The sequence below is a fragment of the Paenibacillus sp. CMAA1364 genome (assembly GCF_054373195.1).
In genome coordinates, this window is sequence record NZ_JBITNB010000003.1 from 115,344 (window position 1) to 230,686 (window position 115,343).

The window sequence follows — 115,343 nt, forward strand, 5'->3', positions numbered from 1 at the left end:
GGAAGATATGGTGCAATCTTTACGTTCGCTTCATAGTACTTTTGAGTTGAATAGATAAATTGTAATAATATATGTTTTACTTACGAAGCTAATTCCGAGGAAACTAGGTCTATGCTTACGAAGAAAGTTTTCTGCGGAAAATTATTAGGAGGATCTTTATGAGCTTTGGAAGATTAATGACAGCAATGGTAACCCCGTTTGATGACCGTGGTCAGATTAACTGGGATGAAACTTCCAGACTAATTGATTATTTAATTCATGAACAAAAGACGGATTCATTGATTATCGCTGGTACTACAGGAGAATCTCCAACATTGACTGATGATGAGAAGCTTGAATTATTCCGATTTGCTGTGAAGAAAGCAAATGGTCGTTGTAAGATCATTGCAGGTACAGGTTGCAATAATACAACTCATTCCATCCATATGTCACAAGAAGCAGAGAAGCTTGGCGTTGATGGACTGTTACTAGTGGTTCCTTATTATAATAGACCTAGTCAAGAAGGTTTATTCCGTCATTTTGAAGCAATTGCTAACAGTACAGAACTACCTGTTATTCTTTATAATGTTCCAAGCCGTACTGTAGTCAGTCTTACGCCTCATACAACGTTACGATTAGCACAGATTCCCAACATTGTAGCAACGAAGGAATGTGCATCACTGGACTATGTTACACAGATCTCATCGGCAGCACCAGAAGCATTTAAGGTGTATACAGGAGATGACTCATGTGCGTTACCCGCACTTGCTGTGGGAGCTTACGGTGTCATAAGTGTTGCATCACATATTGTTGGTTCGATTATGAAGGACATGATTCAGAGCTTTCTTGATGGTAATGTGCAACAGGCCACACGACTTCATCAACAACTTTACCCTATCTTTAAGGGGATGTTCGATTGCCCTGAACCTTTACCGAATCCTGCTGCTGTGAAGTACGCTCTTCAATTAGTTGGATACCATGTAGGCGAACCGCGCCTTCCTATTCTTCCACCTAATGAGGATGAGGTAGCCTATATTAAACAACTTGTAGCTTCATTATAATTTCAAATGTTTCAGTCTCACATGAATGGGCTTCTACCTTATGAAGCTCATTTTTTTTGGAGAAATAGGCATACTTTATAGGATAGCTTAATAGTTAACAGGATCATGACTTGTTTTTTCGCTTTTTAATCATGTATAATGAAAATAAGTGACTGGGTGCGGTATGTTTTAAAATATAAATTAAATAATGGTGCACGTCCAATGCCATACAAGGAGGGTAAGATTCAAGTGTCTAAGAAATTAAATAACGATAAACTGACGATATTTGCTTTGGGCGGTGTTGGTGAAATCGGAAAGAATATGTATGTTGTACAATATGCAAATGACATTATTGTAGTTGATTCTGGATTGAAGTTTCCAGAAGAGGATATGCTCGGGATTGATATCGTTATTCCCGATATTTCTTACTTAACAGAGAACCGTGATAAAGTAAGAGGCATTCTGCTGACGCATGGTCACGAAGATCATATAGGTGGATTGCCATACGTGTTGAAGCATTTAAATGTTCCCGTATACGGAACCAAGCTCACACTAGGACTTGTTGAGAATAAATTAAAAGAAGCGAATCTGCTAGGTGAAACGAAGCGTATTCTTATTGATGAAGATTCCGTAGTTCAGATCGGTACAACGATGAAAGCTACGTTCTTCAATACAAATCATAGTATCCCAGATTCCGTTGGTATTTGCATTGCAACACCAGAAGGTAATGTAGTTCATACCGGAGACTTTAAATTTGATCATACTCCTGTAAACGGACAATTTGCTAATCTTCAGCGTATGGCCGCTATTGGACAAGAGGGTGTACTTGCACTTCTATCAGATAGTACTAATGCTGAGAAGCCTGGGTTTACACCATCTGAACGCAATGTTGGTATAGTCCTTGAGGATATATTCCGTAAAGCTTCACAACGTGTTGTTATTGCTACATTTGCATCGAATGTACATCGTATTCAACAGGTCGTGAATGCAGCAGAAGCAACGGGTCGCAAAATAACTGTCATTGGTCGTAGCATGGTGAATGTGGTTTCGATCGCTTCAGACCTTGGTCATTTAATTATTCCAGAAGGAATGCTTATTGAACCAGAAGAAGTGAATAAGATGGCGGCAGATCGTGTTGTTATTTTATGTACAGGTAGTCAAGGTGAACCGATGTCAGCTCTTACAAGAATGGCTCGTTCTACTCATCGTAAAGTAGATATATTGCCAGGTGATACGGTTATTATTGCGGCAACGCCTGTTCCGGGTAATGAGAAATTTGTCGGACGCACGATTGATGAGTTGTTCAAACTTGGAGCAGATGTCATCTACAGTGGATCTAATCCAGGTGTTCACGTATCTGGACACGGTAGCCAAGAAGAATTGAAATTAATGCTCAATCTAATGAAGCCAAAGTTCTTCATTCCAATTCACGGTGAATTCCGTATGCAACGTCGTCACGCAATGTTAGCAGAGTCTGTCGGTGTTGAGCCTCAGAATATCTTTATTACTGAGCTTGGAGAAATCGTTGAAATCGTGAATGGTTCTGCTCGTAAAGCTGGAAAAGTAACAGCAGGTAATGTATTGATTGATGGTCTAGGTGTTGGAGACGTTGGTAATATCGTTCTTCGAGATCGTAAATTGCTATCACAAGACGGTATCTTAGTTGTTGTAGTCACACTTAGTAAACAGGACGGTAGCATCATGTCAGGACCTGACATTATCTCTAGAGGATTCGTATATGTTCGTGAATCTGAAGGCCTGTTGGATGAAGCGAATCGAATTGTATCGAGCACACTTCATAAGCTAATGAGTGAGAAAGTAAATGAATGGGCTTCACTCAAAACGGGTGTTAAAGATGCTTTGGGACGTTTCTTATATGAGCAAACACGTCGCAGACCTATGATTCTTCCCATTATCATGGAAGTATAATTCATAATTAAATAGACGACTAGATATAAAGGTAAGCACACAGTCGCCCCTACACTGCAGGTAATATTGGACGGTTCCCTGCGGAGTAGGGGCATTTTATGCTCTAAAATATGTTCGTGTTTCCGTTATAGCTTACAAATCTTATGTATGTACGTGAAGTATAATTAACGTGCTATATCTCCCATACTAGCTAGGCAAGGATATTATGAGTCTGGTGAGAGGAAGATAAACTTAAGATGACAATGGAACCTAACAACAATGTAAGTAATCCTAGACCTGTGATTCATATGGAGACTGACAACCCAGATCAACATGAGGATGCCAAAACAGATGCACAGGTCGTCAATAACATACAGCAATTAGGACAAACCTCGGTGCCTAGCGGTGAGACAAATATATTCTGTATGACCATTATAGGTCAGATTGAGGGGCATATGATGCTACCTCCGCAGAATAAAACAACGAAGTATGAACATATCATTCCACAACTTGTCGCTACAGAACAAAGTGAAGATATTAAAGGTGTTGTTATTGTTCTTAATACGGTCGGTGGAGATGTTGAGGCGGGACTTGCTATAGCTGAAATGATCTCTTCGCTTACGAAACCAACAGTCACTGTAGTGATTGGTGGCGGTCATAGTATTGGTGTTCCAATTGCAGTTGCATCTACCTATTCGATTATTGCTGAAAGTGCGACTATGACGATACATCCTATCCGATTAAATGGATTAGTTATTGGCATTCCGCAAACATTTGAATATATGGAGAAGATGCAAGAAAGAGTAGTACAATTTGTTACGTCACACTCCAATATTACCGTTGAGAAATTCAAAGAGTTGATGTTCAGAACAGGAGAACTTAATCGTGATGTAGGAACAGCAGTTGGAGGGAAAGACGCAGTAAAATATGGACTGATGGATGAAGTTGGGGGGATTGGACTCGCACTCGCGAAGCTTAATACTCTTATTAAGCAACAAGAAGAGATACTTCAACCCGGGAGGCTACAATAATGACTTTATATACGATTATGCCTATGGATGCAATATGGGAAGGTAGTCTTAAAGAACCTGAACCAACCGTTGATATTGCCATTGGAAGTGGACTCATGCAAGTGATACCAATCGATCATAATCGTGCTCAGATCGTACGATTATTGAATTGCCCATTAGATTATTATTTGAATCCAGTGTATTCTCCGGGACAAATGATTCAGTATATTCCAATTCTACACAATCAGTCTTAATTCGCAGAAACAGAACATAGGTGCCCACAGAGAAATATGGTATAATATTGTTCTGGGGGTGAATCTTTTGGCCAAAAGGAAAAAGAAGAAAAAGGCGATATTTAAAAATGTTCTGAAATATGAGATATATGGCATCATTATCATTACCTTATCCGTCATTGCTTTATCTGGTGAAGCAGCAGTAGGTTGGTCACTATCCAAAATATTTGGATTAATGTTAGGTAAGTTCTATTTTATAGTTCCTCTTGTAGGAATATATTTTGGATTGACGGCTATGATTCATCGGAAATGGCCAAATGGATGGAATTCACGCAAAAGTGGTGTGATCTTGCTTGTTCTAGCGTTCACATTAATGGCGAGCATTTCGAGCTTGGAGAAAAAGTTGGCGCCTACAACTCTATTGAGCAGTAGCACGATTCTTGATCAGGCAAAGATTGACTTGCATGGTGAGTTGTTGACCCCTACGCTTGGAAATCAAAACTCAATGATGGATAAAGATATTGGAGGCGGATATATTGGCGCGTTTCAATATGCATCCCTATTCTGGTTGTTTGGTAATATAGGTGCCAAATTATTAAGAGTTGTGATGTTTATTATCAGTTTCATATTGATTACGAATCTATCTTATGTTGATTTAGTTAGGATTGTACGAACGAGATTAATGAAGGTCGGCTCTTATGTACATAAGCAATTGAATATGCGACAAGCGCTTGCAACCAAGACAGCTGCTAAGCCTAAATCTGTTGCGAAACGTAATAAGCATGTTACCTCAGATCAGCTTGTTGAAGAGGAAGATGATGATTTCGATGAAGTCATTCTTCCTAAAGAAAAACGCAATACACCCGTATTCTTTCAGTTATTTGGTACTAAGACAGCTAAAGAACATCCCATCGTAATGGATGAGGTAGAGGCTACAACCAATAAGGTCCAAGAAGATGTGATTGAAGCTGGACTACCTATAAGTACACCGATTATTCGTGATTTCTTTGAACATGTTAAATCGGAAGGGGTTTATGAAGAAGACGATCTAGAGCAAGCTTTCACTGGCCAGGAAGTGGCTGATCTGAAGGATGCAATCATGAAGACGCAAGGGGAAATTTCAGGAGAGTATCCTTCAAATGATATGATTGTTTCGGATGTTGCACAAGCGGATAATTCGATACCCAATGAGTTGGCTATGGAGGAGCTACAGCTTCTGTCAGAGACAGTTGCACCACCACCACCCAAGCCGTATATTCTTCCTCCTTTCCGCTTGTTAGGCAAGTCTAACTCATCCAATGCATCTAGTGACCAGAAGGATTATATGGAAACAGCTCGTAAACTTGAAGCGACTTTAGAAAGCTTCGGTGTCCGTGCTAAAGTGTTGGAAGTTGTACGTGGTCCTGCAGTTACACGTTATGAAATTCAACCCGATATTGGAGTGAAAGTAAGTCGAATTGTCGGCTTAACAGATGACATCGCACTTGCACTTGCTGCTAAGGACATTCGAATGGAAGCGCCCATTCCAGGTAAGTCGGCTATTGGTATTGAAGTTCCTAATCATGAAGTATCTATTGTTACGATGCGTGAAGTGATGGAGACCGCTGTCTTTCAGGAAGCTGAATCTAAGTTATCTATTGCATTCGGTAGGGATATTTCAGGACAGACCATTGTTGGTAACTTAGCCAAGATGCCACATCTACTTGTTGCAGGTGCTACAGGATCTGGGAAATCAGTCTGTATTAACGGAATTATTACAAGTATTCTTTATAAAGCTAAACCCGATGAAGTAAAATTCCTAATGGTAGATCCAAAGATGGTTGAATTGAATATGTATAACGGTATTCCACATCTGCTTGCACCCGTAGTCACTGATCCCAAACGTGCATCGTTAGCATTGAAGAAAATCGTAGTTGAAATGGAAAAGCGTTATGAACTGTTCTCGAAGTCAGGAACGAGAAATATAGAGGGTTACAATAAATTAATGAAAGATAACTTGCCTGCTGTATTACCATACATTGTAGTTATTGTAGATGAGCTTGCTGACTTAATGATGGTTGCAGCTAATGATGTGGAAGAAGCGATTACTCGCCTTGCACAGATGGCTCGTGCAGCGGGAATCCATCTGATTATTGCAACTCAACGACCTTCTGTAGATGTCATAACCGGGGTAATTAAAGCAAATATTCCTTCTAGAATTGCCTTTGGAGTCTCCTCGAACGTCGATTCTAGAACAATACTTGATATGGCAGGAGCCGAGAAGTTACTTGGTCGTGGAGATATGTTATTCATGCCAATGGGCTCATCCAAGCCAGTACGTGTTCAAGGGGCATATTTAACAGACCAAGAAGTTGAGAATATTGTTGACTTCGTACGTGGCCAAGGACAAGCTGAATATGATGAATCTCTTGTGCCGGAGATTGAAGAAACAACATCCAATGCAGATGAAATGCTCGATGATTTATATGATCAAGCTGTACAGATCATCCTCGAAGCGAAACAAGCTTCGGTATCACTGTTACAGCGTAGAATGCGAGTAGGTTATACGAGAGCAGCTCGACTTATCGATTCTATGGAAGCACGTGGCATTATTGGGCCTTACGAAGGCAGTAAGCCTAGAGAAGTCCTACTGTCTATGGAACAGTATCAACAGAATAGAATTAGTTCTTAAATTGAAAGAGTCTATCCTAAATCTATAGGGTAGACTTTTTTGTGTGACGTGTATAGGAAGCTATAAGTCTTGTCATAATAACTGCATGGAACCTAGACAACCACACAATAGAAAGGTAGAGCTAATCATATGAAAAAACCGAATGGTCTAATCTTAATGGGATTGGTACTGATACTGTCGATTTCCGTATTCGCCTTTTCGCAAGATAAAACCCTAGCAACGATGAACATGTTAGATGACCCAGAGACAGCTTCTCAACCGGTATTTAGTAGTAACGTATTTCAGTATGGCGCATCCGGAGACGATGTTTATGAATTGCAAGGCAGACTCAAGCATCTTGGTTACTATACTGGCAAGATCGACAGTAATTATGGAAACAATACACTGAAATCGGTGAAGTGGTTTCAATACGAGTTCGGGTTAAAGGTAGATGGTGTGGTAGGCCCCAAAATGAAACTAAAGCTGTATAATGCAACAAAGAATTGGAAACCAACTGCACCTAAGAATGGAACTAGCGCAACGACAGTTAAAAAACCTAGCTCAACAGAAAACAATTCATCACTGGCAACTTCGAACACGTTAGGTCTTTCCGAAAATGATCTGAAAATCATGGCCAATGCTGTGTATGGTGAGGCTCGTGGAGAACCTTTTGAAGGCCAAGTTGCGGTAGCTGCTGTAATTCTAAATCGTGTACGTTCAACCAGCTTTCCTAACACACCTTCGGGTGTGATATTTCAACCTGGCGCGTTTACAGCCGTAGCTGATGGACAAATCTACCTAGAACCAAATGATGGAGCGAGACAAGCTGTACAACAGGCGCTCAACGGTTGGGACCCTTCAGGGGGTTGTATCTATTACTTCAATCCCAAGACAGCTACTTCAAAATGGATTTGGACACGAACTCAAGTGAAAACGATTGGTGAGCATATCTTCTGTATGTAGGAATAAGTAAGCGATCGAAGGCTTGTCTTCGGTTGCTTCTTCACTTTGAGGTAGGTTAGAATGGATAATATTGCTATGTGTCAATATAATCATATAAATTATGAATTAAAGGAGACTGGGACCTTGAATAAAACGAATTTTGAACATGGTAGTGCGGGTGGTATAAGAATTCATGTTATGCCTACCAAGCGATTCAAGACGTTTGCGATATCTTTGTATGTGGGCACCCCACTTTCTGAAGAGACTGTGACATCTACAGCACTGGCACCCTTTGTATTGCGTCGCGGTACGAAATCCTACCCAGAGACTACGCAGTTTCGTGAGAGGTTAGAACAATTATACGGAGCTGGATTTGGTTTCGATGTATATAAAAGAGGCGATTATCAGATTGTAGCTTTTCGTATGGATACCATTAATGATTCCTTTGTATCGAGTGATGAGAGTTTGCTCGAATCTTCATTTGCCTTTTTAGGCGAAGTGGTTACACATCCAGTACTGGAAAATGGTCATTTTAAAGATGCTTATGTGCAAGCTGAGAAAGAGAATGTTCGTAAGAAGATGGAATCCATTATCAATGATAAGATCCGCTATGCAGCGGAACGTTGTCTTGAAGAAATGTGTCGGGATGAACCGTATCGCCTGCACCCTCTAGGACGTAGCGAGGATTTAGATGCTATTACTTCAGAGTCGTTATATAACGACTACAAGACTTGGCTTGCGCAATCAAGTATAGATCTATATGTTGTTGGTGATACAACCTTAGAGGAAATTGAGAAACTGGTTGAACAATGCTTTAACGTGGGTTCTACAACTCCTATAGCATATGCTCCTCATCAACCAATTCGTAAAGAAAACGAGGTACGAACGATTGTTGAGAAATTAGATGTTAATCAAGGAAAGTTAAATCTGGGGCTTCGTACCACCATTACTTATGCGGATGATGCTTATGCTTCTGCATTATTGTATAACGGTATTTTGGGTGGTTACCCGCATTCCAAGTTGTTCTTAAATGTTCGTGAGAAAGAGAGCTTAGCATATTACGCATCTTCAAGGTACGATGGACATAAAGGATTAGCTACCATTCAATCGGGTATCGAAGTTCAGAATTATGAAAAAGCCGTTATGATTATTAAGAATCAGTTAGAGGATATGAGGACAGGTCAGATTAGTGAGCTGGAGATGTCTCAGACGAAAGCAATGATTCGTAATCTGTTACTTGAAATGGATGATTCTGCATTTGAGATGATTTCCTTTGATTTCAATCGCCAATTGTCTGGAAAAGATCGCACGGTCCTAGAGCTTGTAGAACAGGTGGAGAATACGACAGTGGATGATGTTCATGCGGCTGCGGCGACATTTGATCTAGATACGATCTATTTCTTAAAGGGGCAGAAGGAGGAATAGCACATGGAAAGAATACATTATGAACTTTTGCAAGAAACGCTTTATCATGAAACGATGGATAATGGACTCCGTGTTTACGTTCTTCCTAAACCAGGGTTTAATAAGACGTATGCCTCATTTGCGACTCATTATGGATCTGTAGATAATCACTTCCGTGTCGAAGGGCAAGAGGAAATCGTTGTACCCGATGGGATAGCACATTTTTTGGAGCATAAAATGTTTGAAGAGCCGCAAGGCGATATCTTTGCTACATTTGCTTCGCAAGGGGCATCAGCTAACGCCTACACAAGCTTTGACCAAACAGTGTACCTATTCTCTGCAACAGACCATATTGAAGATAATATAGAGACCTTGATTAACTTTGTTCAACATCCATATTTCACAGATCAGAATGTGGATAAGGAAAAGGGTATTATTGGTCAAGAAATAGGAATGTATCAAGATAATGCGGATTGGCGTGTTTATTTTGGCTTGATTGAAGCGATGTTCAAAGTTCATCCTGTCCATATCGATATCGCAGGTACTGTTGAATCGATAAGTACGATCACCAAAGAAACATTATATTCATGTTATAAGGCTTTTTATCACCCAAGCAATATGCTTCTGTTCGTTGTTGGTGGAGTGAAGCCCGAAGAAGTGTTTCAACTCGTAAGAGATAATCAGGCGAAGAAGTCTTATGAACCTCAAGGGGCTATTGAACGTATATTCGAGCAAGAACCGGTAGAAGTGGCAGAGAAGAAAAGAGTCAAGAATCTGAGTGTTTCGATGCCTAAATGCTTATTTGGCTATAAAGATAAACATGTAGGATTAGAAGGAGAAGAACTGTTGAAGCGGGATCTTACGTCGAAGTTAATGCTTGATTTATTATTTGGTTCAAGTACGACTTTATATCAAAAACTTTATGACGAAGAACTGATCTCAGACAGCTTCGGTTATGAATATAACAGTTCATCCCATTATGGATTTTCTGTCATTGGTGGAGATACGAGAGATCCCGATTTATTGTTGAGCAGAGTCCAAGAAGAAGTAACACGAATTATAGGTGAAGGATTTCAAGAGAAAGATTTCGAACGATCACTAAAAAAGAAAGTGGGCGGATATTTACGAATGCTCAATTCACCAGAGAATATCGCTAGTGAGTTCACGAAATATCAATTCCGCGGAAGTGATTTTTTCAATGTCTTAAAGGTATATGAATCCATTACCTTAAATGAAGTGAATGATCGATTAAAGGAACATATTGATTGGAGTCAAATTGCAGTCTCGGTTGTGATTAATCCTTAATGAATCACATGGGAGGTTCATGGAGTAAATCAATTGGGGAGACTACGGTTCTCGTTACGGGTGCAAGCAAAGGCATTGGAGCAGCGATAGCAGAACGTTTCGCATCTGTAGGCATGAATGTCGTTATACATTATGGAAAGTCACATGAACAGGCGAATGAGGTCGCACGTCGTTGTATGACTCATGGTGCGAATGTACTTACGGTAGCAGCGGATCTGAGAGAAAAAGAAGAAATATACCGGATGCGTGATAAACTTATTAGCCATGGAATGATGCCCGATATTCTTGTTAATAATGCGGGAATATCACATTATGGATTACTCTCAGATGTAACTGAAGAGATCTGGGATGATGTCATGTCAACGAACTTAAAAAGTGTATTTTTGTGTACGCAAGCTTTTATGAGTAACATGATAGCGCAACGATGGGGTCGTATCATCAATGTATCTTCGGTATGGGGAATATCTGGCGCATCTTGTGAAGTCGTATACTCAACTAGCAAGGGTGGATTAAATGCTTTTACAAAAGCTCTGGCAAAGGAACTTGCACCGTCAGGGATTTCTGTCAATGCAGTAGCTCCTGGTGCTGTGGATACCTCTATGCTTGATTCGTTTCAAGAAAGTGACATTGCACTAATTGAAGAGGATATACCAGCAGGGAGACTAGGTCATCCTGATGAAATATCTTCACTTGTGTATTTCCTAGCACTCCCTGAGTCGGGATATATTAATGGGCAAGTCATTAGTCCTAATGGAGGTTGGGTTACGTGAGTTTAAATGTTTCCAACAACTTCCCGTATAATGAGGTCTGATTAAGCTCATATTATAACTGTTGATTTTAAATCTCATGCATCAGGCAAAGGAGGATTTAATATGTCATCAACCGTTATAAAAAACTTTGATAGCTGGAAGAAGTTCTTGGGTGAGCGTGTAGTTCAAGCTCAAAAATTAGGGATGAGTGAAGATACGATCTCTAAATTAGCCTACGAAATCGGTGACTTTCTAGACCAGAGAGTTGACCCGCAGAATGCCTCCAACCGAACACTGAAAGAATTGTGGGAAGTTGGAAATAAAGATGAGCGGCATACCATTGCACGTCTCATGGTGAAGCTTGCCAAGAGAAACGCATAGTTCCGTGAGAAAAGCTCCCTTCATGGGAGCTTTTCTACAATCATTATGGAGTTGACCTTGCCTTTCGGAATAATTTTATATATCATTAACATGACCCATGACTGAAATTGGTATTCACAACTTCTTTCAAGATGCGATTTGGCGTCTCATGTCAAATATGTGGGTAATGTGTCGTGTAGATTTCGTGATACATAGGAATAGATAACTTATTAAACCAAACATGAATATATTAGCCTTTATGGCGTGATAGATGAATGGAACTTTATTATTAAATGATTATAGCAGGAGTTGATGAAATGTCTGAACTGGGTCAACAATTAAGGGAAGCCAGACTTGAAAAGGGAATGAGTCTAGATGATGTGCAGGAAATGACGAAGATTCGCAAAAGATATTTAGAAGCCATAGAGGCTGGTGATTATAAAGTTCTGCCAGGAAATTTCTATGTGCGAGCATTTATTAAGACGTATGCGGAGACGGTTGGTATTCATCCTGATGAACTATTGGAAGGCAATAAGGAATTATCTCCCCCACCTATGGAAGGATCTATGGAACCGATTATACAGAAACGCTCAACCAATCGTGCACCGAAAGAACGAAATGTGAAATGGCTATCTACCGCATTGATGTGGACGTTCCTCATACTCATCTTAGCGGTTATGTATATATATCTATCATCGAGAGAGAGTAAACCTAAAAATAATGTAGTCGATTCGGATCAGAAAATAACGGGCACGATCAACGATCCTGCCAATGAGAACGATAACGCTGCAACACCTCCGGCAAATGAAGAAAGTCCTACACCTGATAACAGCATAGAGGAAGTCCCTGGTGCAAATGAAGAACCACCAACAGAAGAAGTTCCACCCGTTGAGCCTCAAGAGATAACCGTTGCAGAAGATGGGAAGAAAGGCAAGAATACAATCATCAAAGTAACTGGACCTGAAGCTGTTAAAGTGCCCGTGGAGATTAAAGCTAGTGGTAAGAGTTGGGTTGAAGTCTACCGAGGCAAAGATTCTACAGGAGAAAAGCTATACTTTGGTAACACGGAAGCTGGCGATATACTGACTTTTGAATTAGACAGCAGTAACATGTTAATTAAATCAGGTTATTCTCCAGCAACTGTAATTACAGTTGCAGGTCAGCCGATTACCGATGGTAAAACAACATCAAGATTCTTAATCCAGCTTGAATCTGCCAATACTGAAGCAACAACTGGCGAATAATTTTTGCTTATGACGGAAATAATAAGATTATCTCCACAAGGATATAGTCAACATATTACCGTTAGAGAGAGGTGTTCGTTATGACAGTAAGTTGGATTGTAACTGGGGTAGGTATTATCGTGAGTATCCTAGGTTATTATTTAGCCCCTAGTGCATGGGGATATGGTATTTTAGGATTTGGACTTGCTCATGTTGTGCTCGGCGTTCTTGATATGTTTCGACAACCTTCGAGAAGCAGATAGTTCGTTTGTAAAGATGATTTTTATTTTATAAGATGTGCTTACAAAGAAACGGATACCGTCCATATTCTGGGACGGTTAAGCCGTTTCTTCGTATGACAATAGCATTCATTGATAGAATCATATAGGATGACAAAACAAGCATAGAGAGGATGTTGAATGATGAGTTCAGAAAGTTCTTTTGACATTGTATCGAAATTTGATTTGAACGAAATGAATAATGCCATCACGCAAGCAGAGAAAGAAATTGAATCGAGATTCGATTTCAAAGGAAGTAAGAGTAGTCTGAAATTAGATAAAGATGCTCTTGTTATTTCTTCAGAGGATGAATATAAGTTGAATGCCGTAATTGATATTTTGCAATCTAAGATGGTTAAAAGAGGGTTGACTCTAAAAAATGTAGACTACGGTAAAATTGAGCCAGCATCTTTAGGAACTGTCAGACAGAAGCTGACATTGAAACAAGGAATTGATCAAGATAATGCCAAAAAGATAAATATCCTTATCCGAGATTCGAAATTGAAAGTAAAAAGCCAGATTCAAGGTGATCAGGTTCGTGTGACAGGTAAAAGTAAAAATGATTTACAAGAAATTATGCAATTGTTACGTAAAGCGGATCTCTCTTTAGATCTTCAATTTATGAACATGAAGTAATAGTCAATCGCCTTTTGACACTGAATAATCCATATATTATACTTGAAAAGATTCATCTAGAAATGAATGGATTATATCACTGGGGGAGCATGAATAATGACAGATAGAGTCCAAAGTATACGAATGAACTGTGGTTTGCTTGTCGTAACATTACATCCGATACACAGGGAGGTTATCCTGTGAATTTACCTAATCGAATCACTGTAGCGCGAATTTGTCTAATTCCAATCATGATGATATTTTTATTGGTTGATTTTAGTTTCTATCCCGCACCGATCGTGTGGGGAGCATACGAATTGCCATTTAACCAATTAATTGCTGCTATTATCTTTATAATTGCTGCAAGCACCGATGGCATTGATGGTTATTTAGCACGTAAGAATAATTTGGTTACTGATCTAGGTAAGTTATTAGATCCCTTGGCGGATAAATTGTTAGTGGCAGCTGTCTTAATTTCACTTGTACAAATGGGGAAATGTGATGGTTGGATTGTTATTATCATTATCAGTAGAGAGTTCGCCGTAACAGGACTTCGTCAGATTGCTCTTCTGCAAGGCAAAGTAGTGGCAGCAAGCAATTGGGGGAAGATTAAGACTGTTGTTCAGATTGTTGCAATCATAGCTATGCTTATTAATAATTTCCCGTTCGTATTTCTATCCATTCCTTTTGATGTGATAGCCACTTGGGCCGCTGGTCTGATTACACTATACTCTGGGATTGATTATTTCGTTAAGAATAAAGACATACTTAATTTGTCAAATAGCTAATCGTATATATGAATTGTACCATTGGACAGTAGGATGTTATCCTATTGTCTTTTCTTTCAAATTCTAAAGTAAGTTATGGGTGATTCGATAAGAAGTGGAGGATTTAAGGATGAAGGCAGAGATTATTGCAGTAGGAACAGAGTTATTACTAGGACAGATTGTAAACACAAATGCTCAATTCCTGTCTCAGGAACTGGCTACACTAGGTATTGACGTATATTTCCAAACGGTTGTTGGAGATAATCTGATGAGGCTACAAGACTCGATCGCTGCGGCAAGTCAGCGAGCAGACATTATAGTCTTAACAGGTGGTATTGGACCGACGCAAGATGATCTTACGAAAGAAGCACTTGCAGCATTATTAGGGAGAAAGTTACATATTGACCGTCTAGCTATGGACCAGATTGAGAATTTCTTTCATAGTCGCAATGCCCATATGAGCGAGAATAATCGTAGGCAGGCAACGGTTATTGAAGGTAGCACACCACTATCCAACTCAACAGGATTAGCGGTGGGGAATGCTTTATCGCATGAGGGTAAATACTATATTATTCTTCCTGGACCCCCCAAAGAAATGGCCCCAATGTTCCATGAACAGGCTAAACCATGGTTATTGCAACATGCACTGACGAATGAAATGCCGATTTATTCAACTATGTTAAAGTTCGCTGGTATTGGGGAGTCTGCACTTGAAGAACGACTTATAGAGCTGATTCAGAATCAAAGTGACCCAACCATTGCTCCTTACGCTAAGGAGGGGGAAGTTACCGTTCGTATATCCACCAAAGCAGACAGTAAACAAGAAGCTATGGTGAAGTTGCATAAGATAGAAGAACAGATTGCAACTTTACTTCCTTATCATTTGTATGCAACTGAAGATATCCCTATCGAGAAAAGAATTGTCGACATGATGACAGATCGTAAGTTGACATTAGGTGTAGCAGAGAGCTGTACGGGTGGGTTGTTTATGGAGAGAATTACATCAGTGCCTGGAAGCGCGACAATATTATTAGGTGGGATCGTCTGCTATTCTAATCAATTGAAGGAAAAGCTTTTGAACGTTCCTCATGACCTACTTGAAGGAGAAGATGCACCTGGCGCTGTAAGTGCGGAAGTCGCCCAAGTACTTGCAGAACAGGTTAGAATGATTGCAGACACCGACTTTGGTCTGTCCATTACAGGCGTTGCTGGTCCAGGATTCTCTGAACGTAAACCTGTAGGACTTGTCTTTGTCGCGATCGCACAACGTGGAAGACAGACGGAAGTGCATGAATTGAACCTGAAAGGCAATCGTGAGTCTATTCGGATTCGTTCGGTGAAAAGTTTGATGTATCGATTGTGGTTAAATATGACAGAAGAAGATAAACTTCAACAAGACAGTTGAAGGATGGATATAGCTAGATGTATAATGAAGTTATAACGGAAGAACCGTGGCAGAATAAATACTTTTGCTACGGTTCTTTGTCTATTGTGTGGGACTCGTATCAAAAGATAAGGGAGGGTCCAATAAACACAAAGACGAATGTATGTTCGAAAAAATGCTTGGCAAACGATCTAAAACAAGGTATCATAATATTATAAATATTGAAGGATGTGAGTCAATTGTCAGATCGTCGTGCAGCGCTAGATGTAGCGCTTCGTCAAATAGAGAAGCAATTCGGTAAAGGTTCCATTATGAAGTTGGGTGAATCAACAAATATGAATGTGGAGGTAACCTCCAGTGGATCGATAGCACTAGATATTGCACTTGGTGTGGGTGGGTTCCCGAAAGGTCGTATTATTGAAGTCTATGGTCCAGAGTCTTCGGGTAAGACGACAGTGGCTTTACATGCAATTGCTGAGGTGCAGAAGGCTGGCGGAACGGCTGCATTCATTGATGCTGAACATGCTTTGGATCCTAAATATGCTAGTAATCTTGGGGTTAATATTGATGAGTTGTTATTATCACAGCCGGATACGGGTGAACAAGCTTTAGAAATCGCAGAAGCACTTGTACGTAGTGGCGCAGTGGATATCATTGTTGTTGACTCTGTGGCTGCACTAGTACCGAAGGCTGAGATTGAAGGCGATATGGGAGATTCACACGTGGGTCTACAGGCTCGCCTGATGTCACAAGCATTGCGTAAGTTATCTGGTGTTATCAGTAAATCTAAGACAACTGCTATCTTTATTAATCAGCTTCGTGAGAAGATTGGTGTGATGTTCGGTAATCCAGAGACGACACCTGGTGGACGAGCTCTCAAATTCTATGCGACCATTCGATTGGATGTTCGTAGAGTCGAGAGCATCAAGAACGGGAATGATATTGTAGGTAATCGCACCAAGATCAAAGTTGTGAAGAACAAAGTTGCGCCACCTTTCAAACAAGCGGACGTTGACATGATGTACGGCCTAGGTATTTCTAAAGAAGGTAGTATCGTAGATATCGGAACAGAATTAGATATCGTAAATAAGAGTGGTGCTTGGTACTCTTACGAAGGCGAGCGCTTAGGTCAAGGTCGAGAGAATGCGAAACAATTCTTGAAAGATCATCCGGATATCTCGGATACGATTGAGAAGAAGATTCGTGTAGCAAGCAATTTAACGAATGAGGTCATTCCTCCAACGGCTAAGGAACTAGAGAAGGATGAGTTAGAAGAGAAGGAACTTTTGGAAATGGAATAGTTCGTTTATAGTACTAATCGGATATGTTATTACATCAAGGTGCCCGTAATCATATTACGTGGGCACCTTTTATGGTGTCTAAGAACCTATTCTTTATTGGAAAGGGGGTAATTGAATTCATGGATGAAGAGGTTACAACTATAATTAGTCATTTTCCTACGGATATGGAGTTAGTAATTACGGAAGTGAAGCGTGAGCCTAGGCAGAAATATAGGTATTTGATATCCTTTGAATCCTACGATCTTTCGGTTCATGAAGATGTGATGATTAAATATAGAATGGTGAAAGGAAACACCTTCTGGAGACATGAATTAGAAGAGATTATATTATCTGATGAGAAGCAACGAGGGTATGTTCATGCATTAAAGTATTTAGAAAGGAAAGCACGTACCTGTAAAGAAATAGCAACTAGACTACGTGAGAAGGAAACGTCACCTGCGGTCATTGAGGAGGTGTTAGAGCGATTAAGTCGTGATGGTCTAGTAAATGATGCACTATATGCTCAACAGTGGACAGAGCAGCGGATTAAGCGTCAACGCAAGGGCAAACTATGGATAAGTCAGGAGTTAAGACAAAAAGGTGTCGAGAAAACACTCATTGTAGAAGCACTAGATAGTGTGAGTTCCGAAGATGAATTTGAAAGTGCATTTATTATAGGTAGAAAGAAGTGGAGTCAGACCAAGGGGGAGACGTTGGATAAGAAGCGCAAGACAGGGTCTTATCTGATGCGTCGTGGGTTTACCGGTGATTTAGTGAGACGTGTGCTAAATTGCATAATACAAGATGAAGATGAACAAGTCGAAGAAGATGATGATTATACGTTCGAATAAATAAGAATATATGGGATTCCTGCTGATTCCCTTGACAATATCTTTTGACAAATACTAAAATGAAAAAGAATCTATATTCACATAGGGAATCTTTTTCCTTCCAAAAGAGATTCTAACTATGAGATATATGGATTAATACATTCATATGATTGAAATCAACGCCAGTGGTTGGCGGACAATGAACAAGTTGCTAGTAGTAAATAGTAGGTTTGTAGTTTGATGGTATCAGTTATAACAAGAACAACAGTAGAAAATTCCAAGGATTCCTTGGACCAACTAACGAGGAGGTAAACAGAATGATGGAGACCTGGATTTGGGTTTTGATCGTTCTCTTCGTAGCCTTAATCTTTGGGTTCGTAGGTTTTTTTATTCGAAAGTCTATTGCAGAAGCTAAAATTTCCAGTGCTGAAGAAGCTGCCGTTCAAATCGTGGAGAACGCGAAGAAGGAAGCAGAAGCAGTCAAGAAAGAAACGGTACTAGAAGCTAAGGATGAAGTCCATAGAATTCGGTCCGAAGCTGACAAGGAAACTCGTGAGCGCCGTAATGAAATTCAACGGCAGGAACGCAGAATGTTGCAAAAAGAAGAATCATTGGATAAAAAAATGGAAACTTTAGAACGTAAAGAAGAGCAAGTGGCTAACAAAGAGAAACGTATTGAAGAAACACAACAACAAATTGATACAATTTACACGAGTCAAGTTACAGAATTAGAACGGATCTCTAATCTAACTACGGAAGAAGCAAAAGGAATTATTCTTACGAATGTTGAGCATGAGGTACGTCATGAATCTGCACAGATGATTAAAGATATCGAGAGCCAAGCGAAGGAAGAAGCAGAGAAGAAGTCACGTGAGATTATTACTCTAGCTATTCAACGCTGCGCTGCCGATCATGTAGCTGAAACAACAGTGTCTGTGGTAACACTTCCGAACGAGGAAATGAAAGGACGAATTATTGGACGAGAAGGTCGTAATATTCGTGCTCTTGAGACCCTGACGGGAATTGATCTTATTATTGATGATACGCCAGAAGCGGTTATTCTGTCAGGATTTGATCCAATACGTCGAGAAATTGCTCGTACAGCACTTGAGAAATTGGTTGCTGATGGTCGAATTCATCCTGCACGTATTGAGGAAATGGTCGAAAAATCTCGTAAAGAAGTGGATGAGCGGATCCGTGAGTATGGTGAACAAGCTACCTTTGAGGTGGGTGTTCATGGCCTACATCCTGATCTAATCAAGATTATGGGTCGATTGAAATTCCGTACAAGCTACGGTCAGAATGTTCTGAAGCACTCCATGGAGGTAGCTTATCTAACTGGACTAATGGCTGGAGAACTTGGAGTAGACATCGTGTTGGCGAAACGTGCTGGATTATTGCATGATATCGGTAAAGCGCTGGATCATGAAGTGGAAGGATCACACGTTGAAATTGGCGTGGAACTAGCGAAGAAATACAAAGAACATCCAGTAGTAATCAACAGTATCGCTTCACACCATGGCGATTGCGAAGCAACATCCGTTATCGCAATGTTGGTAGGTGCAGCTGATGCATTGTCAGCAGCTAGACCTGGAGCGCGTAGAGAGACACTGGAGACTTATATCAAGCGTCTGGAGAAATTGGAAGAGATCGCGGAGTCATTTGAAGGCGTGGAGAAATCCTTTGCTATTCAAGCAGGTCGTGAAGTGCGTGTCATGGTTCACCCTGAGAAAATTGATGATGCGGAATCATTCCGATTGGCACGTGACATTACGAAGATGATTGAGAATGAACTGGATTATCCAGGACATATTAAAGTAACAGTCATTCGAGAAACACGTGCGGTTGAATACGCTAAATAATAGTAAATATGAAAAGTGGCCACATTGGGGCCACTTTTCATATTGTTTATATTGAAGGAGGAGAAAAGTTATTAACGTTTTATTTATTGGAGATATCGTAGGGGAAGTTGGTAGAAAGGCACTTAAAGCGATGTTGCCTGTATTGAAATCGAAATATAATCCTCATATTATTATAGCTAATGGAGAGAACTCTGCGGCAGGTCGAGGAATTACAGAGGCAATAGCGAATGATTTCTATAATTGGGGCGTTCATGGGATTACTATGGGTAATCATACATGGGACAACAAAGATATATTTGAATTTATTGATGATGAGCCAAGAATGATACGTCCTGCTAATTTCCCGCCAGGGACACCAGGTCGTGGATATACAGTGATCAAAGCAAATGGGAAAGAGTTAGCAATCGTTAATCTACAAGGACGTACGTTTCTTCCTGCGATAGATTGTCCTTTTAGAAAAAGCGATGAAATCATTGAAGAACTTCGCAAGAATCATAAATGTATTTTAGTAGATTTTCATGCGGAAGCTACTTCTGAGAAGATTGCTATGGGTTGGAATCTGGATGGTCGAGTGTCTCTCGTTGTTGGGACGCATACGCATGTCCAGAGTAATGATGACACGATTCTGCCTGGCGGAACAGCCTATCTAACCGATGCGGGAATGGTTGGTCCAAGAGAAGGTATTCTTGGTATGGAGCGAGAGGCCGTACTTCGTAAATTTGAGACACAACTTCCTGTTCGTTTTGTTGTAGATACGGGGAAATGGCATTTTCATGGGGTATTTGTTCAAATTGATGAAGCTACGGGCCATGCACAGAAAATAGAAAAGATTCGTCTGCAAGAAGATGAATGGATTATGGATTAAAGCGTTTCTTTTAAAAAAGTCATGATTTCTACTTTCCTGAATAATATGGAGTATGTGGATATGAGTCAACATCATTCCCAGGGGAGGATTATCTTATGGATGTATTAAAAGTTTCAGCTAAATCCAATCCTAACTCGGTTGCAGGAGCGCTTGCGGGGGTTCTTCGTGAACGAGGCGTTGCTGAACTACAAGCGGTTGGAGCCGGTGCATTGAATCAAGCAGTCAAAGCAGTTGCAATTGCCCGGGGATTTGTTGCACCAAGTGGAGTTGATTTAATCTGTATTCCTGCATTTACCGACATTGTGATTGATGGTGAGGACCGCACGGCGATGAAGTTAATTGTCGAGCCAAGATGATGGATTGATCTCATATGTATTGAAACTGTTTATCTACATAGAAGGTTGAACGAATCCCAAGGGTTAGGGGTGAAGTTCGTCTTTGAACTAGGTAAGCAGTTTTTTGTATTTAACAATATCTGATCAAGGAGAGATGATAGATATCAGACCCGTTGTGGATTTCCATTGTGATGTGCTGAGTAAAATGACAGATAATGATGAGATTTCATTTATGAACGATCATCGATTAGATGTGACCTATGAACGATTAAAATCTGGTGGTGTGGAACTTCAATGTTTCGCTCTTTACTTGCAGGAGAAGTGGGGACAGCCTCGATTTGAAAACATACTGAAGGGGATCGATATATTTCGCAATCAAGTTCTGCCCACGGGAAAGGGAATGCAATGGCTACGCTATAAGGAACAAGTGCATCAATTAGGCGACGCCAATGTATGGGGTATGCTCTCGATCGAGGGCGCAGATGGGCTTGAGGGTGAACTGTACAATGTAAGAACAGCCTTCGAGCTTGGTGTAAGATTCCTAGGGTTGACATGGAACTATGCGAACTGGGCAGTGGATGGTATTCTTGAATCGAGAAATGGCGGTTTTACAAATAAGGGACGAGAGCTCGTCGAATGTTGTAATGAGATTGGGTTGTTGCTGGATGTATCGCATTTGTCGCATGCTGGATTCTGGGAGTTGGCTGAATTAACGAAGAGACCATTCATTGCCTCACATTCCAATGCGTTCTCTGTGTGTCCACATGTTCGAAATCTAGAAGATGAACAGATTAAAGCGATTATTGCTATGGATGGTAGGATTGGATTAACCTTTGTGCCATGGTTCGTTAAGCTTGGAGATGGGGAAGTATTAATAAGTGACATCATTCCTCATATCGAGCATATGTGTGAACTAGGGGCTGAGAAGCATGTGATGTTTGGTTCGGATTTCGATGGCATACATACATGGATCTCCGAGTTAGAACACCCAGGTCAATATCCTAAACTCATTGAATGCTTGTTAAAGCATTATACGGATGAACAAGTTCATAATTGGCTCTATGGGAATGCTGTAACTTATTTAGAGTCCTATCTCCCATCGCAGATTTGTCTGAATATATAGTCTCTATGGTTAAAAACGTACTGTACAGAGAACAATATGACAGTCTTGTTGCGAAACACGACAGAATATCGATGAATAGATATATTCTGTCGGCTTTCCTTTTTATTTTGAAGGTAAAGCATGTATAATGGATATTGATGTTGGTTACTAGAGATGATAGAGAAAAAATAAGGAGTGAATTTTTATGAGTAAATCAGTACCAGTAGGTGTATCTGCAAGACATATTCATCTAACACAAGAAGATATTGAAGTATTATTTGGACAAGGATATCAATTAACAGAGTTCAAACCGTTGTCTCAACCAGGGCAATTTGCTGCAAATGAAACGGTAGCTGTCATTGGTTCTAAGGGTCAATTTGATAAAGTAAGAATATTGGGACCTGCACGTCCAGCTTCTCAATTGGAGATATCCCGTACAGATTCTTTCGCTATTGGCGTAAAGGCACCTGTTCGTGAGTCCGGTAAAATTGAGGGTACACCAGGAATCACGATTAAAGGTCCTGCTGGCGAAGTAACGATTGATGAGGGTGTTATTGTTGCAGCGCGTCATATTCATTTCCACACTTCCGATGCACAGGCTTGGGGTATTGAAGATAAGTCATTATTAAAAGTTCGTCTAGGTGGAGAACGTGGATTAGTTCTTGAGAATGTAGTAGCTCGTGTATCAGATTCCTTCGCGTTGGACATGCATATTGATACGGATGAAGCAAATGCTTCTGGTGCCAAAACTGGAGATACTGCAGAGATTATTGATTGATATAGACATCCATCATGGATAACCTTATAGTACAAAATAGACGGATACTAACCTTGTCATAAGGACGGTATCCGTCTTCTTATGAGTAGATTTTGATACAGATGTGCTAAGTATGGTAATATATCTATATATTCAAATCGTTGAACATATAGGAGAGTAGGATATGTATCAAGATATACAACACTTTAAATCAGATTTTTTCAAAGCATTAGCCCACCCTTTACGAATAAAAATTCTTGAAGCTTTAGCTGATGGTGAGAAGAATGTGAATGAGCTGCAGCTCATCTTAGGTACGGAAGGTTCGACGGTGTCACAACAACTATCTGTTCTTCGAAGTAAAAATGTGGTGGTCGGAAGAAAAGAAGGTACGTCGGTGATTTACGCTTTAACGGATCCGAAGATTAAAGAATTGCTTGTTGTTGCGAAACAAATCTTTGACAATCATCTTGTCAATACGATCTCCATTTTAGAAAATATAAAAAATCAGTAAATAACTTCATAATAAGAGCAAATCGACGATAATGACTCGATTTGCTCTTATTTGTGTTTCATTTGTATGTTTTTCTAGTAAATGAGAAATTGACAGTCCTCATAAATGGATATATGATTTTATATATATTCAAATAATCAAATATATTGATTGTGAGGCTAGTTATGAAAATTTCATTTCGAGGTAGATATGCAGAATATGGTATCAACAGCTTCAAGAAGGATTTGATTTCGGGTTTAATTGTAGGGGTTGTAGCGATTCCTTTAGGGATGGCTTTTGCCATTGCAGCAGGCGTTAAACCGGAATATGGTCTATATACGACAATTATTGCTGGTATACTTATATCTCTATTTGGTGGTTCGAAGTTCCAAATTGGTGGGCCAACAGGAGCGTTTATACCGATTATCTTTGCAATTGTCATGCAATATGGGTACGAGAACTTACTCGTCGCTGGATTCATGGCGGGTGTATTACTGTTCCTGATGGGATTATTTAAGCTTGGAGCTGTCATTAGATTTATTCCACGCCCAGTGACGATTGGTTTCACGGCAGGGATTGCTGTGACTATATTTGGAGGTCAGATCGCAAACTTCCTTGGATTAGAGAACTTAGAGAAGCATGAATTCTTCTACTCCAATATGATAGAGATCTTAAAGAATATTGGATTGACGAATGTGTACAGTGTCTTGGTAGCGGTCATATGTTTCGGTGCGATCTACATGACCACGAAATGGACTCCTAAAATTCCAAGTTCATTAGTAGGTCTGTTACTATCAACAATCATTGCAACCCTATGGTTTCCGGATAAGGTAGCAACCATTGGTTCGGCATTTGGGAATATACCTAGTCATTTACCTAGCCTACATATTCCGAACTTCAACTTAGATAGAATACAGAGTTTAATAAAACCAGCGTTCATTATAGCCATGTTGGGCGGTATTGAGTCACTATTATCTGCAGTAGTAGCGGATGGCATGACAGGAGATAAGCATCATAGTAACCGTGAGCTAATGGGGCAAGGAATTGCAAACATGATAACACCATTATTCGGGGGGATTCCAGCAACAGGCGCGATTGCTAGAACAGCAACTAATATTAAGAATGGAGCTGTATCTCCAATATCTGGCATTATCCATGGGGTCGTAGTCCTATCGGTTCTTGTTCTGTTTGCACCTTATGCTTCCCAAATCCCATTAGCCAGTATGGCTCCCATTCTCATGGTTGTAGCATGGAATATGAGTGAACGAAGAGAATTTATGCATATTCTCCGTATGAAATCGGCTGAAGGATTCGTACTACTCACTACATTTGGTTTAACTATATTTACAGATCTAACGCTAGCTGTAGAAATCGGATTATTGCTGTCAGCTATTGTGTTTATCAAACATATGAGTGAGACATTGCATGTCTCCAAAGTATTGCCTGAGCAGTCGGATTGCCCTCATATTGATGTATACACGGTGGAGGGTGCCTTGTTCTTTGGGGTAGCTAGTCAATTCGAGAAATCGATCATGGATATTATAGAACACCAACGTAAAGTCCTGATATTAAAAATGGGTAATGTACCTTATTTGGATTCCACGGGTGTTGCCAACTTTAGGAGTGTGGTTAAACAGTATATCGGACTGGGAGGCACGATTCTAATCTCTGAAATTCAAAGTCAACCACTTCAAACGTTGCAACATTCACGATTAGATCAAACGATCGGAATAGAGCATTTTTTTGAGACGACTGGAGAGGCTGTTGATTATTCTTTGACTCGATTAGACGCTACTTGTTGCCAAGGTTGTGAACATGATGCATTTCAGGAATGTAAGTCTATGTCTGAATAACGGAATAATACGAATGTATGAGCCCTTCCAAGATCACTTATCGGAAGGGTTTTGTATTTGTCTAAGATGGATATGGTAGTGACCATATGGTATAATTTCTTATTGATGTTTGTTGAGAAATGAAAGAGTTCACACTTAGAATAGATAAATTAAAGGACGTGAAACCATTGTCAAAGGATAACCAGAACTCACCGGACTTAAAATCCGGCAAGGGTCCCAAGGATTACTCCCAATATTTCGATTTCTCGGATGCTAAAGTGCTATCAGAAGATGAATTTGGTAAGAGAATTCGAATAAGAGGTCGCGAAATCAATATATTATCAGAACCTAATCATAGACAAGAGAAACAACGTGGTAAAGAAGATGTACAAGTCTTATACGGTAATGCCGTTCCAGACGAGCTGTTAGGCATCGGTAAGGACAAACACTACATTATCTATACATTTGGTTGCCAAATGAATGAACACGATACAGAGACGATGAAAGGCCTTTTAGAGCAAATGGGTTATACCAGCACAGAGGATCGCCAAATCGCCGATATTATTCTAATGAATACATGCGCAATCCGTGAGAATGCAGAAGATAAGGTGTTCGGCGAGTTAGGACATCTCATGCATCTCAAAACACAGAAGCCGGAACTGCTACTTGGTGTCTGTGGTTGTATGGCGCAAGAGGAGAATGTAGTCAATCGTATTTTACAAAAACATGCTTTCGTTGATTTGATCTTCGGAACACATAACATTCACAGATTGCCCCATTTGATCAAAGAAGCATTATTCAGTAAAGAATTAGTGGTTGATGTATGGTCTAAAGAAGGGGACATTATAGAGAACCTTCCGAAGAAACGTGAAGGGATGAAAGCATGGGTTAATATTATGTATGGTTGCGATAAATTCTGTACGTATTGCATCGTGCCATTCACCCGCGGGAAAGAGCGCAGTCGCCGACCAGAAGATGTCATCGCAGAAGTAAGAGAACTCGCACGTCAAGGGTTCAAAGAAGTGACGTTACTTGGGCAGAATGTGAATGCTTACGGTAAGGATTTCACAGATATGACTTATAGCTTCGCGAACCTAATGGACGATATGCATAAAATTGATATTCCTCGTGTTCGGTTCACTACATCACATCCAAGAGATTTCGACGATGCGTTGGTGCATGTACTAGCTAAAGGTGGTAATCTAGTAGAGCATATTCATCTACCTGTTCAATCGGGAAGTACAGAGATATTGAAGAAGATGAGCCGAAAATATACACGTGATCGATATATGGATTTGGCACACAAGATCAAAGAAGCAATCCCTAGCGTAGGATTAACGACAGATATTATTGTTGGTTTCCCAGGGGAGACAGATGAGCAATTCGAAGAAACCATGACCTTGGTAAACGAGATTGGATTCGATTCCGCTTTTACGTTCATCTATTCTCCTCGCGAAGGCACGCCTGCTGCGATTATGGAAGATAATATTCCAATGGAAGTGAAGAAGGAACGTTTACAACGTCTTAATCAGGCCATTATTGATAACAGCCTCTTGAGTAACGAGAAGTTGCAAGGAAAGATTGTTGAAGTGCTCGTTGAAGGTGAGAGTAAGAATAATGATGAGATTCTTGCAGGTAGAACACGTACGAATCGACTTGTACATTTTGAAGGTGGCAAAGATCTGATAGGAACTCTAGTAAATGTTGAGATAAGTGAAGTGAAGACATGGTATATTAAAGGTAAGATAATACAAGAGTCTGTAGCTATTAATTTATAAATCAGGAGTGATACTAGTGAGCGAAGATAAAGCAACACTGAACTGTAGTGGTATGTTGTCCCATGACACCAGAGATTTGGTTATCCAAGAAGATGTGATGATAAAAGCGAAAGAACTAGCCAACTTGATTTCCAGTAGTGAAGAAGTGAAGCACTTCCAACAAGCGGAAGAGAAAATTAATAAACACGACCGTGTACAAGAGTTAATTACTGTGATCAAGAAGAAACAGAAGGAAATTGTTGCTTTTGAATCTTTTAGAAACGTAGAGATGGTGGCAAAGATCGAAGCAGAAATTGAATCCTTACAGGATGAGATTGACGGTATTCCTGTTGTCGTAGAATTTCAGCAAAGCCAAAGTGATATCAATTATTTACTGCAGTTAGTTATTTCGGTCATCCGCGATACCGTATCCGATAAGGTTAATGTTGAAGTGGGCACAGATGTACCACCAACAAATTGTGGGTAAGTAAGGACAAGAAGGTTGCGGATCATGATCCGCGCCTTTTTTATACATTGCTAGTTAGTATGGATAAGACGACAATTGCATAATATGACGCGAAACGGATGCCATCAGGATAAAGGATGGGAATTTCCGTTTCTTCTTATGTCCCATCATTAGAATTTGGACAAAGGGATAATAATTAGGTCATTTATTACAATATATAGAGGTAATATATAGGAGGATTCATGTGGAAGGACTAGACAGTATGATTGCAAAAGGGAAAGATACGTTCTGGGGATACCTTGGTTGTGAATTTATTTCTGGGAATACCAAAGAAGTAAAGATTTCATTAGAAGTGAAGGAACATCATTTGAATTCGCTTGGTATTGTTCATGGTGGCGTGCTTAGCTCATTGATGGATCAAGCTATGGGCATGGTGGCAACAGCAGCGAAGAATGTCGATGCTTGTGTTACGACAAATATGAATATTCATTTCGTATCTCCAATGAGAAGCGGGGTACTGACAGTCAGTGCAATTGTCATTCATGAAGCGGGACGGAGCCTAACGACAGAAGCTCGTGTTCATGATAGCGATGGTACTTTAGGTTGTATCTCTACTGCTGGATTTAGAGTGGTAGGTATCAAGAAATAAAGCAGATTCCAAGGATAAACTTGACAAAAAATATATATAGATCATAATGATAATATCAAATAGAATATTATGTGGTGATGACGATGAATGGAATGAATAGTAAAGAAGAAAATTATAATGTGAAGAAATATCGTACCCCAGATGGTGTTCCTGCTGATATTGTCATGTTTACACTGACGAAGCGGGAGCGTAAGACCGTTACGAAGACCTTACCTATTCGTGAACTGAAGGTCATGCTCATTCGCCGAAAGTCTTGGCCATATGCGGGGAAATGGGCGCTACCTGGTGGATTCTGTAAAGAAAGTGAATCTATTTATGATGCAGCTAAGAGAGAGTTGAAGGAAGAGACGGGCGTGGATGGAGGTCATCTAGAGTATTTAGGTGTCTATAGTAAGCCTGGTAGAGATCCCCGCGGTTGGATTATTAGCAATGCTTTTTTTGCATTAGTCGAAGAGTGGATGTTGGAACAGAAGCAAGCGGCGGATGATGCGGAAGAAGTGGGGATGTTCGGAATTCAAGAAGCGCTAGAGGAGTTAGAGCTAGCATTCGATCATCGAGATATTATAAGGGACGCTTATGTTAGAATCCAGCAGAAGATGTTGCAGACGACAATAGCAAAGCAGTTCCTTCCGAAACAATTCACATTGAGTGAACTGTACCAAGTTATTCAAACGGTTGTACCAGAATTTAAAGAACCCAACTTCATTCGGAAGATCACTTCAACACGCAGTAGACAGGGAATTATAGAAGAAGTGAGAGATGAGGCGGGGAGGAAGCTTAGCTCCAATCAATATTCACAGCGTTCAGCACAATTATACATGTTTATGGATGATGTTCCTTTATTATCGATATATACGTAATTCCACTAAACCAATAGATATGGAGTGAGATATATGAAGGCATTGCTCGTTATTGATTATACGTATGATTTCGTAGAAGGTAATCTTCCGGTAGGCCAACCTGCCATTGAATTACAAGATACCATTGTAGCACTCACTCAGAAGTATGTGGATCAGAATGATTTTATCGTCATGGCTGTTGATCTTCATGAGAAGAATGACGCTTATCATCCAGAGACGGGTCTGTTCCCACCACATAATATCCGTGGCACGCAAGGACGGGAACTATATGGTGAATTAGCGGAAGTCTACAATCGGAATAAAGATGCTATCTATTGGATGGATAAGACAAGATATAGTGCCTTTTGTGGGACTAATCTAGATATATTGCTTCATGAACGAGGGATTACGGAAATTCATTTGGTAGGTGTATGTACCGATATTTGTATCCTTCACACAGCTATTGATGCTTATAATAAAGGATATGAAATCACGGTGTTTGAGGATGCAGTTGCCAGCTTCAATCCAACAGGACATACTTGGGCGCTAGAGCATTTCAAGAGTACACTGGGTGCTCAAGTGATGAAGAGTTCAGACGAATTGAAATAGTATATCCATGCATATGAATCGCAAGACAACGAGGGGGAAACACCATGCACACGGAAGATCTTGCGTTACATACCGACAAATATCAGATCAATATGATGTATGCCCATTGGAAATTAGGCACGCACGAGAATAGAGCTGTATTTGAGGCCTATTTCAGAAAACTTCCATTTGGCAATGGTTATGCGGTATTCGCAGGATTAGAGCGAATCATTCAATATATTAATCATCTTCGATTTACGGAAGAGGATATTCAGTATCTAGCGGAGCAAGAGGAGAATTATGATCCTGCTTTCTTGGAAGAAATGCGTCAATTCCGATTCCAAGGGACGATTCATTCGATGAAAGAAGGGTCATTGGTATTCCCAGATGAACCGTTGATTCGTGTTGAGGGTAGAATGATGGAAGCGCAATTAGTAGAGACTGCTCTTCTCAACTTCATGAATTTCCAGACACTAATTGCCACCAAAGCATCACGAATCAAACAAGTAGTAGGGCAAGATATATTACTTGAATTTGGGACTCGCCGTGCACAGGAAGCAGATGCCTCGATATGGGGTGCTCGTGCTGCGTATATTGGTGGATTTCATGCCACATCCAATATGTTGGCAGGTAAAAAGTTCGGCATCCCCACCAAAGGGACTCATGCGCATTCATGGGTACAAAGCTTCAAGACGGAACAAGAGTCATTTGATGCTTACGCCAAAGTGATGCCCGATTTAGTGACATTACTCGTAGATACTTACGATACGCTAAAAAGTGGCGTTCCCCATGCCATTGAGACGGGAAAATATCTAGCTTCTATTGGTAAGAAACTGATTGGCATACGATTGGATAGTGGAGACTTAGCCTATCTATCCATTAAAGCTCGTGCCATGTTAGATGAAGCAGGCTTCTCCGATGTTAAGATTGTAGCATCGAATGATCTGGATGAGAACACGATATTCAATCTAAAGGCACAGGGCGCACGAATTGATACCTGGGGTGTTGGAACACAACTAATTACGGCTTCAGATCAACCCGCATTAGGCGGTGTGTATAAACTTGTTGAGTGTAATTTGGATGGTGTTATGACGCCAACACTTAAGATCTCTGCTAATCCGGAGAAGGTATCTACACCTGGTAAGAAAGATGTATATCGTATTATTGATCGGACAACGGGTAAAGCGGTCGCGGATTATATTTGTTTCCCAGAAGAGTTGCAACCACGGGATGGTGGGCCGATCAAATTGTTTAATCCACAGCATTCCTATCTTCAAAAGAAAGTACGAAATTATGAAGCTATTCCTATGCTAGAGCCTATTTTTGTAGATGGCGTTCAGGTCTATGAATTGCCAACACTAGATATGATTCGTAGCCACCATAACGAACAGCTAAGTATCTTTTGGCCGGAATATTTAAGGAAACTGAATCCAGAAATATACCGTACCAATATTAGTGAGACCGTGTGGGAGTTAAAGAAATCAATCATGGCGAAACATTTGCAAGAAGAGGATATATAAGGTAGATGAGAAAGCATGGTAGGGATTCCACGGAATCTCTACCATGCTTTTTTAATATGTGGCATGGATAAAGGGGAATGTCTATGTAGTAAAAAGCTTGCGCTCCGCCTTCAAGAGCGGATGTAGCCCATAGACATGACCTCCTGCTCTCAATTATTTCTCGGGAAAGCGCAGGAGTTGGCAAATGATATGAGTGTTCGACACCATATTTGTAAGCGTATACATATGGAGATGCATATGATCTTTTTCATATCTAAAATTTGTGATGTTTCGTTAAATTAGAAGATCACAATACAGAAAATATCCGTAAAAGGGGTTTTGTCGGTGGTACAACTACCTAAAGTAAATGAACTAGGTTTCTTTGAAATCAGGATGGAATCGATTGGGGGACTAGGCGCAAATCTGGCTGGTAAAATGCTAGCAGAAGCCGGTGTTGAAGGTGCGGGTCTGAATGGTGTGAGTTTCTCATCCTATGGCTCTGAGAAAAAGGGTTCACACGTGAAAGCACATATTCGCTTTTGTGATCTAGATACACCGATTCGTGACACATCACCTGTTGAACGGCCACATCTGTTAAGCATCTTTCATGAAGCGCTGGCAACAACGACGAATGTCATCAGCGGAATCTATGCAGATAGTATCGTTCTAGTGAACGCTACCAAGACACCTGAACAATTAAAAGAGACCATGAACATGCTGGGTGGTACCGTTGCTGTTATCGACGCGACAGGTATTGCGCTTGCCGAGAAGAATCGTGTCAATATGGCGATGCTAGGTGCCATGTTCCGGTTATGTCCTTTTCTTGATGCCGCTATGATGAAAGAAGTCATACGTAAATCGTTGGGTACGAAGTATCCGCAAAGTGTAGAGGCAGCCTTAAATACGTTCGATCGTGGGTATCATGAAGTCATCATTCAGGAATTCGCTATGGAAGAGGGCGTATCCTTGCCAGTGTTTACAAGAACGGATAACCCTGTACTTGGTTATGAGACGCAGCCAATTGGGGGACTCATTACGAATCCAGGAAATAGCTTATTGAAGAATCTGAGTATCTCACGTGCGGGCATGATGCCTCATTTTGCATTAGATGAATGTATTCATTGTGCCCAGTGTGACACCGTATGTCCAGATTTATGTTTCGTATGGGAAGAGTTACCTGATAAAAAAGGCAGACCGCAAATGTTCCTAAAGGGAATCGATTATCAATATTGTAAAGGTTGCTTGAAATGTATAGAGGCTTGTCCAACAGATGCCCTATCTAGTGTAAGGGAAGAAGATGGTATGGCGGACACGGAAAGTGTTAAACATCGTTTTGACTTCGTATAAATGATTGGGAATAGGAGTGAATCTGACATGTCTGTTCATGGTGAACAAGAAGTGGTAACTGCCAAGGTCGAGCAAATAACGGTCTATGAATCTGGGAATGAAATGGCGGCTTATGCGGCGCATCAAATCAATTATCATGTGATGGGATATTTCCCAATATCACCTTCAACAGAGGTTGCACAATATTTAGATTTGATGAAAGCGGAAGGCCAGCATGATATCAAGTTGATTCCATCTGATGGTGAACATAGCTCTGCAGGTATTTGTTTCGGAGCATCGACGGCTGGTGGACGCGTATTTAATGCAACAAGTGCGAATGGTTACATGTTTATGCTAGAGCAGATGCCTGTACAATCAGGCACAAGATTTCCAATGGTCATGAATTTGGTCTGCAGATCGGTCTCGGGACCGCTGAATATACATGGTGATCACTCGGATCTATATTACGCATTGAATACAGGTTGGCCAATCTTGATGTGCCGTGATCCACAATCTGTGTATGATATGAACATCATTGCCCTTCGTATCGCAGAACACCAAGACGTACGTCTACCCGTGTTGATTGCATCAGATGGGTACTTCACATCACACCAGAAGCGTCGCGTTCAAGTGTTGGCACATCGCGAGGATGTTCATGAGTTCGTAGGGGAGAAGCCGCCTGAAGGCTTTGCCAACACATTAGATCGAGATAACCCCATTACGGTTGGACCTTATATGAATGAGCCAGACTATATCAATAACAAATACCAGCAGTCTCAAGCGATGTATCATGCGGGTGATGTCTTTGAAAAGGTTGCTAGTGAATACAAGGAGTTAACAGGTCGACATTACGAAATGCTCGACTTATATCGTATGGAAGATGCGGAAGTCGCTGTATTTGTTATGAATTCAGCTTCCGAGGTGATGAAAGACGTGGTAGATCAACTCCGTAGTCAAGGTATTAAAGCGGGCTCTTTTGCGCCTAATATGATTAGACCTTTTCCACAGAAACAAATTGCTGAAGCATTACAACATGTGAAGGCGATTACGGTGGGTGATCGTGCAGATTCCTATGGCGCTCATGGTGGTAATATGGTGCTGGAGATCAAAGCAGCGCTATTCACACATGGGAATACAACCACTCAAGTGATCAGCCGGATCTATGGCTTAGGTGGGAAAGAGTTCTATGCAGAGGATGGCCATCATTTATTCCAAATAGCCATAGAGGCGGCTCAGAAGGGTACAGTGGAAGTTCCCTTTGATTATTATGGGCATACGGTAGGGGAAGCGTCTAAGGCGCCTAAGCGCCTTTTGAAGCCTATGAGGTTCGAAGATTTAAAGACGGGATTAATTACGGTGAAAAAGGATGATATGACTGGCAAGTTAAGTGTGCGAATTCCGCCTTTACGTGCGCTAACGAAGAAACCGAAACGATTAGCTCCTGGTCATGGGGCATGTCCGGGTTGTGGTATATTCTCAGGGCTCGAGACCTTCTTCAAAGGGATTGAAGGAGATATTGTGACATTGTATCATACGGGCTGTGCCATGGTTACGACGACGGGATTTCCTTATTCCGCACATAAAGCAACGTATATCCACAATCTTTTCCAGAATGGTGCTGCGACGTTATCAGGTATTGTAGAAATGTTCTGGGAACGCAAGCGTCGGGGAGAGTTAGATCACTTGGGTTTACAAGAAGACTTCACTTTTGTTATGGTAACAGGAGACGGTGGTATGGATATCGGGATGGGTCCAGCAATCGGTGCTGCGATGCGTAACCATAAAATGATTATTATTGAGTATGATAATGAAGGGTATATGAATACGGGGGCGCAGCAATCGTATTCCACACCGATCGGGAACCGTACATCGACATCTAATCTAGGACCGCAACAACAAGGGAAAACAACGCAACATAAAGATACGGCTCAGATTATGGCGGCAACCAATATTCCGTACGTATTTACAGGTTCAGAGGCGTTCCCACAAGACTTGGTGAAGAAAGCAGCCAAAGCTCAATACTATGCGCAGAACGAAGGTCTTGTATATGGTAAGATATTGATTGCATGTCCATTGAATTGGTTATCTAACGATAACGAGGGTGAGATCATCGTGAATGAAGCTGTAGATACCTGTTTCTTCCCACTCTATGAGGTTGAACATGGTATAACGAACATTACCTATAACCCAGAAGACAAGAATAAGAAGGTTGAACTCCGAGAGTGGTTGAAATGGATGGGTAAAACACGACATTTACTTAAACCAGATAATAAGTCCACGTATGATGCGTTTCAAAATGAGGTGGATCGGCGCTGGAATGTATTGAAAGCGAAGCATGAGAATCCGTATTTGTAACATATTAAGACAAGAGGTAGGTTGTCGTCTATAAAGACAGGGGAGTAATGACATATGAATAATTTCCAAGCATTTATGATTCGAAAAGATGAACAGGGGTTCCGAAGTGGAATAGAGATGTTAACTATAGATGACCTATCTGAGGGTGATGTTACCGTTCAGGTGGAGTATTCCGGCGTGAATTACAAGGATGGATTAGCTGGTTTAGAGAATGGGAAGATCGTTAGATCCTACCCTTTTGTTCCAGGAATCGATCTAGCAGGGACGGTTGTTACATCAAATCATGCTCGTTTCCAGCCTGGGGATGCTGTGCTATGTACAGGAAATGGTGTGGGTGAAGTTCATTTTGGTGGGTTTAGTCGCATGGCTAGATTAAGTGGTGATTGGCTCATTCCACTACCGAAAGGGCTAGATTTCAAAGAAGCGATGGGCATCGGTACAGCTGGGTTTACGGCTGCATTGTCGGTCGAACTCCTAATCCATAATGGTCTCACACCGGCAAAAGGACCCGTATTAGTAATGGGGGCAACAGGTGGAGTCGGTAGTGTTGCTGTGAGTATTCTAGCCAAGCTTGGTTTCGAAGTTGTTGCAAGTACAGGTAAGGTGGAGACGCAGAGTGAATGGTTATTTGAATTAGGTGCGAGTGCCGTGATTTCCCGTGAAGAAATTGCTTCTCCTTCTAAAGGGGTTCTTGCCAAAGAACGATGGGCAGGTGTTGTTGATCCTGTCGGGGGAGCCCATTTAGATGGCGTTCTGAAGACAATTCAATATGGTAGTGCGATAGCATTGTCCGGTCTTACGGGTGGAACTTCATTTGAGACCACCGTGTATCCATTTATTCTAAGAGGTATACAATTGATCGGTATTGATTCTGTATATTGTCCGTTAGAACTCAGACAGAAAGTCTGGGCGAAGCTAGCGTCAGATTGGAAGCCTGTTACCATGTTGGAACAAGGAATTGCAGAAATTTCACTACATGAATTACCTGATGTATTAGAGACGATATTACAAGCAGGGGCAGTAGGGCGAACTGTAGTGAAGTTGGCATAGCTCGATATGTAAATGGTAGAATATATAGATGTGAAAAGTGAGCAGAATAATCGAGTTTAGAGTGTGGGGACTAGCAATAGTTCTTACACTTTTTTAGATTTTATATTTAAAATAAAAATTCCTGAGAAAAATGTAACATTTTGTGTCGAATGAACGTTTATGTGGTAATGGAAGGAGAGGTGTTATGATGAAAAAAATAATAGTTGGACTGGCTGTAACGAGTATGTTAAGCATGGGTACAATCGTAAGTGCTGCAGATTCAACGCCAATATACATAAATAATGATCGAATCCAAACGAGTATTGAACCGATCATAGAGCAAGGAAGGGTGCTTGTACCGATCCGAGTCATTTCCGAAGCGCTTGGTGCTAAAGTGACTTGGGAGAAGAAAGATCATCAAGTGACTATACGTAAATGGTCTGAAAGTGTTATTCTCACGATGGGTAAGAATTCCGCCGTAAGGGATGGGAAAAATTCTAATTCTGACGTTATTTCATTGGATGTTTCTGTTAAATTAGTGGATAATCGTGTGTTTGTTCCACTACGTTTTATATCCGAGTTGTACGGTTATCGAATAGACTGGAACGGGAAGGCTGTATCCATTAGTTCACCTCTTACAGATAAAGAACGAAAAACGCTGTATGAAGGTTCCTTACAACAGGCGCGTAAGTTAGCTATGGAAAAGGCGAATTCCACTATTGTCCATTATGAGCACAGACCCTTAGAGGTGAAGCATATAGATGAAGATTATAGTAGTACGTATCTTTTTCCGGAAGGTGAAGCCCTTCGATTCTATGTTCTGAAAGGTGATACGGCTGTATTGTATGAATTCAAAGAGGATTTTCCAATTGCGATATGGCAAGCTCATGTTCAAAAGAGTGATCTGCTTGAGAACTTTTTAGCGCGTAAATGGATGGATCAAAGAGGATCCAATATAACCATCAATAAAAAGCTTTTATATTATAAAAGAGGGATCTTTGGAGAAAGCACAACAGAAACAAGTGGAAGCATTGATATGAAGAACAATATGACTCAATTGGGGTATGAATATTCCATAGGCGGTACTGTAAACAAGAAAGAAGGTAAACTCTCCTTACAATTATCTAACGAGACTCGAAAGGAAGAAGTGAATAGCGTACAATAGGTTGTAAGCGCAAATGCAATGAACACCTATTGAAGGAGATATACGACAATGAATCAGGATCAAGTAAAGGAATATGTGACACCTATCTATATTTTGTCTGGATTTCTGGGAAGCGGGAAGACGACCTTGTTGCAACGCATGGTAACCTATTGGCAGGAGCAGGGTCTTCGACCAGCTGTCATTATGAATGAGATCGGCGACGTGAACTTAGAAGGTGCGCTGATTGAAGAGAGTGTTCCGATGACGGAAATGCTCAGCGGGTGCATTTGTTGTACCATTCGTGGTGATTTAAGTCTCGAAATATCTAATCTTATACAAAAGGAATCCCCTGATGTTATCGTCATAGAGGCAACCGGAATCGCTAACCCGATGGAAATTTTAGATGGTGTAACAGAAGCAGCACTCTATAAGAAGATTGATCTTAGAAGTGTCATTACGGTCGTCGACGCTGTTCATCTGTTAGAACTATATGAAAGCCAGAAAGGCAAGACGTATCGACTGATGCAAGAACAGATTCGATGTGCCTCTTATCTGATCCTTAATAAGGTTGATCGTGTAACTGAAGAGGATCAAGGGAAACTATCAGCCATTATATCGAATTGGAACGCGTATGCGCCTATCATTCCTGCGGTACGTTGTGACATTGATTGGGTGCCATTGTTCGGACAGGATGTTGAACATCCACAGTGGGAGAGAGCGCCATTAGAGCAGCAAGAGGAAGCCCATGAACATGAAGATGAGCACAATCACGGTTGCGATCATGATTCCGAACACGATCATGCGCATCACACCCATGATCATGTGATGGTATATACACATTATTTAACCGGTCCTATTGATAGTCATGGTTTCGAACAACTCGTGAATGATTTACCACGTGAAGTATATCGAGCCAAAGGAATTATGACATTCAGTGATACGAACAGTCGCTTTCTATTTCAATATGCATTTAGAGAACCGGATTACTTGAAGATTACTCCTCAAGGCACTGTTCCTGATGTCGTTGTGTTTATTGGAGAGCATTTCTCTCAATCAGAATTAAAGATGGCGTTGGAAGACCTAGAGAAGAAAGGTTGATTCTTGGTTGCAACGCAAGTATACTGTTTATAATTGAACGTCTTTGAACGGGAGAGTAGTGAGAGTGATCGATATTGTAGCGAGCCGGAATGGGTGAGAGCCGGTATATCGAACTTTGATGAAGCGCACCCGGGAGATGGCTATTCCAACATCATAAATTGGTTTTGTTCATACACCTTTTATGATCAGTAGAGTAGTCCGGTTGATCTTCGTTATCGATCATCAAGCGGAACACTTGGCAGCGAATATATCCCTGCATACGTGTTCAACTAGAGTGGTACCACGGGAACTTAAGCTCTCGTCTCTTTTATTTAAGAGATGAGGGCTTTTTTTGATGATATTTTGTTAGGAGGATATGTAATGATGTTAAAAAATTGGGCAGTGCAAGCGATACAGCCTCACGTATCCCTATCCTTAGAAGAAGTAGAAGCGATGTTAGAAATACCACCTCACGGGGTTCGTGCGGATATCGCCTTTCCTTGCTATGTATTAGCGAAGCAATATAGACAAGCACCACCACAGATTGCACTTCATCTAGCGAGTCTTATTCAGGTGGAAGGCATTGCAGCAGAAGCGGTTGGTCCTTATGTGAATTTATCTTTTGCTCGTAATGAATATGGCTTTCAACTGATAACGGAATTACAACAGGATAATGATACTCTTACGAATATAGGTCATGGCAAAAGGGTTATTATAGATATGTCATCCCCTAATATTGCAAAGCCTTTTGGGATTGGTCATCTTAGATCAACCATGATCGGAGCTGCTTTATATAACATGTATCAAGCTGCGGGATTCGAACCCGTTAGTGTGAATCACCTTGGAGATTGGGGCACTCAATTTGGCAAACAAATTACTGCTTATAAGCGTTGGGGTAATGATGAAGCGTTGAAGGAGAATCCGATCCAAGAATCTTTACGGTTATATGTTCGTTTTCATGAAGAAGCAGAGCATGATGCCACCTTGGAACCCGAAGCAAGAAATTGGTTCCGGTTATTAGAGTCTGGGGATGAAGAAGCGAAGAGATTGTGGACGTATTTCGTAGATGTCAGTATGCAAGAATTCAATCGAATGTATGATCGGCTCCACGTTACATTTGATGCTGTGCTAGGGGAAAGTTTCTACAATGATAAGATGGGTGCTGTTGTCCAAGAGCTGAAAGATAAGGAATTATTAGAAGAAAGCGAAGGCGCGCTTATCGTGAAGTTGGAAGAAGAAAATATGACACCATGTTTAATTATGAAGTCAGATGGTACTACAATTTATCCTACACGTGATTTGGCAACGGCATTCTATCGTCATGATGTGATGAAAGCGGATCAGATCCTATATGTAGTTGGGGGCGAACAGAAGCTTCATTTCCAACAAGTATTTGCTGTTCTGAATAAAATGGGAGCTGACTGGGTAAGAGATTGCCAGCATGTTCATTTTGGGTTAATGAAATTCGAGGGCAAGAAAATGTCGACGCGTCGTGGTAAAATTGTATACCTTGAAGATGTGTTAGATGAAGCTGTAGCGAGAGCACTTGCAGTTATTGAAGAGAAGAATCCAACGCTACCGGATAAGGACAACGTGGCGAAGGATATTGGGATTGGAGCTGTTGTTTTTGGGGATCTCAAGAATAATCGTTGCAATGAAGTAGACTTTTCATTGGAAGAGGCGTTGAATTTCGAAGGGGAGACGGGTCCGTATCTGCAGTATACCTATACTAGAACACAGAGTATTCTCACGAAAAATGGAATCAACGAAGATAGGGAACTAGAAGATACACAAATGATGACGTCAAATAAGTTCGCTGAAGCTATTGGCGATTCGGGCTGGGCCCTTCTTAAACTGTTGATTCGATTCCCGGAACAGTTGAGACGTGGAGTGCAGAACAATGAACCTTCTGTGCTGGCTAGATATGTACTCGATGTAGCACAAGCATTCAATCATTTCTACAATCAAGAAAGAATATTGTGCGAAGATGAAGAACTAAGAAGAATTCGGATCTGTGTAACGAGATTAACGGGAATACGATTACAAAAGACGTTGAATATGCTGGGTTTAAGAACACCAACTCGTATGTAAAAATTGGATTTAGCAACAATTTAAGATTCTTATATTGATAGATTCTCCATATTACATTAACATGAAGAGAAGCAAGGTAGACTAACTAGCACATATGATGGATGTGTTGTTCGTGAATGGAGCGAAAAGTATGGAGAAAGATAGATTGCTTGATAGTGATCATTCCAAAGATGTCTTTACCTATTTTGGACTTGCCGTATACTCATCCCAATCTTTAGAGCAACAACTTGTAAATTTGTTAATGCTCATGAAGTTATCAGAGGGCAAGATTCCATCAGAAGAAGACTTCAATGAACTTTATCAGCGTAAATTAAGTAACTCATTAGGCCAATTAGTTCAGGAAATACAGCATCATTTCCCTTTCTCCGAGGAAGAGACGGTTCAATTGAAGAAGATATGGAAACAACGTAATTATATTGTCCATGATTATTTCAAGGAACGGATTCAAGAGACATTTAGTCCGGGAGGTCGATCCCGTATGATACGAGAGTTGACGAGTTTTTATCAACAAGCACAACAACTAGAGAAGAAGCTCCAAGGATATTCTCGGGAGTTATATCGTACCCTTGGTTTGGATGGGGATTCGGGTCGTTCTGATTCTGATGAATAATATGTCATGTAGGAGAAAGATAGATGCTTCTAGAGGACGCTCCGCGAACGGAACATTTCTCCAATCGCTGTCGCTTTTACGAAATCGTTCCGTCCTCTGCGCTACTTTAAGCTGCAATTGATCAAGAAAGAAGCGATCCTCCACTAACTGGAGAATCGCTTCTTTTTTGGTTTTTACTGCTTTGAGAATGGCGAAGAGAACGGAATTGTCCTGAAGAAGCGTTAGCGTTCGTCTTTGCCATCAGATTTCAACCACTATTGAGGTTATATAATCAAGAAATCTGAGGGCAACAACGATCGTAAGGACAATCCGTTATCGTAGCGCAACTATTTCCTCAAATTATACACCCTGTACTGATTCAGTAGGTTGTGGCAATACGCTTCCTAGTTGTAATTGATACAATTGGAAGTAGCGACCGCCTAGTGCCAATAGCTCGTCATGTGATCCTCGTTCCACAATTTCTCCACGATGTAATACCAGAATTTGATCGGCACTGCGAATCGTAGATAGTCGATGAGCGATAATGAATGTCGTACGACCTTTCTTCAGAATTTCAAGCGCGGATTGAATAAGACTTTCCGTCTCTGTATCGATATTTGCGGTAGCTTCATCGAGTATAAGAATAGCTGGGTCGAATGCCAGTGCTCGTGCAAAAGAAATCAGTTGACGTTGTCCAGCAGATAACGTACTTCCTTTTTCTACGACAGGTTCATCAAATCCCTTCGGTAGGTGGGCGAGAATACGCTCGGCACCGACATCGCATAATGCCTTTACAATCTGTTCTTTGGATATGCGCTTATCATCTAGATTGACATTCGATGCTACCGTACCTGTAAAGAGATACGGATCTTGTAACACAATACCCATATGTTGTCGTAACCATTGCTTAGGAATTTGAGTCACTTCCTGACCGTCAATCGTAATGCTCCCTGTCTGCGGATCATAGAAACGGAACAATAGATTGATAATAGAACTCTTGCCTGAACCCGTGTGACCTACTAATGCAATAGTCTGACCCTGTTTAGCTTCAAAAGATATATTCTTGAGCACATTATCCTTTTTATAAGCGAAAGTAACATCCTTGAAGATGACATTCCCTTTGTATCGAGGCATTTGGCCATCCGTAATATCCTCACCTGGTTCGTCCATAAGTTCAAATACTCTACCAGCAGATACCATAGAAGAATCAAGTGCGGCAAGTTGGTTAACCATTCCCGTAATAGGTTGAAATAATCGACCAAGGACATCAACGAAGGCGTAGAGAACCCCTAATGACACAATATTATTACCACTGATTGAACCAAATCCGAAATAAGCTAACAATACGGCAAATGAAAGGTTACGTAGTACGCTAACTAAGTTATGTGTAGTCAATGCATTAAGGCTCAACATTTTGTTCTGATATTTCATGTAATCTTGATTTAATGTCTCAAATTCTTCTCTAGTTCGTTGTTGACGGCGAAAGATTCGAATGATGGACATACCTTGAATCGACTCATTAATGATGGCGTTAATCTCACTTAATCGTGATCGAATAATCGTATTGAATTTCGTTGCGTATTTACGGTAGAGAATGATCCACGCAATCACAACAGGGATAACGAACAGACTAACAAGTCCAAGTCGGACATCAAGAATGAACATGGCAACATATACCCCAGAAATGTAGACGATACCTGAACTGAAGTTAGCAAGAACGGCTACGAATAAATCCTTGACAGCTTCTGTATCATTCGTAATTCTTGAGACGACTTTACCAGCTGGTAAGTTATCGAAGAATTGAACGGGAAGTCGCTGAATATGCCCATAGACATCTGTCCGTAATTTCTGAATAACGGTATTTGCTGCGGATTGGAGCCAGTAGGTCTTACCGAATTCTGTGAATATGGTGATCAGAAGTAGGAAGAGATATAATCCTACAAGCTCCATTATGCCAGGTATTTCTGGCTTATAGAAGGCGAACAATTGATCAGCTGTTAATGGTTTAACAGGGTAAGTAGATACCGGACCTCCATTTGTGATGGTCATATGTCCATTGGTAACTTCTCTTGTACCATTAGCTTGAACGACGGATTGATTGATGAAATAGAACGTTTTACCAATCGGAAGAATACGTACTTCTTGGCCTTTAGCTTCGTTCTCCTCAAATCGATCTCCGCGTTTATAATAGTGACCATCATACTGAATAGAGCCCTTCGATGTAGGTGATGAGGTCTGGTAGAATGGTTGTTCAATACCAAGCATATGGTCATCAATCATCGATTTAGCTATAAATGGGCCTGCAAGTTCTGCTGCCACCCCTATACATAGGGTGATAATGGCAGCTATGAACATAACCTTAGCCGTTAGTGCGTACTGAAATAACCGTTTTCCTATGTTCAATTAGGTCACCTCCTCAGTGCTGAGTTTGTTCTCCACTTGTTGACGTTCAAATTGTTCGAAATACCAACCACCTAGAGCTAATAGCTCCATATGTGTACCTTGTTCAATAACACTTCCTTCTTCAAGAACAACTACCCAATCAGCATGTTCCACCGCCGAGAGGCGATGCGTAGATATAAGTGTTGTTTTGCCAGCTCGTTTAAGTCTTATATTCTCAATAATTCGTGCTTCTGTCCTTGCATCAACAGCAGACAGAGCATCATCGAGAATAAGTATTTCTGGATTTGCGATAAAGGCTCTGGCTAAAGCGACACGTTGCTTCTGACCACCAGAGAGCGCGACACCTTTCTCACCAACAAGTGTGTCAAGACCATCAGATAGTGTTGCAAGATCATTCTGAAAAGCCGCAGTTGCGATCGCGTCCATAATCTGTACATCACTAGCGTCCTTTAAACCATATTGAATGTTCTCTCGTACAGATTTGGAGAACAAGATTTGTTCTTGGGGTACATAGCCAATCCAACTATGTAATTCGTCCATGGCGATATGTTGAATTGGGATATCTGAGATAAGTAGCTCACCATTTCCCATCGGGTATTCGTGAAGTAGTTGTTTAAGTAAGGTGGATTTACCACTTCCTGTACGACCTACAACACCTAACGTCTGCCCTTTTTGTAGCGTGAATTGAATATGCTTCAAGTTATCTACCGCAGAAGAGGGATATCGGAATGTAAGATCTCTTAATTCGATACGTTGTGGATCACCTACGATTGTTGGGCTATCTATATTCTGGACATCGGGTATTACGGATAGAATTTCGTCCACACGATCTAACGAAGCGCTCCCGCGTTGCATAATGTTAATTAATTCGCCTATTGCGAACATCGGCCAGATCATCATTCCTAGGTACATATTAAAGGATACAAGATCACCGAGAGTAATCTGATTTCTGAACACCATATATATGCCATAAGTAAGACCAATAGCATAGCTTAACCCCACACATAATCGAATGGTTGGCTCGAAAAAGGCATCCACTTTAGCAACTCTCATATTTTTGCGATATACATCATCAGTGATGTCCTGAAAACGCTGTTGATCTGATCTCTCTTGTACATAAGCACGGATGACTCGAACACCAGCAACAGATTCAAGGACTTGATCGTTCATATCACCGAAGGCATCTTGTGCTACAGAATAGCGCTCATGAATGATCTTCCCATATATTTTCATGGCTAGAGCAATAAAAGGAAGGGGGATAATCGCTGCTAATGTTAATTGCCAACTAATCAGAAAACCCATGGCGAATAGAATAGCAAGTAAATATACAGTGGAATCTGCCATCACTAATATTCCAAAACCTGCCGTTGCTGAAACGGAGCGAAGGTCGTTGGTAGCTCTTGCCATCAGATCACCAGTACGATTGCGCTCGAAGAAAGCAGGTGTCATGCCAAGCAAATGATTCATATACCTTGAACGAAGCATTCGTTCCACAAGGTTAGCACCACCAAATAATTTATGCATCCATATGTATGTGATGAGGTAGACAGCAATTAGAATTCCAATAATCATACCGATATAACGAATTAGGGATACCCCAGTAATGGAACCTCTAACAATTTCATCAATGGCATTTCCAAGAATTCGTGGAGGGAATAATTCGCCGATCCCACATAGGATTAAGGTAATAAGGCCGATAATATAACGTTTCTTCTCTTGGGCAAAGAACCAACCTAATTTTTTAAAAACAGAGAACAAAATAACACTTCCTTTCAAGTTGAGACTGCTGATGAATTCAGTACCCGCGTCATACAAAAAAAGGCATATCATCCGAGAACGGACGATATGCCTTTTGAAATGCTAAACTTATCATGCGTCAGTTGATTGAGCAACCACCGCATTGTAGGATATTTAATTCAGAAATTCTAATTAGGTATCAACGTTCGTTAGAATGAATCCATCAGCAGGGTTACTCCAATATTCAATTGTAGATTACAAGTTGTTGTGTGTTGTAGAACACTCATCTGTTGATTGAACATGTTACTCACCCTTCCTTTGTAAATTTTTGTGAATCTTGTTTCGTGAGAATCTTATCATCATGCTGTTGAAATTGTCAATTCTTATTTTCAATATGCGTTAGTTCCAGTTGTGTGTATTTTTGATGTGACTTCAGGTATGATAGTAAGACACTTATATGAATACAGATTGAAAAGGAGTTGAATGTCGTGAATATTGTACTGAGTGCTGAGGCTGCACGTTGGTATGTTAGAGAACTTAATTTACATGCTGGTGATTCTGTACGATTCTTCCCACGATATAGTTCAGGCGGAGGGTTACACCCTGGATTCTCATTAGGTATTTCCGTGGAGAAGCCAATCAATGGTACATTATATCAAGACATCGAAGGAATACGCTTTTATCTAGAGGATCAGGATCTCTGGTATCTTAAAGGGTATAATTTGCATATTCATTATGATGATAAGCACGATGATATTGATTATGTATATGAAGAAATATGATATATAACACTCCTTTGTACCAGGAAAGGACTTTTAAGTTGTAGTGAAATAACAAGCTAGGTGTAGTTAGATCGAAAGGGGTAGTATAGTCTTTGAATCAATGGAAATCTTATTTTAAATTTATTAAACCCTATATGAAATTGATTGTCATTACGCTCATTATTGGGATGATAAAGTTCAGTATACCTTTAACGTTACCCATGATTATGAAATACGTTGTGGATAATTTATTAGCGGTTGATTCGCCACTGAGTCTAGAAGAAAAGTTCTCACAATTAATGATCATTCTTGGGGGAGCGTTGGTCTTGTTTGTTGTGATCAGAGGACCTATTGAATATCTCCGTCAGTATTTCGCTCAACTGATCACGAATCGAATTCTATTCGATATACGAAATCGTATGTATGCGCATTTGCAAAAGTTATCACTTCGGTATTATCAGAATACCAAGGTTGGCGAAGTGATCTCAAGATTTATAAATGATGTGGAGCAGACCAAGAACATTGTTGAAGTGGGTATGATGAATATCTGGTTGGACATGTTCACGCTGGTGTTTGTGTTGATCGTTATATTCTATTTGGACCCAATGTTAGCATTGGTGGCCATTTCGATGCTTCCTCTGTATGCGATTGCGGTAAAGATACTGTATAAGAGATTGAAAAAACTTACGAAAGATCGTTCACAAGCTTTGGCAGGTATTCAATCTTATTTACATGAAAGAATTCAAGGTATCTCTGTTATACGTAGTTTCAACCTACAAAAGTATGATCAGAATAAATTTGAAGGCATCAATGGTAACTTTTTAGATAAGGCACTTGCCCAAACCCGTTGGAATGCCATTACATTTGCAATTATTAATACCATTACAGACATTTCTCCCATTCTTGTTATTGGATATGGCGGTTATCAAGTCATGCAAGGTAATCTGACGCTCGGAACCTTTGTTGCTTTCTTCGGTTACTTAGATCGATTGTATGCTCCTTTAAGACGCTTAATAAGTTCTTCAACCGTACTAACACAGGCATCTGCTTCCTTGGAAAGAGTTATGGAATTGATGGATGAGAAGTACGATATTGTGGATGCTCCCAATGCTAAGAAATTGGAAGGACAAGCGAAAAGAATTAAGTTCGATCACGTCTCCTTCAAATATAACGAGCAGGATAATTGGATTCTTCAAGATATTAATCTGGATATTAAAGAAGGAGAGACCGTGGCATTCGTCGGTGCGAGTGGGGGAGGGAAATCCTCTTTAATTAGCCTGATCACTAGATTCTACGATGTTCAAAAGGGCGGAATCTATGTTAATGATAAGGAAATTCGTGGTCTGACCCTTGAAAGTTTACGAAGCAAGATTGGAATGGTCCTTCAAGATAATTTCTTATTTAGTGGGTCTGTGAAAGAGAATATTCTACTAGGTAATCCTATGGCAGAGCAAGATGATATTATCGCCGCAGCTATAGCAGCTAATGCACATGACTTTATTATGAATTTGCCAAAAGGGTATGATACAGAGGTCGGAGAACGCGGAGTTAAATTATCGGGTGGGCAGAAGCAACGTTTAGCCATCGCACGTGTTTTTCTTAAGAATCCTGATATTCTCATATTGGATGAAGCCACTTCAGCACTGGATTTGGAATCGGAGCATCTTATTCAACAATCCTTGCAGTCGCTATCGTCCAATCGCACGACGTTAATTGTAGCACATCGATTGTCAACCATTACGCATGCAGACACGATTGTTGTTGTAGAGAACGGTCGCATTACCGAGAGTGGTAATCATTATGAATTAATGGAGTTAGACGGTAGTTATGCTCGATTGTACAACGTTCAGAATTTGGATGTTAAGGTGACGACATGAAGTAACATGTATTAGAAATAGGGGTGCTGTTCAATGTCAGGTTAATGACTTTGAACAGCACCCCTTATTGTCTTAATAGCTTAACCTTTGCCAATTAACAAAGATAGAATGCCTGCCGCGATAAGCGGACCCACAGGTACACCCCGAAATAGAGCAACTCCTAACACAGTACCCACAAGTAATCCTGCCACGATGGTTGGATTAACCATCATCAGGTTTACACCTCGACCACCAAGATAAGAGACGAACATACCTATCGCAATAGCCAACAATGATTGCCAATGGAGAAAGGATGAAGAAATTGTAGAAAGGCTCATGGTACCACTTGCCAAAGGGGCCATGACACCAATCGTTAGAATGATAATTCCAATCGTTAGACCGTACTTCTCCAACCAAGGAAACACCTGGGTGAAACGAGTTACGCGAAGTAGAAGTAGAATGACCATAGCAATGGAGATTGTGGCATTGTTACTAACAATGCCTAATCCTGCCATCGCTAATAAGATAAGTGATGTGATATCCATGGAATGTTCCCTTCTTGTATACTATTCGTTTATAGGTCTTATATGTTCTGCAATTAATCGACCGTGCACGCGACCGGTCTCAATAAATACTTCATTAGCATTGCTTCCAGATGCAATGACACCCGCAACATACAGTCCAGGAACAGAGCTTTCCATCGTATCTGGATGAAAGACTGGCTTCTCCATATCACCACCGAGTTCAACACCTGATGAAGCAAGCAACTGGCGGTCGGGATGAAAACCTGTTAATGCAAGGACAAAGTCGTTGTCAACGATCGTTTCCTGACCATCTGTCGTAGTGACAATGACCGTATCTTCTCTAATTTCTGTCACCCTGGCGTTCAAATGTAGATGGATATTACCCTTTTGAACTAATCCTTCAAAGACAGGACGAACCCAAGGCTTGATGTTATTTGAAATGGTTTCTCCTCGATAGACCATAGTGATCTCGGCTCCAACGCGACATAGCTCCATTGCAGCATCCACGGCAGAGTTACTTCCACCAATAATAGCAACCTTCGTACCTGTATAAGGATGGGCCTCACGGAAGTAATGGGTCACCTTAGGAAGATCTTCTCCCTTAATGCCAATATAGTTAGGATGGTCAAAGTATCCTGTTGCAATGACAACATACTTCGCAGCATGTTGTTTATCCTCGCCTCGTTTACCTTTCGAATGAACGATGAAAGAGCCATCCTCTTGTCGTGCGATAGATAGTGCTTCCTCATACGATGTAATATTTAGATCGAAATGTGAAGCGACTTGGCGATAATATGAAAGTGCTTCATGACGAAAAGGTTTATCATTTGGTGTAGTGAATGGAATATCCCCAATTTCTAGCATTTTAGCTGTACTAAAGAACTGCATATATGTAGGATATAAATAAATAGAACGAACAATATGATGCTTTTCAATAATATGAGTACTTAATCCTCTGCGGTTACATTCAATGGCTGCAGATAGACCACATGGACCAGCGCCAATAATGATAACGTCTTGCATAATGAACCTCCTTAAAATGTACGATGTGTATAGTTCAAACATTATTATCCTAACCTAAATGACAGTGAAATACCAGAAACTCCCCTATCTACGGTATGATCCGTGTAATAAGGGAGTTTCCATTTCATAAAGTATGATTCAATATAATTAAGCTTTAACCGTTAGATGGACTACACGTTGTGCGGAGGCTTTAACAGCATCCATCCCTGTAACAATGATCTCTTGGGCTTTATCTGGAGCAGCATTGTGACCTTCGATAATGACTTCATCAATGATTTGCATACCAAACACGCCACCAAATACGTTGCGCATATAGCTTACAGCCATTTCCAAAGGTGCTGCTTCTGGTGCAGAATAGAATCCACCACGTGCGCTTAAGAAGATGGCTTTTTTATCCGTCATTAATTGAACCATATTACCTGCTGCGTCATATTTGAATGCGAATCCCGCAGCATATACATAATCGATAAAGGTCTGTAATTTAGCTGGGATGGTTAAGTTCCACAATGGGAATGCGAATACAATGATATCTGCAGCAGATACGAGATCCATTGCTTTTTGTTTGGCAGCTAAAATGCGTGACTCAACATCCGTTAATTCTCCACCGTTCTGAACTTTACTGAAAGCGTTGAAAAGATCTTGACCAAAGTAAGGCGTATCTTCTTCAAAAACATCATATGTTGTTACATTTACATCCTTACCTTCTAATTCTGCAAGGAAAGTTTCATACATTCTACTGGATATTGCCTCTGAGGCTGGACGGTTATTAGCTTTAACAATTAAGATATTCGACATGATGATTGATCTCCTATTCACTCTATATTTATTATTTACTTACTTTAATATAGTAACATGATATTTATATGTTGTCAAAGCTAGTATGTAATTTATAGTACTAATTAATGCAACATACCGAGAACGAGAAAAGGCACCTCCCAATAACCAGGAGGTGCTGTATCCATTGTATTCAGAGTATATGATTAATAAAGAGATAACGCTAATGTGTCATCTTCACTCTTGCTGTGTAGAATGGCTTCAGAACCTTCAATCTCAATACTAATGAGAGATCTCAGACATTTTTGTAGTGCTGTTTTGCCGCTTTGAAATTTGTGCTCCAGAATCTTACTTAGTAATCTCATTGTTTTTTGTACAGGTTGTTTGTTATCCGTGTTAAAATAAACGGGTACTTGCTTATTTTGAAAAATGATTAGCATCGTCATCGAAATCACTCCATCCTAGATATATGATGTTTTCATTCTAGTAAACTTTTATTAAATCTACCTTAAAAACAGATTATAAATAGTTAAATAATCCATTGAATGAGAGATTTATAAATAGATTGTGGCTAAGCGGTGTCTATGAGTCTCTCCGTATTGCATAGGGTAATATACCCAGGACTAACCAACTTTGTGATTGATAGATATGCGTAGTATAGTTGATAGTAAATAAATAGATTCAATTATGACGGTGTATCGCCGACAGGGGGTAGGAGATTACATGATTATGAATCCTAGAGGAATTGAGAGTTTTAGTTACATGAGTTCTCAAGCGAAAGAACAAAGGATATCATCTTATCAAGGACTGATGACTTGTCGCTATGGTTACGGAAGGGCTATTAGTAAGACAAGTGAAGGGGAATTGGGTCAAGATTTTCTTCAAGTACATATTATGGATGACATTTGTAATTTTACGTTGTGTAAAGGAATAGGTAACAACGATGACAAGAGCTTGGCTTCGCGTCTGTTAGGACAGACATTAATGGAATGGTTAGAAACAACGCAAGATTGGTCTTCAGAATGTTTCCAAGCCTTATTAAAGAATGCTTCACAATCTTCGCAAGATGCAGGACAATTAAGTGGACTTGACGCGATGTACATATGTGGTCAAATAGAACTACCTACCGTGGAAAGACCTATAGGTAGAATATGGTTAGCATGGCAAGGGGATTCGAGATTGAAATTATGGAAAGAGGATTTCGAAGTCAGTCAGTACTTTAATGAAACGTTATCGCAGACGCAATGGTGGTCAAGTGAACATGGCCCAATAGGTGGAGCACCTTATGTATATCAAAGTCGATTAGAATCCGGTATACCGATGAGACTTCAGGTATATACTGAAGGCATTAGTGATCTTGATCCAATTCAAGATTGGCTTCCAGATGAACAGATTCAATTACTATTTGACGCACCACATACGTACGGATTAAGAGAAGATGCGAGTTTTTTAGAGTTTAAATGGTCCTGATGATTTAGCTCCTTACGATTTGGTTAATCTAAATTTATATAAAAATCAAAAAGGAGTTTTACATATGGGAGATAATCAAATGAACACACAACGTTTCACGAACAAGACAGCAATTATAACAGGCGCAGGTTCTGGAATTGGGAAAGCAACAGCACTAAAGTTAGCTCAACAAGGTGCCAATATAGCTCTGTTTGATCTATTAGATGAACGTACTAATGAGGTAGAAGCAGAGATCAATAAGATGCGCAAGGGTGCTGCACGAGCGTTTGACGTAGACATTGCCGACGCAACGCGGGTAGAAAAGGCTGTTCTTGCGACGGTTGAATGTTTCGGTGGGGTTGATATTGTGTTTGCAAACGCCGGCATCAACGGTGTTCTCGCCCCTATTGAAGAATTAAAACTGGAAGATTGGCAGAAGACGCTAAATGTCAATTTGAACGGAACCTTTTTGACAGTGAAGTATACGATACCTTATCTCAAAAAGAATGGCGGCAGTGTCATTATTACAAGTTCGGTAAATGGTACGCGTACGTTTTCTAACTTTGGTATGACAGCCTATAGTACGTCAAAGGCGGGGCAGGTTACATTTGCCAAAATGGCGGCACTCGAGCTCGCTCAGTTCAAGATTCGTGTCAATGTGATCTGTCCAGGTGCAATTTCTACGAACATTGATCAAAGTACGAAAAAAACAGATGATGTGAAGGATATTGTTATTCCAGTGGAATATCCAAAAGGAAACCAACCTCTAAATGAAGGACCTGGTGAACCAGAACAAGTGGCTAATCTAGTGAGTTTCTTAGCATCGGATGACGCCTCTCATGTTACGGGTTCCCAGATTTTCATTGATGGTGCAGAATCATTATTATAAGGGTATGTCCAGAGTATCGTCCTACATTGGATGGTACTCTTTTCTTATATCTCTAGATATTCATTTAAGCTTGGCTATATAATAAGCTAGGAGTACATAACGGAAATGACATGGAGAAGATAACATGCTTGATTTACCTATATATGATGTTCTACCACAGTTGAAAGAGAGCTTGAGTCACACAACTTCAGCTGTTCTAATAGCTGAACCGGGTGCAGGAAAGACAACCTGTGTTCCATTAGCGTTACTTGATGAGCCTTGGCTCCAAGGCAAGAAAATATTGATGTTAGAGCCACGAAGATTAGCCGCCCGATCTGCTGCGAGTTATATGGCTACTCAGCTTGGAGAGCGCGTGGGTGAGACGGTCGGCTATCGGGTGCGAATGGATAGTAAGATCGGAAAAGGAACAAGGATTGAGGTCGTTACGGAAGGGATTCTGACTCGGATGTTACAACATGACCAAGAACTAGCCGATGTAGGAATCCTCATATTTGATGAGTTCCACGAACGACATATTCATGGTGATCTGGGACTGGCCTTGGCATTGGAGACACAATCCTTATTAAGGGAAGATTTAAGAATTCTCGTGATGTCAGCTACACTTGCGGCCGAGCCCGTAGCCAAGTTACTGCAAGATGCTCCGATCATCCACTGTGCGGGCCGTCAATTCCCCGTGGATACCATTTATGTTCCAAAGGCTGTTAGCCAATCGATGGAGAAGGGCGTATCCACTGCCATCGCTCAAGCGTTATTTCATCATGAAGGGCATGTTCTGGCATTTCTGCCAGGGGTCGGTGAAATACGTAAGGTAAAACGGGAGTTAGAAAGAATGTCGTTACCCGATCAAACGATCATACGTTGTCTATATGGGCAATTATCATTGCCCGAACAGGATGCTGCGATTCAGGCTGAACCGGACGGGCAACGTAAAGTAGTTCTAGCTACCTCGATTGCTGAGACGAGCTTAACGATCGAAGGGATACGGACGGTAGTCGATAGTGGTCTTATGAGAACACAATTGGTATCACGAAGAAGTGGGATGTCTCATTTAACGACAGTGAACGTATCCAAAGCATCTGCAGATCAGCGTAGGGGTCGAGCTGGACGGACACAATCGGGTACTTGTTATAGGCTGTGGAGTCAGCAGGAGCAAGATGGACTTCAGAACGAAATCACCCCTGAGATTATGAGTGCCGATCTAACGTCACTTGCACTTGAAATGGCTGCCTGGGGTGTACAAGATCCGCAAGAGTTGCGCTGGCTTGATGCACCTCATGATGCGAGATTCCAACAAGCGGTTGATTTGCTTCGTTCATTAGGAGCCATAGATGAACAGGGGAGAATCACCCCACATGGTCATCAAATGGTTCAATTGGGAATGCATCCCCGACTGTCACATATGATTCTGAAGGCAAATGCGCTTCATTATGGTTATTTAGCTTGTCTGATGGCAGCGTTGCTACAAGAAAGGGATATTTTCAAAGGAAGAAGATCGACCGATAACTGTGATATGACGGCTAGAATTGAAGTGTTGCTACTGTGGGAGAGTCAGGGATTACCGCATATGGATGACACCTCTTTAGACATGCCAGTGATGCATCGGATGATGCAAGAGGCGCGAAATGTTCAGAAACAATTGAATATAACGAGTGATCACAAAGTTGGTGCGGATGGGTGTGGCGTGCTCCTATCTTTCGCTTATCCGGATCGAATCGGCCAAGGTAGAGGTGACGGTAGATTCTTATTAAGCAGTGGTCGTGGTGTGGAGATGTCCATAATCCAGCCTTTAAGTCGTACAGCATATATCGTTGCGGCTGTTGTAGATGATCGGGGAACAGAAGGTAGAATTCAACTTACTGCAAGTATCAACGAATCATCGTTGTATACATTTCATGAGGAATCCATCCTGAAGGAATCTAATGTGGCATGGGATCGTGATTTGCAGGGTGTCAAAGCGCGTCAAAGATGGATGCTAGGGAGTCTAATGTTGAAGGAACAGCCTTTGGCTAAGCCCTCAGAAGAGATGATTGCATATGCCTTACTTGATGGGATTAGGCTAGAAGGATTACATCTATTACCATGGAATAAGGAGTCGATTCAATTGAGGCAACGATTGCAATTTATGCATACGCTAATGCCATCCAATTGGCCAGACGTGAGTGACGACGCTCTACTTGCTGCATTACCAGAATGGTTGCTACACGCTGTATATCATATGAAGAATCGAAATGATCTACAACGATTGCAGATGACGATGATCATAGAACAACACTGGATGACTTGGGATCAACGGCGGGATTTAGATATCCATGCTCCAACACATATGACGGTTCCAAGTGGTTCACGTATTCCGATTGACTACAGCGATCCTCAACAACCTATTGTCGCGGTAAGATTGCAAGAAATGTTCGGTTTACAGGAGACTCCTAGAATTGGGGCTGGACGCATACCGTTAACACTTCATTTATTGTCACCCGCACAACGACCTGTGCAAATTACATCGGATCTATCAAGTTTCTGGCAAAATGCTTATTTCGATGTGAAAAAGGAACTGAAGGTTCGTTATCCGAAACATGATTGGCCGGATGAACCATTGGAGGCTGTTGCAACACGGCGTGTGAAACCGAAGAAATAGAGAACTCTAGAGAATAATCATGTTTGGAAGTGAGATTTCAATGGCCCGTAAAGATAGAATTGTCGAAATTGAATTATTAAGGGGACTAGCCTTCCTGGCTGTAGCATTACAGCATAGCATTGCCCATTTTGCTTACGTGGATGGGGTGACTTTCGGAGACGGCGTGATGATGACGGTCTTATTAATGTTGGCTAAATTTGCAGTACCTGTGTTTATCTTCATTACGGGAATGGTGCTATTTTACAATTATGATGGCCCATTTCAGTACATCCCTTTTTTGAAAAAGAGAGCCAAAGATATTATCGTTCCCTATATATTCTGGTCACTTGTTTATTTCTACCTCAATTATGGCTGGCATCAAGGGTTATTGGGGCAATCTTGGAAATGGTTCAACATGCTATTTACGGGAAAGACAAGTTATCATCTGTGGTATGTTGTCATGATCGTTCCATTCTATCTGTTGTTCCCCATATTCCGTAACATCGTCCTTAAGGTGAGAAACAAGCTTCCTCTATGGGCATGCTTAAGTAGCCTAGTAGCCGTTGGCATTCTCTATGTATGGCTTACAGGTCAAGTCACAGCGATAGGGAATCTGATGTCTACCGTGGAAATCCCCGTGCTTACAGCTATGTTTACGAAGTATGCGGATCGTAATTTCTTATATTTCTTCTTTTATTTCCTATTAGGCGCTTGCGCGGGTCTAAGGCCTGATCTTTGGAAAAAGTGGATCATTCAAGGGCGGTGGATCTATATTTCTACGTTCTGTGTATTGTTCATTTATTACGTGAATCTCGTTATAGGGAGCTTCCGTACGCCTGTGGGCCTTCAGATCAATTTCTATGCGGTGTCTTTAATTCGTCCCTTGATGGTTATCTTTCTACTAAGTTCGACTGGTGTCATATACATGTTCGCTTCGTGGATGAAGGAAAAGGGTGGACAGCGAAGTAATGCATTCATCCTATCGATTGGACGATATTCATATGGTGCTTATTTGGTCCATGCGCTTATGTTAAGAGTAAGTTATATCTTTGATCACGCATGGTTTATCCATTGGCCTATCTTGGTACGCATGGTGATATCTTTTGGTATTTGTGTGCTGTTATCGTATTTCCTAATGAAACTGCTATCGAGGTTCGGATGGGGGAAATGGTTAGGGGGAGTTCCGACAGTTATAAATAGATTGAGATGATCCTACCATTTATATGAATTTCAAGAGTAATGTTTAATTTAGTGATGTCTAGGTTAAATAAAAGAAGAACAACCATTACTTTTTATAATTCAGAGGAGGATTCAATCATGGAAAAGAAAATAGTTGGTGTATTTGAGACAGAGGTTGAAGCTTCAAGAGCGATTGAGAACTTGAAAAGTCAGGGCATTAGAACCGAAGATATTTCAGTAATAACTAAAAATAGAGAAGATTTAAAAAATATCACAGAAGATACTGGAACGAAAGCGCCTGAAGGAGCTGCAGCAGGAGCAGCAACGGGTGGTGTACTTGGAGGAGTAACGGGACTTCTTGCGGGATTGGGACTCTTGGCTATCCCAGGAATTGGACCTATTCTAGCAGCTGGTCCGATAGCAGCGACTTTGACTGGTTTAGCTGTAGGTGCTGGAACAGGGGGATTAGTTGGAGGATTAGTAGGTTTAGGTATCCCTGAAGATGAAGCTGCTGAATATGATAACTATGTAAATGATGGTAAGATTCTAGTGCTAGTTGACTCCAGCGAACATGGAACTAATGTACACAATGTATTCCGTGATAATCGTTCATTGAATGCAAGTCGTTATGATTCAGAAGGAATGAATTATCCACCTAACAGACCTATTGTTTAAGAAATAACATTTGAACTCATATAATTAAAGTTTATTAGCTCATAGTGACTTCTATCGGATGGATGATGTAGTAGTGCCATTCAAGTAGAATCAACTATGAGCTATTTAGTTGATATTTACTATAGTAACAAGTAGAAATGAAAAGAAGTTGTGTAGTACGATCGGATATAGTTCGCTCCTTTACGCTTCATAAACGATTAAGTTAATCAGTACGTCTTCATTCCTTAGGTAACTTCACAGTAAAGGTTGATCCTTCACCTAAATCACTTATAACTTCAATCGTACCGCCACATAAGTTGATGATTCGACGGACTAACGGAAGACCGAGACCATTTCCATCAGAATATCTAGCAGGATCTGCTTGATAGAATTTATCAAAAATGTACTTTCTCGCATGATCGGTCATTCCGATACCAGTATCGGTGAGTGTCGCAACGATGTAATCACGATTGGATTGAAGTCGAAAGGATAGATCCCCCCCCTCATGCGAGAATTTAATCGCGTTCACCAATAGATTTAACCACACTTGCATCATCAATTCTTCGTTTCCATAATACTGAATGCTATTAAGCTCAATATGAAGTGACATATTTTTATGTTCCCACATCGGTTCAAGCATGAGTATCGCTTGTCGAATTTGTTCATCTAATCGATAGGTTATCTTTTCTGTAATAATCTCTTGATTTTCTAGTTTAGATATTTTGAGGATGTTACCAGATAGTGTGGACAATTGACGTGCACTATCAATAATCATCTTGGTGTATTCCTGATGTTCTTTCTCTGAGATATGCGTATCTTGCAACAAAGTAGCGTAACCTTCAATTGTTGCGATAGGTGTTTTGTATTCGTGAGACACATTGACAATGAATTCATTTCGAAAAGCTTCCACGCTGCGGAGCTCCTTCGCCATAACATTGAAGTGATGTGCGACTTCTCTAATTTCGCTAACCCGATGGGATTCATTCAAATGAATATCAAGGTTTCCTTTCGTTATTTCTTTGGCAGCATTACTAAAATTAGTAATGGGAGCTAGTATTCTTTTGCAAACCATGATCGTGATGATTGTCCCAATGATAATACTAAGAACCGTGATGAATACAATCGGTGCGAAATGATGGCGGTTATGTATATCGATAGCAATATAACGAATATATAAGTATGTTATTGGAGCCATAATAAGGGAGGTGGCGAGCATAATGAGGAATACTAAGGAAACAAAATACCACCACAGACTTTTATTTTTTTTGATAATCATGCGTGCTTCACCATCTTATAACCTAGACCTCTAACTGTAATGATCTCGAAGTCCAAGCTATTCTTAAATCGTTCACGTAAACGGTTAATATGGACTACGATTGTATGCTCATCGGATTCAGAGTCCATTCCCCATATTTCATCCATTAGTTGTTGTTTGGTGAACGTCTTATTCGGATAAGATATTAGCTTATAGAGTAAATAGAATTCTTTCTGTGGAAGCACAATGTCACCCGTAGGATGAAATACCGTTAACGAATCATAGTCGAATAGACTTTTCCCGCATACAATCTTACGTTCGCTTATGATCTTGGCCCGACGGAGCAAAGCCCCTACACGAAGGATCATCTCATTCACATCAATGGGCTTGACCATATAGTCGTCAATACCAACAAGGAACCCTCTTTGTTTATCTTGAAAACTGTCCCTTGCCGTAACCATCAATATGGGATGATTATAGTTCGCTTCCCTTAACGTTCTTGCAAGTTCGTAGCCGTCCATACGAGGCATCATAATATCTGAGATGATCAAATCGATATGTTCGCGATCTAGAATAGCTAGTGCAGCTTCTCCATTCTCAGCAGGGAGAGCGTGGTAACCATTTCTAGTTAGAACGGTACTGAATAATTGACGTAATTTGTGGTCATCTTCAACGACAAGGATGTTAAACATCATGTTACCCCCAGATGGAAATTTTCACGTACTAGATTGTATATACGATGTAACAAGTATACCTTATAAAGATAAAGTGAATATAAACAAGAAGAATATTATGCTGACGACGTTTATGTTTAGTTTACAAATGGTTGATATACTTAATCTAATCTAGACAAGAGAGAACAAGTATTGGAAGGGGAGAGACGTTCAAATGTTGGAATTAAAAGAGATCACCAAGCGTTATAAGACAGGGGACTTCACACAGGTTGCACTAGACAAGGTAAGCCTTAACTTCCGGGAAAGTGAATTTGTAGCTATCCTCGGAACGAGTGGTTCGGGTAAAACGACATTACTCAATGTGGTCGGTGGACTCGATCAATATGATAGTGGAGAGCTGATTATCAATGGGCAATCCACGAAGGATTTCAGAGATAGCGAATGGGATGCCTATCGTAATAATAGTGTCGGTTTTATTTTTCAAAGCTATAACTTGATCTCGCATTTAAGTATTGTGAATAACGTAGAGATGGGCATGACACTTAGTGGTGTACCCTCATCTGAGAAATATAAAAAGGCTATCGAAGTGTTGGAAAAGGTCGGATTGAAAGACCATGTTCACAAGAAGCCGAGTCAGTTATCAGGCGGTCAAATGCAGCGGGTAGCGATTGCACGTGCGCTTGCGAATAATCCGGATATCATTCTAGCGGATGAACCGACAGGTGCCTTAGATTCCGAGACTAGCGAACAGATCATGGAATTGATTAAGGAAATTGCGAAAGACAAACTTGTCGTTATGGTAACTCATAATCCTGAATTGGCGGAAGGGTATGCAGATCGTGTCATCAAGTTATCTGACGGTTCGGTTGTATCGGATAGTAATCCTTTTGTCGCTCAGAACAAGGTCTCTAACTATACACTCAAAAAAACTAGCATGAGCTTCTTAACGGCATTAAAGTTATCTGGAAAGAACATTGCCACGAAAAAGTGGAGAACTGGTTTAACCGCATTCGCCTCCAGTATAGGTATTATTGGTATTGCGTTGGTGCTCTCCTTATCGAATGGTTTTGACAAGCAGATCAGTTCTTATGAAGCAGGAGCATTATCGAATTTCCCTATTACGATTAATCAGATCGCGATGAACGTTGATACAACAGATCATTCATCCGTTGGCAAAACGGATCTTACGTCTTATACGACAGATAAGAAGCTGTTCCCGTATGATCCTAGTAAGAATTCAGTGCTGCACACAAATGTACTGACACCCGAGTATTTGGAGTATGTGGAGAAGATCAATCCTGCGTTACTTGATGGCTTATCTTATACCCGTACAGTGAATATGAATATGTTGAAATCAGACGGAGAAAAGGCAACAACGCTTAATAAGGGGAATATTAGTTTCTCCAATTATCCTAGTAAATCTGGGGAGGCATCTGGAAGTTATCTAGAGCAATACTATGATGTGCTTGAGGGAAGTTTCCCTACGAAGATGACGGATCTTGTGCTCATCGTAGATGAATATAATCGATTGACGAATACATCGCTTGATGCGTTGGGTATTGATTCGGATACTGAGAGTATTGATCTTGCTGATCTCATTGGTTATGAATTGAAACTAATTATGAACAATGACTATTATATGAGAAATGGCGAACAGTTTATTGTGAATGGCACAGTATCGAATTTGATGGATATGTATAACAGTGATGATGCGATGACTTTACAAATTGTCGGTGTTATTCGAGGTCAGGAAGAGTCGAAGATGTCTACGCTCCCAGCTGGAATTGCTTATTCAGATGATTTGGCAACCCATTTTATTGATAATGCGAAGGCATCTGAAATTGTATTAGCACAACAGGATGCGGAAATAAACGTATTGACGGGGCAATTATTATCTGATAATAGTGCAAGCAATGGGATGTCTCAAATGACACCGGGCACGATACCCACGGATGGAATGCCTCCGGGTATGGGCGTAAACACGCCTGTTGCTCCAACGAAAGATGTGATGCTGGCAACCTTAGGAGCAACGGAAATTCCAAATTCGATCTCGTTGTATCCAATTGATTTCGGATCGAAGGAATCGGTCAACGCTTATCTTGATAAGTGGAATGAAGGACTGGCAACCGAAGATAGAATAGTATACACGGACATGGCCGCTATTGTTACGAATATTTCGGGTAGTATCATGGATGGTATTACTTTGGTACTTATCGCGTTTGCTGCTATATCGCTAGTCGTATCTCTCATTATGATTGGTATCATCATTTACATTTCCGTCATGGAAAGAACGAAGGAGATTGGTGTTCTTCGCGCCTTGGGTGCTAGAAAAAAGGATATCACACGTGTCTTCAATGCAGAGACCTTTATTATAGGTGTTTGTTCGGGATTACTGGGTATCGGTATCACGTATCTGTTGACGATCCCCATTAATATGGTTCTCTATAAACTAACAGATCTCTCTAACGTTGCACAGCTTAATCCCTTACATGCGATCATGCTTGTAATCATTAGCTTGGTACTAACGATCATTGGCGGATTCATTCCTGCTAAGATGGCAGCAAAGAAAGATCCCGTTGCTGCATTGCGTAGTGAGTAGTGGGAATAAGAGGAACGAGGGAGAAGGTTGATCCATTGGATCAGCCTTTTTCTTTGTGTGTTGATAGATGCGGGGTGCTGAGTGGCAAGGTGCGATGATGCACCCTTGGAATCTAACGGACCATTATGAACTTTGAAGTACGCAGAAGCACGTAGAAGCACGTAGAAGTACGATAATGAAGTCTGATACACGCAGAAGTACGAAAACAAACCATAATGAAATCTGATACACGCTAACGGAAATGGAGTACCTTAATTAGCTAGTCAGACCAACGTTTGAATTCTAACGGAAGTAGTGAGCCTTATAACACACCATTTACAGGAAAAGAGCTGATTATGACCAAATAGATGCTACCATTTCCGTTAGAACTCATTATGGGTACAAAACTAACTAATAGCGTCTGTGAGATCCGTTAGAGATTGGGTGTGTACGATAATGTAGCAATGTGAATGCTAATCCACCACTAATCCAACATTATGAACTTTGATACACCCAGAAGCACGATAAGAGGTTGGCTAACGGAAATGGAGTACCTTAATTAGAGAGAAGGAGCACCACTAGGATTCTAACGGAAGTAGTGGAGCTTATAACACACAATTTGCAGTAAATGAGCTGATTATCGCCAAATAGATGCGACCATTTCCGTTAGAGCTCAGTATGGGTACAAAACTAACTAATAGCGTCTGTGAGTTCCGTTAGAGAGTGAGTGTGCGCTAATGCAGCAATATGAATGCTAATCCACCACTAATCCAACATTATGAACTCTGATGCACCGAGAAGTGTGATAAGAGGTTGGCTAACGGAATTGGAGTGCCTTATTTAGAGAGAAGGAGCACCACTAGGATTCTAACGGAAGTGGTGGGCCTTATAACACACCATTTGCAGGAAATGAGCTGATTATCGTCAAATAGATGCGACCATTTCCGTTAGAACTCATTATGGGTACAAAACTAACTAATAGCGTCTGTGAGATCCGTTAGAGAGTGGATAGATTGGATAGAGTGTATAAAGTCGATATGGTGCGTCTATAATTATGCCGATTGAAATGTTCGATATCGCTGGACACCACTTGCGACAGTAAGCAACTTTTTAGTTACTAATTTGTGCAGAATGGTTCTAGTATGGCGATCTGAAAGTTGAAGGTGAGATGAAAGCTCACGTGGTGTGAAAGGGCGCATCAGTCTACGTGCAAAACGTAGCGTTTCTGCTTCAGCCCAGTTCAGATCGCAAGGAACGGTTGTAGATAAGAATTTGCCGACAAACGCAAGAATTAATTGCTTGCAAACACCAGGGTCGTCTTTAATCGATGGATAGGCGATAGGAAGGAATATCCAATCGTCAAGCACGAGTAAGGCTTGCTTCATACATAAATCTTTAAAGCGACTGATCTCTACATCCCTAGCGTGGGATCGGTATCCATGAATCTCGATGCAGCCTTTTGCACCGCTAGGTTTGTATGCAAGATCAAGGTAACGACAACCATTATTGAAATCTCGAACCTCATATTCAGGATACAAATAATCCAGATTACCGACTACTGGAAACCAGATGGAACGAAGAAATTCGACCGTTCCATGACCCAATCCATTCTGTAGAATCTCTCGTACTCTAGGATTCTTCTCTTCCGCAATGTGCTTAAGTAGCCAGATCTTAAAGACTTCTTCAAACATATCTACTTCCCCCCGTCCTTCATCAGCGTGCAAAAAGCCGCCTTAATACGACAAAGCTCATTCGAGCCATCGTACTAAAGCGGCATATGCTTTATGCCTATAAATTATCAAATATATATAAATATTGGATGAATTCTGTTGTGTTGTCAAGCTATTTGAGACGTATGTGGGTCAAGGAAGTTGGGTTATCAGAAATACAGGATGAATAATGTACGAATAACGCACGGCGAGCACTGCAATGTCCGTAAAGAAACACTAGCTAATGCGGCTATATGAACTCAAATTAACAAAATGCACCAATATTAACTCTAAAATGCCTGTAAGAGATCTATTACACACTTATGAACTCTGATCCACGCTAACGGAAATGGAGTACCTTAATTAGCTAGTCAGACCACCGTTTGGATTCTAACGGAAGTAGTGGACCTTATAACACACAATTTGCAGGAAATGAGCTGATTATCGCCAAATAGATGCTACCATTTCCGTTAGAGTTCATTATGGGTGCAAAACTAACTAATAGCGTCTGTGAGTTCCGTTAGAAAGTGGGAAGAGCAGATAGTAGGGAGTTATGAACAGAGAACAGAGAACAGAGAACAGAGAACAGAGAACAGAGTACAGTTAGTAAAGAGCGAGAGGGAGTAGTAATATGCACGCTAACGGAAATGGAGTACCTTAATTAGCTATGCGGACCACCATTAGGATTCTAACGGAAGTAGTGGACCTTATAACACACAATTTGCAGGAAATGAGCTGATTATAACCAAATAGATGCTACCATTTCCGTTAGAACTTATTATGGGTGCGAAACCAACCAATAGCGTCTGTGAGTTCCGTTAGAAAATGGAGGGAGCAGGGAGCAGGGAGCAGGGAGCAAGGAGCAAGGAGCAAGGAGCAAGGAGCAGAGAATAGAAAGCAGGAAGCAGGAAGTAGAATCTAGAGAGTAGAGCGGAGGGTGCAGAGAACGAAGAGCATAAAGGGCGGATAAGCGCGTAAATCCACCATTATGAGCATTCCTGTAACAAGAAGGGCATGATTTCACAATTAAAAGAAGGATAAATTGCCATTAACGTGGAATCCAATCCCTAGGGAACGTTTCCTAACTGAACTTGAAGATGGGCTGGGATCTGAAGAATGAATGATTATATTGTATCTCATGGAGAAATTATACGTCTGAAGCAATATATTGAGCAGAAGCATAGCGGACTTGAATCCAAGCAACGGGCACCCATATTAGCTGATGCCGTGCATCGGATTATGGAGAACCGATTGCCTTCTTTTCCAGTCTTGGTGAAGAAGCGGGTGTGTAGTGAGCTTCTTGCGAAACATAGGAAATCGCTTGTCATTCAAGTCGATGATGTGCTGACACATTGTATGTCATTGGATTTGGATGAGGAAGCTCTTATGTCACCATTGGTTCAATGGGTGAGTAGCAAATTGGATTATTCTGTGGAGGAAGCGGTAGTTCGAAGCAAACTTCTTCGATGGTCTCAGCAAGCGATACCGACCGACGCAATCTCGGTTCGCGATTTGGTGAGGGAATATGAACAAGAGGAACTTAGTGGATACAAGCAATTGGCAGATTCCAATGAGAGAATAGCTATAACGAATAAACAGGAAGTTGTTTCTAATAATCACATGGTTATTGCAAGCGAACCCATAGCTATTGCTATCGAGTCCATGACGATTTCGAGTATGGCTATAGCGGCTACCAATGAGCCAGTGGTTATGATAAGCGAATCCGTTGCAATGGATAGCGACTCCATAGGAGCCTACTGGAATAAAGAATGGTTCAATCGTAACAATTCGATTATGCTAGCTTGTTTATGTGCAATTTTACTATTATCCATACTGATCCTCCCGCTGGATCGACAGTCGTCTGTAACTGTATTGCAGGCGGGTAATATAGATGAAGCTTCCCTTCAACAGCGCAATGAGAATATAAAAAAGAAACATACCGATGGAATTCCTAATGAGTTCCGATATGTTTCTATAGATACGACACGATTACAGAAGTATTTGTCCGGCAAAAACTCTATGTTAGCCGAAGAACCTTATTTATCTGCGATTGTGGAAGCGAGTAAACAATTTAACATTCACCCACTCTTGCTGTTTGCTATCACAGGTCAAGAGCAGGGGTTCGTTCCAAAAGATCATAAAAAAAGCAAAGAAATCGTGAATAATCCATTTAACGTATTTGGAAGCTGGGAAAATTACAACACAACCATTGAGAGTTCAGCTACCATTGCAGCGAAGACGGTATTTAATATTAGTGGTCGGCGTACAGGGGATCATCACCCGATCCAATGGTTAAACCAAACCTATGCTGAGGATCCCAATTGGTGGAAAGGGGTCACTTGGTTCTTCAATGATATGTTGCAACAAATCCAGGATGATTCCTTTGAGTGGTCACAGGAGTAGTCAAAGGAATGCGTAATAGTTAAGATTTGTCTTACAAAGATTCCGTAATTCCTTCCACACGCTTGTTATCGGTTGACGCACGAATATGTACAATATAAGGTAACAGTGAAACGGCGACAAGCGCGCCAACGAATGATTTGATTGCGTCACCGGGAAGAAATGGATAACAACTAGCAACCAATGCTTTTTGTAGGGACATATTTAGTATATTCATAAACCAAGGAACACCCGTGATATAGGCCGCAAATGAGCTGAATAATTCAAATATAATAAAGAATGCAATAAGTGCGATAGCCTTATTCTTGATCAAGCTTGGTCGCTTTAACATACGTCCAACGGCAAGGCTAATAAGCATGGCACAGAATGGGAAAGCGAATATAAAGCCCGCTGTGTATCCTGTTAAGGTAGATAATCCACCCTGTCCACTGAATAAAGGTAAACCGAAAGAACTAAGGACTATCACGATAAAGATACTCAAGAATGCGTTACGAGGTCTAAGAAAAAGTCCCGACAAGATGACGGCAAACGTCTGCAAAGTGAAGGGGACAAGCGAACCTCCTAATTTGATTGAGATTGTACTCATGACAATAAAGAGTGCGGCGAATAAAGCGATAAATACGAGTGAGCGAATAGGATTCGTTTGCAAAATGACATATCTCCTTTTTATAATTGCAATTTTATTGTCAACCAATTATATTGAATATGGTTAACAAACGAAATTGTAGCATAACGAATTGTTTTGTGGAAGAGGTTAGGTGAAAAAAATTGAAACATCCCTATTTAATAGAATTACAGCAAGTCTCAGTTACACCCACCTTATGGATGGAAGAACGAACATTATTACCTATTCTGAATGATGTTAGTATTAGTATCAATAGAGGAGAGTTCATTGCGTTATTAGGTTGTAACGGGAGCGGGAAGAGTACGCTTGCCAAAGTTATTGCGGGATTCCCAATAGCGGGTTTTACTGGAAAGATGGACATAAGTGTCGAGACAGCTACAAAAGGCAATCGAATTCCTATCGTGATGCAGCAACCAGAAGCAGCGATGGTTGGGGCAACGCCGTGGGAGGATGTCGTACTTATGCTGGAACAAAATGAGATGGATGCTAGCCAGATCATACCATTCGCAGAACAAGCGCTTCATCAAGTTGGCATGGGGGAACGAATGCATCAACGTATTGAGACACTGTCAGGTGGTCAGAAACAGTTGGTTGCGATAGCCGGATGTGTCGCTACACAATCGCCCATTCTTGTGCTTGATGAGGTAACAGCTATGCTTGATCCAGATGCATCTATATATGTACTTGAAAAGGTTCGATCGCTCCAACAGAACGGGGTAACCGTCATTTGGATTACACAAAAGCTGGAGGAGCTTCGATCTCATGATCGGATTGTGGCTATGAAGGACGGTGGGATCGCTTATGATGGATATGCGGATGATTTTTTCTCGCGTTCAGTCATAGATCAAGCTGAAAGTGTGTGTGAGCTTCTTGACTTCGAGGCCCCTTATTCAGCTCAAGTTGCGTGGGAATTGGAAAAGATGGGATATCCACTTCGACCCTTTCCATTCACTGGCGAAATGCTCGCCGAGGCGGTGAATCGTTATGGGTTGTGATTGGAATCTACAAGGGGTAACGATTTGTACCGGTGGAACTGACCAACGCGAGTTGCTGCACAACGTAAATATGACATTTCAAGCAGGGAAGATTACGTTGTTGATTGGCCATAATGGGGCAGGGAAATCAACGTTATTGGAGACGATAGCTGGCATCCGATCGATACAAAAGGGAAGTATTGAGCTTGGCATGGATCCCTTATGGCTACAGCATCGTCGCAAATCTAAACTTAACTTAGATGTGACGTTAAAGCTTGGCATCTCCATGCAACAATCGGAGTCACAGTGGTTCGCATCCACGGTACGTGAGGAAATGTTATATTCTCTGAAGCCTTATCGAATTCCAATGATTGAAGCAGAGAAAAGAATGGAAGAGGCGCTCACGAAGGTCGGTCTCCCTGGGGATATACTTATGCGTGATCCATGGACTCTAAGTGGCGGGCAACAACGAAGATTATCACTCGCCTGCTTATTAGCGTGCGAACCGGAGTGGCTATTACTCGACGAGCCTACGGCGGGTCTAGATGCCACGGGGATACACGATTTATGTACCGTTCTTGAGGAACATAGGGCGCAAGGTCGAGGTGTAATCGTTGCAACACATGACCTTAACGCACTACTGCCACTAGCGGATGCGGTAGTGGTAGTGAATCAAGGAATTATCCACGAAGTGCATGATATCGAGGAGATCGCACAAGATGCGGCAGTCCCACGGGTATTGTCCGAGCTTGCGAAGTATGATCTTCTAGATCAGCTAGAATCCAACAATCAAGAAGATACAACATGGGATGGATGCAACCCTTGGCCTGATCCGAAGGAAGTGGCGGTGGCACTAGCTGCCAAGCTATCACGGATGAGCCAAACAATAGAGTCATCGCAAACAGAAGTCCATGAATTAATTCCTTCGAATCCATTTGGAATACAGCCTAAAAGCTCAAAAATAAAATCAACCCATGCCGTACCCGATAATGATGAGCATCAGCCCAACCATTACTTCGATCCAAGGGCGCTTGTGATGATGTATTTACTATTATCAGCGGCTGTATTCGCGCAAAGAAACTTCATACAACTATCCATAGCAGCCGTCGTTATTATAGCCTTATTAATGCCATTTCGAGCGCTTATTACACCATGGATAAAAGTGATACGTGCCTATATTATTCTCATTTTTATTTTTGGTCTGTTTACTGGAATATCCATTCAACCATTGGCTATGGATTGGGATAGAACCATCCCCACAGCGCTCAGACTATGCAAGCTACTGCTCATCATGTTACTGGGTATGCCGATGCTTGGTCTGATGACACCTCTTCGACTACAACGTGCGATTGAACAAAGCTTCGGATGGTTAAGTCGGTTAAAGATACCTATCTATTCATTTTCTCTAGTTGTAACACTGATCTTTCGATTTATTCCTTTGTTAACGGGGGAATGGCAACGATTCGCTAAGCTAGCACATGCTAGAGGAAAGGTGGTCACACCACTACAATCCGTACCTATCAGCATGATTCAATCGACCATCATTCCATACGTGAGATCTATTCTTCGATTAGCGGAGCAGATGGCGGATGCCCTTGAAGTACGGGGATTCGGATACATCAAAGAACAACCAACATTTGGATTTCGACTTCATTTCGATCGTTTCGATTGGGTGTTGATCAGTATTGCCTCAATTTGTGGTTTATTCCTGTTCATACTTCCAGTATATTTATAATAAGAACGGGGGCGTAAGTGATGAACGTAATTGAAATTCAGAATTTGACCAAAAGATATGGCAAAGCCAGGGGAATAGAGGACATCAGCTTCAATGTAGAAGAGGGTGAAATCTTCGGATTTATAGGTCCGAACGGTGCGGGGAAATCCACAACGATTCGCACGCTATTATCGCTAATCTATCCAACGAGCGGGAGTGCATCTATTTTTGGAAAAGACTGCATTCAGTTCGGTCCGCAGATCAAGAAAGAAATCGGTTATTTACCCTCTGAAGTGTTCTATTATGACAAAATGAAAGTGATCGATCTATTAAACTACTCGGCGAGTTTTTACAAGAAAGATTGCCGTAAACGTATTAAGGAACTGTCTGAACGAATGGATTTGGACTTGAATAAGCGAATAGATGACTTGTCCTTTGGTAACAAGAAGAAAGTCGGTATTGTGCAAGGGATGCTCCACGAACCCAAGCTACTTATTCTGGATGAACCGACCAGTGGATTGGATCCATTAATGCAACACAGATTCTTCGATTTATTACAAGAAGAGAATCGCAAAGGCACGACGATATTGTTCTCATCCCATATTCTAAGTGAAGTACAGAAACTATGTGATCGTGTTGCTATTATTAAAGAAGGTAAATTGATCAAATTAGAGAAAATGAGCACGCTTAAACAGAACAACTATAAACGGTTTAGGCTTTCGACAGAAGCAACCTTGGATGAAGACTATTTCGCCGTAGAAGGTGTGAGTGATATTCAGGTAGGCATTCACGAGACCAGCTTCTTGTTCCGGGGCGACCTAAATTTCATGATGAGTAAGCTTTCGGGGCTTGATCTGACGAATCTGTGGATTGAGGAACCGGATTTGGAAGAAATCTTCATGCACTATTACGAAAAGGTAGATGATCAGCCATGAATATGTTGATGCATGAGTGGCGTATGATCCGTCGATCCACCTTGATTTGGGTCTGCTCCTTGATTGGCGTGATGCTATTGTATCTATCTATTTTCCCCGCGTTATCACAAGATGCAGAGCAGTTCAAGGCATTATTCGCATCGTACCCGGAGTCGCTTCGTGATGCCTTGGGGATGTCACTGGATTCCATTGCATCACTTATTGGATTCTACTCGTTTGTGTTCGGATTTGTTGTGCTTATTGCCGCGATACAGGCGATGAATTTAGGTCTTGGTATGTTATCTAGGGAAACACGCGATAAGACGGCAGATTTCCTGCTGACAAAGCCAGTTACACGTCATCAGGTCATGACAGCCAAGCTGTGTGCAGGCCTGTTATCACTGTTAGTTACGAATTTCGTCTATATGGGGGCAACTAGCTTGATTATATTGTATATGCAGGAGTCCTTTTTTCCATGGAAAGCATTCTTTATGATCTCGATTACAGCGTTGTTCGTGCAACTGATCTTCATGTCACTAGGGATGGTAGTATCGGTTAGCCTATCGAAGATGAGATCCGTAATCTCCATATCACTCGGTACCGTGTTCGGATTGTACGTGTTGGGCATGCTCGGAACCGTACTAGGTGAGACAGTCATTCGGTATATCACACCGTTCAAATATTTCGATACGGCCTACATTATTGCACACTCCACGTATGAGTTATCATTCGTTGTAGTAAGTCTTGTGATCATTATCGGTACAGTCAGTGCTAGTTACTATATGTATGCGACAAAAGATATCCATGCTGTGTGAGAGGAGGGACAGACCATGATGAATATTGTCCTCAGAGAAATGAAGGCTAATCGAAGATCACTAATCATTTGGTGTATTGGTATATTTGCGCTGATTGCAAGTGGCATGAGTAAGTATGGAACGATAGCAGGGTCGGGACAATCGATGAACGAAATGATGTCGCAGATGCCAAAATCTTTACAGACGCTATTTGGAATGGGTGATTTCGATTTATCGACAGTACTTGGCTATTTCGGTGTGCTATTTGTATATATCGTTCTAATGGGTACGATTCATGCGGTGATGCTCGGAGCGGGAATCATCTCCAAAGAGGAGCAAGATCATACCGTGGAGTTCCTCATGGCTAAGCCTGTCGCAAGAAATACAGTCATCCATGCGAAGTTGTTATCGGCTGTGGCGAATATTATTGTCTTGAATGTGGTTAGCACGATCAGTGCGTTCTTGTTCATTAGATTATATAGTAATGGGGAGTCCGTGGGTCGAGATATGGTTAACTTAATGCTCGGGTTATTGGTGTTACAGTTGATTTTCTTATGCATTGGAGCGGTAACCGCTAGCACAAGTAGACATCCGAAATCTGCACCGACAATCTCCGCAGCAGTTCTACTTACGGCTTATATTCTATCTATAGCTGCTAGCCTGAATGGTGAACTCGCATTTCTTGATTATGTATCACCTTTTTCCTATTACAAAGCGGATCGTATACTAAGTGATGGTGGTCTGAGTATGGTTAGTATTATTCTGTCCATAGGAATTATGGTCGTATCGTTAGGTATAACGTACACTTCGTATAATAAACGAGATTTACATATGTAATAGAAATTTGCAGACGGCTTAATAATTTAGCTTTCTCCATAAGGAGCAATAATGAATGGTTGCGAATCGCTGGTCTATCTTGCATGTTGTTAATTTAGGGACATTTATGCTGTGTCTGGATGTGGGTATTGCAAACGTTGCATTACCTGTCATGGCCCAACAATTCTCGGTTTCCTTAGATCAAATTCAGTGGGTTGTGACTTCCTATTTATTAATCTTGGTTGCTCTGTTACCCATCGTAGGGAAATTATCAGATCGATTTGATCGCCGTCAGATTTACAGCTTTCGCCGGTGTTCTCTTGGAATATTCCGGCTGGCCTATGACGAATCAAATTAAGTTGATCTTTATCCTTTGTTTCATTCTCAGTGTGGTAGTGAGTGGTATTGGATTTATTCGCACAAAATCATGATCTGAGTCACGTAATCATCCATCGTATTGACAGCCATTTCGTTAATGCCCTCTTCAAAGGCGTAACCGATGAGTGTTAATCCGTTCGCTGTCGCAAATTGAATGATGCGGTCATAAGTTTCAGGTAGGCTGTCCCAATCCCCTTTGCAAAAGGCTCTAATATAATTTCCTTTCGGCTTTATAAAAAGGTCAAGCTTCTTATTTTTCTTCACAATCTTAGCGAATAAATAGTCATATTCTTCGAAGTTGCCTGACATGATCTTCTCCACAGATATCATGCTACCGTAGTTGGTGTTAAACAATCTATGGTCGCGAAAAGTCTGTGTATGTTCTACTAAATCAATGAAATCTTGCTCATCCTCACTAATTCCACTAATGTAGCGGTTTAATAGTAGATGTTCTTCGATACATTCTATGATTTCAATGTGATCAAGATTAGGCTGCTCGCATAATGTGAGCAGTTTTTCTTTTTCAACAAGCAAATTTCGTATGGTTTTAAGCCGTTTAATCGTGTCATCTATTTCTGCTGTTTTAGTGTCTATAATCGAACGAAATGCAGGGATGGATCGATCCGACATATATGTACTAATTTCTTCAATGGACATATTGAGTTCCCTCATGGTCAGAAGCAATTCTAAAACTGGACTCTGTAAGTAAGTGTAATAGCGGTAACCGTTGTCCCCTTTGTGGGATGGTGAAAATAAACCGATATCATCATAATAATGCAGTGTCCGCTTGTTGATGTGATGTAATTTTGCGAATTGACCTGATGTAAAAATGCTCTTATTCCTATTATTCACAGTTGAAGTCCTCCTATTGACCTTACAGTTACTGTACAGTTTATTATTATTTACAGAACGATAAAAGTCGAATAAACAAAGGATGAATGTAGATGAAAGGGAACATACGATTTAGAGAAATTCAAAGATCAGATTATACAGCGTTAGAAAAGATCATCAGTGACACTTGGGGCTATGAGCAATTCTGTTCACATCACGTTGCAAAGCGATTATCAAAAGTATATTTGGCTAGCTGTCTTGCCAATCAGACATTTACTTGTGTTGCCGAGAACAATGGCGAAGTCGTCGGAATTATTATGGGTAAGTATGAGAAAAAACATCGCACGCATGTAAGATTAGCAATCGGTCAGTTCTTCGCCATTGTTGGTATGTTACGAACGAAAGCGGGACGCCAAGTGGCTAAGATGTATGGGGGCATTGATAAGTTAGACAAAGCTTTACTCGTAGAGAGCAAACAGACCTTTGACGCAGAGTTAGCCTTCTTCGCCATCCGTGCAGATCAACGTGGAACAGGAATAGGCAATGAGCTTTTTAATAGATTGCTAGTAGATATGAGAACGCAGAAGGTCCAGGACTTTTATCTTTTTACAGACAGTTCCTGTAACTTTGGGTTCTACGAACATCAGGGTATGGCGCGAATTGGAGAAAAGAAATTTAGCTTGAAACCGTATCTAGATGAAGAAATGCAGTTTTATTTGTATAGCTATCATATGGTGAACTGAAAATAAGTTGCAAGGATGATGTAAAAGGGATCATGAATTAAGTACTCGGATTACGGCTGTAAAATAGCTTCTTTCTCTGACTTTTTTAATCCTTTAAATACGAGGTCATAGGATAGATCTATCATTCCAAATAACGCGGTCTCTGGTACTGAGCCATCTACAACGATAGTATTCCAGTGACTTTTATTTAAGTGATAGCCAGGTGTAATAGATGCATATTGTTGCCTTAAGTTCTCAGCTATAAAAGGATCGCATTTCAAACTAATATGTATTTGATGATCTCGTTCGGAGATTAATGCAAACATCTTTGAGGATACTTTAATCACAATAACCTCTTGACCAAAAGGGTATTCCTCAAAGGTTCCTTTTCGAGATAAACAGTAATGCGTTAGCGTATTGATATCCATGGGTATTATCCTCCGTTATCATGATGACTAACATTTTACATCGTACAGATAAATTTTCATAGTTAAAGATTACACAATGGATTACAAAATATTAGTTTCTTAAATTCTGACATATAGATGAATATTTCATCATATGAAAAATTCACAATAGTAGGAGAAAAATAAACCTAGCTCATACCAGCTTTATCAAACTTCACACTAATCTATTCCATACACTTCATCGTATTAAACGGATGTATCTGAATAGGTCAAGCTGTGCAAGAAGAGAAATAGTAGTCTATAATAAAAAGATAGAAAGTCTATAACTTAGAGGGAGGTTTCACCATGGCGTTCATGATCGCTCAACGAGCATTTATTAAAGTATATTTGATCACAATGGTGGAGCAAAAAAGAGGGTATGGATATCAAATGTTAGAAGAACTTCGCAAGGATTTCAAAGACTTTGGTTATTCACCTCCACAGAGTGAAATCTATCGTGCTCTTCATGAATTGGTTCAAGAAGGGGTATTATACCGAAAGAAGCAATTGAAGGGAACCGATCCAAAAGTTGATTTTCAGGAGATTGTCTTATATCATTTTACTAATGAGGGTAAAGAAAAGGCTGAGCTGTATAAGAAGCAGATTAAGACGGACCTTGATCGTTGTCTTGGAATGTTAAATAAAGCCGTGAATGATAATTACTAATTCATATAGGAGGGTTTAGATTGGACGAACATTTACAGCGGAGATTAGACAAACAAAAGAAATTATTCAATCAATTGGGAATTCATTGGGATGCTTTGGCTATCCACGAGAAAGAATTCAATAATAAGCTTAGGGGATATGATCCCGACGAAGTGGATGCATTTCTAGATGAGATTATCAAAGATTATGAGCGTTTCTATGCTACGATATCTGATCTGATGGATAAGTGGCAGGAACAGCAGATCGTTATACGTGATATAAAAGCAGGCAATGCATTTGAGACAATAGCGACGCCGAAAATTGACCCCGCAGAAATCGAAGATATCGTTACCCAAATGGAACTTAACTTGAAAAAACTAAGATCGAAGATCAGATCAGAAGAAGATTTCTTTATAGAGTGAGAAATTTACATAAATCATATGATGTACAACAAAAGCCACGAAGTACGAAATCATCGTACTTCGTGGCTTTTTGACATGTAACACAAGTTAGAAGATTATTGTTGTCCGATCGCTTGATCAACCTTCCCTTGAAGTTCAACTAACTTCATAATAATAGAAGCTGCTTGTGCATTCGTGATGGTTTGTTGTGGGTTGAATTTACCATTCGCACCTTCCAATAAACCAAGTTTAATGGCAATCGCTACGGCACCCTTATTGTTAATGGCTTCGGCATCGCTGAATTGAATGACGGATGGATCCTTGTGTAAGTACAAGGCTATCTTGTTATAGTTCACAATGGAAGATAGTTGAGTGGCTAACTCATCCCTTGTGAGTTTTTTGTCTGGTTGAAATGTAGTGTCGTTCTTGATCCATTCGCGTTCCACTGCAAAACGGACGACGCTATAAATAGGATTCTCTGGTGTAATGCCAGCTACAGAATCGGATTCCATGCCACCGTAATAACCTTCGACATAGGGTGTAATGGACTTTACGATCATCGTAAGCCAATCGCCTGTGGTAATGATGACGTCTGGGTTTACTTTGCCATCGGAATCTGGCGCAATAATGCCATAATCAATGAGTGTAGTAAGTTCCTTTTCTGCAGCATGGCCTATTAGATCTGTGGGGGTGATCATGTTGTTTAATGCTCGATAGCCGTCAAACATGGCTATCCATTTACCCGTAACGGCATCTAAGACTTGATTCGATTTAGAGATATCAATGTGAACAGGTGTATAGGTTAATCGTAGATGAGGTTTGATCAACTTTGAATCCGTATAATACCCGCCAAATTTAGAATACTGCAACTTCATTTTATATTGATTACGGTAAGCTTCCAGTGCTTCTTCTTTCGTAAGCTGAATGGCTGGTGTTTCTTTGATTTGCTCAAGACCTGTTAGATGATTGGCACTATAGGTTTGCAGTCTACCGTAAATATCGAAATTGATAAATACTTTGCCGTCACTCACAGGAAAACCTTTGTAAAAACGTTGAAATTCATATCGATATTGTTTACTATCTGCTTGGTATTCCCATCCTTTGTCGTAGGTAAGCATCTTCAGTTCATCCGTTGCATTTGGATATAAGCGGTTGACCAAGTCAATGGCATATTGTTGCGCCGTCTTGCTTGTTAATTTAGCGAGACCTTTAGGAATGCTAATATCTGAATTGGAGCCATTAGCCGCATAATTATTATATCGAAATTGTGTGATTTCTCCCGTAAATGCATCGACATCAGCATAATATTGCATTTGGAATTCGGGGCTACCGCCATCTTTTATCCATACAAGATTCCATAATTGTTGTGCTGGGTTAGCATAGTTAGGGATTAAATGTTTATTTTGTAGGACATAACCTGTAGGTATTTTAGCAATCTTCTGGACTATTGTCGCTGCCTCTTCGGAACTCAGTTGATCCTTTTGGTTCAGTGGTTTAAATCGATCCTTGGTCTGAGGAACTTCTGCGTACGTCATGGCTGAGGGTGGAATATCAGTACCTTCATAGGAAATCTTCTTACCTGTCATAGCGTCGATTGGGAAGTGGGTGTTCTCAAATGGACGATAAGCTAATATCCAGTCAGAGATTTTGTTGTTCCTGTATATCGGAATATAGTTTAGATCAATCTCTAAGTTTTCTTTGAATTGTTTGTTCGCTTGGATTTCAGTTATCTTTGGTGTTGGAGATGGGTAGGTTAATGATTCTGTAGGTTTGTTAAATTGTAGAATTTGACCGTTCGCACTCATCGTTAGATTAATCATTTCTGCTTGGGAGGGGATGCGGTTCTTATCAAGGGTGAAATAGAATGAGTATTGTAATGGACCGAATAAAGCTTGTCGATTGTCACTATAGTCTACATTTTGATCCTGTATTTCATGAACCGATTTTAATGATAGTGCGTTCACTGCGAATTTTTTTGCCTCAATTTTTGCTTGGTCTCTGGTTAGCTTAGGTGGATAATATGAGTCTATTTCACCTAATGGATAGTAGATGTATGCACTGATTAAGTTACCTGTAGTAGCATCGACTTGACTACTGAAACTAAGTTCTGTATTTTCCGATTTATAGCGCCATTGTATATCCCACATCTTTTGATCCGCCGAACCCGGATAATTGTTGTTACTCCCTAAGGTGATATTGGATGTTTCAGCATTCTTGAGTATGGGGAATAAATTTTTAACTTTTGCTACGGCCTTTTCTTTTGAGAATGCAACCTTAGAAGTAGAGGATGTTGTTAGAGTTTCAACCCTAGGTGCCGTTTCTGAGGTGGCAAACACATAACTTTGTGGTAGAAGCAGTGAGCAGGTGATCATGGTAAGTAGAGCGACTTTTGAAGTGCTGTGAATAGAACGAACAGACTTTTTTAACAAAATTCCTCATCCCCTCAACAATAAAATATATATTTTTATCCACGTACATTGTATAGACGCTATAACCATTAGAAGAGTTACGCCCAATCTATCTATATATTGTGATCTGGAAATGTATTCATGAGAACGATGAAATAAGTTAATTGAGAATGATTCTCATGAAATGTGACTAGAATCACAAGGGTGTTTGTCTAACTGCATTAGGATGAATACATAGCAAAGCGTTAGTGCAAGATGATTAGATATAAGTAATTAGTTACTTTCGTGATTGAAGTTCAAACCATATATTTAGGAGGTCTTTAAGATGGAGAAGAAAGAATTGCAAGTATTGAAAGATTATCAAGAGGACAAGTTCACGAAGAGAATTCTATTCAAAAGTGGCGGTAGTGTTGTGTTTGTTCTGAATTTCATGCCTGGTCAAGAATTGCCATCACACCAACATCCAGGGGCATCCGTATTCATTCTAGTCCTTAATGGGGGCGGAACGGTTACAGTAAATGGTGAAGAATCAAATCTAGTTCAAGATGATGTGATCTCCTGTGAGGGTGACGAGCATTTCTCATTTAAGAATACTAGCGACACTCCAACAAGTCTGTATGTTGTTCTTAGCAAGATACCTGATGAAAGATATGCGCAAGACGTGTAGGAGGCAATCAATTATTTAAGAGTATATTTCGATAAAAACGTATAATGAATAAAGAAACATCCCTTAGTCTCCATTATTTGGAGATTAGGGATGTTTTCCATTGTGTACGTTTAGTAGGATAACCTAACTTTGTGTTTATAAATATTATTCGAATCCACCCCTTTAACGGGTGCTTTACTAATCTTAGTTTTTATGGATAGAAACTCAGATTGACTATAACCCATCTCATTCATTAAATAGTTCGCAACTTTATGATTCATATTTTCTTTAAATAGAAATATCCCAAATATATAAATGAATATAAGAATAAATAAGATTGAGATCTTTTTCATAATTCATCTCCTTAGATTACATCTATTGTATTCATCTATTCTTCAATGATAATATCACTATTACTTTATCCCGGGGGAACAAGCAGAAAAACATTCTCCTTTTCCAAATTCACTTTTGTATAGTTTATATTTAGAAGCCATAGGTTAAAGTGATTCTGGTCATAAAGAGCGCTTACGAATAAATAGGATGTGTCAAAGTGGAAATATGAATATAGCAATTGACGGATATAGTGGAGCCATATATCATAGTGATAACTAAATATATTGCTATGAGCTAATGCTTTAGTGTGGCATATCATAACAGCGGTGATGCCTGTCTGTTGTAGCCTATTACTAATAAGCAGTGAATTCACAAGTAACCATTAGAAAAGGGGAGTTATAATGATTAAAAAGGGTTGGGTTGCACTTCTATTGTCCGCGATAATGATTCTGGTAGTCGCTTGTGGGAATAACGGAGCTAAGACAACGAATGAATCTTCTGGAACCAACACTGGAAGTGATACGAATGCGGATAAGAAAACATACAAAGTCGCTATTTCTCAAATCGTCGAGCACTCATCATTAGATGCAACACGCGAAGGATTCATACAAGCTTTGAAAGATGCTGGAATTACTGAGGGTGATAACCTAAAGATTGATTATAATAATGCGCAGGATGATCAGACGAATAATATGACGATTGCACAGAAGATTAATTCAAGCGATGCGGAACTGGTTCTTGCTATTGCAACACCTTCGGCACAAGCTGTCGTACAGCAAGTGAAGGATAAGAATATCGTATTTGCTGCTGTTACAGATCCTCTCGATGCCAAAATTGTAACGAATTTAGAAAATCCAGGGGGTCGTGTAACAGGTGTATCCGATACGAATCCTAAAGCAATCATTAAATTAATGGATTTCATGGCAGCTAACTTTCCTAAAGTGAAGACTGTCGGAATGGTTATTAATGAAGGTGAACCTAATGCCATTATGATGTCTAAACTTGCAGAGGAAGCGTTAGCGAAGCATAATATTAAGCTTGTGAAAGCTGCGATTACAAATACATCAGAAGTGAAGCAAGCTGCGGAATCACTCATAGGTCGTGCAGATGCATTCTATATTGCACTTGATAATAGAGTCGTTAGTGGTGCAGAAGCAATCATTCAAGTAGCTAACGAGAAGGACATTCCATTCTTTTCCAGTGATCGCGATACAGTTGAAAAGGGGGCATTTGCAACCGTTGGATTCAAATATTTCGATCATGGATATCAAGTTGGGCAAATGGCGGCAGATATTCTTAAAAATAACAAGAAGCCAGAAGATATGCCTGTTGGTATGCAAGAGAAGTTAGATCTTATTTTGAATATCAAAGCTGCGGGTGAACAGGGAATTGAAGTAACAGATGAGATGAAGGCACAAGTAGAAGACGCAGAAACGAATATTATTGAGTAATACTCAACTGAAAAGGTACTACTCAGCATTTATTCACAGGGAGTGGCCGATATGTATCGACCACTCCCTTTACGTCTAAGAGGAGGTAATCATAATGATCGACTCATTATTGGGTGCGTTAGAGTCGGGGATGTTATATGCATTTATGGCGCTAGGTGTGTATGTTACATTTCGAATTTTGGATTTTCCAGACTTAACAGTTGATGGTAGCTTTACGACAGGTGCTGCTATAGCTGCAGTGATGATCACGCAGGGGTATTCCCCTTTTCTGGCAACATTGGCCGGGTTTGCTGGTGGAGTTGTAGCAGGTATTTGTACAGGTCTGCTACATACGAAAGGGAAGATTAATGGATTGATGTCTGGCATTCTGATGATGATTGCACTTTATTCCATTAATATGAGAATTATGGGGAAACCCAATATATCTATATATGGGTTGAACTCGATATTTACTTCTGTAAAACCACTTGTTGTGATCCCAATTGTGGTAATCATCGTGTTGGTTTTGCTAGGTCGCTTCCTATACTCTGATCTAGGTTTAGCGTTAAGGGCTACTGGAGACAATGAACGAATGATTCGTAGCTTTGGCGCAAATACCGACCTGACCAAAATTGTCGGCATTAGTCTTGCGAATGGATTAGTAGCACTTTCGGGGGCGCTACTCGCCCAACACTCTTCTTTTGCTGACTTATCCGGTGGTGTCGGAATGATCGTCATTGGATTGGCTTCGGTTATTATTGGTGAAGCAGTATTCGGGGCTAAGAATGTCGTTCATCATATCATATCAGTTGTGCTAGGCTCTATCATTTACCGCGTTGTCGTTGCACTTGCCCTGCGTGTTGATTGGTTAGAAGCATCTGACATGAAGCTGATAACAGCGATTATTGTTATCGTGGCACTCGTTCTTCCATCTACAAGACGTGTTATAAAGCAGAAGAAGATGGCTAAGAAGCGTTCTATGGAAATATTAAACATTGGTCAAGATCAAACGATAGGAGGTGGTATGTGATGCTTCAGCTAAATCATGTAGCGAAGTTGTTTAATCCCGCCACACCTGATGAGAAGATTGCTCTATTTGACTTACAGTTACACTTGAAGCCAGGTGACTTTGTTACTGTTATCGGGAGTAATGGTGCGGGTAAGTCTACCTTGATGAATATTATCTCTGGCGTGATGAAGCCAGATACAGGACATGTCATGATAGATAATCAAGATATTACCCATCTACCAGAATACCGTCGGAGTCGTTGGATCGGACGAGTATTTCAAGATCCAATGGCAGGAACAGCTCCTTATATGACGATCGAAGAGAATCTTGCGATGGCCTATGCTAGAGGGAAGAATCGAGGACTTGGTCTTGGAGTCAGAGCAAGCAAACGTAAGCTGTTTCGTGAAGAATTATCTCGCCTTGGTATTGGTCTGGAAGAACGATTACATGCCAAAGTCGGAATGCTCTCGGGCGGTGAACGGCAGGCGCTAAGCTTACTTATGGCTACATTCACGAAACCCCAAATATTGCTGCTAGATGAACACACGGCGGCGCTTGATCCATCACGAGCAGAGCTGATTACTCAACTGACGGATAGTATTGTTCGTGAGATGAACCTGACCACCTTAATGGTTACGCATAACATGGAGCAGGCCATTCGGTTAGGGAATCGTCTTATCATGATGGATGGTGGACGAATCATATTAGATATTGATGAAGTGAAGAAGAAAGATTTGACTGTAGAAAGATTGCTTGGCGAGTTCGAACAAATCAGTGGACATAAATTAGCTGACGATCGACTTGTTCTAGGTTAACGTGTCTGCTGACCATGATAGTATCAACAAGAAGTGGATATTCTCACCATCAATATGAATCAGCCACATATAAATTCAATTGCGTGCAACTGCATGTAATTTGAGGTTGCAAGGCATGTCTTACTAGACCATAAGAAATAAAGCATGAACCTATAGGGCTCATGCTTTATTTCTTATTTACTTACATGAACTAGATTGATCTTTTTATCAAATGTTACTTTTAGGTGATAAACAGTTGCGACGGGTACTAATGGTATATATATTCTATTGTTGCTTAGTATAATCTTTGTATCTAAATCAATCTTCTCATTGCCGGCCATAAAGTAATTATCTCCAACATGAAATTGAAGGATAGGTGTAGTATTAGTTGCAAAATCCGAATCGAAAATATGAAGTGTTTTGGATTTAGAATCAAAAGATATTGCTTTAGAGTTAACAAGAAAAGGAAGACAATTCAACAATCCAATGAAGTCTACATAAGTTCGGCCATTGATTATTTGCCCGGTAAAGGATTTTTCGCCTAGTACAGAAGATTTAATGTTAACATTGGGAATACTTGAACCTGCATTGACGGACATACTGAAGGTGATCAACATCATTGCCGTTATTACTAAAGTGAATCCTTTTTTCAAAAACATCATCTTTTTCACACTCCTACTTTTTTATTATTAACGAATAAAATGGTTGATATGTTGCATTATTTTGTGAAAAAGAGGAAGCGGGGCTATCTTCCTCTTAGTAAATTTTATACTGTTCATCCCTGTCTGTAGTACTATAAACAGTTTTAATGTAATCGATTGTTCCTCCATGTCTCCATGTGTTCTCAAATCATTCCACTAACAGCAGAAGGATAGACCGTTCCAGTTCCATTGTTAGTTAACCACCGATAATTCCCCCACTTTCCATAAGATCCATAAGGTACTTGGAATTTACCGCTAGAACCGATAGGCATAGCAATTGCTGTAACTCTTTTCACTTTTTTATTCAAAGAATTATAACCATTAAATTTTACTACATATAAATTACTGTATCCAATTTGATAAGTAAGAGTTAGAACAGAATCAGTTGTATGGTAATATACCTTGTAGCCAGCAATCGTTTGACCGCCAGTGTAGGGATGTGCGAAATCATAATAATAACTATCTTTGTCATTCCCAGTTGAAGGTGTTGTAATATCGTGAGTTGGTTTTGCATGGAAGAGAGCAAACCATCCATTTCCTTGAGTACCTTTGTATGTGCCAAAGCCTACCTCGGCAATTCCGACATCATTTTGATCAATACCTGTATACATATAGGCAGCTTCACCAAAAGTAGTAGCTCTGTTTGTATCATATATAGGAAGAGTAACATCATCTGCCACCGCACCAGTATAACTTAAACTTGTTGTACTAGAAGGTGATGTAAAACGATGGAATGCACCAGTAGTTGAGCCTGCAGGTACAGGATAACTATCTGGCAATGCTGAGAGCGGTTGAACGACCCCCTCACTTTTAGTTACATACTGGGATCTTTCCGTTATTGCCTTATCTGACTTGCCAAAGCGATGGAGAGCATCACCTTGACTAGAACTGTCTGCAGCGACTAACTCTCCATCATCATTAAAAGTCATTATAACAATCTCGGCTTTTTTTAGCTTATAAATGTTTCCTTTAGTTTTTTCATCTGTTAAGCCTTTGCTCAACGAAGTAGAGTTAATATCCGTTATTGTTGGAAGATTGCTAGAGATAAGCTCTTGATTTATCGCTTCTAGTCTGTATTTATCAAATTCAATAACGGTAGTTGGGGCTGCAAAAGCTGATGTGACAGAAAGTAGAATAAGAGATGATGTTACTAGTCCGATAGTTGCAATTTTTTTTAGTTTCATTGTAAGCTCCTTTAGTTTAGTAATCTTGTAATTGCCGGCCAGAAATTACATTAATTAGTATATGTCTAGACAAATTATAATTCGAGAATTCTCTCTTCAAACCTAATAATAACTTTTATTGAAATAATTACTAGAGGTTTTTTTGTTATATTAAGTCAGAATTTATATATAAAAGTCGAATAATGGAATTTTTTATTTATTCATAAGAAATTTGATAGAATCACTCAATAAATGTGCATAAGTGAGTAAATCTAGTAGATTATTTACAACAAAATTCTAGGTTTCACATTAAACTAAAGACGGTGATATTAAATTGTTTTAAAATGAAAAAATCATATTACAGATCTAAGTTTTGCACGTATAAACTATATTGTTTCTGAGCAAATGTATGAACTACTACTCTTTTGCGATATATTATGGCAGAGGAGTTTTTAATTATTGGGAAAACTTAAAGGAGCGACGAACATGTTTAGAAAAAATAAAATGTATTGGGTATTCAGTGCCTTTTTCTTTTTCTACTTTTTTTGTTTTTCTTCGTCGATGTCACTCTTTGGAATATGGCTCGGACATGTGGCAGGGTTGGATGGAACAGGCAGAGGGATCGTATTTGCGATTAATTCCATTGGTGTTTTGTGTATACATCCGATGTATGGATTTATTTCAGATAAAATAGGGTTGAAGAAGAATTTATTATCTGTCATTATCCTATTGTTGATTTTGGCAGGTCCATTCTTTCAGTTCGTGTACGGACCTCTTCTTATGTACAATTTATATGTCGGCGCTATTGTGGGAAGTTTCTATTTAGGTGCTGCATTTACATCAGGCAATGCTGCGGTCGAGACATTTATTGAGAAAATTGGGCGAACGTATAACTTTGAGTATGGTCAATCTAGAATGTTTGGTTCATTGGGTTGGGCAGTTGCAACATTCTTCGCAGGTCAGACATTTAATGTGAATCCTAACCTTAATTTCTGGGTATGCTCAGGATCAGCCGTTATTCTTGCGATTCTGCTGTTGATTACCAAAGTTACACCATTGGATTCTAATGTAGACAATGATCCTAAATTAAAAATAACAACTAAAGATGCCTTTAGCTTTAATGATGTTATTAGGTTAATACGTACAACAAAGTTTTGGGCATTCGTGTTATATATTTTAGGAATTACTTGCGTGTTCACTGTATATGATCAGCAGTTTCCAGTGTATTTTGCTTCTTTGTTTGAGTCGCCAGAGACAGGCAATCGGATGTATGGTTACTTGAATAGTGTACAGGTGTTCTTCGAAGCCATATTTATGTTCTGTGCGCCGTTCATCGTGAATAAAATTGGACCCAAAAATGGCCTGCTCATGGCAGGCACACTTATGGCGATTCGAATCACTTGTTCCGGGCTTGCTGATGGGATTCCGTTGGCAGTAGCAGGGACGAAATTAATTCATTCACTTGAAATTCCCGTGATGTTCATATCAATATTTAAGTATATACGTACGCATTTCGATGCCAGTGTATCCTCAACGATGTATTTGATTGGTTATCAATTCAGTGGTGCTCTCGGTGCAACGATACTATCTCCAATTGCCGGAAGATTGTACGATAGTATTGGCTTCTCGCATACATATCTTTGGTCAGGTGCCTATGTGTTTGTATTTACAGTGATTTCTGTATTTACTTTGCGAAATTAACCTATTGTAATTTTCCCTTCAGGATAACGAAACTTTTCTTTTTGTTTCTTAGGTGTTAGTGCGTAAGCTAGTGTTAATGGGCCTAATCGTCCTAGGAACATCAGGAAGGTCATGGCACCTTTTCCAAAACTTGATAAATCAGGCGTAATGCCCATGGATAGACCACATGTTCCAAAGGCCGAGGTCGTCTCGAATAGAAGGACTAGAAATTCACGATCTTCTGTAATGGACAATACCATGGTAAATGAGATGACTAATATAAAAGCTAATAATGTAAGTGTAATCGCCTTATAGACGACTTCTTTGGCGATACGATTGCGAAAGAATATAACGTCTTCTCGTCCTCGCGCCATAGCATACACGGCTCCTAATAGAATAGCGAATGTAGTCACTTTAATTCCTCCACCTGTTGAACCTGGTGCTGCTCCAATGAACATCCATATGATCATAAAGAACTGCGTAGACTGTCGCAACATGGAGGTATCAAGGGTACTAACTCCGCCACTACGTGTAGTGACTGATTGTAAGGTAGATGCTACGACCTTGTCGATGGGACTTAGTGCTTGTAAAGAATGGATATTCGTATATTCAAAAATATAAATAACGATCGAACCAATTACGAGAAGAGACAAGGTGACCGAGAGAACAACCTTGCTATGAAGCGAAAGCTTCCTAGACTTACTAAATCCGAGAAGATCGGATATAACAATAAATCCAATCCCACCAAGAAAAATAAGAAGGATGAGAATAATATTTACATAGGGATCATCCACATATGGACTGAAGCTATTAAATGGCCCGTGCGTATTTCCCATGACATCAAAGCCTACATTTGTAAACGAAGATATGCTATGAAAAATTCCGAAATATAAGGCTCGAAGGAAAGGCATGTCCATAGAAAAGCGAATAAATAGTAGCAATGCCCCAATCAATTCTATGGTTAGGGAGTATACAATCACCTTACGTATCAATCGAACGATACCTTCCATGCTACCATGATTCATAGCTTGTTGAAGAATCAGACGCTCTTTAATCGATATTCGTTTGTTAAATACTAGAGCAATTAATGTCGCCATCGTTGTAAAACCTAATCCACCTATTTGACATAGTGTCAGTAAGACAATTTCTCCGAAAAAGGATAACTGCGTCCCTGGATCAATGACGGCAAGCCCAGTCACACATGCTGCAGATGTTGCCATAAATAGAGCGTCCTTAAAGGACAAACCTACGCCAGTACTTGATGCAATAGGTAAAGATAGCAAGATTGCTCCTAGACATATAATTATGGCGAAACCTATGGCTAGTATTTTTGGAGGCGTTAATAAATAGCGTAAGAACTTTCTTTTCTTCAAAGGATTCATGTTAGAACTCACTTTCTTGAATGTCATTTGGTTTATTATAATGTAAGGGGCTTTTATAGAACAGCCTTGACTTACATAAATGTATGTATTGAGTTATGATTAAGAATTATGGCATACAACATGGAGGTAGTTATAATGATAAGAGCCGCAAAGAAAGAAGATGTAACTTACGTATCTCGATTAATGTATGATGCACTACATGATATTGCCCATCAATTAACAGGACAAGACCTTGAACAAGATACACTTGATACGTTGGATCAATTCTTCGTCCAAGAAACAGGGCGTTTAAGCTACCGTCAAATGTTGGTGAAGGAATTAAATGGGGCCGTAGTTGGCTTAATCATATCTTACGCAGGTGCGGATTCCAATACATTAGATCAACCCATATTGGATTACCTACGTATATTAAAGAATGATACTAGTATCATGCTAGATAAGGAAACGGACGAAGGGGAATATTACATAGATACATTATCCGTATCCCCAGACTACAGCAGACAAGGGATCGGTGCTGAATTAATGCTTGCAGCTGAGGCTGAAGCGGTTAAGAAACAGATTCCACTAATGTCATTACTTGTCCTAACAGAAAATGTGGGTGCATACACTTTGTATCAAAGATCAGGATATGTGACCGATAAGGAGCTCATCGTTAATGGGCGATTATACCACCATATGGTGAAGCCAATAGTCGTCGAACGATGAATGGAAGATGGATTTGCCGAATAGAATGACTATAGAGTGGTGAATAATTTTGAATCCCATCGTGATTAGAGGTATAATTTTATTCGATTGTTTATTCTCACCACACCGAACAAGTTCGGTTATAATAAGAAGACCATAATAGAATGAGGGATCAGAACATGATTGTGATTAAGACAAAAGAACAGATTCAGAAAATGAAACTTGCTGGAGACATTCTCGCTGAATGCCATCGCCAGATTCGGAAAATGATCGTACCGGGTATTACAACGTTAGAGATCGATCGCTTTGCGGAAGCATTTATCATTAAAAATGGGGCAACACCAGAACAAAAAGGCTATAATGGTTATCGATTTGCAACTTGTGCATCGGTTAACGATGTGATCTGTCATGGATTTCCTTCTCATACGAAGCTAAAAGAAGGCGATATTGTCACCATTGATATGGTCGTGAATCTTAATGGATGGCTGGCAGACTCCGCTTGGTCTTACGCTGTAGGTCAAGTATCTGAACAATCACAGAAGTTGATGGATGTTACGAAAGAATCCATGTACAGAGGAATTGAGAAAGCTGTTATTGGCAATCGGATCGGTGATATCTCACATGCTATTCAGGTCTTCGCTGAAGCTGAGGGCTTCTCTGTCGTAAGAGAATTTATTGGTCATGGTATTGGTTCAGATATGCATGAAGACCCACAAGTTCCTCACTATGGACCTCCTAATCTCGGTCCACGATTGAAAGAAGGAATGGTTATAACGATTGAACCTATGATTAACACAGGAACGTATCGTAGTAAATTGGATGAGGATGGTTGGACCGCAAGAACGCTTGATGGTGGATTAACAGCACAATATGAGCATACGATCGCCATTACACAGGATGGTCCATTGATTCTTACAGATCAAGGGGACTAAATGAATTGAATTGACCTCACCTGAATAGAGGGTTCTCTACTAACCATTTCATATGGTATCGGAGTCCCTCTATTTCTTCGCGCAAATAAATTGAGTATAAATGTCATCTTGTACATTCCGATCTAGTTTGTTATGGTATGCAACATATAAGATAAGACTGAAAGTGAGCCGTGATGAAATGAAAAGAATTGCATGGGTAACCGATAGTACATGTACAATTGATCCTCAGTTCGCTAAAGAGAACCATATCTATATTGTTCCTCTTCTTTTAGTGATAGGTAATGAGAGCTATAAGGAAACGATAGATATTACAGATGAAGAAGTGTATGAGAAGTTATCTTCCGGGGCAACAGCAGGTAGTTCACAGCCACCCATTGGAGAATTTATTGAGTTATACGAATCACTAAAGAATACGTATGATGAGATTATCGCAATTCATTGCTCGTCTAAGCTGAGCGGCACGTTCGATACATCGATGCAAGGCGCCGAGATTGCCGAGACTACCGTAATTGGAATTGACTCCAAGGTCGGTGCGTTTCCACTTCGAGAAATGATCATGAAAGGCTTGGAATTACAACAACAGGGACATGCTGCAACTGAAATCAAAAATCATATTGATAACATGATTGAACAAACCGAGTTCTTTCTCATCCCATCGAGTCTACAGCAACTGCATCGTAGTGGTCGGGTGTCTGGTACACAGCTGGTCATCAGTAATTTGTTGAAAATACATTTAATTATTCGTTTTGACCAAGGTAAAATCTTTGTTCAAGAAAAAATACGAACGCTCAAAAAAGCTAAACAAAGACTACTAGATTATATGATGCTTGATGCAGATAGAATGCAAAGTATCTGCATTATGCATGCGAATAACATAGAATTAGCTATAGAAATCAAAGACGAGATCACGTTACTTGCACCCCATCTAAACATAGAGATTATGACTTTTATTCCTGTCGTAGGAATTATTGCGGGAGAAGGTACAATTGGGCTTTGTTGGATAAAGAAATATAAAGAGGATTAGTTTCGATATGCTATTCAAAGTATTAAAAGTGAATGTTATAACTAAAATGTACCCTATAGAATAGACACTTTAAAAAAGTCTACTCTATAGGGTACATTTTAAACATAAAGGGTGGAAGGGACTTTTCCTCTAATTTAGTATCTTTTCTAGTGATTTAATTTCCCATGCTTCATTGTGAATGGTGATTGATTACTTCATTCTACATGAATCAGCCATGGGATCTTTTTGTTAGACAGGAACACTAATCTGTCTTAATCTCTGTCGCTGATGTTACAAAAGGGTAATTGGTTGGAATAGAGATTTGTCTAACTATGAAAAATTAGGTATAGTTCTCGTATAATGTGTAATATGTGAAGAGAGGAAGACTATGGCAACTATACATGATGTGGCATCAAAAGCAGGCATTTCCGTTACTACAGTGTCGAGAGTTCTTAATAATAGAGGCTACATAAGTGACGCAATGCGTAAAAAAGTATACAGTACGATGGAAGAACTTAATTATCACCCCAATGAGATAGCTAGATCACTAGTACGCAAGCAATCAAATATTATAGGTCTTATCATTCCAAGCGTATCACACCCATTCTTCGCAGAACTTGCAGATCATGTTGAATATTATGCTTATCAAAATGGTTGTAAAGTTCTCTTATGTAACTCACGCTTGGACCCTGTCAAGGAGAGAGAATATATTGATATGCTGAAACGCAATCGGGTCGATGGAATTATTATGGGCAGTCATACACTTGAAGTGGATGATTATAGAAACCTGAAGTCGCCTATAGTCACCATTGATCGCCAAATAGATATGAATATCCCATGGATTTCATCAGACAATTATCAAGGAGGAAAGCTTGCGACAGAACTCCTTATTCGTAAAGGTTGTAAGAAAATTGCCCATATCTGTGGCAATCTAGAACTAAATCTTCTTGCGAACAAGCGAAGCGATGCATTTCAGAATGTTGTAAATAAGGTTGGAATAGAACATGTTGTTATTCAGACAGACATGAATGTATTTGATCAAATGCAGTATGACAAAATCATTTATAAGTTAATTACTGAACATCCGGATGTTGATGGAATATTTGCAACTAGTGATATTATTGCAGCCTATACGCTTAAAGCCTTTATCAAGGCAGGTAAACAAGTGCCAAAGGATGTTCGTATCGTCGGATATGACGATGTGGCCGCAGCAATGTGGCTTACTCCTGAGATCACTACTATTAGGCAACCGATCGGAGAAATAGGTAGATTAGCTGTAGAATTGATTGGTAAACAACTAGAGGGAGAATCTTTTCTTACTGAGAATCTATTACCTGTTGAATTAATGGAGCGGGGAACAACTTAAAAATATACAAGATATATCATTGAAAGTATGTTTTAAAATATTATATGCTAAACGATTGACATATGCTAAACGCTTAGCATATAATTCGAAATGTAAGCGGTTCATAAAGAGTCGCTACAACATCAAATCGCATTGGGGGAAAAAGAATGAAGAGTTATAAAGGAATCCAAATGCTCACAGTATTATTAGTAATGGTCATGATCTTCACAGCTTGTGGTAATGCAAGTAACAATGGTACATCAAAGACTTCCAATACTTCTGTAGAAGCTAGTAAGGAACCTAAAGGCACCCAAGAAAAAGAAGTGAAAATTACGTTATTGAATTCCAAAGGAGAAATTCAAGAACAACTTGAAGATGCAGCTAAAGCATTTCATGAGGATAATCCCAATATAGTTTTAGATGTACAAATAGTGCCTGCTGGTGGTTCACCTTTTGAACGTGCATCAACATTGTATGCATCCGGTAATCCACCGACGATGATTATGCTAGATACGGGTGATGTTGAGAAGTTTAAGGATCGTATTCTTGATTTGAGTGGTGAGAAGTGGAGTGCTGATGCTGTTGAGAATGCAAATTCTTTAACTACATTTGATGATAAGAATTACGCTTTTCCATTTGCCATTGAAGGTTACGGTTTTATCTATAACAAAGCTGTTGTTGATAATGCTGTAGGAGGAGTATTCGATCCTACGTCTATCAATACAACAGAATCGCTTGAGAAACTATTTCAGCAGATAGAGGCTTCTGGTAAGAAGGCGCTCGTTGTTTCACCAATGGATTGGTCATTGGGTGCTCACTATCTACCTTTGGCTTATGCCGGTCAGAATAAAGATATGGCTGAAGTGAACACATTCGTTGATTCTTTAAAAGCAGGACAAATCGATTTATCTACAAACAAAGTATTTAATGGTTTAATGGATACTTTTGATGTCATGATGAAATACAACATGGATAAGGATTCTCCGTTATCTGGCGCATACGAACGTGGTCCAGAGCTTCTAGGTAAAGGTGAAGTGGGTATCTGGTTTATGGGGAATTGGGCTTGGCCGCAAATTGAAAGCTTTGATACTTCCACGGATAAGAATTATGGTTTTCTTCCAGTACCGATTAGTAACAATGCCGACGATTATGGTAACCAAGAGATTTCTTCTGCCGTTTCCAAACGAATCGTTCTAGACAAAGAGAAAAGCTCCCCTGAGCAGCAAGAAGCAGCAAAGAAATTTCTGGATTGGATCGTTTATGAAGAAAAGGGTCAAGATTTCTTAGTTAATAAAGCAAGTATTATTCCAGCATTTAAGAATATTACTCTTCCCGCTGCTGATCCACTTGCACAATCCATCCAAGATTATATTGCAAAAGGTAAATCAGAGCAGTCTATGAGCTTACTTCCTGCTGATCACTGGGCTAACGTTGGTGCATACATGCAGAAGTATCTTGCCAAGGCTGGTGATCGTGCCGCATTAGCTAAAGAAATTCAAACGTACTGGAAGGGCGTTAAATAGTGTTGATGATGACATTCTAAAAAGAGTGAAGGGATAGGACAATGTTGTCTTATCCCTTGATTTAATCGAATCAATCAACATAATTTTGAGTTTTATCACAGAAAGCGAGAGGGATCATTATGATCGCAGAAAAGGGAGTGGGGAAACAACTGCGCTCACGACTTATATTTACTGGGCCTACGTTGTTTGCTTTTGTTACAGTGATGATTATACCTTTTTTATACGGAATTTATTTGACCTTTACGAATTGGGACGGTATAGCTACGAGCCATTCATTAGTAGGATTTCAGAATTATGTTTCAGTCTTCTCTGATATAGCCTTTTGGAAATCATTCGGACTTACGCTCAGATACGTATTTTTCACAGTCATTATAACGAATGTTATAGCTTTTGGACTCGCCTATATACTGACAAAAGGACTGAAAGGCCAAACCGTGTTTCGTGCTGGATTCTTCCTTCCGAACCTTGTGGGTGGAATTGTACTGGGTTTCACATGGCAGTTTATTTTTAATAACGTTGTCGTATATTTAGGGCAAAAGGCTGGAATTGCAATATTTAGTGTATCGTGGTTATCTGATCCTAATAAAGCTTTTTGGACACTTGTAATCGTATCCGTGTGGCAATATGCCGGTTATATGATGGTTATTTACATTGCAGGTCTGTCAGGTGTACCTAATGATATTTTGGAAGCAGCTAGCATTGACGGTGCAAGCAGTTGGACGAAGCTTCGTAAAATGATTTTGCCACTGATGGTACCTTCCTTCATCGTATGTATATTCTTATCTTTACAACGTACATTCATGGTCTATGATGTCAATCTTTCATTAACCAAGGGTGGACCTTTTAAAAGTACAGAGTTTGTGTCTATGCACGTATACGAGAAGGCATTTCTATCGCGAGACTATGGGGTAGGTCAAGCTGAGGCTCTTGTTCTCTTCATTCTCGTTGCTGTAATAACGTTGCTTCAAGTGTACTTTAGTAAGAAGTTGGAGGTGGAGGCATAATGGCACGTAATAAATTTATGCTCCAATGGACCAAATTCATAGTAATGACTGCCGGTCTTTTTCTCTTTATTATTCCTTTTATATTCTTATTATTGAATTCATTTAAAGAGAGTAAAAAAATTACTTCTAATCCATTATCTCTTCCTCCAAGTCTTGACTTTTCGAATTATAGATTGGCATTTGATAAAATGGGCTACTTATCAGCATTTTCAAATTCTTTGATCATTACCTTGTGTAGCGTATTGTTAATTGCACTTTTCGCTGCAATGACAGCTCATTACTTTGTGAGAAATAATACGAAATTTAACCAATATACTTTTTTATTAATGGTGGCATCAATGATTATTCCATTCCAGGCGATCATGATCCCATTGGTAAAAATTTATGGATCTCTTGATTTATTAAACAGTAAGTGGTCATTGGTGTATATGTACATTGGTTTTGGTAGTTCACTAGCCGTTTTTATTTATCACGGTTTTGTAAAAGCTATTCCAGCAGAGTTGGAAGAAGCAGCTCTAATTGATGGTTGTACACCAGTACAGACATTCTTCCGTATTGTATTTCCTGTATTGATGCCTACTACAGTAACAATTGCAATTCTAAATGTATTATGGATCTGGAATGACTTTTTACTTCCATCACTAGTATTGATTAGTCCTGAATCGAGAACACTTCCACTATCAACCTATTCCTTTTATGGTACCTATACTGTTGATTATGGACCGCTTATGGCTAGTCTTGTACTGACAATTCTACCCATAGTTGTTGTGTATATATTTGCTCAGAAGTATATCATTCAAGGTGTCATGCAGGGTTCTATTAAATAAAACTGTAAGGAGTAGGATGACTTATCAAACAGACGATGAACTATACTAGAGAGAATGCTAACTTGTTTATTCAACAAACCAAAAAAAACGTACGGATGGATTACCGATTAAATTATCATCTGATGGCAGAAGTAGGTTGGATGAACGATCCCAATGGATTCATCCAATATAACGGCGAGTTTCACTTGTTCTATCAGCATTATCCTTATAAAACGATTTGGGGACCAATGCATTGGGGGCATGCTGTAAGCCGCGATCTGGTAAAGTGGGAGTATCTACCTATAGCATTAGCTCCAGATGAAGACTTTGACCGGGATGGCTGTTTCTCTGGGAGCGCCATAGAAAGAGATGGCAAGTTGATATTAATGTACACTGGACATGTCGTAACTGGGCCTGATAAAGAACTAGATTATAAGCAGTCACAAGGAATTGCCGCGGCTGATGATGGAGTAAACTTCACAAAGTGGGAGTCTAATCCTGTTATCTCATATGATGAAATTCCAGAAGAAATCAGTCAGAAAGATTTCCGCGATCCTAAGTTGTTTATACGTAATGGTCAATATTATATTGTATTAGGATCAAATGATGCAAAAGGTAATGGGCTTGTACTACTGTACCGCTCGGACGATTTGAAACAATGGACCTATGTAAATGTGATTGCATCTAGTGATGGACGATTCGGTGATAACTGGGAATGTCCGGATCTATTCCAAATTGATGATAAAGATGTATTGATGCTATCTCCACAGAGAATGCCTGCGCAGGGAGAATCTTACTGTAACCTTCACTCCACAATGACTATAATAGGAAAATTAGATCTAACAACAGGACTCTTCCATGCTGAGCAGTATGCACCGATAGATCATGGGTTTGATTATTATGCTCCGCAGACAACGGAAGATGATAATGGGCGTCGTATCGTTATCGCTTGGATGGATATGTGGGAATCGGAAATGCCAACCCAACAAGACCATGGTTGGGTTGGAGCTATGAGTTTACCACGTGAAGTGTTGTTGAAAGATGGAGTCATCGTATATCGTCCATTGAAAGAGATCGAGTCTTATCGAACAAATGCTTACAATGTCAATAATCTAATAATAAATGGAATACATGATATAGATACTCATGGTGATAGCTATGAATTACAAATTTTAGTAGATGTTGAACAATCATTAGAATTTGGGTTGAAATTACGCACAGGAACAGGTAAGAATGGATTAGAGGAGACGGTTATTTCTTATGACATGAAGACAGAAATGCTACGATTCAATCGTGACCTCTCCGGGATTGGACCAGGTGGTGAACGTAAAGTATATGTTCCGTTAAAGGATGGACGGTTATCTTTACGTATTTTCGTAGACAAATGTTCTATTGAAGTATTTGCGAATGAAGGCGAAGTGGTTATGACTGGACGTATTTATCCAGGCGAAGAGTCTCAAGGAATTAAAATTTATTCAGAGGGACCAAGTCAAGTTATTTCTTTTGAGAAATGGGATATACTTTAGAGTCATTGTAGATGTAGAAGGATGGAATGTTACTACATCATAAAACACGGTGTAGCTTATACAATTTCTATATGTGAAGTGCACCCCTTAGAATAGACATTGGAGAAACCCTTGGGTAAATCCGGTGTCATTCAAGGGGTGCACTTTTTGTATGCAGCACAAAAAGGTTTGAAGTTTATGTGTTATCCGGACTCTCTAACAATAGAAGTTGTCCGACTGCTTGTGGATGTTGGAAGGTTCTACAGAAAGATTACAGAGCACGTAGAGATAAAAGATATAAAACGTATGTGTTTAGGTTAGAAAGCATCGAGTAGATATCCTGATTACATCATGGGTTATATCGTCAATATGTTATTGTAGTTAATCACAAGAAAATATTACGAATCATGAAGGATCTTCGTATTTAAGCAATCATATACCGCACAATGTCCGCAGAAAAACCTGTAAGGTAGCTGTTTAGTATGGGAAATTGGTTTGCATTCGCAGTGGTGCTCAGGTTTCACATCAAAATGTAGAAGATTTTTTTGTCTACAAAATGGAAATATGTTCAGACTGGAACGGATTTTTCTTTGTTTGTAGATGTGGTATGATGTGGATTATAATAGTTAAGCTTATTACGGTTGGTATCGTGAGATAAGTATGAATTAAGAATGGGAGGAGTAGAAGAAATGGAACTCATCAATCGTGCAGACGTACAACTCTTCATTGATCAATTCAAAGATCATTATCTTTATATTCATCTAGAGATGACAACAGGAGCCTACGCTTCTCACAACGATCAATCGAAATTTACGGCATCGACATTTATGAGTAATGGCATGATTCGATATTCTTTAGGTTCAATTGAAGGAGCCGGCTCCTATCGTGTTGGACTCAAGTTAGATAAAGGCTGGGTATACTCCCAAGGTCTAACTCACTGGGATGCCAATGATACAGAGCGCCTCATCCTCGCTGGTCATGATAACGATGGCAAATTAGTCGTATCGCTTCAATTAAGTAAGCAACCATTTTAATTCACAAGACACGGATAAGTTAGCTAATTACATCAGCATTCGTTATTTGTCCAAAAGAAAGAAGTTGATATTACATGGAACGTCATATATTAGTCATTCTACCCCATCCTGATGATGAATGTTTCGGTCTATCTGGAACGCTATCCAAACGTATCAGCGAAGGAACACATGTAACCTATGCTTGTCTGACCTTAGGTGAGATGGCTCGAAATATGGGTAATCCCCTATTCGCTAATCGTGTCACGCTTCCTCAGATCCGTAAGTTAGAACTGGAGGAATCTTGCCGACATATCGGAATAACAGACATCCGAATGATGGGTTATCATGATAAGACGATAGAATTTGAAGATCAAGAACAATTAAGTGATACCATTATGGCTTTGATTAAGGATGTCAATCCATCCCTTGTCATAACCTTTCATCCTAAGTTCAGTGTTCATCCCGATCATGATGCTACGGGTGCAGTTGTTATTAGAACGATTGCTAAGATGCCAACAGAACAAAGACCAGTCGTTCAGTGCATAGCATTCGCCAAGGGTTGTGAACAAATTCTAGGGCAACCAGATGTGAAGGTTGATGTAAGTGAATTTATCAAGCAAAAACTTGGTTCTATACAATCGCATCGTTCACAATGGCAATTACCTGTAGATCCTCAGATGGTTGAGAGTGAAGAAATGAAAGAAAGATTCGGAACAGAGCGTTTTTGGACATATTCTTTTTGAAAAATAAGGCGGATTTCCTAAGTGGAGATTCGCCTTTATTCATACAATATTAGAAGCAGGTGATGATGTGTTGATAAAATCGTATAATAAAAAGAATGTCATTGTATGGATGATATGTATGTTGCTGATACTTACGGGTTGTAGTTCAAATAATAGTGTGGTGATACAACCGGATACGCCATCAACGAATACGAGTGAGAACAAGTCGCCAATGAATCAACCAGATCCCCCGGCGGAACCCGTAGATGAGGTAGAGAAACTTTTAAGTACAATGAGTATAGAGGAAAAGATAGGGCAATTGGTATTGGTTGGTATGGATGGGACAATCAATAATAAAGATAGCCAAACATTCATCGAAGAATATCATATTGGTGGGTTTATTTTTTATAAAGATAATATTGAATCCAAGGAGCAAGCTTTACAGCTAATGAATGATCTTAAGCAGACTAATGTGGTCAACAAGATTCCGCTCTGGATGAGTCTAGATGAAGAGGGTGGTCGTGTGACGCGTATGCCTAAAGACTTCAATAAGTTGCCTACGAATAGAGAAATTGGGAAGAAGAATGATGTGACATTATCGAATGAAATCGGACAACTACTTGCGAAAGAGTTAAAAGGATTCGGATTGAACATGAACTTCGCTCCTGTGCTTGATATACATAGCAATCCAAACAATCCGGTTATAGGAGATCGTTCATTTGGTAGTAAGATAGAAGTGGTCAGTAGACTAGGTATTGCAACGATGCAGGGTATGGAATCGGAAGGTATAGTTCCTGTTGTGAAGCATTTTCCCGGGCATGGAGATACATCGGTTGACTCACATATTGGCTTACCCGTTGTAAATCATAGTCTCGATCGTTTACGCGAATTTGAGTTGAAGCCTTTCCAAGATGCGATTAATCAAGAAGCGGAAGTGGTAATGATTGCTCATATACTGATGCCACAGATTGACCAGGATCATCCCGCTTCATTATCGAAGATCATGATCTCGGATATACTACGTGACGAACTAGGATTCACTGGAGTTGTCATGACGGATGATATGACGATGGGGGCGATCGTAGAGAATTATGATCTACAACAATCGTCCGTCCAAACGATACTAGCGGGTAGTAATATTGTTCTTGTCGGACATGATGTGGATAAAGGCATATCTGTTATCCAAGCTTTGACAGAAGCTGTGAAGAACGGTAAAATCTCAGAGAAGCTACTAAACACTAGAGTTAAACCTATATTACAACTAAAAGTAAAGTACGGGTTAACCAACGAGCCTGCCACAGGGCCAGATGTAGCATCAATAAATAAAGAAATACAAGAAATTATATTTCGATTAGGTCAAAAAAGTAAATAAAAGAGGGTACAAAAAAAGGGGGAATTGTTCATGGTGAATAATAAGGAGAAGTTACTTGTTTTTGTTGGCTCCTACACGAAGTCAGAGGATAAAGGTATTTATGTGTATTCGTTTGATGAAAGTAAAGGGCAATTAACACTTGTTGACGATGTAGATGGTATTGGGAACCCTACCTTTTTGAATGTTAATATGGAAAAACATAAATTGTATTCTATTATCGAAACGGAATCACCAGAAGGGAATCGTAACGGTGGGGTCTTTGAATATGATATTGATCCAACAACAGGTGAACTGAAGCTGAATAAGACAATCAAAAGTGTAGCATCACCTACATGCCATATCCAACGTCATCAAGATGATAGATTCCTTACGGTTTCAAGTTATCATGGAGGGATGATCGGACTCATATCCCTTGAAGAGAATGGAAGTCTAGGAGAGTTGTTAGATGTACAACAACATGTTGGACAAGGCGTATTCCTTGAACGCCAAGATCGTCCACATCCGCATTCATCCTTCTTTAGTCCAGATGGGAAGTTCCTGTTCGTTCAGGATTTGGGATTAGACATTATACAAACGTATCGCTTAGATACAGATAACAATAAGTTGATCAAACAAGATGCTGTGAAACTGGCGCCTGCTGCAGGGCCTAGACATTTAACGTTTCATCCGAATGGGAAATTTGCATTTGTTATCAATGAGATTGATTCGACCATCACGTCGTTCACGTATGATGCAACGAATGGTACATTAACGATTCAGGAAACTGTGCCCACACTTCCAGCAGATTTTGTAGGAGAGAATGGATGTGCTGAAATCGCTATTTCACAAGATGGAAAATTCGTATATGGTTCTAACCGTGGGCATGACAGTATTGTTGTGTATGCGTTTGATGAAGCGCAAGGTACGTTAAGTCTAGTAGAACATGTTTCTGTCGAAGGTAAACACCCTCGTCATTTCGCATTTACTCCGAAGGGTGATTACTTAATTGTTGCCAACAGAGATACGAATAATATCACCATATTCACGGTGGATCAGCAGTCAGGTAGAATTGCATATACTGGGAATAGTGTGACTGTTTCTAAACCGGTATGTGTTCAACCTTACTATTTATAAATAGGTGGAATAGGAGATATTGTAGTCCTTATATATTTCATACTATTACCGATCATTATGCTGCTTGAAGTAGTTGAAATCAAAGGCATCTTTTGCACATTAATTGTGCGAAAGATGCCTTTTTTTATCGAGCACAACCGACAATAGCGATTGGAAGAATAATCCGGATTCCTAATGATCCATAGACTACTTACATCATGAGGTCATAATTGTCCGATAGGTTCCATATAATCCAGCAAAAGGTGGTGAAATCATTGGAACTATGGGCGGTCTGGCTCGTCATTGGAATCATACTGTGTATCGTCGAAATGCTAACATTAACTTTTTATTTATTATGGGTCGGCATGGGTGCGATTGCAGCAGCGGTTGTCGCTTTGGTTATTCCTGATCTATTCTTTGTGCAGGCATTAGTAGGGTGCGTTGTAGCATTGGTATTAACTCTCTTCACGAACCCATTAACGAAATACATGCGGAAATCAAAAGGATTCACGGATGTGATTGATGACTTAGTTGGTAAGGAGGGTATTGTGTTAGAAGCTATTGTTGTAGGTAGAAATGGAATCGTTAAGGTAGGAAATGAGACGTGGAGTGCTTCTTCAGAACAGTCACTACGCAAAGGTGATATTGTCATTATTGTAAATCGTCGTACCACTGTGTTGGAAGTTCGACAAAGGAAAGGGGAATCCTAATGGGTTATTTAGTTATCCTAATTATACTGGTCATCGTCGTTGTATTTATCTCTTTAACGGTCAAAGTTGTACCACAGCAACGTGTAGGTGTTGTAGAACGCTTGGGTAAATTTCATCGACTGTTAAAGCCAGGATTAAATATTCTTATTCCCGTTATTGACCATGTACGTGTATATCATGATTTGCGAATACAACAAGCGAATGTTCCACCACAGACCGTCATAACGAAAGATAACGTTCAAGTACAGATTGATACGATTATATTCTATCAAGTGGTGGGACCAGAAGAAGCTACATATGGTATATCCGACTATGTGTATGGTGTGCGTAACATATCCACAGCGACGATGCGTCAGATTATCGGTAAGATGGAATTAGACGAGACCCTATCTGGACGTGAGAAGATATCCTTGGATATTCGTATTGCTTTGGATGAGGCAACGGAGAAGTGGGGCGTTCGGATAGAACGGGTTGAGGTGATTGATATTCAACCACCTAAAGATATACAAGAAGCAATGGATAAACAGATGAAGGCAGAACGTAATAAACGTGCCATCGTACTCGAAGCGGAAGCTGCGAAGCAAGATATGATACTTCGTGCGGAAGGTGATAAGCAGAGTAAAATTCTGAAAGCCGAAGGGGATAAAGAAGCTCGAATCCGCGAGGCGGAGGGATTAGGTCAGGCACAAGAACTTGAGGCTATTGGTCAAGCCAAAGCGATCTTAGCTGTTGCTCAAGCAGAGAAGAATCGAATTGAGATGATTCGAGAAGCTGGTCTTAACGAGGATGTTCTAGCCTATCGTTCATTCGAAGCGTTGACTGAGATATCCAAAGGTCCTGCGAATAAAATATTTATTCCATCCAATGCAGTTGAGATTCTTGGAAGTTTAGGTGCGATTGGAGAGATATTTAAGAGTAAGAAATAATTCATCTTAACTATAATATTCTAATTTAGAAGCCAAATTCATCATTAGATGCATTTGGCTTTGTTGTATGTCTTGAAATTGTGATTCGATTGTTGGAATATGCTTAAGAATATAAGGTATAATGAGAAATAGTGTCAAATCTTATAAAAGGATGTGATAAATCATATGAAAGAAACACCGAATGGAAGCAAGAAACGATCCATCTTCTTACTTCAACAAAAATACATAACATTTCTGTTCACAACGCTAATCATAGGGTTAATCATTTTGGTCTTTAGTAAAATCTCTTATATATTCACGCCCCTTACAACCATTCTAAGTACGGTGGCGATACCGATTATTCTAGCTTCTATCGTTTATTATTTGCTGAATCCTCTTGTGGATTTCATGGAACGTAAGAGGATCAATCGTAGTTATTCCATATTGATTTTGTATGCTCTGATCATCGGTCTACTAACTATTCTCATCGTGGAGATTATTCCTGTTATTCGTAATCAAGTGATGGGATTTGTAGATAATATACCTATGTATAGTGAGAAGATTGAGTTAATATTTGAGAACTGGATGGGCAGTGATGTATTCTCACAGATTCAGAGTAATATTGGATTTAATGCGCCAGACTTAATGACCGAGTTGTCATCACGGGCAGCATCCTTTTTCAACAATACGTTTAAAGGGATTGGCACGGTAGTAGGTGCAGTATCAGAGTTTGTATTAGCATTTATTATCGCACCCTTTATTCTTGTCTATCTATTAAAAGATGGGAATAAAATTGCGCCATACATTCTCAAGTTCTTTCCTACAAAAGTACGTCCACACACATCGAAAGTGTTAAGCGAAATCAATCATCAGATTAGTTCATATATTCGAGGGCAAATTATTGTTAGCTTCTGTATAGGAATTCTCCTCTACATTGGATATCTTATTATCGGTATTGATTATCCAGTAGTGCTAGCTATCATTGCGTCTTTTACAAGCATAGTTCCTTATTTGGGCCCTACGATTGCTATTATTCCTGCAATTATCATTGCTATAGTGACATCACCAATGATGTTGCTGAAGATGGTCATCGTATGGACAATAGTTCAATTGATTGAAGGGAAATTCATTTCTCCGCAAATTATGGGTAAATCATTAAGTATCCATCCAATAACGATTATATTTGTGATTATTGTATCTGGTAAGCTTTTCGGAATATTGGGCATTATCCTTGCGATCCCTGGATACGCTATTCTGAAAGTGATTATGATAAATCTATTTGAATGGTTCAAGAAGAGATCTGAATGGTATGAACCTGAGACTGAACCTATTCCTGAAATCATCGTAGAAGAGGAAGAAATGGTATGAATACTAAGATAGATATTATATACGAACCACCCTATCCTGATGAGTATAATCAATTAAGGCTAAATGCGGGAATGAGCGCTAGAGACAACGCTGGAGCTGCCATAGGATTGTCCAACTCTATTTTTAACGTTACATTAAGACAGTCGAATGTACTTGTTGGGATGGGCAGAATTATCGGTGATGGAGGGTGCTTTTATCAAATTGTAGATATTGCGGTAGATCCTTTCCACCAAGGAAAAGGTCTGGGAAGACTAATCATGTCAGAAATTATGAACTATTTAGATAAGAATGCCGTTAAGGATTCCTATGTTAGTTTAATTGCCGAAATACCGGCTGATCAGTTATATAAGAAGTTTGGGTTTGAATATACGCAACCTAAGTCTGTTGGGATGTATAAGAAATACTAGTGATAGGTTGCTTATCCTATACTTCTACGTTAGAATTTTTGATGAGTATGACTTACAGAATAGGATGGAGCACCGCAAAATGAAGAAATTTAAGAAGTTTTATATTGAGATTACTAGTGTATGTAATTTGGCATGCAGCTTTTGTCCACAGACGAAACGTCAGGCTAATTTTATTAAGATAGATGCATTTACCAAAATACTAGACGAGATCAAACCCCATACGGATTATATTTATTTCCATGTCAAAGGTGAACCGTTGCTACATCCCAAAATTGATCAGCTTCTGGATTTGAGTCATGAGCGAGGGTTCAAAGTTAATATTACGACGAACGGAACACTACTTCATAAAGCAAAGCATAAAATCATGATGAAACCAGCACTTCGTCAGCTGAATTTCTCATTACATAGCTTTGATGGTCACGAAGGATCGACGAATAAGGAGGAGTATGTATATTCCGTCCTTAATTTTGCCAAAGAAGCTGTGGAGAAATCAGATGTTCTCGTATCCCTAAGACTTTGGAATTTGACGGAAGATAATATGACTAATCTGGAACGTAACCGAAATCGTCAGATTCTGCAGTGGATTGAAACAGAATTCAATTTGGATTTCAAAATCGAAGAAAAGGTAGCACCGGGTAGTGGCGTAAAAATTGCTAAACAAATCTATCTGAATCAAGATCATGAGTTTAAATGGCCAGACTTGAAAGAAGAAGAAGACCTCGGACCAGGATTCTGTCATGGTCTACGTAACCAAGCAGGTATTCTTGTAGATGGTACGGTCATTCCTTGTTGTCTGGATGGAGAAGGTGTAATCAACCTGGGGAACATCAATCAGAAGCCATTCTCAGAGATTATAGAGGGCGAGAGAGCGAACAATCTGTATGATGGATTCTCACGTAGAGAAGTTGTCGAAGAATTATGTAGGAAATGTGGTTATCGGAAGAGATTCTCTTAAGAAAGGAACGAATGTCATGACCGTTCATGAAGATAGTAAGTCATCAAGGATCAAACAAATGATTGATGTGATGACGACAAGTGGCTGGCGGATCACAGAACAACGTAGGAAATTAGCTGAAATATTCACGGAATCCAATGGCTATCTATCACCTAAAGAAGTCTATGATCAGATGACAATTCCATATCCAAGTGTTAGCTTTGATACGGTGTATCGAAACTTACGTCTGTTGAGCGAAATGGGCGCGTTGGAACAATTCTATTCTATGGATGGCGGTTTGAAGTTCAAATCAAGTTGTTCATCCCATCATCACCATCATTTGATCTGTGTGAACTGTGAAAAGACGTTAACATTTGATTATTGCCCAATGGAGCAATCCATAACGTTACCGGGCTCCTTCAAAATTATGAATCATCGATTCGAAGTTTATGGGTTATGCGAGGAATGTCAGGAAGAACCTATCCAACCATGATACATAAAAATGCAGAGCATATATCCCATTCGGATATATGCTCTGCATTTTTATATTTACAGACAGAAGATAGAATTGCTACTCTTGCCATAGAAGAGAATCAAAATTAGTCTTGGGTATAACTCCTTCTTCATAAGCTCGGTTCAGTAAAGCCTTGATGGCAAGATATCCATTATCACCAAGATTAGCACTGAACTCATTTACATAAAGATCAATATGGGCTTGGGCGACTTGAGGTGATAGCTCTTGAGCGTGCTGAAGGACGTATGATTGCGATACATGAGGATAAGCCCAAGCATAGTTAACCGAATCACGTATGCATTGCGTAATTCGATTTAAATCCAATGTTTTGCGGGCAATAATTGCCCCTAATGGAATGGGGAGTTGTGTGTCTTCTTCCCACCAATTGCCTAAGTCAGTCATAAGCTGTAATCCATACTCAGGGTAGGTGAACCGTGCTTCGTGAATGACAAGTCCGGCGTCAATCAATCCATCGCGCACAGCAGGCATGATCTGGTCGAATGGCATGACGACAATATCACCAATGCCACCAGGTATGTTCTGCGCAGCCCACAATCGAAATAATAAATACGCTGTTGAAGTCTCACTAGGCACGGCAACACGCTTGCCAACCAGTGATGAAGGATCATTCGTATTGTGATCCTTTGTGAGTACTAGTGGTCCACAACCCCGACCAAGGGCGCCTCCACAAGGAAGTAATGCATACTCTTCCGATACCCATGGTAATGCACCATAAGATATTTTGAGAATATCAGGTCCGTCCGTTCCTTGCGCAAGATGGTTCGTAATATCGATATCGGCATACATTACATCCAATTGCGGTGCACCGGGTATTAATCCATGAACCCAAGCATGAAAGACAAATGTATCATTAGGGCAGGGTGAAAAGGCAATCTTCATCTAAACACCTCCATTAGAATTGAACTTGTGAGTTCAAGCGCGTCAAAGGCTTCTTTCATCTTCCATGAAGCTCGATCACGTGGACCGACAGCATTCGATATCGTTCGGATTTCAAGAACCGGGACGTTGTGAATCTGGGCCGCGATGGCTACACCATAACCTTCCATAGCTTCTGCGGTAGCCCCGGGTACACGCTTGTCTAGTACAACTGCACTATCAGAGGTACCTGTCACTGTTGAAACGGTAAGAATGGGTCCCGTGTAAACGTGAAGACCTACCCGTTGTAGTGCATCGGTTACTAGTCTGACAAGTGTAGGATCTACTTGTACACGAGAAGATCCAAATCCGAGTTCATCTATGCTACAGAATCCCTCGTCCGTCTCTGCGCCTAAATCTGCGGCTACAATCTCACTTGCTATAACAATAGACCCTAATGCTGCTTGTCCGACAAATCCGCCACCAATGCCTGCACTAATGACTAGACTATAATCACCTAACGTAAGTGCTGTTGCTGTATTAGCAGCTGCAATGGATGATCCAACGCCCGCTATGCGTACATCGAAATGTTCGTTCCCTTGAAGACCACGTAAGACCGCATCTCTTTCTGCACTTACAGCCGTCATGATGAGTATTCGTTTACTTGTATTATGAGGCTCATTAGTATTCTCACATGGTTGTTGACTATATAATGAATTCACATTATTCCCCTCGCTTGCTAATTATTTCATGATGAACACAGACAGATAGGTTAAGACTTCTCAATATATAAAGTTACCGTGAACGTCATGGGTTGTAAAGGAAAAGCTACTGTTCGGCATTGAACTATGCATATAAGGACTATATGAAGAATAGAATTTATGCATTACGTGATATGTTCACAAATCTTGGACAAGGGGTTGAAGATATATGATCCATACTGCACAACCTGATATTTCAATTATTGGAATAGGTACGGCTCTCCCTAATCATCGGATGGAGCAAGGAGAAGTATTAGATAAGCTAGAAGAAGCGTTACAGGATTCCCCCAATTCAGTGCGATGGGCTCGTAGGATATTTAAACAATGTGGTGTTGCCACAAGGTATACCTGTGAACCTAATCTTATCGGACAAGGTTCAACTAGTCGATACTTACCGACACAAGGACTTCACGATGTCCCAACGACAGCAGAGCGCATGGAAATATATCAAAGAGAATCTATTCCGCTAGCGCTTCAAGCAGCAAAGGAAGCTTTAACGGATGGAGAAGTGGATGCTTCTCAGATCACACATCTTATCACTGTTAGTTGTACGGGACAATTCCTTCCAGGATTGGATGTTGTACTCGTTAAGGAGATGGGGTTGTCCGCGAGAGTTCAGCGTATTCCATTAACATTTCAAGGATGCGCTGCAGGATTAAAGGCCATTCAATTAGCCAGAACGTTAGTTGCGGGACAACCCAATGCTCAGATATTAATCGTGTGTGTTGAATTATGTACACTTCATTTCCAGCCATCCAGCGATCGAGAGGCCTTATTTGGTGCTTCTTTCTTCGGTGATGGCGCTTCTGCATGCGTGATAGGAATTGCAGATCACAATAAAAAGGGTAAATTCCAATTGGGTGAAGGGCATTCCGTGCTGTTACCAGATTGTAGTGAGGAAATGATATGGGAAGTTGGTGATTATGGATTTGATCTATACTTATCTACACATATACCTAAATTACTAGGGCAATATTTAGGCAAGGAAATCGAATTGCTCTTAGAGGGGAAAGATTTGCCGGACTTATGGGCTATACATCCCGGGGGAAGGGGCATCGTGGATGTTGTACAACAGTTGTTCCAGTTAAGTGATGAGCAGGTTCAATATAGTCGGGACATACTTCATAACTACGGAAATCTATCGTCCGCAACCATTCTATTTGTTCTACAAGCAATGCGTGATGATCTTCAATCCCAACAAGTGGAATCTTCAAGTGGGGTAGCCTTAGCCTTCGGACCTGGACTCACAGCAGAACTTCTGAAATTCACCTATCTTCCTTCAACTATTCTACAATATAGTAAGACAGATCATGTTCATGCTTAATCATCTAAAGAAACGAGCCGTACAGTCTGAATTGATGGATGATTTCAGCGTTGGGGGAGATGACCTTCGTGAGGCACTCAGGGATTTAAGGGTATTGAATTTAATATTTGGCGCTTCGAATCCTACGATGTATGGTGTGAAGAAATTATGGAAGAGAGCGGGACGTCCTAAACAACTGTCTATACTTGATGTAGGAGCTGGTTCGGGTGATGTCAATAGACATCTCCTGAAGTGGGCAGATAAGAAAGGGATTGATATCACGATTCAATTGGCAGATGTGACGGAGGAAGCATGTGAAGAAGCCCGTCAATTCTTCCACGATGAGCCTCGAGTAGAAGTGCGATTGGCGGATGTGAACTCACTTCCCAAATCCTGCGTTGATATCGTGACGGGGTCGCAATTTATTCATCATTTTAGTGGAGAAGAACTACACCATGTCGTGAAATGTATGCATCAATCGTCTAAACTGGGTGTTGTAATTAATGATATTCATCGGCATTGGATTTCTTGGTTGGCTGTATGGGTGGTTAGTCGCTTAGTATCATCAAATCGTTATATACGCCATGATGCATCTTTGTCTGTCGCCAAAGGATTCCGTGGTGCGGATTGGAGAGCATTAAGAGAAGCGATAGGGATTCCTCAATTGGCCTACTCTTGGAGACCTTTGTTTCGCTATGCTGTCGTAATCCCGAAGCGATCATCGGCAAGAAATGAAGGGAGTGTGACAAGTTGAAGGAGACGATGGATGCGGTCGTTATAGGTGGAGGTATTGCTGGAAGTGCCCTTGCACAACAATTAGCACACATGGGGTGGAGCACACTCTTGTTAGATCGACAGACGTTCCCAAGACATAAGGCTTGTGGTGAATTCCTATCTCCAGAATCCATTGAGATGCTGAGTAAGCTAGGATTAAATATGGACATGGAGTCATTACAACCTCAATTGATATCAAAAGCTAAACTTATTTTTGATCATGGAGGTTCGGTTGACATGGCACTGCCAGGAACGGCGTGGGGAATAAGTCGCTTTACTCTTGATTCCATCCTTCATGAAGAGAGTATTCGTGCAGGAGCTATAGTTAGAACTGGGGTAAGGGTAATATCAATTAAGGAGAATGACACAGCATACGAGGTCGAATTGAAATGTCATGGTGAGGTTGAAGTCATTCATGCACGCACGGTATATGCCGCTTGGGGTTCTAATCGTCCATCTAATCTACTAAATGAACCCTACCCCGTGTATCCCGATAAGAATTCCTATGTCGGTATTAAATCGCATATATCGGGTATACCCTTTGAGCCCGTTACGGAATTATATTTCGTGAAGGGTGGCTATGTGGGACTATCCCCTGTAGAGCAGGGATATTATAACGTGGCTGCTCTTCTAGATAAGGAAGTAGTGAAAGGTGCTGGAACGACCATACCCGCCATACTTAATGAAGTATCTAAAGGAAATGCGCAATTAGTAGATAGATTGAAAGATTCGATTCCCATCGAAGGCACACAAGTATCCATTGCTCCAATACACTTATCTCATCGTCCACTTGCTTGGCATACCATTCCGCACTTGGGCGATGCGTCCATGGTCATTCCACCATTATGTGGAGATGGCATGTCCATTGGTTTGCGTTCATCTTTTATATGTTCTGCTGTTGCCAATCGTTATTTAAAAGGAGAAATATCACGTTCTCAATGGCAAGAACAATATACAGAAGCTATTCAACATGAATTCGCAGGTCTTATAAGACGAGGTAGAATTGCGCATAGGTTATGCTCGTTGCCAATCATTACAAGATGGTTCCCGAGAGTGATCAGAATTCATCCACCACTCGGGGAGTATTTAGTGAAAGCAACGCGGTTGAAAGCTAATCCATCTTAGTCATGATACAGGAATAATTCTACTCGCATGGTTGAGATCACTGAGCAATCCATTGAAACATACGTTCAATGGCTACTAAATGTGTATCAGGTGGAAGATGATGATCACAGCCTTCATAGGCATGAATCTGTGTGTGTACACCTTCTTCTTGAAGTTTATGGTACATATTGTATCCATGACTGAAATCGACTTGTGTGTCTTGGGTACCATGCATGATGAGAACTGGGCAATGAATTTGATCTGTTTTTAAGATAGGAGAGCGTAATTCATAGGATTCGGGGACTTTACTCGGGGATCCTCCAATAACTCTCTTCAACATTTTGCGAAGATCTATTCGTTCTTCATACGTCTTTGCAAGGTCAGACACACCACCCCAATGGATTAATTTATGTACTTGACGTATTTGAGTGGCGGTATGGGTAGCATTGATAGAACCGCGAGAGAAGCCCATGATTGAAATGCGGTTCTTATCAACGAATGACAGACTCTCCAGAAATCGATAGGCAGAATGAACATCTTCTTGATCGCTACCACCGAATTCGTCACGTCCTTCACCCCCTTCATTTCCTCGATAGGTAGGTGCAAAGATAATATGATCGTAATGTGAGAATTGTTCCAACCAATCGGTTCGTACACGACCAACCTTTCCGATGCCTCCACGGCAATAAATCAATACTGGCCATTGTTTCATTCGAAGATCTCGAAGTTCAGGGAATATGGAACTTGTTAGTCTGAGAACTGGAAGCTCCAATGAACCATAGGATTGGTCAACGAAATATTCTAATTGTGAGGTAGGGAGAGTGTAGCCATGTGGCAAGCTTAGGTAGCCCTTCACTTTCAATCCATCGGATACATATGTGATGTGATAGATCATATTGCTGCATTGCTCCTTTCATGTTGATCGCCACGTCAATTCAAAATATGGAAGTAGTATCCCCGCTGTCCTCGATATTATGACGATAACATACGACATGTTTTTATAAAAGTTGTATTCCATTCAATTTCTAGTCGTAGGACATTCATGGCATTAATATAGTGAATATAAAGGAGGTTTTGCACACTGCTTCATTCAATTCAACGTTATATGCTACTTACGGTTGTTTTTCTTTTGATTGGTATGCCTTTATTCACAGGGGAGGTGAATGCGAATCAGGTCACTACAGATTTGATTGTGGTGAACAAAAAGAACAATACATTGGCTTATTTTCAAGATGGTAAAAAGGTAAAGGAATTCGCAGTTGCCACGGGAAAGAGTCCATCTTTAACTCCGGAGGGTAAATTCAAGATTGCAAATAAGATTAAGAATAGACCGTATTACAAAGAGAAGATTGAAGGTGGTGCCCCTAATAATCCTTTAGGAGACCGATGGATTGGGCTTGATGTGAATGGGACGCAAGGAACAACGTATGCGATTCATGGAAATAGCAATAAGAATTCAATTGGGAAGTATGTGAGCGCTGGTTGTATTCGAATGTACAATGACGAGGTAACATGGCTGTTTAATCAAGTTGCAAAAGGATCATACGTCATCATCACTACATCTAAATTATCGTTTGAAGAGATTGCAAAAAAGAATGGATATCCAATAGGCGTTAAGGTGTTCAGTGGGAGAGTATTCATAAATGCAGAAGAGAGGACATTGAAGGATCCACTGGAACTTGTGAATTCTCGATTATATATTCCACTTCGAGAGTGCATGGAATTGTTAGGCGCGAGTGTACAGTGGGACAATGAAGCAAAGCTGGCAACAATCTCAATAGGAGGACGAACGCTAATCCATAAACCACTTACCAGCATTGCCACGGTTAATGGTAACGAAGTAACCATAATCCCTTCTCGATACCAAGGTTCAACCGTGATGCTTCCGCTTAGGAATACGTTGGAATTGATCGGAATTCAAGTGACCTGGCAGAGTGAGAATAACACCTTATACTTATCTAATAAATAACAATGAAAGCCACGACTCGTGGCTTTTTTTGGTTATGTCAGATTTTAATGTCTTTTGTTGGACATTCTCTAAATTTGAAGTATTTTTTGTAGCAAAATAAGAACCTTTGTCGGCTAAAAGGTATATGGATATCCCATGAGGAATTAGGTTAATAGCAAAATGAAATTAACATTATATACCATGTACATAATTGATAAAAACATCGCATAGATTTTCATGAAATGTTACTTACCATGCTTAAATCATTTAAGCTTATCATCATGTCATTACATTTGAACCATTAATAGTCTATTATGGGGGATAAAATGATGTTATACAACGTATTAAATGATGATGTAATGTCCGATAATCTAATGTCTCAAATCCATAATGGAGAACATAAATCCATATTCAAGAAAATGACTTTTAATCGAATGCTTAGTGCTAAATTAGGTGGTGGATATTTTGCCCCCTTATTAGAGAATTCAGTAGAAGTTATAAGTAATAGTCAGACATCTACAGTTGCATCAATACCTTTTGATCAGAATGAAGCTATTGTCTCTTCGATATTACATCAGTTATCCGTATCAGATACTACGAATCTCATGAACGATGATCATTTGGAGGATTTAAGACATGGATTTGCTATTGTGCGAGAACATTTAGGAGAGAAGAATCAAGAAGTAGCTTTAATTAGACTCTCGGATTCGATTCAATTTGAGCATATCCACCTTATGATTATTAAGACTATTAAAATGGTAACAAGCAAGGATCGAAATGGCATTATATGCTATGTTTGTCGTTCGGATGATCGACATTATGCTATGTTCTTTACCTTCCCTGAGCAGTGTAGTATTATGACCATCCGTAGGATGACAGATACAATCCTAACGGATGTGAAAATCAAGCTAAAGATGTTGTTAGATCTTCATATATCTATCGGAGTCAGTGATGTGACAGATGGCATTCAATTGTGGAATCGATTATTTCGTCAAGCTGAACGATTGGCAGTATTAAGCTACTATAATGGGTACGATCGCGTCTTCTATCCTGAAGTTGAAGGTTATTCGAATATTCACGAGATGGACTGGAAAGGGAAGTGGAAGCATGCTCGAATTGAGCTATTAGAGTCATTAAATGATTCTGATGCTTTGTTATGGAAAGAACAATACTATCAATGTTGTGAACTTCTTATTAGAAGATACCCTTCCTCTCCCAATATGGTGCGATTTGAATTTAGTAATGTCATCTGGGAAGTAAGTTCTTTAATCTATCAAAAAGGGCTATCGTGGGAAGGACTTCAAGAAGGAATACCGCATACGATCAGTCAGATTAATTCACTGGAGACCTGGGATGAGACAAATAAATGGGGTGAATTATTTCTGCAAAATTTACATGTACGTCTACACCCTGAATTAAAAAATACATCGAGTTGGTTAAGTCCTATTGTCGCTAAAACAAAAAGAATCTTGGAAAAACAATTCAACGAGAGTATTTATTTATCCAGCATTAGTGATGATTTAGGTGTGAGTGAAAGTTATTTAAGCAAACAATTCTCTAAAGAGATTGGTATCAATTTCATTAAATATTTAACCAATCTACGAATTGAAAAGGCAAAGGAACATTTAGGAAATGGGCTGAAGATCTATGAGGTCGCAGAACAAGTAGGATATGATAATCCAGAACATTTCAGTCGAGTATTTAAAAAAGCGACGGGTATTAGCCCTTTGGCTTATCGACAAGAAAGTAAATAAATAATATATTGTGCAACAAAGTGGAGGCGACATTCAAAGAATGCGCCTTTTTTGTTGTGATTCTATTTTGAACACATAAAAGATCATGTAAGAACCAAAAACGTCATTATGTTCATCTAGTGATCTATGTATGATGATCTTATCTCAGCAACCCGTGTGTGATGATTATTCGTAATGAGCAGTTGAAAGCAAAAAATATCAATACATATCATAATAAATCATTCGCATCGTTTTACGCAGTTTGTATGATATAAAAATACGTTACAAGATTCACTATCTAAATAAGGAGGGAATTGAAAGGTGTTATGGATATACACCATGAGAAATTCTAATGAAGTGGAAGCGTTATCATGCATGAGTTGCTGACTATTTTTACTAGTAAATAACAATAAAACGCAGCTATGAAATTAGAAGGGATGATACAAAATGAAAAGAAAAATGATGTTGACAACTTTAACATTTATGATGTGCACGATGATGTGGAGCGCTTCTGTCGGTGCTGAAAAGGCATCTGATTTCAAAATGGAAACGTCTGCTACGGAATCTGTGAATGGGGAATTCACAGTGACGTTAAAAGGTGAAAACATTAAAGATTTGTATGCCTATGAAGCGAAGTTTAACTTCGATCCCAATGTATTAGAAGTTGTAAAGGCAGAATCAAGTATTAAAGGGTTCTCCGTTTCTCCAATCACCAAAGGGAAAGAAATCACCATTGCTCACACCAAAATTGGAAATGTCAATGGTGAGACAGGGAAGTTGAGTATCACGAAGGTGACCTTTAAAGCTAAAAAGGCTGGTTCATCTGAAGTGAAATGGACGGATCTGAAAATTCTAGATCGCAATTTAAAAAGCCAAGAATTCAAGTTGACCAACGCGTCCAAGTTCACGAAATTATTCAAAGATATGGTGAAGCATTGGGCCAAAGATGATGTGATGGAGATGGTGACTCAAGGTGTTGTGCTTGGTGTAGATGCTGATACCTTTGCGCCTAACAAAAATGTCACCCGTGCGGAGTTTGCGACTTTGATCTCACGGGCTTTGAAGCTTGAAGATGGGGAGAAACAACCTTTTGCCGATGTTAAATCTGGCATTTGGTATGAAGATACAATAAAGAAGGCGTATGCTGCGGGTATTGTTACTGGCATTTCTATCAACTCATTTGAACCGAATAAGAGTATTACACGCGAGGAAATGACAACGATGCTTGCAAGAGCTAAGGCATATAAAGCAGGCGATCCGTCGGTTGAACTGCCAACGGTTTCATTAAGTCAATTCAAAGACGAAGGTAAGATTAGTGAATGGGCGAAGGGTTCTGTCGGCTTAGCCATCTCATCCAAATTGATGAAGGGAAGATCTGTTGGCATGTTTGAACCTAAGGCGAAATCAACAAGAGCAGAATCTGCGGTTGTTATTAAAAGACTATTATCTGGTTTATAAGATGGGAGAGATAGTAATTTATGAATAGGAAAAAGGCGTTTAGAATTCTCTTAACTACGTTGTTAGGATTGCAATTGTGTATGCCACCAGCTGCCATATTTGCTGCTGAGTCTGTACCTGCTTATGTAAATAATTACAATACAGGTGACATTAGTGGGTGGACTGTCGGTAGAGGAGTAGCTACATTCGCTGCTGAGAATGGAGCTGTCAGAGCAGCGACTACTGGAGCAGTTATCTTATCAGATCAAAAGTCACCTGCATTAGCTAATGGTGAGTATGAGGTGAAATTAACATTCAATGAAGCTCCAAGCCGATTTGGTCTAGTATATCGTTATGTGGATTCGAGTAACTACAATGTTATCCAGTACGATGCGGGTAGCTGGGGATGGGATTCATTAAGTAATGGAACAGAAACATACGGAAACATTACTTCTACCAATAGTCCAACCTTTGTAGCTGGGCAACAATATACCTTTAAGCTAAAATTTGAAAGTGATCATGTAGAAATGTCGATTGATGGTGTTAGCGTTCTATCTACGAGTCTAGCCAGTCTCCCTAAAGGTGCAGGCAAGATCGGTATCCGTAGCTGGTTCACCAACAAATCATTCCTAATCGACGATGTGAAGGTGAACGAAGTAGTCGTCAACAATGTCGTCCCTAGACCGATTACAATCACGGATACATTAACTTCTAGTGATTTAACAGCCACCATCGATAGAGAATTTCCTCGCGTCAAAAAATACACATGGAATAGTACAAATGCAGAAATGAACGGTCAAATCAACGGATTCAATGAATTGAAGATCAATGGTAAGTCGTATCATCCTGTTGCAACTGCTTATGTAAAAAAAGCTGCAACAGCAACGAAGGGAGAAACGGCTTCTTACACCCTTCAGATTCCAGAGATTAATGTAAATATGAACGTGGACATGGAACTCATAAATAATATGCTTAAATTCAACGTAGTAAGTCTAAGCGAAAATGGAACGGAAAAAGTAAAGACGATTGAATTCCCGAATCATGATTTGGTATCGGTCATAGCAACAGAGCCTAAAGCACAAGAGACAGCGGCCTGGGTCACAGGCGAATGGAATAGGGTCTTTGAAGAATATAAGGACCTCAAGGCAAGTGCAACAGATGTCACTGGAGGTCGTACTTATGCATTTGTTAATAACGATAAGCTAGCGGCAACAGTGATCACAAATGTCGTAAACGGAGATGACAAGGTCCGTGTGAAATTAGCAACGGATACAACATTAAATACGAAGAAGGCAGCAATTTCGGGTGGTGCATGGACGTATCGTGCCAACCTTGTGTTAGATCCAGAACCTTTACCATGGGCTAAGGTGATATTAACGCCTGATGCGAATAATGATACCCTCGTGGATTGGCAGGATGGTGCCATTGTATACCGTCAAGAAGCAGATGCGCCCGTTGGTAGTGAAATGATTCGCGATAATATTTCATATATCAGTATGAATATTGGCTCCACTACAACGTCGCCGTTCCTACGCGCGTTCGATAATGCGAAGAAAATATCAAATCTGACAGATGGATTTGGGCAGATCGTATTGTATAAAGGTTACCAAGCGGAAGGACATGATGATTCCCATCCCGATTACGGCGGCCACATTGGTATTCGTCAGGGTGGGG

General features: G+C 40.2%; 106 protein-coding genes and 1 other annotated feature (2 of these 107 cut by a window edge). Of the genes, 86 read left to right on the forward strand and 20 right to left on the reverse strand.

Annotated features, from left to right (window positions below):
- From dapG to ACH8E3_RS04135, 38 genes are all read left to right on the forward strand, one after another.
- Positions 1 to 58, forward strand: the final stretch of a protein-coding gene (gene dapG / locus ACH8E3_RS03950; RefSeq protein WP_458631302.1) for an aspartate kinase. Its footprint begins 1,160 nt before the window's first position; the window shows 58 of its 1,218 coding nt (coding positions 1,161-1,218); its start codon lies off the left edge, out of view; it ends in the stop codon at positions 56 to 58.
- Between the two features lie 100 nt (positions 59 to 158).
- The gene (gene dapA, locus ACH8E3_RS03955) at positions 159 to 1,040 is read left to right on the forward strand and encodes a 4-hydroxy-tetrahydrodipicolinate synthase (RefSeq protein WP_458631303.1); all 882 of its coding nucleotides are present in this window, start codon (positions 159 to 161) and stop codon (positions 1,038 to 1,040) included.
- A 228-nt stretch (positions 1,041 to 1,268) separates the two neighbouring features.
- The gene (locus ACH8E3_RS03960; protein WP_458631304.1) at positions 1,269 to 2,948 is read left to right on the forward strand and encodes a ribonuclease J; all 1,680 of its coding nucleotides are present in this window, start codon (positions 1,269 to 1,271) and stop codon (positions 2,946 to 2,948) included.
- 242 nt (positions 2,949 to 3,190) lie between these two features.
- A complete protein-coding gene (locus ACH8E3_RS03965) occupies positions 3,191 to 3,958 on the forward strand; it encodes a ClpP family protease (RefSeq protein WP_458631425.1) in 768 nt (255 codons plus the stop codon).
- Entirely contained in the window at positions 3,958 to 4,191 is a 234-nt protein-coding gene (locus tag ACH8E3_RS03970; RefSeq protein WP_458631305.1) for a YlzJ-like family protein, read from the forward strand. The genes ACH8E3_RS03965 and ACH8E3_RS03970 overlap by 1 nt, the downstream gene beginning before the upstream one ends.
- Positions 4,192 to 4,258: 67 nt before the next feature.
- Positions 4,259 to 6,841: an FtsK/SpoIIIE family DNA translocase gene (locus ACH8E3_RS03975; protein ID WP_458631306.1), complete on the forward strand. Its 2,583-nt coding sequence runs from the start codon at positions 4,259 to 4,261 to the stop codon at positions 6,839 to 6,841.
- 129 nt (positions 6,842 to 6,970) lie between these two features.
- The gene (gene sleB / locus ACH8E3_RS03980) at positions 6,971 to 7,783 is read left to right on the forward strand and encodes a spore cortex-lytic enzyme (RefSeq protein ID WP_458631307.1); all 813 of its coding nucleotides are present in this window, start codon (positions 6,971 to 6,973) and stop codon (positions 7,781 to 7,783) included.
- A gap of 123 nt (positions 7,784 to 7,906) precedes the next feature.
- Positions 7,907 to 9,187 carry an EF-P 5-aminopentanol modification-associated protein YfmF gene (gene yfmF, locus ACH8E3_RS03985; protein WP_458631308.1) on the forward strand — a complete coding sequence of 427 codons (1,281 nt, stop codon included), beginning with the start codon at positions 7,907 to 7,909 and terminating at the stop codon, positions 9,185 to 9,187.
- A 3-nt stretch (positions 9,188 to 9,190) separates the two neighbouring features.
- Complete coding sequence (gene yfmH / locus ACH8E3_RS03990; RefSeq protein WP_458631309.1) at positions 9,191 to 10,471, forward strand: EF-P 5-aminopentanol modification-associated protein YfmH; 1,281 nt, start codon at positions 9,191 to 9,193, stop codon at positions 10,469 to 10,471.
- A complete protein-coding gene (ymfI, locus tag ACH8E3_RS03995) occupies positions 10,471 to 11,241 on the forward strand; it encodes an elongation factor P 5-aminopentanone reductase (RefSeq protein ID WP_458631310.1) in 771 nt (256 codons plus the stop codon). Before yfmH ends, ymfI begins: the two co-directional genes overlap by 1 nt.
- Before the next feature lie 102 nt (positions 11,242 to 11,343).
- Positions 11,344 to 11,601 (forward strand): DUF3243 domain-containing protein, encoded by a 258-nt coding sequence (locus ACH8E3_RS04000; protein ID WP_458631311.1) that lies wholly within the window; start codon positions 11,344 to 11,346, stop codon positions 11,599 to 11,601.
- A 296-nt stretch (positions 11,602 to 11,897) separates the two neighbouring features.
- Positions 11,898 to 12,824: a helix-turn-helix domain-containing protein gene (locus tag ACH8E3_RS04005; RefSeq protein WP_458631312.1), complete on the forward strand. Its 927-nt coding sequence runs from the start codon at positions 11,898 to 11,900 to the stop codon at positions 12,822 to 12,824.
- A gap of 80 nt (positions 12,825 to 12,904) precedes the next feature.
- A complete protein-coding gene (locus tag ACH8E3_RS04010; protein WP_458631313.1) occupies positions 12,905 to 13,066 on the forward strand; it encodes a hypothetical protein in 162 nt (53 codons plus the stop codon).
- A 159-nt stretch (positions 13,067 to 13,225) separates the two neighbouring features.
- Positions 13,226 to 13,717 (forward strand): YajQ family cyclic di-GMP-binding protein, encoded by a 492-nt coding sequence (locus ACH8E3_RS04015; RefSeq protein WP_458631426.1) that lies wholly within the window; start codon positions 13,226 to 13,228, stop codon positions 13,715 to 13,717.
- Positions 13,718 to 13,896: 179 nt separating this feature from the next.
- Positions 13,897 to 14,484, forward strand: a complete 588-nt coding sequence (gene pgsA, locus ACH8E3_RS04020; RefSeq protein WP_458631314.1) for a CDP-diacylglycerol--glycerol-3-phosphate 3-phosphatidyltransferase — start codon at positions 13,897 to 13,899, stop codon at positions 14,482 to 14,484.
- A gap of 109 nt (positions 14,485 to 14,593) precedes the next feature.
- Positions 14,594 to 15,868, forward strand: coding sequence for a competence/damage-inducible protein A (locus tag ACH8E3_RS04025; protein ID WP_458631315.1), 1,275 nt, complete (start codon positions 14,594 to 14,596; stop codon positions 15,866 to 15,868).
- Positions 15,869 to 16,086: 218 nt separating this feature from the next.
- Positions 16,087 to 17,148 (forward strand): recombinase RecA, encoded by a 1,062-nt coding sequence (recA, locus tag ACH8E3_RS04030; protein ID WP_458631316.1) that lies wholly within the window; start codon positions 16,087 to 16,089, stop codon positions 17,146 to 17,148.
- Between the two features lie 119 nt (positions 17,149 to 17,267).
- Positions 17,268 to 17,978 (forward strand): regulatory protein RecX, encoded by a 711-nt coding sequence (locus ACH8E3_RS04035; protein WP_458631317.1) that lies wholly within the window; start codon positions 17,268 to 17,270, stop codon positions 17,976 to 17,978.
- A 299-nt stretch (positions 17,979 to 18,277) separates the two neighbouring features.
- Positions 18,278 to 19,819 (forward strand): ribonuclease Y, encoded by a 1,542-nt coding sequence (gene rny, locus ACH8E3_RS04040; RefSeq protein ID WP_458631427.1) that lies wholly within the window; start codon positions 18,278 to 18,280, stop codon positions 19,817 to 19,819.
- A 70-nt stretch (positions 19,820 to 19,889) separates the two neighbouring features.
- A complete protein-coding gene (locus tag ACH8E3_RS04045) occupies positions 19,890 to 20,684 on the forward strand; it encodes a TIGR00282 family metallophosphoesterase (protein WP_458631428.1) in 795 nt (264 codons plus the stop codon).
- Between the two features lie 95 nt (positions 20,685 to 20,779).
- Positions 20,780 to 21,040 (forward strand): stage V sporulation protein S, encoded by a 261-nt coding sequence (locus tag ACH8E3_RS04050; RefSeq protein WP_458631318.1) that lies wholly within the window; start codon positions 20,780 to 20,782, stop codon positions 21,038 to 21,040.
- A gap of 133 nt (positions 21,041 to 21,173) precedes the next feature.
- On the forward strand, positions 21,174 to 22,142 hold the full coding sequence (locus ACH8E3_RS04055; RefSeq protein WP_458631319.1) for a dipeptidase: 969 nt from the start codon (positions 21,174 to 21,176) through the stop codon (positions 22,140 to 22,142).
- 184 nt (positions 22,143 to 22,326) lie between these two features.
- Complete coding sequence (gene pduL, locus ACH8E3_RS04060; protein WP_458631320.1) at positions 22,327 to 22,899, forward strand: phosphate propanoyltransferase; 573 nt, start codon at positions 22,327 to 22,329, stop codon at positions 22,897 to 22,899.
- Positions 22,900 to 23,062: 163 nt separating this feature from the next.
- Positions 23,063 to 23,389, forward strand: a complete 327-nt coding sequence (locus ACH8E3_RS04065; protein WP_458631321.1) for an ArsR/SmtB family transcription factor — start codon at positions 23,063 to 23,065, stop codon at positions 23,387 to 23,389.
- Positions 23,390 to 23,553: 164 nt separating this feature from the next.
- Positions 23,554 to 25,221 carry a SulP family inorganic anion transporter gene (locus ACH8E3_RS04070; RefSeq protein WP_458631322.1) on the forward strand — a complete coding sequence of 556 codons (1,668 nt, stop codon included), beginning with the start codon at positions 23,554 to 23,556 and terminating at the stop codon, positions 25,219 to 25,221.
- Between the two features lie 119 nt (positions 25,222 to 25,340).
- Positions 25,341 to 26,978: a tRNA (N6-isopentenyl adenosine(37)-C2)-methylthiotransferase MiaB gene (miaB, locus tag ACH8E3_RS04075; protein WP_458631323.1), complete on the forward strand. Its 1,638-nt coding sequence runs from the start codon at positions 25,341 to 25,343 to the stop codon at positions 26,976 to 26,978.
- Between the two features lie 52 nt (positions 26,979 to 27,030).
- The gene (locus ACH8E3_RS04080) at positions 27,031 to 27,444 is read left to right on the forward strand and encodes a RicAFT regulatory complex protein RicA family protein (protein WP_458631429.1); all 414 of its coding nucleotides are present in this window, start codon (positions 27,031 to 27,033) and stop codon (positions 27,442 to 27,444) included.
- 223 nt (positions 27,445 to 27,667) lie between these two features.
- Complete coding sequence (locus ACH8E3_RS04085) at positions 27,668 to 28,072, forward strand: PaaI family thioesterase (protein ID WP_458631324.1); 405 nt, start codon at positions 27,668 to 27,670, stop codon at positions 28,070 to 28,072.
- A gap of 83 nt (positions 28,073 to 28,155) precedes the next feature.
- On the forward strand, positions 28,156 to 28,932 hold the full coding sequence (locus tag ACH8E3_RS04090; protein WP_458631325.1) for an NUDIX domain-containing protein: 777 nt from the start codon (positions 28,156 to 28,158) through the stop codon (positions 28,930 to 28,932).
- Between the two features lie 33 nt (positions 28,933 to 28,965).
- A complete protein-coding gene (locus tag ACH8E3_RS04095) occupies positions 28,966 to 29,520 on the forward strand; it encodes a cysteine hydrolase family protein (protein WP_458631326.1) in 555 nt (184 codons plus the stop codon).
- A gap of 44 nt (positions 29,521 to 29,564) precedes the next feature.
- Complete coding sequence (locus ACH8E3_RS04100; protein ID WP_458631327.1) at positions 29,565 to 31,019, forward strand: nicotinate phosphoribosyltransferase; 1,455 nt, start codon at positions 29,565 to 29,567, stop codon at positions 31,017 to 31,019.
- Positions 31,020 to 31,343: 324 nt separating this feature from the next.
- Positions 31,344 to 32,345, forward strand: a complete 1,002-nt coding sequence (locus ACH8E3_RS04105; protein ID WP_458631328.1) for a 2-oxoacid:acceptor oxidoreductase family protein — start codon at positions 31,344 to 31,346, stop codon at positions 32,343 to 32,345.
- A gap of 27 nt (positions 32,346 to 32,372) precedes the next feature.
- Positions 32,373 to 34,679, forward strand: coding sequence for a thiamine pyrophosphate-dependent enzyme (locus tag ACH8E3_RS04110; protein ID WP_458631329.1), 2,307 nt, complete (start codon positions 32,373 to 32,375; stop codon positions 34,677 to 34,679).
- 54 nt (positions 34,680 to 34,733) lie between these two features.
- On the forward strand, positions 34,734 to 35,729 hold the full coding sequence (locus ACH8E3_RS04115; protein WP_458631330.1) for an acrylyl-CoA reductase family protein: 996 nt from the start codon (positions 34,734 to 34,736) through the stop codon (positions 35,727 to 35,729).
- 184 nt (positions 35,730 to 35,913) lie between these two features.
- On the forward strand, positions 35,914 to 36,873 hold the full coding sequence (locus ACH8E3_RS04120) for a copper amine oxidase N-terminal domain-containing protein (RefSeq protein WP_458631331.1): 960 nt from the start codon (positions 35,914 to 35,916) through the stop codon (positions 36,871 to 36,873).
- Positions 36,874 to 36,921: 48 nt separating this feature from the next.
- Positions 36,922 to 37,950 carry a CobW family GTP-binding protein gene (locus ACH8E3_RS04125; protein ID WP_458631332.1) on the forward strand — a complete coding sequence of 343 codons (1,029 nt, stop codon included), beginning with the start codon at positions 36,922 to 36,924 and terminating at the stop codon, positions 37,948 to 37,950.
- Positions 37,951 to 37,984: 34 nt separating this feature from the next.
- Positions 37,985 to 38,259: a binding site (T-box leader), on the forward strand.
- A gap of 54 nt (positions 38,260 to 38,313) precedes the next feature.
- Positions 38,314 to 40,020, forward strand: coding sequence for an arginine--tRNA ligase (argS, locus tag ACH8E3_RS04130; protein ID WP_458631430.1), 1,707 nt, complete (start codon positions 38,314 to 38,316; stop codon positions 40,018 to 40,020).
- A 130-nt stretch (positions 40,021 to 40,150) separates the two neighbouring features.
- Positions 40,151 to 40,630, forward strand: coding sequence for a hypothetical protein (locus tag ACH8E3_RS04135; protein WP_458631333.1), 480 nt, complete (start codon positions 40,151 to 40,153; stop codon positions 40,628 to 40,630).
- 339 nt (positions 40,631 to 40,969) lie between these two features.
- Here the strand turns inward: ACH8E3_RS04135 and ACH8E3_RS04140 are convergent, their stop codons facing one another.
- Together ACH8E3_RS04140 and ACH8E3_RS04145 are read right to left on the reverse strand one after the other, a co-directional pair.
- A complete protein-coding gene (locus ACH8E3_RS04140) occupies positions 40,970 to 42,964 on the reverse strand; it encodes an ABC transporter ATP-binding protein (protein WP_458631431.1) in 1,995 nt (664 codons plus the stop codon).
- Between the two features lie 48 nt (positions 42,965 to 43,012).
- Positions 43,013 to 44,770 (reverse strand): ABC transporter ATP-binding protein, encoded by a 1,758-nt coding sequence (locus tag ACH8E3_RS04145; RefSeq protein ID WP_458631334.1) that lies wholly within the window; start codon positions 44,768 to 44,770, stop codon positions 43,013 to 43,015.
- Between the two features lie 467 nt (positions 44,771 to 45,237).
- Between ACH8E3_RS04145 and ACH8E3_RS04150 the strand changes: the two genes are divergently transcribed.
- Both ACH8E3_RS04150 and ACH8E3_RS04155 read left to right on the forward strand, forming a co-directional pair.
- Positions 45,238 to 45,531: a HesB/YadR/YfhF family protein gene (locus ACH8E3_RS04150; protein WP_458631335.1), complete on the forward strand. Its 294-nt coding sequence runs from the start codon at positions 45,238 to 45,240 to the stop codon at positions 45,529 to 45,531.
- A 92-nt stretch (positions 45,532 to 45,623) separates the two neighbouring features.
- Positions 45,624 to 47,387, forward strand: a complete 1,764-nt coding sequence (locus tag ACH8E3_RS04155) for an ABC transporter ATP-binding protein (protein ID WP_458631336.1) — start codon at positions 45,624 to 45,626, stop codon at positions 47,385 to 47,387.
- 80 nt (positions 47,388 to 47,467) lie between these two features.
- Here the strand turns inward: ACH8E3_RS04155 and ACH8E3_RS04160 are convergent, their stop codons facing one another.
- The 4 genes from ACH8E3_RS04160 to ACH8E3_RS04175 form a co-directional block, all read right to left on the reverse strand.
- Complete coding sequence (locus ACH8E3_RS04160; RefSeq protein ID WP_458631337.1) at positions 47,468 to 47,911, reverse strand: DUF441 domain-containing protein; 444 nt, start codon at positions 47,909 to 47,911, stop codon at positions 47,468 to 47,470.
- A 21-nt stretch (positions 47,912 to 47,932) separates the two neighbouring features.
- Positions 47,933 to 48,955, reverse strand: coding sequence for a YpdA family putative bacillithiol disulfide reductase (locus tag ACH8E3_RS04165; RefSeq protein WP_458631338.1), 1,023 nt, complete (start codon positions 48,953 to 48,955; stop codon positions 47,933 to 47,935).
- 105 nt (positions 48,956 to 49,060) lie between these two features.
- Positions 49,061 to 49,708 (reverse strand): FMN-dependent NADH-azoreductase, encoded by a 648-nt coding sequence (locus ACH8E3_RS04170; RefSeq protein WP_458631339.1) that lies wholly within the window; start codon positions 49,706 to 49,708, stop codon positions 49,061 to 49,063.
- A 185-nt stretch (positions 49,709 to 49,893) separates the two neighbouring features.
- A complete protein-coding gene (locus ACH8E3_RS04175; RefSeq protein WP_458631340.1) occupies positions 49,894 to 50,133 on the reverse strand; it encodes a hypothetical protein in 240 nt (79 codons plus the stop codon).
- A 277-nt stretch (positions 50,134 to 50,410) separates the two neighbouring features.
- Between ACH8E3_RS04175 and ACH8E3_RS04180 the strand changes: the two genes are divergently transcribed.
- The 5 genes from ACH8E3_RS04180 (at position 50,411) to ACH8E3_RS04200 (ending at position 56,493) form a co-directional block, all read left to right on the forward strand.
- Positions 50,411 to 51,157 carry a hypothetical protein gene (locus tag ACH8E3_RS04180; RefSeq protein WP_458631341.1) on the forward strand — a complete coding sequence of 249 codons (747 nt, stop codon included), beginning with the start codon at positions 50,411 to 50,413 and terminating at the stop codon, positions 51,155 to 51,157.
- A 64-nt stretch (positions 51,158 to 51,221) separates the two neighbouring features.
- Positions 51,222 to 52,025: an SDR family oxidoreductase gene (locus tag ACH8E3_RS04185; protein WP_458631342.1), complete on the forward strand. Its 804-nt coding sequence runs from the start codon at positions 51,222 to 51,224 to the stop codon at positions 52,023 to 52,025.
- A 124-nt stretch (positions 52,026 to 52,149) separates the two neighbouring features.
- Positions 52,150 to 54,660, forward strand: coding sequence for an ATP-dependent helicase HrpB (gene hrpB / locus ACH8E3_RS04190; RefSeq protein ID WP_458631343.1), 2,511 nt, complete (start codon positions 52,150 to 52,152; stop codon positions 54,658 to 54,660).
- Positions 54,661 to 54,700: 40 nt separating this feature from the next.
- On the forward strand, positions 54,701 to 55,849 hold the full coding sequence (locus ACH8E3_RS04195; RefSeq protein WP_458631344.1) for an acyltransferase: 1,149 nt from the start codon (positions 54,701 to 54,703) through the stop codon (positions 55,847 to 55,849).
- A 107-nt stretch (positions 55,850 to 55,956) separates the two neighbouring features.
- Positions 55,957 to 56,493: a general stress protein gene (locus ACH8E3_RS04200; RefSeq protein WP_458631345.1), complete on the forward strand. Its 537-nt coding sequence runs from the start codon at positions 55,957 to 55,959 to the stop codon at positions 56,491 to 56,493.
- A gap of 217 nt (positions 56,494 to 56,710) precedes the next feature.
- Here the strand turns inward: ACH8E3_RS04200 and ACH8E3_RS04205 are convergent, their stop codons facing one another.
- Together ACH8E3_RS04205 and ACH8E3_RS04210 are read right to left on the reverse strand one after the other, a co-directional pair.
- Positions 56,711 to 57,748, reverse strand: coding sequence for a HAMP domain-containing sensor histidine kinase (locus ACH8E3_RS04205; protein WP_458631346.1), 1,038 nt, complete (start codon positions 57,746 to 57,748; stop codon positions 56,711 to 56,713).
- Entirely contained in the window at positions 57,745 to 58,419 is a 675-nt protein-coding gene (locus ACH8E3_RS04210) for a response regulator transcription factor (RefSeq protein WP_458631432.1), read from the reverse strand. The genes ACH8E3_RS04205 and ACH8E3_RS04210 overlap by 4 nt, the downstream gene beginning before the upstream one ends.
- Before the next feature lie 196 nt (positions 58,420 to 58,615).
- On the opposite strand from ACH8E3_RS04210, the gene ACH8E3_RS04215 reads away from it, so the two are divergent.
- Positions 58,616 to 61,000, forward strand: coding sequence for an ABC transporter ATP-binding protein/permease (locus ACH8E3_RS04215; protein WP_458631347.1), 2,385 nt, complete (start codon positions 58,616 to 58,618; stop codon positions 60,998 to 61,000).
- Between the two features lie 1,031 nt (positions 61,001 to 62,031).
- Here the strand turns inward: ACH8E3_RS04215 and ACH8E3_RS04220 are convergent.
- A complete protein-coding gene (locus ACH8E3_RS04220) occupies positions 62,032 to 62,670 on the reverse strand; it encodes a transcriptional regulator (RefSeq protein ID WP_458631348.1) in 639 nt (212 codons plus the stop codon).
- A gap of 1,134 nt (positions 62,671 to 63,804) precedes the next feature.
- Between ACH8E3_RS04220 and ACH8E3_RS04225 the strand changes: the two genes are divergently transcribed.
- Positions 63,805 to 65,091, forward strand: a complete 1,287-nt coding sequence (locus ACH8E3_RS04225) for a hypothetical protein (RefSeq protein ID WP_458631349.1) — start codon at positions 63,805 to 63,807, stop codon at positions 65,089 to 65,091.
- A 31-nt stretch (positions 65,092 to 65,122) separates the two neighbouring features.
- Here ACH8E3_RS04225 and ACH8E3_RS04230 read toward each other — a convergent pair whose 3' ends face one another.
- On the reverse strand, positions 65,123 to 65,737 hold the full coding sequence (locus ACH8E3_RS04230) for a biotin transporter BioY (RefSeq protein ID WP_458631350.1): 615 nt from the start codon (positions 65,735 to 65,737) through the stop codon (positions 65,123 to 65,125).
- A 119-nt stretch (positions 65,738 to 65,856) separates the two neighbouring features.
- Between ACH8E3_RS04230 and ACH8E3_RS04235 the strand changes: the two genes are divergently transcribed.
- From ACH8E3_RS04235 to ACH8E3_RS04260, 6 genes are read left to right on the forward strand one after another with little or no spacing between them, the layout of a single operon-like run.
- The gene (locus ACH8E3_RS04235; protein ID WP_458631351.1) at positions 65,857 to 66,708 is read left to right on the forward strand and encodes an energy-coupling factor ABC transporter ATP-binding protein; all 852 of its coding nucleotides are present in this window, start codon (positions 65,857 to 65,859) and stop codon (positions 66,706 to 66,708) included.
- Positions 66,698 to 68,422, forward strand: coding sequence for an ATP-binding cassette domain-containing protein (locus tag ACH8E3_RS04240; protein ID WP_458631352.1), 1,725 nt, complete (start codon positions 66,698 to 66,700; stop codon positions 68,420 to 68,422). Before ACH8E3_RS04235 ends, ACH8E3_RS04240 begins: the two co-directional genes overlap by 11 nt.
- A gap of 20 nt (positions 68,423 to 68,442) precedes the next feature.
- Complete coding sequence (locus ACH8E3_RS04245) at positions 68,443 to 69,336, forward strand: ABC transporter ATP-binding protein (protein ID WP_458631353.1); 894 nt, start codon at positions 68,443 to 68,445, stop codon at positions 69,334 to 69,336.
- Positions 69,333 to 70,130, forward strand: a complete 798-nt coding sequence (locus ACH8E3_RS04250; protein ID WP_458631354.1) for an ABC transporter permease subunit — start codon at positions 69,333 to 69,335, stop codon at positions 70,128 to 70,130. Before ACH8E3_RS04245 ends, ACH8E3_RS04250 begins: the two co-directional genes overlap by 4 nt.
- A 15-nt stretch (positions 70,131 to 70,145) precedes the next feature.
- Positions 70,146 to 70,946, forward strand: coding sequence for an ABC transporter permease subunit (locus tag ACH8E3_RS04255; protein ID WP_458631355.1), 801 nt, complete (start codon positions 70,146 to 70,148; stop codon positions 70,944 to 70,946).
- Between the two features lie 55 nt (positions 70,947 to 71,001).
- On the forward strand, positions 71,002 to 71,283 hold the full coding sequence (locus tag ACH8E3_RS04260) for an MFS transporter (RefSeq protein WP_458631356.1): 282 nt from the start codon (positions 71,002 to 71,004) through the stop codon (positions 71,281 to 71,283).
- Positions 71,284 to 71,336: 53 nt separating this feature from the next.
- Here the strand turns inward: ACH8E3_RS04260 and ACH8E3_RS04265 are convergent, their stop codons facing one another.
- Entirely contained in the window at positions 71,337 to 72,155 is an 819-nt protein-coding gene (locus ACH8E3_RS04265) for a MerR family transcriptional regulator (RefSeq protein ID WP_458631357.1), read from the reverse strand.
- Positions 72,156 to 72,247: 92 nt separating this feature from the next.
- Here ACH8E3_RS04265 and ACH8E3_RS04270 point away from each other — a divergent pair, with 92 nt between their 5' ends.
- Positions 72,248 to 72,877, forward strand: coding sequence for a GNAT family N-acetyltransferase (locus tag ACH8E3_RS04270; RefSeq protein ID WP_458631358.1), 630 nt, complete (start codon positions 72,248 to 72,250; stop codon positions 72,875 to 72,877).
- 50 nt (positions 72,878 to 72,927) lie between these two features.
- Here the strand turns inward: ACH8E3_RS04270 and ACH8E3_RS04275 are convergent, their stop codons facing one another.
- On the reverse strand, positions 72,928 to 73,284 hold the full coding sequence (locus ACH8E3_RS04275; RefSeq protein WP_458631359.1) for an MmcQ/YjbR family DNA-binding protein: 357 nt from the start codon (positions 73,282 to 73,284) through the stop codon (positions 72,928 to 72,930).
- A gap of 324 nt (positions 73,285 to 73,608) precedes the next feature.
- Here ACH8E3_RS04275 and ACH8E3_RS04280 point away from each other — a divergent pair, with 324 nt between their 5' ends.
- Both ACH8E3_RS04280 and ACH8E3_RS04285 read left to right on the forward strand, forming a co-directional pair.
- Positions 73,609 to 73,968, forward strand: a complete 360-nt coding sequence (locus tag ACH8E3_RS04280; RefSeq protein ID WP_458631360.1) for a helix-turn-helix transcriptional regulator — start codon at positions 73,609 to 73,611, stop codon at positions 73,966 to 73,968.
- A gap of 20 nt (positions 73,969 to 73,988) precedes the next feature.
- On the forward strand, positions 73,989 to 74,369 hold the full coding sequence (locus ACH8E3_RS04285; RefSeq protein WP_458631361.1) for a DivIVA domain-containing protein: 381 nt from the start codon (positions 73,989 to 73,991) through the stop codon (positions 74,367 to 74,369).
- A 95-nt stretch (positions 74,370 to 74,464) separates the two neighbouring features.
- Here the strand turns inward: ACH8E3_RS04285 and ACH8E3_RS04290 are convergent, their stop codons facing one another.
- Positions 74,465 to 76,777: an S-layer homology domain-containing protein gene (locus ACH8E3_RS04290; protein ID WP_458631362.1), complete on the reverse strand. Its 2,313-nt coding sequence runs from the start codon at positions 76,775 to 76,777 to the stop codon at positions 74,465 to 74,467.
- Between the two features lie 304 nt (positions 76,778 to 77,081).
- Here ACH8E3_RS04290 and ACH8E3_RS04295 point away from each other — a divergent pair, with 304 nt between their 5' ends.
- A complete protein-coding gene (locus ACH8E3_RS04295; RefSeq protein ID WP_458631363.1) occupies positions 77,082 to 77,423 on the forward strand; it encodes a cupin domain-containing protein in 342 nt (113 codons plus the stop codon).
- A 110-nt stretch (positions 77,424 to 77,533) separates the two neighbouring features.
- On the opposite strand, the gene ACH8E3_RS04300 is transcribed toward ACH8E3_RS04295, so the two are convergent.
- On the reverse strand, positions 77,534 to 77,755 hold the full coding sequence (locus ACH8E3_RS04300; protein WP_458631364.1) for a hypothetical protein: 222 nt from the start codon (positions 77,753 to 77,755) through the stop codon (positions 77,534 to 77,536).
- A gap of 381 nt (positions 77,756 to 78,136) precedes the next feature.
- Here ACH8E3_RS04300 and ACH8E3_RS04305 point away from each other — a divergent pair, with 381 nt between their 5' ends.
- The 3 genes from ACH8E3_RS04305 (at position 78,137) to ACH8E3_RS04315 (ending at position 80,989) form a co-directional block, all read left to right on the forward strand.
- On the forward strand, positions 78,137 to 79,186 hold the full coding sequence (locus tag ACH8E3_RS04305) for an ABC transporter substrate-binding protein (protein ID WP_458631365.1): 1,050 nt from the start codon (positions 78,137 to 78,139) through the stop codon (positions 79,184 to 79,186).
- Positions 79,187 to 79,280: 94 nt separating this feature from the next.
- Positions 79,281 to 80,195 carry an ABC transporter permease gene (locus ACH8E3_RS04310; protein WP_458631366.1) on the forward strand — a complete coding sequence of 305 codons (915 nt, stop codon included), beginning with the start codon at positions 79,281 to 79,283 and terminating at the stop codon, positions 80,193 to 80,195.
- Positions 80,195 to 80,989, forward strand: coding sequence for an ABC transporter ATP-binding protein (locus ACH8E3_RS04315; RefSeq protein ID WP_458631367.1), 795 nt, complete (start codon positions 80,195 to 80,197; stop codon positions 80,987 to 80,989). Before ACH8E3_RS04310 ends, ACH8E3_RS04315 begins: the two co-directional genes overlap by 1 nt.
- Before the next feature lie 173 nt (positions 80,990 to 81,162).
- On the opposite strand, the gene ACH8E3_RS04320 is transcribed toward ACH8E3_RS04315, so the two are convergent.
- A complete protein-coding gene (locus tag ACH8E3_RS04320; protein WP_458631368.1) occupies positions 81,163 to 81,630 on the reverse strand; it encodes a stalk domain-containing protein in 468 nt (155 codons plus the stop codon).
- A 182-nt stretch (positions 81,631 to 81,812) separates the two neighbouring features.
- Positions 81,813 to 82,853 (reverse strand): hypothetical protein, encoded by a 1,041-nt coding sequence (locus tag ACH8E3_RS04325; RefSeq protein WP_458631369.1) that lies wholly within the window; start codon positions 82,851 to 82,853, stop codon positions 81,813 to 81,815.
- A gap of 465 nt (positions 82,854 to 83,318) precedes the next feature.
- Between ACH8E3_RS04325 and ACH8E3_RS04330 the strand changes: the two genes are divergently transcribed.
- Positions 83,319 to 84,533, forward strand: coding sequence for an oligosaccharide MFS transporter (locus ACH8E3_RS04330; RefSeq protein ID WP_458631370.1), 1,215 nt, complete (start codon positions 83,319 to 83,321; stop codon positions 84,531 to 84,533).
- Here the strand turns inward: ACH8E3_RS04330 and ACH8E3_RS04335 are convergent.
- Complete coding sequence (locus ACH8E3_RS04335) at positions 84,530 to 85,894, reverse strand: TrkH family potassium uptake protein (protein ID WP_458631371.1); 1,365 nt, start codon at positions 85,892 to 85,894, stop codon at positions 84,530 to 84,532. The two genes, ACH8E3_RS04330 and ACH8E3_RS04335, sit on opposite strands and share 4 nt — an antisense overlap.
- Before the next feature lie 135 nt (positions 85,895 to 86,029).
- On the opposite strand from ACH8E3_RS04335, the gene ACH8E3_RS04340 reads away from it, so the two are divergent.
- The 18 genes from ACH8E3_RS04340 to ACH8E3_RS04425 all read left to right on the forward strand — a co-directional run bounded on the left by ACH8E3_RS04340 (position 86,030) and on the right by ACH8E3_RS04425 (position 103,712).
- The gene (locus ACH8E3_RS04340) at positions 86,030 to 86,599 is read left to right on the forward strand and encodes a GNAT family N-acetyltransferase (RefSeq protein WP_458631372.1); all 570 of its coding nucleotides are present in this window, start codon (positions 86,030 to 86,032) and stop codon (positions 86,597 to 86,599) included.
- A gap of 158 nt (positions 86,600 to 86,757) precedes the next feature.
- Positions 86,758 to 87,510, forward strand: a complete 753-nt coding sequence (gene map, locus ACH8E3_RS04345) for a type I methionyl aminopeptidase (RefSeq protein WP_458631373.1) — start codon at positions 86,758 to 86,760, stop codon at positions 87,508 to 87,510.
- A 178-nt stretch (positions 87,511 to 87,688) separates the two neighbouring features.
- A complete protein-coding gene (locus ACH8E3_RS04350) occupies positions 87,689 to 88,534 on the forward strand; it encodes a DegV family protein (RefSeq protein WP_458631374.1) in 846 nt (281 codons plus the stop codon).
- Between the two features lie 367 nt (positions 88,535 to 88,901).
- The gene (locus ACH8E3_RS04355; protein WP_458631375.1) at positions 88,902 to 89,879 is read left to right on the forward strand and encodes a LacI family DNA-binding transcriptional regulator; all 978 of its coding nucleotides are present in this window, start codon (positions 88,902 to 88,904) and stop codon (positions 89,877 to 89,879) included.
- 146 nt (positions 89,880 to 90,025) lie between these two features.
- Entirely contained in the window at positions 90,026 to 91,381 is a 1,356-nt protein-coding gene (locus ACH8E3_RS04360) for an ABC transporter substrate-binding protein (protein WP_458631376.1), read from the forward strand.
- Positions 91,382 to 91,500: 119 nt separating this feature from the next.
- Positions 91,501 to 92,385, forward strand: coding sequence for a carbohydrate ABC transporter permease (locus ACH8E3_RS04365; protein WP_458631377.1), 885 nt, complete (start codon positions 91,501 to 91,503; stop codon positions 92,383 to 92,385).
- A complete protein-coding gene (locus ACH8E3_RS04370) occupies positions 92,385 to 93,212 on the forward strand; it encodes a carbohydrate ABC transporter permease (protein WP_458631378.1) in 828 nt (275 codons plus the stop codon). The genes ACH8E3_RS04365 and ACH8E3_RS04370 overlap by 1 nt, the downstream gene beginning before the upstream one ends.
- A gap of 62 nt (positions 93,213 to 93,274) precedes the next feature.
- Positions 93,275 to 94,717 carry a glycoside hydrolase family 32 protein gene (locus tag ACH8E3_RS04375; protein ID WP_458631379.1) on the forward strand — a complete coding sequence of 481 codons (1,443 nt, stop codon included), beginning with the start codon at positions 93,275 to 93,277 and terminating at the stop codon, positions 94,715 to 94,717.
- Between the two features lie 668 nt (positions 94,718 to 95,385).
- Entirely contained in the window at positions 95,386 to 95,730 is a 345-nt protein-coding gene (locus ACH8E3_RS04380) for a YojF family protein (protein ID WP_458631380.1), read from the forward strand.
- A gap of 74 nt (positions 95,731 to 95,804) precedes the next feature.
- Complete coding sequence (gene bshB2, locus ACH8E3_RS04385) at positions 95,805 to 96,452, forward strand: bacillithiol biosynthesis deacetylase BshB2 (protein ID WP_458631381.1); 648 nt, start codon at positions 95,805 to 95,807, stop codon at positions 96,450 to 96,452.
- A 70-nt stretch (positions 96,453 to 96,522) separates the two neighbouring features.
- Entirely contained in the window at positions 96,523 to 97,803 is a 1,281-nt protein-coding gene (gene nagZ, locus ACH8E3_RS04390) for a beta-N-acetylhexosaminidase (RefSeq protein WP_458631382.1), read from the forward strand.
- A gap of 33 nt (positions 97,804 to 97,836) precedes the next feature.
- Entirely contained in the window at positions 97,837 to 98,916 is a 1,080-nt protein-coding gene (locus tag ACH8E3_RS04395; RefSeq protein WP_458631433.1) for a lactonase family protein, read from the forward strand.
- A gap of 254 nt (positions 98,917 to 99,170) precedes the next feature.
- Positions 99,171 to 99,605: an NfeD family protein gene (locus ACH8E3_RS04400; protein ID WP_458631383.1), complete on the forward strand. Its 435-nt coding sequence runs from the start codon at positions 99,171 to 99,173 to the stop codon at positions 99,603 to 99,605.
- Complete coding sequence (locus tag ACH8E3_RS04405; protein ID WP_458631384.1) at positions 99,605 to 100,531, forward strand: SPFH domain-containing protein; 927 nt, start codon at positions 99,605 to 99,607, stop codon at positions 100,529 to 100,531. The genes ACH8E3_RS04400 and ACH8E3_RS04405 overlap by 1 nt, the downstream gene beginning before the upstream one ends.
- A gap of 165 nt (positions 100,532 to 100,696) precedes the next feature.
- Positions 100,697 to 101,878, forward strand: a complete 1,182-nt coding sequence (locus tag ACH8E3_RS04410) for an AI-2E family transporter (protein ID WP_458631385.1) — start codon at positions 100,697 to 100,699, stop codon at positions 101,876 to 101,878.
- Positions 101,875 to 102,285, forward strand: coding sequence for a GNAT family N-acetyltransferase (locus tag ACH8E3_RS04415; RefSeq protein ID WP_458631386.1), 411 nt, complete (start codon positions 101,875 to 101,877; stop codon positions 102,283 to 102,285). The genes ACH8E3_RS04410 and ACH8E3_RS04415 overlap by 4 nt, the downstream gene beginning before the upstream one ends.
- 79 nt (positions 102,286 to 102,364) lie before the next feature.
- Complete coding sequence (locus ACH8E3_RS04420; protein ID WP_458631387.1) at positions 102,365 to 103,240, forward strand: radical SAM/SPASM domain-containing protein; 876 nt, start codon at positions 102,365 to 102,367, stop codon at positions 103,238 to 103,240.
- A gap of 16 nt (positions 103,241 to 103,256) precedes the next feature.
- On the forward strand, positions 103,257 to 103,712 hold the full coding sequence (locus ACH8E3_RS04425) for a Fur family transcriptional regulator (protein ID WP_458631388.1): 456 nt from the start codon (positions 103,257 to 103,259) through the stop codon (positions 103,710 to 103,712).
- A 78-nt stretch (positions 103,713 to 103,790) separates the two neighbouring features.
- On the opposite strand, the gene ACH8E3_RS04430 is transcribed toward ACH8E3_RS04425, so the two are convergent.
- On the reverse strand, positions 103,791 to 104,633 hold the full coding sequence (locus ACH8E3_RS04430) for a 1,4-dihydroxy-6-naphthoate synthase (RefSeq protein WP_458631389.1): 843 nt from the start codon (positions 104,631 to 104,633) through the stop codon (positions 103,791 to 103,793).
- Entirely contained in the window at positions 104,630 to 105,331 is a 702-nt protein-coding gene (locus ACH8E3_RS04435; protein ID WP_458631390.1) for a futalosine hydrolase, read from the reverse strand. Before ACH8E3_RS04435 ends, ACH8E3_RS04430 begins: the two co-directional genes overlap by 4 nt.
- A gap of 208 nt (positions 105,332 to 105,539) precedes the next feature.
- Here ACH8E3_RS04435 and ACH8E3_RS04440 point away from each other — a divergent pair, with 208 nt between their 5' ends.
- From ACH8E3_RS04440 to ACH8E3_RS04450, 3 genes are read left to right on the forward strand one after another with little or no spacing between them, the layout of a single operon-like run.
- Positions 105,540 to 106,694, forward strand: coding sequence for a type III polyketide synthase (locus tag ACH8E3_RS04440; protein WP_458631391.1), 1,155 nt, complete (start codon positions 105,540 to 105,542; stop codon positions 106,692 to 106,694).
- Positions 106,687 to 107,427: a methyltransferase domain-containing protein gene (locus tag ACH8E3_RS04445; protein WP_458631434.1), complete on the forward strand. Its 741-nt coding sequence runs from the start codon at positions 106,687 to 106,689 to the stop codon at positions 107,425 to 107,427. Before ACH8E3_RS04440 ends, ACH8E3_RS04445 begins: the two co-directional genes overlap by 8 nt.
- Positions 107,424 to 108,572 (forward strand): NAD(P)/FAD-dependent oxidoreductase, encoded by a 1,149-nt coding sequence (locus ACH8E3_RS04450; RefSeq protein ID WP_458631392.1) that lies wholly within the window; start codon positions 107,424 to 107,426, stop codon positions 108,570 to 108,572. The genes ACH8E3_RS04445 and ACH8E3_RS04450 overlap by 4 nt, the downstream gene beginning before the upstream one ends.
- 37 nt (positions 108,573 to 108,609) lie before the next feature.
- Here the strand turns inward: ACH8E3_RS04450 and ACH8E3_RS04455 are convergent, their stop codons facing one another.
- Positions 108,610 to 109,446, reverse strand: a complete 837-nt coding sequence (locus tag ACH8E3_RS04455; RefSeq protein WP_458631393.1) for an alpha/beta hydrolase family protein — start codon at positions 109,444 to 109,446, stop codon at positions 108,610 to 108,612.
- Positions 109,447 to 109,689: 243 nt separating this feature from the next.
- On the opposite strand from ACH8E3_RS04455, the gene ACH8E3_RS04460 reads away from it, so the two are divergent.
- The 4 genes from ACH8E3_RS04460 to ACH8E3_RS04475 all read left to right on the forward strand — a co-directional run.
- Positions 109,690 to 110,520 (forward strand): L,D-transpeptidase family protein, encoded by an 831-nt coding sequence (locus ACH8E3_RS04460; protein WP_458631435.1) that lies wholly within the window; start codon positions 109,690 to 109,692, stop codon positions 110,518 to 110,520.
- A gap of 305 nt (positions 110,521 to 110,825) precedes the next feature.
- Positions 110,826 to 112,253: a helix-turn-helix domain-containing protein gene (locus ACH8E3_RS04465; RefSeq protein WP_458631394.1), complete on the forward strand. Its 1,428-nt coding sequence runs from the start codon at positions 110,826 to 110,828 to the stop codon at positions 112,251 to 112,253.
- 426 nt (positions 112,254 to 112,679) lie between these two features.
- On the forward strand, positions 112,680 to 113,690 hold the full coding sequence (locus tag ACH8E3_RS04470; RefSeq protein WP_458631395.1) for an S-layer homology domain-containing protein: 1,011 nt from the start codon (positions 112,680 to 112,682) through the stop codon (positions 113,688 to 113,690).
- A gap of 20 nt (positions 113,691 to 113,710) precedes the next feature.
- Positions 113,711 to 115,343 carry the start of an endo-alpha-N-acetylgalactosaminidase family protein gene (locus tag ACH8E3_RS04475; protein ID WP_458631396.1) on the forward strand. The gene runs 3,533 nt beyond the window's last position, so only the first 1,633 of its 5,166 coding nucleotides appear in the window; its start codon is at positions 113,711 to 113,713; its stop codon lies beyond the right edge, outside the window.

Bases quoted from the DNA above. Each gene is read 5' to 3' on its own strand.
- dapA (WP_458631303.1), top strand. From the start codon at position 159: ATGAGCTTTGGAAGATTAATGACAGCAATGGTAACCCCGTTTGATGAC.
- ACH8E3_RS03965 (WP_458631425.1), top strand. From the start codon at position 3,191: ATGGAACCTAACAACAATGTAAGTAATCCTAGACCTGTGATTCATATG.
- ACH8E3_RS03970 (WP_458631305.1), top strand. From the start codon at position 3,958: ATGACTTTATATACGATTATGCCTATGGATGCAATATGGGAAGGTAGT.
- sleB (WP_458631307.1), top strand. From the start codon at position 6,971: ATGAAAAAACCGAATGGTCTAATCTTAATGGGATTGGTACTGATACTG.
- yfmH (WP_458631309.1), top strand. From the start codon at position 9,191: ATGGAAAGAATACATTATGAACTTTTGCAAGAAACGCTTTATCATGAA.
- ymfI (WP_458631310.1), top strand. From the start codon at position 10,471: ATGAATCACATGGGAGGTTCATGGAGTAAATCAATTGGGGAGACTACG.
- ACH8E3_RS04000 (WP_458631311.1), top strand. From the start codon at position 11,344: ATGTCATCAACCGTTATAAAAAACTTTGATAGCTGGAAGAAGTTCTTG.
- ACH8E3_RS04005 (WP_458631312.1), top strand. From the start codon at position 11,898: ATGTCTGAACTGGGTCAACAATTAAGGGAAGCCAGACTTGAAAAGGGA.
- ACH8E3_RS04010 (WP_458631313.1), top strand. From the start codon at position 12,905: ATGACAGTAAGTTGGATTGTAACTGGGGTAGGTATTATCGTGAGTATC.
- ACH8E3_RS04015 (WP_458631426.1), top strand. From the start codon at position 13,226: ATGAGTTCAGAAAGTTCTTTTGACATTGTATCGAAATTTGATTTGAAC.
- ACH8E3_RS04025 (WP_458631315.1), top strand. From the start codon at position 14,594: ATGAAGGCAGAGATTATTGCAGTAGGAACAGAGTTATTACTAGGACAG.
- ACH8E3_RS04035 (WP_458631317.1), top strand. From the start codon at position 17,268: ATGGATGAAGAGGTTACAACTATAATTAGTCATTTTCCTACGGATATG.
- rny (WP_458631427.1), top strand. From the start codon at position 18,278: ATGGAGACCTGGATTTGGGTTTTGATCGTTCTCTTCGTAGCCTTAATC.
- ACH8E3_RS04050 (WP_458631318.1), top strand. From the start codon at position 20,780: ATGGATGTATTAAAAGTTTCAGCTAAATCCAATCCTAACTCGGTTGCA.
- ACH8E3_RS04055 (WP_458631319.1), top strand. From the start codon at position 21,174: ATGATAGATATCAGACCCGTTGTGGATTTCCATTGTGATGTGCTGAGT.
- pduL (WP_458631320.1), top strand. From the start codon at position 22,327: ATGAGTAAATCAGTACCAGTAGGTGTATCTGCAAGACATATTCATCTA.
- ACH8E3_RS04065 (WP_458631321.1), top strand. From the start codon at position 23,063: ATGTATCAAGATATACAACACTTTAAATCAGATTTTTTCAAAGCATTA.
- ACH8E3_RS04070 (WP_458631322.1), top strand. From the start codon at position 23,554: ATGAAAATTTCATTTCGAGGTAGATATGCAGAATATGGTATCAACAGC.
- miaB (WP_458631323.1), top strand. From the start codon at position 25,341: ATGAAAGAGTTCACACTTAGAATAGATAAATTAAAGGACGTGAAACCA.
- ACH8E3_RS04080 (WP_458631429.1), top strand. From the start codon at position 27,031: ATGTTGTCCCATGACACCAGAGATTTGGTTATCCAAGAAGATGTGATG.
- ACH8E3_RS04090 (WP_458631325.1), top strand. From the start codon at position 28,156: ATGAATGGAATGAATAGTAAAGAAGAAAATTATAATGTGAAGAAATAT.
- ACH8E3_RS04095 (WP_458631326.1), top strand. From the start codon at position 28,966: ATGAAGGCATTGCTCGTTATTGATTATACGTATGATTTCGTAGAAGGT.
- ACH8E3_RS04100 (WP_458631327.1), top strand. From the start codon at position 29,565: ATGCACACGGAAGATCTTGCGTTACATACCGACAAATATCAGATCAAT.
- ACH8E3_RS04110 (WP_458631329.1), top strand. From the start codon at position 32,373: ATGTCTGTTCATGGTGAACAAGAAGTGGTAACTGCCAAGGTCGAGCAA.
- ACH8E3_RS04115 (WP_458631330.1), top strand. From the start codon at position 34,734: ATGAATAATTTCCAAGCATTTATGATTCGAAAAGATGAACAGGGGTTC.
- ACH8E3_RS04120 (WP_458631331.1), top strand. From the start codon at position 35,914: ATGATGAAAAAAATAATAGTTGGACTGGCTGTAACGAGTATGTTAAGC.
- ACH8E3_RS04125 (WP_458631332.1), top strand. From the start codon at position 36,922: ATGAATCAGGATCAAGTAAAGGAATATGTGACACCTATCTATATTTTG.
- argS (WP_458631430.1), top strand. From the start codon at position 38,314: ATGTTAAAAAATTGGGCAGTGCAAGCGATACAGCCTCACGTATCCCTA.
- ACH8E3_RS04135 (WP_458631333.1), top strand. From the start codon at position 40,151: ATGGAGAAAGATAGATTGCTTGATAGTGATCATTCCAAAGATGTCTTT.
- ACH8E3_RS04140 (WP_458631431.1), bottom strand. From the start codon at position 42,964: ATGTTCATAGCTGCCATTATCACCCTATGTATAGGGGTGGCAGCAGAA.
- ACH8E3_RS04160 (WP_458631337.1), bottom strand. From the start codon at position 47,911: ATGGATATCACATCACTTATCTTATTAGCGATGGCAGGATTAGGCATT.
- ACH8E3_RS04165 (WP_458631338.1), bottom strand. From the start codon at position 48,955: ATGTTTGAACTATACACATCGTACATTTTAAGGAGGTTCATTATGCAA.
- ACH8E3_RS04170 (WP_458631339.1), bottom strand. From the start codon at position 49,708: ATGTCGAATATCTTAATTGTTAAAGCTAATAACCGTCCAGCCTCAGAG.
- ACH8E3_RS04175 (WP_458631340.1), bottom strand. From the start codon at position 50,133: ATGACGATGCTAATCATTTTTCAAAATAAGCAAGTACCCGTTTATTTT.
- ACH8E3_RS04180 (WP_458631341.1), top strand. From the start codon at position 50,411: ATGATTATGAATCCTAGAGGAATTGAGAGTTTTAGTTACATGAGTTCT.
- ACH8E3_RS04185 (WP_458631342.1), top strand. From the start codon at position 51,222: ATGGGAGATAATCAAATGAACACACAACGTTTCACGAACAAGACAGCA.
- hrpB (WP_458631343.1), top strand. From the start codon at position 52,150: ATGCTTGATTTACCTATATATGATGTTCTACCACAGTTGAAAGAGAGC.
- ACH8E3_RS04195 (WP_458631344.1), top strand. From the start codon at position 54,701: ATGGCCCGTAAAGATAGAATTGTCGAAATTGAATTATTAAGGGGACTA.
- ACH8E3_RS04200 (WP_458631345.1), top strand. From the start codon at position 55,957: ATGGAAAAGAAAATAGTTGGTGTATTTGAGACAGAGGTTGAAGCTTCA.
- ACH8E3_RS04205 (WP_458631346.1), bottom strand. From the start codon at position 57,748: ATGATTATCAAAAAAAATAAAAGTCTGTGGTGGTATTTTGTTTCCTTA.
- ACH8E3_RS04210 (WP_458631432.1), bottom strand. From the start codon at position 58,419: ATGTTTAACATCCTTGTCGTTGAAGATGACCACAAATTACGTCAATTA.
- ACH8E3_RS04215 (WP_458631347.1), top strand. From the start codon at position 58,616: ATGTTGGAATTAAAAGAGATCACCAAGCGTTATAAGACAGGGGACTTC.
- ACH8E3_RS04220 (WP_458631348.1), bottom strand. From the start codon at position 62,670: ATGTTTGAAGAAGTCTTTAAGATCTGGCTACTTAAGCACATTGCGGAA.
- ACH8E3_RS04225 (WP_458631349.1), top strand. From the start codon at position 63,805: ATGAATGATTATATTGTATCTCATGGAGAAATTATACGTCTGAAGCAA.
- ACH8E3_RS04240 (WP_458631352.1), top strand. From the start codon at position 66,698: ATGGGTTGTGATTGGAATCTACAAGGGGTAACGATTTGTACCGGTGGA.
- ACH8E3_RS04245 (WP_458631353.1), top strand. From the start codon at position 68,443: ATGAACGTAATTGAAATTCAGAATTTGACCAAAAGATATGGCAAAGCC.
- ACH8E3_RS04250 (WP_458631354.1), top strand. From the start codon at position 69,333: ATGAATATGTTGATGCATGAGTGGCGTATGATCCGTCGATCCACCTTG.
- ACH8E3_RS04255 (WP_458631355.1), top strand. From the start codon at position 70,146: ATGATGAATATTGTCCTCAGAGAAATGAAGGCTAATCGAAGATCACTA.
- ACH8E3_RS04260 (WP_458631356.1), top strand. From the start codon at position 71,002: ATGGTTGCGAATCGCTGGTCTATCTTGCATGTTGTTAATTTAGGGACA.
- ACH8E3_RS04270 (WP_458631358.1), top strand. From the start codon at position 72,248: ATGAAAGGGAACATACGATTTAGAGAAATTCAAAGATCAGATTATACA.
- ACH8E3_RS04275 (WP_458631359.1), bottom strand. From the start codon at position 73,284: ATGGATATCAATACGCTAACGCATTACTGTTTATCTCGAAAAGGAACC.
- ACH8E3_RS04280 (WP_458631360.1), top strand. From the start codon at position 73,609: ATGGCGTTCATGATCGCTCAACGAGCATTTATTAAAGTATATTTGATC.
- ACH8E3_RS04295 (WP_458631363.1), top strand. From the start codon at position 77,082: ATGGAGAAGAAAGAATTGCAAGTATTGAAAGATTATCAAGAGGACAAG.
- ACH8E3_RS04300 (WP_458631364.1), bottom strand. From the start codon at position 77,755: ATGAAAAAGATCTCAATCTTATTTATTCTTATATTCATTTATATATTT.
- ACH8E3_RS04305 (WP_458631365.1), top strand. From the start codon at position 78,137: ATGATTAAAAAGGGTTGGGTTGCACTTCTATTGTCCGCGATAATGATT.
- ACH8E3_RS04310 (WP_458631366.1), top strand. From the start codon at position 79,281: ATGATCGACTCATTATTGGGTGCGTTAGAGTCGGGGATGTTATATGCA.
- ACH8E3_RS04315 (WP_458631367.1), top strand. From the start codon at position 80,195: ATGCTTCAGCTAAATCATGTAGCGAAGTTGTTTAATCCCGCCACACCT.
- ACH8E3_RS04320 (WP_458631368.1), bottom strand. From the start codon at position 81,630: ATGATGTTTTTGAAAAAAGGATTCACTTTAGTAATAACGGCAATGATG.
- ACH8E3_RS04325 (WP_458631369.1), bottom strand. From the start codon at position 82,853: ATGAAACTAAAAAAAATTGCAACTATCGGACTAGTAACATCATCTCTT.
- ACH8E3_RS04330 (WP_458631370.1), top strand. From the start codon at position 83,319: ATGTTTAGAAAAAATAAAATGTATTGGGTATTCAGTGCCTTTTTCTTT.
- ACH8E3_RS04335 (WP_458631371.1), bottom strand. From the start codon at position 85,894: ATGAATCCTTTGAAGAAAAGAAAGTTCTTACGCTATTTATTAACGCCT.
- ACH8E3_RS04340 (WP_458631372.1), top strand. From the start codon at position 86,030: ATGATAAGAGCCGCAAAGAAAGAAGATGTAACTTACGTATCTCGATTA.
- map (WP_458631373.1), top strand. From the start codon at position 86,758: ATGATTGTGATTAAGACAAAAGAACAGATTCAGAAAATGAAACTTGCT.
- ACH8E3_RS04350 (WP_458631374.1), top strand. From the start codon at position 87,689: ATGAAAAGAATTGCATGGGTAACCGATAGTACATGTACAATTGATCCT.
- ACH8E3_RS04355 (WP_458631375.1), top strand. From the start codon at position 88,902: ATGGCAACTATACATGATGTGGCATCAAAAGCAGGCATTTCCGTTACT.
- ACH8E3_RS04360 (WP_458631376.1), top strand. From the start codon at position 90,026: ATGAAGAGTTATAAAGGAATCCAAATGCTCACAGTATTATTAGTAATG.
- ACH8E3_RS04365 (WP_458631377.1), top strand. From the start codon at position 91,501: ATGATCGCAGAAAAGGGAGTGGGGAAACAACTGCGCTCACGACTTATA.
- ACH8E3_RS04370 (WP_458631378.1), top strand. From the start codon at position 92,385: ATGGCACGTAATAAATTTATGCTCCAATGGACCAAATTCATAGTAATG.
- ACH8E3_RS04380 (WP_458631380.1), top strand. From the start codon at position 95,386: ATGGAACTCATCAATCGTGCAGACGTACAACTCTTCATTGATCAATTC.
- bshB2 (WP_458631381.1), top strand. From the start codon at position 95,805: ATGGAACGTCATATATTAGTCATTCTACCCCATCCTGATGATGAATGT.
- ACH8E3_RS04405 (WP_458631384.1), top strand. From the start codon at position 99,605: ATGGGTTATTTAGTTATCCTAATTATACTGGTCATCGTCGTTGTATTT.
- ACH8E3_RS04410 (WP_458631385.1), top strand. From the start codon at position 100,697: ATGAAAGAAACACCGAATGGAAGCAAGAAACGATCCATCTTCTTACTT.
- ACH8E3_RS04415 (WP_458631386.1), top strand. From the start codon at position 101,875: ATGAATACTAAGATAGATATTATATACGAACCACCCTATCCTGATGAG.
- ACH8E3_RS04420 (WP_458631387.1), top strand. From the start codon at position 102,365: ATGAAGAAATTTAAGAAGTTTTATATTGAGATTACTAGTGTATGTAAT.
- ACH8E3_RS04425 (WP_458631388.1), top strand. From the start codon at position 103,257: ATGACCGTTCATGAAGATAGTAAGTCATCAAGGATCAAACAAATGATT.
- ACH8E3_RS04430 (WP_458631389.1), bottom strand. From the start codon at position 104,633: ATGAAGATTGCCTTTTCACCCTGCCCTAATGATACATTTGTCTTTCAT.
- ACH8E3_RS04440 (WP_458631391.1), top strand. From the start codon at position 105,540: ATGATCCATACTGCACAACCTGATATTTCAATTATTGGAATAGGTACG.
- ACH8E3_RS04445 (WP_458631434.1), top strand. From the start codon at position 106,687: ATGCTTAATCATCTAAAGAAACGAGCCGTACAGTCTGAATTGATGGAT.
- ACH8E3_RS04455 (WP_458631393.1), bottom strand. From the start codon at position 109,446: ATGATCTATCACATCACATATGTATCCGATGGATTGAAAGTGAAGGGC.
- ACH8E3_RS04460 (WP_458631435.1), top strand. From the start codon at position 109,690: ATGCCTTTATTCACAGGGGAGGTGAATGCGAATCAGGTCACTACAGAT.
- ACH8E3_RS04465 (WP_458631394.1), top strand. From the start codon at position 110,826: ATGATGTTATACAACGTATTAAATGATGATGTAATGTCCGATAATCTA.
- ACH8E3_RS04470 (WP_458631395.1), top strand. From the start codon at position 112,680: ATGAAAAGAAAAATGATGTTGACAACTTTAACATTTATGATGTGCACG.